Origin of the sequence: Amycolatopsis sp. NPDC051102 (assembly GCF_040682815.1) — a bacterium.
Taxonomy (GTDB): Bacteria; Actinomycetota; Actinomycetes; order Mycobacteriales; family Pseudonocardiaceae; genus Amycolatopsis.
Genome location: NZ_JBFBBT010000027.1, coordinates 24,314 through 113,612 on the forward strand (window position 1 = coordinate 24,314; position 89,299 = coordinate 113,612).

General features: G+C 71.9%; 80 protein-coding genes. 43 read left to right on the forward strand and 37 right to left on the reverse strand.

The features are described from left to right. Positions 1–129: 129 nt before the first annotated feature. The 3 genes from betA to AB0M93_RS42500 are packed head-to-tail and all read right to left on the reverse strand — an operon-like array spanning position 130 to position 4,825. Positions 130–1,797 carry a choline dehydrogenase gene (gene betA, locus AB0M93_RS42490; protein WP_364285391.1) on the reverse strand — a complete coding sequence of 556 codons (1,668 nt, stop codon included), beginning with the start codon at positions 1,795–1,797 and terminating at the stop codon, positions 130–132. Positions 1,798–1,806: 9 nt separating this feature from the next. Next, positions 1,807–3,375 (reverse strand): amino acid permease, encoded by a 1,569-nt coding sequence (locus AB0M93_RS42495; RefSeq protein ID WP_364285393.1) that lies wholly within the window; start codon positions 3,373–3,375, stop codon positions 1,807–1,809. 34 nt (positions 3,376–3,409) lie between these two features. After that, entirely contained in the window at positions 3,410–4,825 is a 1,416-nt protein-coding gene (locus AB0M93_RS42500; protein ID WP_364285395.1) for an aldehyde dehydrogenase family protein, read from the reverse strand. 98 nt (positions 4,826–4,923) lie between these two features. Here AB0M93_RS42500 and AB0M93_RS42505 point away from each other — a divergent pair, with 98 nt between their 5' ends. Then, on the forward strand, positions 4,924–5,511 hold the full coding sequence (locus tag AB0M93_RS42505) for a TetR family transcriptional regulator (protein WP_364285397.1): 588 nt from the start codon (positions 4,924–4,926) through the stop codon (positions 5,509–5,511). A 97-nt stretch (positions 5,512–5,608) separates the two neighbouring features. Continuing rightward, complete coding sequence (locus AB0M93_RS42510; protein WP_364285399.1) at positions 5,609–6,730, forward strand: aromatic ring-hydroxylating dioxygenase subunit alpha; 1,122 nt, start codon at positions 5,609–5,611, stop codon at positions 6,728–6,730. Here the strand turns inward: AB0M93_RS42510 and AB0M93_RS42515 are convergent. Beyond that, the gene (locus AB0M93_RS42515; protein WP_364285401.1) at positions 6,727–7,374 is read right to left on the reverse strand and encodes a GntR family transcriptional regulator; all 648 of its coding nucleotides are present in this window, start codon (positions 7,372–7,374) and stop codon (positions 6,727–6,729) included. The genes AB0M93_RS42510 and AB0M93_RS42515 overlap by 4 nt on opposite strands. A 57-nt stretch (positions 7,375–7,431) precedes the next feature. Between AB0M93_RS42515 and glyA the strand changes: the two genes are divergently transcribed. The 8 genes from glyA to AB0M93_RS42555 all read left to right on the forward strand — a co-directional run bounded on the left by glyA (position 7,432) and on the right by AB0M93_RS42555 (position 18,014). Beyond that, positions 7,432–8,709 carry a serine hydroxymethyltransferase gene (gene glyA / locus AB0M93_RS42520; RefSeq protein ID WP_364285403.1) on the forward strand — a complete coding sequence of 426 codons (1,278 nt, stop codon included), beginning with the start codon at positions 7,432–7,434 and terminating at the stop codon, positions 8,707–8,709. Next, positions 8,706–9,920 carry a sarcosine oxidase subunit beta family protein gene (locus AB0M93_RS42525; protein WP_364285405.1) on the forward strand — a complete coding sequence of 405 codons (1,215 nt, stop codon included), beginning with the start codon at positions 8,706–8,708 and terminating at the stop codon, positions 9,918–9,920. Before glyA ends, AB0M93_RS42525 begins: the two co-directional genes overlap by 4 nt. 9 nt (positions 9,921–9,929) lie before the next feature. After that, entirely contained in the window at positions 9,930–10,208 is a 279-nt protein-coding gene (locus AB0M93_RS42530; protein ID WP_364285407.1) for a sarcosine oxidase subunit delta, read from the forward strand. Continuing rightward, a complete protein-coding gene (locus AB0M93_RS42535) occupies positions 10,205–12,742 on the forward strand; it encodes a 2Fe-2S iron-sulfur cluster-binding protein (RefSeq protein WP_364285409.1) in 2,538 nt (845 codons plus the stop codon). Before AB0M93_RS42530 ends, AB0M93_RS42535 begins: the two co-directional genes overlap by 4 nt. Further along, on the forward strand, positions 12,732–13,202 hold the full coding sequence (locus AB0M93_RS42540) for a sarcosine oxidase subunit gamma family protein (protein ID WP_364285411.1): 471 nt from the start codon (positions 12,732–12,734) through the stop codon (positions 13,200–13,202). The genes AB0M93_RS42535 and AB0M93_RS42540 overlap by 11 nt, the downstream gene beginning before the upstream one ends. Next, on the forward strand, positions 13,199–14,041 hold the full coding sequence (gene purU / locus AB0M93_RS42545; RefSeq protein ID WP_364285413.1) for a formyltetrahydrofolate deformylase: 843 nt from the start codon (positions 13,199–13,201) through the stop codon (positions 14,039–14,041). Before AB0M93_RS42540 ends, purU begins: the two co-directional genes overlap by 4 nt. A 13-nt stretch (positions 14,042–14,054) precedes the next feature. Further along, positions 14,055–16,490: an FAD-dependent oxidoreductase gene (locus tag AB0M93_RS42550; protein ID WP_364285415.1), complete on the forward strand. Its 2,436-nt coding sequence runs from the start codon at positions 14,055–14,057 to the stop codon at positions 16,488–16,490. A gap of 174 nt (positions 16,491–16,664) precedes the next feature. Further along, positions 16,665–18,014: a trypsin-like peptidase domain-containing protein gene (locus AB0M93_RS42555; RefSeq protein ID WP_364285417.1), complete on the forward strand. Its 1,350-nt coding sequence runs from the start codon at positions 16,665–16,667 to the stop codon at positions 18,012–18,014. 144 nt (positions 18,015–18,158) lie between these two features. Here the strand turns inward: AB0M93_RS42555 and AB0M93_RS42560 are convergent, their stop codons facing one another. Continuing rightward, positions 18,159–18,533 (reverse strand): MarR family transcriptional regulator, encoded by a 375-nt coding sequence (locus AB0M93_RS42560; RefSeq protein WP_364285419.1) that lies wholly within the window; start codon positions 18,531–18,533, stop codon positions 18,159–18,161. Between the two features lie 86 nt (positions 18,534–18,619). On the opposite strand from AB0M93_RS42560, the gene AB0M93_RS42565 reads away from it, so the two are divergent. Further along, positions 18,620–20,077, forward strand: coding sequence for an MFS transporter (locus AB0M93_RS42565; RefSeq protein ID WP_364285421.1), 1,458 nt, complete (start codon positions 18,620–18,622; stop codon positions 20,075–20,077). A gap of 244 nt (positions 20,078–20,321) precedes the next feature. Here the strand turns inward: AB0M93_RS42565 and AB0M93_RS42570 are convergent, their stop codons facing one another. Continuing rightward, complete coding sequence (locus AB0M93_RS42570) at positions 20,322–21,716, reverse strand: MFS transporter (protein ID WP_364285423.1); 1,395 nt, start codon at positions 21,714–21,716, stop codon at positions 20,322–20,324. After that, positions 21,713–22,168 (reverse strand): carboxymuconolactone decarboxylase family protein, encoded by a 456-nt coding sequence (locus AB0M93_RS42575; protein WP_364285425.1) that lies wholly within the window; start codon positions 22,166–22,168, stop codon positions 21,713–21,715. The genes AB0M93_RS42570 and AB0M93_RS42575 overlap by 4 nt, the downstream gene beginning before the upstream one ends. Before the next feature lie 47 nt (positions 22,169–22,215). Here AB0M93_RS42575 and AB0M93_RS42580 point away from each other — a divergent pair, with 47 nt between their 5' ends. Then, positions 22,216–23,616 carry a PLP-dependent aminotransferase family protein gene (locus tag AB0M93_RS42580; protein ID WP_364285427.1) on the forward strand — a complete coding sequence of 467 codons (1,401 nt, stop codon included), beginning with the start codon at positions 22,216–22,218 and terminating at the stop codon, positions 23,614–23,616. Between the two features lie 3 nt (positions 23,617–23,619). Here AB0M93_RS42580 and AB0M93_RS42585 read toward each other — a convergent pair whose 3' ends face one another. Beyond that, a complete protein-coding gene (locus tag AB0M93_RS42585; RefSeq protein WP_364285429.1) occupies positions 23,620–24,420 on the reverse strand; it encodes a hypothetical protein in 801 nt (266 codons plus the stop codon). Between the two features lie 262 nt (positions 24,421–24,682). On the opposite strand from AB0M93_RS42585, the gene AB0M93_RS42590 reads away from it, so the two are divergent. Beyond that, entirely contained in the window at positions 24,683–26,263 is a 1,581-nt protein-coding gene (locus tag AB0M93_RS42590; RefSeq protein WP_364285431.1) for a substrate-binding and VWA domain-containing protein, read from the forward strand. Positions 26,264–26,274: 11 nt separating this feature from the next. Continuing rightward, positions 26,275–28,011 carry a hypothetical protein gene (locus AB0M93_RS42595; protein ID WP_364285433.1) on the forward strand — a complete coding sequence of 579 codons (1,737 nt, stop codon included), beginning with the start codon at positions 26,275–26,277 and terminating at the stop codon, positions 28,009–28,011. On the opposite strand, the gene AB0M93_RS42600 is transcribed toward AB0M93_RS42595, so the two are convergent. Then, a complete protein-coding gene (locus tag AB0M93_RS42600) occupies positions 28,005–28,679 on the reverse strand; it encodes a class I SAM-dependent methyltransferase (RefSeq protein ID WP_364285435.1) in 675 nt (224 codons plus the stop codon). The two genes, AB0M93_RS42595 and AB0M93_RS42600, sit on opposite strands and share 7 nt — an antisense overlap. A 92-nt stretch (positions 28,680–28,771) precedes the next feature. Here AB0M93_RS42600 and AB0M93_RS42605 point away from each other — a divergent pair, with 92 nt between their 5' ends. Continuing rightward, complete coding sequence (locus AB0M93_RS42605) at positions 28,772–32,785, forward strand: alpha-(1->3)-arabinofuranosyltransferase (protein WP_364285437.1); 4,014 nt, start codon at positions 28,772–28,774, stop codon at positions 32,783–32,785. Between the two features lie 104 nt (positions 32,786–32,889). Here the strand turns inward: AB0M93_RS42605 and AB0M93_RS42610 are convergent, their stop codons facing one another. Beyond that, complete coding sequence (locus tag AB0M93_RS42610) at positions 32,890–34,092, reverse strand: polysaccharide biosynthesis protein (protein ID WP_364285439.1); 1,203 nt, start codon at positions 34,090–34,092, stop codon at positions 32,890–32,892. Between the two features lie 70 nt (positions 34,093–34,162). Between AB0M93_RS42610 and AB0M93_RS42615 the strand changes: the two genes are divergently transcribed. From AB0M93_RS42615 to AB0M93_RS42625, 3 genes are read left to right on the forward strand one after another with little or no spacing between them, the layout of a single operon-like run. Further along, complete coding sequence (locus AB0M93_RS42615; protein ID WP_364285441.1) at positions 34,163–35,845, forward strand: hypothetical protein; 1,683 nt, start codon at positions 34,163–34,165, stop codon at positions 35,843–35,845. A 3-nt stretch (positions 35,846–35,848) separates the two neighbouring features. Next, complete coding sequence (locus AB0M93_RS42620) at positions 35,849–36,031, forward strand: hypothetical protein (RefSeq protein WP_364285443.1); 183 nt, start codon at positions 35,849–35,851, stop codon at positions 36,029–36,031. Between the two features lie 4 nt (positions 36,032–36,035). Next, on the forward strand, positions 36,036–37,088 hold the full coding sequence (locus AB0M93_RS42625) for a hypothetical protein (protein ID WP_364285445.1): 1,053 nt from the start codon (positions 36,036–36,038) through the stop codon (positions 37,086–37,088). 15 nt (positions 37,089–37,103) lie between these two features. On the opposite strand, the gene AB0M93_RS42630 is transcribed toward AB0M93_RS42625, so the two are convergent. Next, positions 37,104–38,273 (reverse strand): glycosyltransferase family 4 protein, encoded by a 1,170-nt coding sequence (locus AB0M93_RS42630; RefSeq protein ID WP_364285541.1) that lies wholly within the window; start codon positions 38,271–38,273, stop codon positions 37,104–37,106. A 151-nt stretch (positions 38,274–38,424) separates the two neighbouring features. Between AB0M93_RS42630 and AB0M93_RS42635 the strand changes: the two genes are divergently transcribed. Beyond that, positions 38,425–39,120, forward strand: a complete 696-nt coding sequence (locus tag AB0M93_RS42635) for a class I SAM-dependent methyltransferase (protein ID WP_364285447.1) — start codon at positions 38,425–38,427, stop codon at positions 39,118–39,120. Positions 39,121–39,123: 3 nt separating this feature from the next. On the opposite strand, the gene AB0M93_RS42640 is transcribed toward AB0M93_RS42635, so the two are convergent. Further along, on the reverse strand, positions 39,124–40,194 hold the full coding sequence (locus tag AB0M93_RS42640) for a DUF3068 domain-containing protein (RefSeq protein WP_364285449.1): 1,071 nt from the start codon (positions 40,192–40,194) through the stop codon (positions 39,124–39,126). 272 nt (positions 40,195–40,466) lie between these two features. On the opposite strand from AB0M93_RS42640, the gene AB0M93_RS42645 reads away from it, so the two are divergent. Further along, the gene (locus tag AB0M93_RS42645) at positions 40,467–40,964 is read left to right on the forward strand and encodes a hypothetical protein (RefSeq protein ID WP_364285451.1); all 498 of its coding nucleotides are present in this window, start codon (positions 40,467–40,469) and stop codon (positions 40,962–40,964) included. Here the strand turns inward: AB0M93_RS42645 and AB0M93_RS42650 are convergent. From AB0M93_RS42650 to AB0M93_RS42665, 4 genes are all read right to left on the reverse strand, one after another. Beyond that, on the reverse strand, positions 40,961–41,173 hold the full coding sequence (locus tag AB0M93_RS42650) for a helix-turn-helix transcriptional regulator (RefSeq protein ID WP_004559143.1): 213 nt from the start codon (positions 41,171–41,173) through the stop codon (positions 40,961–40,963). The two genes, AB0M93_RS42645 and AB0M93_RS42650, sit on opposite strands and share 4 nt — an antisense overlap. Beyond that, positions 41,173–41,652, reverse strand: coding sequence for a DUF2975 domain-containing protein (locus tag AB0M93_RS42655; RefSeq protein ID WP_364285453.1), 480 nt, complete (start codon positions 41,650–41,652; stop codon positions 41,173–41,175). Before AB0M93_RS42655 ends, AB0M93_RS42650 begins: the two co-directional genes overlap by 1 nt. A gap of 56 nt (positions 41,653–41,708) precedes the next feature. Further along, entirely contained in the window at positions 41,709–42,881 is a 1,173-nt protein-coding gene (locus tag AB0M93_RS42660) for a helix-turn-helix domain-containing protein (RefSeq protein WP_364285455.1), read from the reverse strand. A gap of 95 nt (positions 42,882–42,976) precedes the next feature. After that, positions 42,977–43,606 (reverse strand): methyltransferase domain-containing protein, encoded by a 630-nt coding sequence (locus AB0M93_RS42665; RefSeq protein ID WP_364285457.1) that lies wholly within the window; start codon positions 43,604–43,606, stop codon positions 42,977–42,979. Positions 43,607–43,648: 42 nt separating this feature from the next. On the opposite strand from AB0M93_RS42665, the gene AB0M93_RS42670 reads away from it, so the two are divergent. Further along, positions 43,649–44,116 (forward strand): nitroreductase family deazaflavin-dependent oxidoreductase, encoded by a 468-nt coding sequence (locus tag AB0M93_RS42670; RefSeq protein WP_364285543.1) that lies wholly within the window; start codon positions 43,649–43,651, stop codon positions 44,114–44,116. On the opposite strand, the gene AB0M93_RS42675 is transcribed toward AB0M93_RS42670, so the two are convergent. Continuing rightward, the gene (locus tag AB0M93_RS42675; protein ID WP_364285459.1) at positions 44,106–44,639 is read right to left on the reverse strand and encodes a GNAT family N-acetyltransferase; all 534 of its coding nucleotides are present in this window, start codon (positions 44,637–44,639) and stop codon (positions 44,106–44,108) included. The two genes, AB0M93_RS42670 and AB0M93_RS42675, sit on opposite strands and share 11 nt — an antisense overlap. A 77-nt stretch (positions 44,640–44,716) precedes the next feature. Between AB0M93_RS42675 and AB0M93_RS42680 the strand changes: the two genes are divergently transcribed. Then, on the forward strand, positions 44,717–46,063 hold the full coding sequence (locus AB0M93_RS42680) for a pyridoxal-dependent decarboxylase (RefSeq protein WP_364285545.1): 1,347 nt from the start codon (positions 44,717–44,719) through the stop codon (positions 46,061–46,063). On the opposite strand, the gene AB0M93_RS42685 is transcribed toward AB0M93_RS42680, so the two are convergent. Further along, positions 46,057–46,449, reverse strand: a complete 393-nt coding sequence (locus tag AB0M93_RS42685; RefSeq protein ID WP_364285461.1) for a hypothetical protein — start codon at positions 46,447–46,449, stop codon at positions 46,057–46,059. The genes AB0M93_RS42680 and AB0M93_RS42685 overlap by 7 nt on opposite strands. Before the next feature lie 152 nt (positions 46,450–46,601). Here AB0M93_RS42685 and AB0M93_RS42690 point away from each other — a divergent pair, with 152 nt between their 5' ends. After that, on the forward strand, positions 46,602–47,795 hold the full coding sequence (locus AB0M93_RS42690) for a glycoside hydrolase family 18 protein (protein ID WP_364285463.1): 1,194 nt from the start codon (positions 46,602–46,604) through the stop codon (positions 47,793–47,795). A gap of 47 nt (positions 47,796–47,842) precedes the next feature. On the opposite strand, the gene AB0M93_RS42695 is transcribed toward AB0M93_RS42690, so the two are convergent. Then, positions 47,843–49,006: an MFS transporter gene (locus AB0M93_RS42695; RefSeq protein ID WP_364285465.1), complete on the reverse strand. Its 1,164-nt coding sequence runs from the start codon at positions 49,004–49,006 to the stop codon at positions 47,843–47,845. Positions 49,007–49,060: 54 nt separating this feature from the next. Here AB0M93_RS42695 and AB0M93_RS42700 point away from each other — a divergent pair, with 54 nt between their 5' ends. Next, on the forward strand, positions 49,061–49,483 hold the full coding sequence (locus tag AB0M93_RS42700; protein ID WP_364285467.1) for a MerR family transcriptional regulator: 423 nt from the start codon (positions 49,061–49,063) through the stop codon (positions 49,481–49,483). Here the strand turns inward: AB0M93_RS42700 and AB0M93_RS42705 are convergent. Both AB0M93_RS42705 and AB0M93_RS42710 read right to left on the reverse strand, forming a co-directional pair. Beyond that, positions 49,444–52,188, reverse strand: a complete 2,745-nt coding sequence (locus tag AB0M93_RS42705) for a BTAD domain-containing putative transcriptional regulator (RefSeq protein WP_364285469.1) — start codon at positions 52,186–52,188, stop codon at positions 49,444–49,446. The two genes, AB0M93_RS42700 and AB0M93_RS42705, sit on opposite strands and share 40 nt — an antisense overlap. Positions 52,189–52,462: 274 nt before the next feature. Then, entirely contained in the window at positions 52,463–52,888 is a 426-nt protein-coding gene (locus AB0M93_RS42710; RefSeq protein WP_364285471.1) for a DUF5709 domain-containing protein, read from the reverse strand. A 99-nt stretch (positions 52,889–52,987) separates the two neighbouring features. On the opposite strand from AB0M93_RS42710, the gene AB0M93_RS42715 reads away from it, so the two are divergent. Then, positions 52,988–53,815 (forward strand): cyclase family protein, encoded by an 828-nt coding sequence (locus AB0M93_RS42715; protein WP_364285473.1) that lies wholly within the window; start codon positions 52,988–52,990, stop codon positions 53,813–53,815. 39 nt (positions 53,816–53,854) lie between these two features. On the opposite strand, the gene AB0M93_RS42720 is transcribed toward AB0M93_RS42715, so the two are convergent. After that, complete coding sequence (locus tag AB0M93_RS42720; protein ID WP_364285475.1) at positions 53,855–56,158, reverse strand: bifunctional diguanylate cyclase/phosphodiesterase; 2,304 nt, start codon at positions 56,156–56,158, stop codon at positions 53,855–53,857. Positions 56,159–56,304: 146 nt separating this feature from the next. On the opposite strand from AB0M93_RS42720, the gene sigJ reads away from it, so the two are divergent. Next, the gene (gene sigJ / locus AB0M93_RS42725) at positions 56,305–57,156 is read left to right on the forward strand and encodes an RNA polymerase sigma factor SigJ (RefSeq protein WP_364285477.1); all 852 of its coding nucleotides are present in this window, start codon (positions 56,305–56,307) and stop codon (positions 57,154–57,156) included. Here the strand turns inward: sigJ and AB0M93_RS42730 are convergent. Beyond that, positions 57,153–57,809 (reverse strand): helix-turn-helix domain-containing protein, encoded by a 657-nt coding sequence (locus AB0M93_RS42730; protein WP_364285479.1) that lies wholly within the window; start codon positions 57,807–57,809, stop codon positions 57,153–57,155. The genes sigJ and AB0M93_RS42730 overlap by 4 nt on opposite strands. 88 nt (positions 57,810–57,897) lie before the next feature. On the opposite strand from AB0M93_RS42730, the gene AB0M93_RS42735 reads away from it, so the two are divergent. Then, positions 57,898–59,004 (forward strand): NAD(P)/FAD-dependent oxidoreductase, encoded by a 1,107-nt coding sequence (locus tag AB0M93_RS42735; RefSeq protein ID WP_364285481.1) that lies wholly within the window; start codon positions 57,898–57,900, stop codon positions 59,002–59,004. Here the strand turns inward: AB0M93_RS42735 and AB0M93_RS42740 are convergent. After that, positions 59,001–59,171 carry a hypothetical protein gene (locus AB0M93_RS42740; RefSeq protein WP_364285483.1) on the reverse strand — a complete coding sequence of 57 codons (171 nt, stop codon included), beginning with the start codon at positions 59,169–59,171 and terminating at the stop codon, positions 59,001–59,003. The genes AB0M93_RS42735 and AB0M93_RS42740 overlap by 4 nt on opposite strands. Before the next feature lie 401 nt (positions 59,172–59,572). On the opposite strand from AB0M93_RS42740, the gene AB0M93_RS42745 reads away from it, so the two are divergent. Beyond that, the gene (locus AB0M93_RS42745; RefSeq protein WP_364285485.1) at positions 59,573–60,367 is read left to right on the forward strand and encodes a hypothetical protein; all 795 of its coding nucleotides are present in this window, start codon (positions 59,573–59,575) and stop codon (positions 60,365–60,367) included. A gap of 212 nt (positions 60,368–60,579) precedes the next feature. After that, positions 60,580–61,212, forward strand: a complete 633-nt coding sequence (gene shbA, locus AB0M93_RS42750; RefSeq protein WP_364285547.1) for an RNA polymerase sigma factor ShbA — start codon at positions 60,580–60,582, stop codon at positions 61,210–61,212. A 3-nt stretch (positions 61,213–61,215) separates the two neighbouring features. Here shbA and AB0M93_RS42755 read toward each other — a convergent pair whose 3' ends face one another. From AB0M93_RS42755 to AB0M93_RS42765, 3 genes are all read right to left on the reverse strand, one after another. Beyond that, positions 61,216–61,518: a cupin domain-containing protein gene (locus AB0M93_RS42755; RefSeq protein ID WP_364285487.1), complete on the reverse strand. Its 303-nt coding sequence runs from the start codon at positions 61,516–61,518 to the stop codon at positions 61,216–61,218. Beyond that, positions 61,515–62,030 carry a sigma-70 family RNA polymerase sigma factor gene (locus AB0M93_RS42760; RefSeq protein WP_364285489.1) on the reverse strand — a complete coding sequence of 172 codons (516 nt, stop codon included), beginning with the start codon at positions 62,028–62,030 and terminating at the stop codon, positions 61,515–61,517. The genes AB0M93_RS42755 and AB0M93_RS42760 overlap by 4 nt, the downstream gene beginning before the upstream one ends. A gap of 267 nt (positions 62,031–62,297) precedes the next feature. Continuing rightward, positions 62,298–62,666, reverse strand: a complete 369-nt coding sequence (locus AB0M93_RS42765) for an RNA-binding S4 domain-containing protein (protein ID WP_364285491.1) — start codon at positions 62,664–62,666, stop codon at positions 62,298–62,300. A 205-nt stretch (positions 62,667–62,871) separates the two neighbouring features. On the opposite strand from AB0M93_RS42765, the gene AB0M93_RS42770 reads away from it, so the two are divergent. After that, positions 62,872–64,434, forward strand: coding sequence for a GMC oxidoreductase (locus AB0M93_RS42770; RefSeq protein ID WP_364285549.1), 1,563 nt, complete (start codon positions 62,872–62,874; stop codon positions 64,432–64,434). Positions 64,435–64,487: 53 nt separating this feature from the next. On the opposite strand, the gene AB0M93_RS42775 is transcribed toward AB0M93_RS42770, so the two are convergent. Both AB0M93_RS42775 and AB0M93_RS42780 read right to left on the reverse strand, forming a co-directional pair. Next, entirely contained in the window at positions 64,488–64,970 is a 483-nt protein-coding gene (locus AB0M93_RS42775; protein WP_364285493.1) for a carboxymuconolactone decarboxylase family protein, read from the reverse strand. Beyond that, entirely contained in the window at positions 64,967–66,043 is a 1,077-nt protein-coding gene (locus tag AB0M93_RS42780; RefSeq protein ID WP_364285495.1) for a dihydrodipicolinate reductase, read from the reverse strand. The genes AB0M93_RS42775 and AB0M93_RS42780 overlap by 4 nt, the downstream gene beginning before the upstream one ends. Positions 66,044–66,157: 114 nt before the next feature. Here AB0M93_RS42780 and ilvD point away from each other — a divergent pair, with 114 nt between their 5' ends. Then, on the forward strand, positions 66,158–67,849 hold the full coding sequence (gene ilvD / locus AB0M93_RS42785) for a dihydroxy-acid dehydratase (RefSeq protein ID WP_364285497.1): 1,692 nt from the start codon (positions 66,158–66,160) through the stop codon (positions 67,847–67,849). Here the strand turns inward: ilvD and AB0M93_RS42790 are convergent. Both AB0M93_RS42790 and AB0M93_RS42795 read right to left on the reverse strand, forming a co-directional pair. Beyond that, entirely contained in the window at positions 67,828–69,195 is a 1,368-nt protein-coding gene (locus AB0M93_RS42790) for a fatty acid--CoA ligase family protein (protein ID WP_364285499.1), read from the reverse strand. The genes ilvD and AB0M93_RS42790 overlap by 22 nt on opposite strands. 13 nt (positions 69,196–69,208) lie before the next feature. Continuing rightward, positions 69,209–69,622: an SsgA family sporulation/cell division regulator gene (locus AB0M93_RS42795; RefSeq protein WP_364285501.1), complete on the reverse strand. Its 414-nt coding sequence runs from the start codon at positions 69,620–69,622 to the stop codon at positions 69,209–69,211. A gap of 336 nt (positions 69,623–69,958) precedes the next feature. Here AB0M93_RS42795 and sigK point away from each other — a divergent pair, with 336 nt between their 5' ends. The 4 genes from sigK (at position 69,959) to AB0M93_RS42815 (ending at position 73,515) form a co-directional block, all read left to right on the forward strand. Further along, entirely contained in the window at positions 69,959–70,555 is a 597-nt protein-coding gene (gene sigK, locus AB0M93_RS42800; protein WP_364285503.1) for an ECF RNA polymerase sigma factor SigK, read from the forward strand. After that, positions 70,552–71,232, forward strand: coding sequence for an anti-sigma factor (locus AB0M93_RS42805; protein WP_364285505.1), 681 nt, complete (start codon positions 70,552–70,554; stop codon positions 71,230–71,232). The genes sigK and AB0M93_RS42805 overlap by 4 nt, the downstream gene beginning before the upstream one ends. Continuing rightward, positions 71,225–72,748, forward strand: a complete 1,524-nt coding sequence (locus tag AB0M93_RS42810) for a molybdopterin-dependent oxidoreductase (protein ID WP_364285507.1) — start codon at positions 71,225–71,227, stop codon at positions 72,746–72,748. Before AB0M93_RS42805 ends, AB0M93_RS42810 begins: the two co-directional genes overlap by 8 nt. Before the next feature lie 92 nt (positions 72,749–72,840). Further along, the gene (locus tag AB0M93_RS42815) at positions 72,841–73,515 is read left to right on the forward strand and encodes a fasciclin domain-containing protein (protein WP_364285509.1); all 675 of its coding nucleotides are present in this window, start codon (positions 72,841–72,843) and stop codon (positions 73,513–73,515) included. On the opposite strand, the gene AB0M93_RS42820 is transcribed toward AB0M93_RS42815, so the two are convergent. Next, positions 73,516–74,508, reverse strand: coding sequence for an LLM class flavin-dependent oxidoreductase (locus tag AB0M93_RS42820; protein ID WP_364285511.1), 993 nt, complete (start codon positions 74,506–74,508; stop codon positions 73,516–73,518). Between the two features lie 43 nt (positions 74,509–74,551). Then, positions 74,552–75,211, reverse strand: coding sequence for a TetR/AcrR family transcriptional regulator C-terminal domain-containing protein (locus AB0M93_RS42825; protein ID WP_364285513.1), 660 nt, complete (start codon positions 75,209–75,211; stop codon positions 74,552–74,554). 98 nt (positions 75,212–75,309) lie between these two features. Between AB0M93_RS42825 and AB0M93_RS42830 the strand changes: the two genes are divergently transcribed. After that, positions 75,310–76,296, forward strand: coding sequence for an NAD(P)-dependent alcohol dehydrogenase (locus AB0M93_RS42830; protein WP_364285515.1), 987 nt, complete (start codon positions 75,310–75,312; stop codon positions 76,294–76,296). Here the strand turns inward: AB0M93_RS42830 and AB0M93_RS42835 are convergent. Continuing rightward, positions 76,293–77,222, reverse strand: coding sequence for a dienelactone hydrolase family protein (locus tag AB0M93_RS42835; RefSeq protein WP_364285517.1), 930 nt, complete (start codon positions 77,220–77,222; stop codon positions 76,293–76,295). The two genes, AB0M93_RS42830 and AB0M93_RS42835, sit on opposite strands and share 4 nt — an antisense overlap. Positions 77,223–77,419: 197 nt before the next feature. Continuing rightward, entirely contained in the window at positions 77,420–78,019 is a 600-nt protein-coding gene (locus tag AB0M93_RS42840) for a QsdR family transcriptional regulator (protein ID WP_364285519.1), read from the reverse strand. A gap of 110 nt (positions 78,020–78,129) precedes the next feature. Between AB0M93_RS42840 and AB0M93_RS42845 the strand changes: the two genes are divergently transcribed. Beyond that, positions 78,130–78,756: a DsbA family oxidoreductase gene (locus AB0M93_RS42845; RefSeq protein WP_364285551.1), complete on the forward strand. Its 627-nt coding sequence runs from the start codon at positions 78,130–78,132 to the stop codon at positions 78,754–78,756. On the opposite strand, the gene AB0M93_RS42850 is transcribed toward AB0M93_RS42845, so the two are convergent. Together AB0M93_RS42850 and AB0M93_RS42855 are read right to left on the reverse strand one after the other, a co-directional pair. After that, the gene (locus tag AB0M93_RS42850; RefSeq protein ID WP_364285521.1) at positions 78,731–78,916 is read right to left on the reverse strand and encodes a hypothetical protein; all 186 of its coding nucleotides are present in this window, start codon (positions 78,914–78,916) and stop codon (positions 78,731–78,733) included. The two genes, AB0M93_RS42845 and AB0M93_RS42850, sit on opposite strands and share 26 nt — an antisense overlap. Before the next feature lie 615 nt (positions 78,917–79,531). Next, positions 79,532–80,584, reverse strand: coding sequence for a LacI family DNA-binding transcriptional regulator (locus AB0M93_RS42855; RefSeq protein ID WP_364285523.1), 1,053 nt, complete (start codon positions 80,582–80,584; stop codon positions 79,532–79,534). Between the two features lie 111 nt (positions 80,585–80,695). On the opposite strand from AB0M93_RS42855, the gene AB0M93_RS42860 reads away from it, so the two are divergent. The 6 genes from AB0M93_RS42860 (at position 80,696) to AB0M93_RS42885 (ending at position 89,193) form a co-directional block, all read left to right on the forward strand. Further along, positions 80,696–81,625: a sugar ABC transporter permease gene (locus AB0M93_RS42860; protein WP_364285525.1), complete on the forward strand. Its 930-nt coding sequence runs from the start codon at positions 80,696–80,698 to the stop codon at positions 81,623–81,625. 70 nt (positions 81,626–81,695) lie between these two features. Continuing rightward, positions 81,696–82,505, forward strand: coding sequence for a carbohydrate ABC transporter permease (locus tag AB0M93_RS42865; protein WP_364285553.1), 810 nt, complete (start codon positions 81,696–81,698; stop codon positions 82,503–82,505). A 35-nt stretch (positions 82,506–82,540) separates the two neighbouring features. Further along, complete coding sequence (locus AB0M93_RS42870) at positions 82,541–83,884, forward strand: sugar ABC transporter substrate-binding protein (protein WP_364285527.1); 1,344 nt, start codon at positions 82,541–82,543, stop codon at positions 83,882–83,884. Then, positions 83,881–85,425, forward strand: a complete 1,545-nt coding sequence (locus AB0M93_RS42875) for an alpha-L-arabinofuranosidase C-terminal domain-containing protein (RefSeq protein WP_364285529.1) — start codon at positions 83,881–83,883, stop codon at positions 85,423–85,425. Before AB0M93_RS42870 ends, AB0M93_RS42875 begins: the two co-directional genes overlap by 4 nt. After that, complete coding sequence (locus AB0M93_RS42880) at positions 85,418–87,172, forward strand: beta-galactosidase family protein (protein ID WP_364285531.1); 1,755 nt, start codon at positions 85,418–85,420, stop codon at positions 87,170–87,172. The genes AB0M93_RS42875 and AB0M93_RS42880 overlap by 8 nt, the downstream gene beginning before the upstream one ends. A gap of 35 nt (positions 87,173–87,207) precedes the next feature. After that, a complete protein-coding gene (locus tag AB0M93_RS42885; protein WP_364285533.1) occupies positions 87,208–89,193 on the forward strand; it encodes an RICIN domain-containing protein in 1,986 nt (661 codons plus the stop codon). Positions 89,194–89,299 lie beyond the last annotated feature (106 nt).

The following is an 89,299-nucleotide window of genomic DNA, read 5'->3' on the forward strand; positions in this document are numbered from 1 at the left end:
GGGGTTGGGGGTGGTTTTGCGCGGGCGGGTCACCGGGTCCCGGGGGGCCCCGGCGTGCCCGGGGGGCCCCACCCACCCGCCCCCGCCCCGCCCCGGGGAGGGCACTTTCACGTGAAAGTGCCCGCTCGGCTACTTGGCGGCGTTCTCGCCGTGCCGGTAGAACGGCGTCTTGATCGGGGCGAGCGGGGTGTTGCCGAGGATCAGGTCGGCGGCCTTCTCGGCGGTCATCATCACCGGCGCGTAGATGTTGCCGTTGGTGATGTAGGGCATCACCGACGCGTCGACCACGCGCAGGCCCTCGGTGCCGTGCACCCGCATGCTCTGCGGGTCGACGACCGCCATGTCGTCCACGCCCATCTTGGTCGTGCACGACGGGTGCAGCGCGGTCTCGGCGTCCTTGGCGACCCAGTCGAGGATCTCTTCGTCGGTTTCCACGGACGGTCCGGGCGAGATCTCCCCGCCGTTGTACGGGTCCAGCGCGGGCTGGTTGAGGATCTTCCGCGCCACCCGCACCGCTTCGACCCACTCGCGGCGGTCGGTTTCGGTCGACAGGTAGTTGAACTTGATCGCCGGGTGCTGCCGCGGGTCGGTCGAGGTGATCTTCACCGAGCCGCGCGTGTCGGCGTACATCGGGCCGACGTGCACCTGGTAGCCGTGCCCTTCCGTGGGGGCCGAGCCGTCGTAGCGGATCGCCACCGGCAGGAAGTGGAACATCAGGTTCGGGTACTTCACCTCGTCGTTGGACCGGACGAACCCGCCGCCTTCGAAGTGGTTGGTGGCGGCCGGTCCGGACCGCAGGAACAGCCACTGCGCGCCGATGTAGGGCCGCTTCCACTTCGCCAGCGACGGCTGCATCGACACCGGCTGCTTGCAGGCGTACTGGATGTACACCTCCAGGTGGTCCTGCAGGTTCTCGCCGACGCCCGGCAGGTCCTTCACGACGTCGATGCCGAGCTTCTCCAGCTCCGCCGCGTTCCCGACGCCGGACAGCTGCAGCAGCTGCGGGGTGTTGATCGCGCCGCCGCAGAGGATGATCTCCTTGCCGTACACCTCGGCAGGCACCCCGCGACCCTGGGAATACTCGACGCCGACCGCGCGCGTGCCGTCGAAGAGGATCTGCGACACGAACGCGCGCGTCTTCACCGTGAGGTTCGGCCGGTCCATCACCGGGTGCAGGTACGCACCCGCCGCCGACAGCCGCCGTCCTTTCCGGACGTTCCGGTCGAAGGCCGCGAAGCCCTCCTGCCGGTAGCCGTTGACGTCGTCGGTGCGCGGGTAACCCGCTTCCTCGGCGGCGTCGAAGAACGCGGTGAACAACGGGTTCGACGCCGGCCCGCGCTCCAGTTCCAGCGGCCCGTCGTGGCCGCGCCACGGGCCGTCCGGCGGATCCGCGAGGCAGTTCTCCATCCGGTTGAAGTACGGCAGGCAGTGCGCGTAGTCCCAAGTGGACATCCCGGGATCGCTCGCCCAGCGCTCGTAGTCCATCGGGTTGCCGCGCTGGAAGATCATCCCGTTGATGCTGGACGACCCGCCGAGCACCTTGCCGCGCGCGTGGTAGATGCGCCGCCGGTTCATGTACGGCTCGGGCTCGCTGCGGTAGCCCCAGTCGTAGAACTTCGACCCGATCGGGAAGGTCAGTGCGGCCGGCATGTGGATGAAGACGTCCCACTTGTAGTCCGACCGGCCCGCCTCCAGGACGAGGACCTTGTTCGCCGGGTCGGCCGAGAGCCGGTTCGCCAGCGCACAGCCCGCCGAGCCACCGCCGACGATGACGAAGTCGTAGGTTCCGGAACTCATGCGTCCTCCTCAGCCGGGCAGGGTGTCCGGGGCGTTGTCCGGCATGTGCTCGGGGCTCGTGTGCGACGAACCCCAGGTGTGGCGCCGGACGTACAGCATGATCGCACCGATGATCACGATCAGCCCGGTGACGATCACCGCGCCCCACTGGAAGTACCAGTGGTCGGAGCCGTAGACCTCGGGCCGCGGCCAGATCAGGTTGATCGTCATCCCGGCGCCGTAGACCACCGCGACCAGGTTCACCAGCGTGCCCCAGCGGCCCAGCTTGAAGTACGGGCCGTGCTCCGGGCGCGGCCAGCCGCCGCGCAGGCGCCGGACGAGCATCGGGCCGGTGACCATCAGGTAGGGGATGTAGAACAGGATGATCGCCGTCGAGGTCAGGATGAAGAACGCCCGCTGGTTGCCCAGGTTGATCAGCAGCACCACGATCGTGAGGCCGCCGGTGAGCAGCGCGGGCAGCACCGGCGTCTTGGAGCGCGGCGAGACCTTCGCCATCGCGCGGCTGAACGGCAGGCGGCCGTCGCGGGCCATCGCCCAGGTCATCCGGATCGCCGCGGTCTGCACGGCGAGGCAGCAGACGGTGATGGCGATCGCCGAGCAGATCAGGAACGCGTCGCCGAGCCCCTCGCCCAGGGTGCTCTTCAGCAGGTACGGCATGCCGGACGTGCTCAGCTCCTTGGCGCTCAGGTCGCCGACGGCCATCATGCCGAACAGCATGATCAGCCCGCCGACGATGAACGCGGCCGTGATCGCCCGGAGGATCGCGCGGGGCGCGTGCCGCCGCGGCTGGGTGGTCTCCTCGGCCAGCGAGCCCGCGGTGTCGAAGCCGTAGAAGACGTACGCGCTCATCAGCGACGCCACCAGGAACGCCCCGAGGTAGCCGAACGAGTGACCCTCACCGGTGCCGGCGGTGTCGAAGACCAGGCCGGGGCCGCGTTTGATGTGGATGGCCAGCGCGATCACCAGCAGGACGCTCGCGCCGAGCTCGACCGCGACCCCGAAGTTGTTGATCTTCGCCATCAGCCTGACGCCGATGATGTTGACGATCGTGGCGAACACGACCAGCACCAGGGCCAGGATGATGGCGTTCTGCGCGCCGCCGGGCGTCGACGTCAGGCCGGCGTCGTCGTCGCTGCCGACGATCTGGAACGCGGTCGACACCTGCGGCAGGATGATCTGGTAGGCGACCGCGACGGCCGCCGCCGTCACGATCGCGCCGATGATCATGATCCAGCCGGCCAGCCACGACGTCGCCGGTTTCGCGATCTGCTTGGCCCACTGGTACACCGAGCCGGCGAGCGGGAACTGCCCGGCGAGCTCGGCGAAGCACAGGGCGACGCAGAGCTGGCCGAGGAAGACCAGCGGCCACGTCCAGATGAACGCCGGCCCGCCCGACCCGAAGCCGAAGAAGAAGAGCTGGAACACGCCGGTGAGGATGGAGATGTAGCTGAACCCGGCGGCGAAGCTGGAGAACGACCCGAGCGAGCGTTCGAGTTCCTGGCGGTAGCCGAACTTTTCGAGTTCGGAGGAGTCGTCGGCAGCAGGCCCCCCGCCCGCCGGTATTTCCTGAGTGGTCATGGCATGCGTCCTCACGTGGTGGGGGAGGGAATGTCTAGCCTTTGAACCAGTGCTGCGGAACGGGATCGATGTTCTGGTAGACGTGCTTGCTCTCCTGGTATTCGGCCAGCCCGGACGGCCCGAGCTCGCGGCCGATGCCCGATTTGCCGAAACCACCCCACTCCGCCTGCGGCAGGTAGGGGTGGTAGTCGTTGATCCACACGGTGCCGTGGCGCAGGGCCCCGGCGACGCGCTGGGCGCGGGACGCGTCCGACGTCCACACGGCCCCGGCGAGCCCGTACTCGGTGTCGTTGGCCAGCGCGATCGCGTCGGCCTCTTCGGTGAAGCGTTCCACGGTGACGACCGGGCCGAAGACCTCTTCCCGGACGATCGTCATCTTCCTCGTGCAGTCGGAGAAAACGGTGGGGCGCAGGAAGAAACCGCGTTCGCACTCCGGGCCTTCGGGCCGATTGCCGCCCGCCCGGAGCTTGGCGCCCTCCGCGAGAGCGCTTTCGATGTAGCCCTCGACCTTGGCGCGGTGCTGCGCCGAGACGAGTGCGCCCGTTTCGGTGGCGGGGTCGAGCGGGTCGCCGACCCGGATCCGGTCGGCGCGGTCGGCGAGGTCGGCCACGAACCGGTCGTGGATTCCCTCTTGGACGATCAGCCGCGCGCCCGCCGAACAGACCTGTCCGGAATGGACGAAGGCCGCCATCAGGGCGTAGTCGAGCGCGGTTTCGTAGTCGGCGTCGTCGAAAACGACGTTCGGGTTCTTGCCGCCCAGCTCGAGGGCGACCCGGCGGACGCCCTTCGCGGCGGCCGTCATGATCTTCTCGCCGGTCGAGTAGCCGCCGGTGAAGGAGACCAGGTCGACGCCCGGGTGCTCGACCATCGCCGCGCCGACGCGGCCGTCGCCGAGCAGCAGGTTGACGACGCCGGGCGGCGTGCCGGCCTCCTCCAGGAGCGCGACGAGCTTGATCGTGGTCAGCGGGGTGACTTCGCTGGGCTTGAGGACCACGGTGTTGCCCGCGGCCAGCGCCGGCGCGACCTTCCACGACATCTGCAGCAGCGGGTAGTTCCACGGCGCGATGAGCGCGCAGACGCCCACCGGTTCGTGCACGATCCGGCTGACGACGGTCGCGCTGCCCGCGTCGACCAGGCGTCCGGCGTCCTTGTCGGCGAGGTCGGCGTAGTAGCGGAAGACGTTCGTCACGTCGTCGATGTCGATGCGGCCTTCGCCCAGCGTCTTGCCGGTGTCGAGGCTCTCGGTGCGGGCCAGCTCCTCGCGGTCGCGGACCAGAAGGCCGGCGGTCCGGCGCAGCAGCTCACCGCGCTCGGTGGCGGTCGTCCGCCGCCACGGGCCGTCGTCGAACGCCCTTCGCGCCGCCTGCACGGCGGCGTCGACCTCCTCGCGGCTCGCCTCGGCGACGGTCTCGATGACCTCGCCGGTCGCAGGGTTCAGCACATCGAACATGCGGCCCCTTCCCAGAGCGGTAGTGGCTGCTTCGCGTCCAGAGTGCGTACATTTGTACGCGAAGCGTGTACAGATGTCCACAAGGGGGCTCGACACCGATGTCGAACACGGAACCGGCCGCGGCCCGGCGCCGCGGTCCGAACGACCCGGAACGGCGGGCGCGGATCGCCCAGGCGGCGATCGAGGTGGTCGCCAAGCGGGGGATCGACGGGGTCACCCACCGGGCCGTCGCGGCGGCCGCCGGGGTGCCGCTGGGCTCGACGACCTACCACTTCGCGACCCTGGACGACCTGCTGGAAGTCGCCCTGCACGAGGCGGCGGAGAAGAACGTCCACGCGCTGAAGGAGTGGGAGTCGGCGCTGCCGCCGGACGCCGACTTCGCCGCGGCGCTGGCCGACCTGGTGATGGGCTACATCAACGAGCAGTACCGGGACACGGTGGTCGAGTACGACCTCTACGTCGCGGCCCTGCACCGGCCGGCCCTGCGCAAGGCGAGCGCGGCCTGGGACGACGCGCTGATCGCGTTCTTCGGCTCCCGCACCGACCCGCTTACCGGCCGGCTGCTGGCGGGGTTGTTCTGCGGCCTCCTGATGCAAGCCGCCTTGGCTGACCCCCGTCCTACCCGCGAGGAGATCGAAACGCTGTTCCGGCGGGCGATCGAGGGACCGGCGGCCCGAACTTGTTGACAGCCGTGCGCGGCGGCAGTCACTCTGTTCCGGAGTGAGCAACAAGCCGCGTTCTGCGCAACTACTCCCGTCCTGATCCGCGGAGAGGACCACGCCGGTGACCACAACCGATCTGCCGCCCAGCCTGCTCGCCACCTTGCCCGGCAGCCACTACACCGATCCGGCGATCTTCGCGCTGGAGCAGGCGAAGATCTTCGAGGCGGACTGGTTCTGCGCCGTGCGCAGCGCCGACCTGGCCGGACCGGGGTCGTTCGAGACCGTGCAGATCGGCAAGGAAAGCGTGCTCGTCTCACGCGGCCGGGACGGGAAGCTGAACGCGTTCCTCAACGTCTGCCGCCACCGCGGCGCCCGGCTCTGCACGTCCGAGAGCGGCACGGTCAAGCGGGCCTTCCAGTGCCCGTACCACGCCTGGACGTACGGGCTCGACGGCAAGCTGATCGCCGCGCCGAACCTCACCGGCATGCCGGACGTCGACCGCACCGAGTTCGGCCTCACCCGGCTGCACCTGCGCGAATGGCTCGGGTACGCCTGGGTCTGCCTGGCCGGCGAGCCGCCGTCGTTCGAAGAGACCGTGATCGGCGCGGTCACCGAACGGCTCGGCGGCGCAGGAGAGATCGACGCCTACGGCATCGACGGCCTCGCGCTCGGCAAGCGCATCGAGTACGACGTGAAGGCGAACTGGAAACAGATCATCGAGAACTTCATGGAGTGCTACCACTGCGCGACGATCCACCCGGAGCTCACCGAGGTGCTCCCGGAGTTCGCCGACGGCTACGCCGCGCAGTACTACGTCGGCCACGGCGCCGAGTTCGGCGGCGAGATCAAGGGCTTCACCGTCGACGGCTCCGAAGGCGTCGACCGCCTGCCCGGTGTCACCGAAGCCCAGGACCGCAAGTACTACGCGATCACCATCAAGCCCGGCGTCTTCGTCAACCTCGTCCCCGACCACGTGATCCTGCACCGGATGTTCCCGCTGGCACCCGACCGGACGCTGGTCCGCTGCGACTGGCTCTACCTGCCCGAAGTCGTCGCATCGGGCAAGGATCTCTCCCGGTCGGTCGAGCTGTTCCACCGCGTCAACCTGCAGGACTTCGAGGCGTGCGAGCGCTGCCAGCTGTCGATGGACTCCCGCTCGTACGCAGGAGGCGGTGTCCTCGTGCCCAGCGAGCACCACATCGGCGCGTTCCACGACTGGGTCCGGGCGAGGCTGGCGGTCTAGATCAACGCCCGGATGGCGGCCTCGAACCCGGTGACGTGCTCGAGCGTGAGAGCGGCGGCCTTCTCGCCGTCGCCCTCGATGATCGCGGTGAGGAGCGGGACGTGCTCGTGGACGTGGCCGGCCATCCCGGACAGCCGGGGCACGAACACGCACCAGATCCGGGTGGCGAGGTTGTCGTACCGGATCAGCGTGTCCTCCAGGAACGGGTTGTGCACGCACCGGTAGATCGCCCGGTGCAGGGCGAGGTCGGTGCGCAGCAGCTCGGCGTTGTCCCGGTCCGGGGCGTCGGCGTCGAGCTGCGCGCGCAGCTCGGTCAGGGTGGCCCGGTCGGCCGCGGTGGCCCGCTCGGCCGCGGCGGCCGTCGCCATCGGCTCCAGCGTCCGCCGCACCTCGGAGATGTGCGCGAGGTCGGAGATGTGGACGTCGGTGGCGAACGTCCCGCGCCGCGGGTAGGCGACGACCAGCCGTTCGGACTCCAGCCGTTTCAGCGCCTCGCGGATCGGCGTCCGGCCCATCCCGAGCTCGCTGCCGAGTTCCTCCTCGTTGAGGGGGGAGCCGGGCGGGATGTCGAGCATGACCAGGCGATCACGGACGAAGAGGTACGCCTGTTCCGCCAGGGACGGGGGATTGACCTGCGGGTGCATGGCGCTTAGCCTACATCGACGATTGATATATCAGAAGTCGACCAGACGGAGTCCTTGATGACCGCGACGATCGACCAGCACGTGCTCAACCGGTCCCTGGCGGACTACGACCCGTCGGTCGCCGAGGCGATCGGCGCCGAACTGCGCCGCCAGCGGACGACGCTGGAGATGATCGCCTCCGAGAACTTCGCGCCGCTCTCCGTGCTGCAGGCCCAGGGCTCGGTGCTGACGAACAAGTACGCCGAGGGCTACCCGGGCCGCCGCTACTACGGCGGCTGCGAGCACGTCGACGTCGTGGAACAGCTCGCCATCGACCGGGTCAAGGCGCTGTTCGGCGCGGGGTTCGCCAACGTCCAGCCGCACTCGGGCGCCCAGGCCAACGCCGCCGCGATGGCCGCGCTCATCAAGCCCGGCGACAAGATCCTCGGTCTCTCGCTGGCCCACGGCGGGCACCTGACGCACGGCATGCGGATCAACTTCTCCGGCCTGCTCTACGACGTCGCCGCGTACGAAGTGTCTGAAAAGGACTATCGGGTGGACATGGCCGAGGTCGAGCGGCTGGCGAAGGAGCACCGGCCGAAGCTGGTCATCGCCGGCTGGTCGGCCTACCCGCGTCAGCTCGACTTCGCCCGGTTCCGCGAGATCGCCGACGAGGTCGGTGCGTACCTGATGGTCGACATGGCCCACTTCGCCGGGCTGGTCGCCGCCGGGCTGCACCCGTCGCCGGTGCCGCACGCGCACGTCACGACGACCACCACGCACAAGACCCTCGGCGGCCCGCGCGGCGGCGTGGTGCTGACGAACGACCCGGCACTGGCCAAGAAGGTCAACTCCGCGGTGTTCCCCGGCCAGCAGGGCGGCCCGCTCGAACACGTCATCGCGGCCAAGGCCGTCGCGTTCAAGATGGCCGCCGAGCCCGAGTTCGCCGAGCGCCAGCAACGCACGCTGCGCGGCGCGAAGCTCCTGGCCGAGCGGCTGCTGCTCGAGAAGGACATCTCCGTGCTGACCGGCGGCACCGACGTCCACCTCGTCCTCGCCGACCTGCGGAACTCCGAGCTCGACGGCAAGCAGGCCGAGGACCGCCTGCACGAGGTCGGCATCACGGTGAACCGCAACGCCGTCCCGTTCGACCCCCGGCCGCCGATGGTGACGTCCGGGCTGCGGATCGGCACGCCCGCCCTGGCCACCCGCGGCTTCGGGGACGCCGAGTTCCGCGAGGCCGCCGACGTCGTCGCCGAGGCGCTCCGGCCCGGCTCCGACGTCGAGAAGCTGCGGGCCCGCGTCACCGCGCTCGCCGAAGCGTTCCCGCTGTACCCCACGGAGGAGGCTCGATGACCGATCTGCCGGAGCACCCGGACTTCCTCTGGGACAACCCCGACCCTCGCCGGAGTTACGACGTCATCGTCGTCGGCGGTGGCGGGCACGGCCTCGCCACCGCCTACTACCTGGCCAAGGTGCACGGCATCACGAACGTGGCCGTGCTGGAGAAGGGCTGGCTCGCGGGCGGCAACATGGCCCGCAACACCACGATCATCCGGTCGAACTACCTCTGGGACGAAAGTTCCGGCATCTACGAGCACTCCCTGAAGCTGTGGGAGGGCCTCGAAGAGGACCTCGGCTACCCGATCCTGTTCAGCCAGCGCGGGGTGCTGAACCTGGCGCACAGCCTGCAGGACGTCCGCGACAGCGTCCGCCGGGTCGAAGCCAACAAGCTCAACGGCATCGACGCCGAGTGGGTGGACGCCGACGGCGTCAAGGAGATCTGCCCGATCGTCAACACCTCGCCGGACGTCCGCTACCCGGTGCTCGGCGCGACCTTCCAGCCGCGCGCGGGCATCGCGAAGCACGACTACGTGGCCTGGGGCTTCGCCCGCGCCGCGCACGAACTGGGCGTCGACCTCATCCAGAACTGCGAGGTCACCGGGATATCCACAGTGGACGGACGCGTGACCGGCGTCGAGACGTCGCGGGGCCGGATCGCCGCGGGCAAGGTCGCGCTGTGCGCCGCCGGGCATTCGTCGGTGCTGGCGAAGATGGTCGGCCTGGACCTGCCGCTCGTCTCACACCCGTTGCAGGCGCTGGTGTCGGAGCTGCTGGAGCCGATCCACCCGACGGTCGTCATGTCGAACGCCGTGCACGTCTACGTCTCGCAGGCGCACAAGGGCGAGCTCGTGATGGGCGCCGGCATCGACAGCTACAACGGCTACGGCCAGCGCGGCTCGTTCCACATCATCGAGCAGCAGATGGCCGCCGCGCTGGAGCTGTTCCCGGTGTTCGCGCGGGCGCACCTGCTGCGGACGTGGGCGGGGATCGTCGACGTCAGCCCGGACGCGTCGCCGATCATCGGCCTGACGCCGGTGGAGAACCTGTTCCTCAACTGCGGCTGGGGCACCGGCGGTTTCAAGGCGACGCCCGGTGTCGGCGACGTCTTCGCGGCGACCGTCGCGCGCGGGAAGCCGCACGAATACGCCGAGCCCTTCGCCCTCGACCGGTTCACCACCGGTGCCCTCGTCGACGAGCACGGCGCCGCCGCCGTGGCCCACTAGGAGTCTTCGATGCAGCTGATCCCCTGCCCCTGGTGCGGGCCACGCGAGGAAGCCGAGTTCCACTACGGCGGCCAGGCCCACCTCGCCTACCCGGCGGACCCGTCCGCCCTGTCCGATGAGGAGTGGGCGAAGTTCGTCTTCTTCCGGGAGAACCCCAGCGGGCCGTTCGCCGAGCGATGGAGCCACTCCGCGGGCTGCCGCCGGTGGTTCAACGCCGTCCGCGACACCCGGACCCACGACCTGCTGGCGGTCTACCGCCTCGACGAGCCCCGGCCGGTGATCTCATGACCCGGCTGTCCGGCGTCCCGCTCAAGTTCACCTTCGACGGCCGCGAGCTGACCGGGTTCCTCGGCGACACCCTGGCTTCCGCGTTGCTGGCCAACGGCATCCACCGAGTCTCGACCAGCATCAAGCACGGCCGGCCGCGCGGCATCTTCGGCGCGGGTGTCGAGGACTCGAACGCACTGGTGCAGATCGAAAAACCGTTCCCCGAGCCGATGCTGAGCGCGACGACCGTCGAGCTGTACGACGGCCTGGAAGCGCGGGGCCTGCGCGGCCGGGGGCGGCTCGCCACCGAACCGGACCCGGCGCGGTACGACGCCAAGCACGCTCACTGCGATGTCCTGGTCATCGGCGCCGGACCCGCCGGCCGCGCCGCCGCAGCCTCGGCCGAAGGGCGAGTGCTCCTGGTCGACGACCAGCCCGGCGGCGAGGCGCCCGAAGGCGTCCGGTTCCTTTCGCGCACGACGGCGTTCGGCATCTACGACGACGGGTTCGTGCTGGCCCTGGAACGCCGGGGGGAGCCCGCCGCGCCCGAACGGATCTCGCGGCAACGCGTCTGGCGGATCCGGGCGAAGCGGATCGTCATCGCGACCGGCGCCCACGAGCGGCCGATCGTCTTCCCGGACAACGACCGCCCGGGCATCATGCTGGCGTCCGCCGCGCGGACGTACCTGAACCGCTACGGCGTCCTCGCCGGGCAGCGGGTGGTCGTGTTCACCACCAACGACTCCGCGTACGACGCCGCTTCCGACCTGGCCGGGGCCGGAGCCGAAATCGTGCGGATCGTCGACGCCCGCGAGGGCCACGGTGTCATCGGCACCGACGGCGGCTCCCACATCACGGCCGCCCACGTGGCGAAGCTGGGCGAGCTGCAGGGCGAGCGCGTGCCCTGTGACCTGCTGCTCGTGTCCGGCGGCTGGAACCCCGTCGTGCACCTGTACAGCCAGGCTCGCGGCACCCTCCGGTACGACGCCGGGCTGGGGGCGTACGTCCCGGCCGGCAACCTGCCGGGCGTGACCGTCGTCGGTGCGGCCGCCGGCGAAGGGCTGCCGGAGACCGAGGTGCTCTGGCAGGTGCCCGCACCGGAGTCCGAAGTGGACACCCGGTTCGTGGACCAGCAGCGCGACGCGACAGTGTCGGACATCCTGCGCGCGACCGGCGCCGGGCTGCGCTCGCTGGAGCACGTCAAGCGCTACACGACCATCGGCACCGCGCACGACCAGGGCCGGACGTCCGGCATGCTCGCCGCGGGCATCACCGCCGAGGCGCTGGGCGTCGAGCTCGCCGACCGCAGGCCGACGACGTTCCGGCCGCCGTACACGCCCGTCCCGTTCGCCGCGCTGGCCGGGCGGAACCGCGGCGAGCTGCACGATCCCGTGCGCGTCACGACGATCCACCCGTGGCACGTCGAGCACGGCGCCGAGTTCGAGAACGTCGGCCAGTGGAAGCGGCCGTGGTACTACCCGCGGCCCGGCGAGTCGATGGCCGACGCCGTCCGGCGCGAATGCCGGGCGGCCCGCAACGACGTGGCGGTGATGGACGGGTCCACGCTCGGCAAGATCGACGTGCAGGGCCCGGACGCCGGCTGGTTCCTCGACATGCTCTACACGAACCTGATGAGCACCCTGAAGGTCGGCCGGATCCGCTACGGCGTGATGTGCGGCGTCGACGGCATGGTGATCGACGACGGGACGGTCATCCGCGTCGGCGAGGAGCGGTTCCTGGTCACCACGACGACCGGCAACGCGGCGAAGATCCTCGAGTGGATGGAGGAGTGGCTCCAGACGGAGTGGCCGTACCTGCGCGTCTTCGCGACGTCGGTGACCGAGCACTGGGCGACGATCCCGCTGGTCGGCCCGCGGTCGCGGGAGGTGCTCGGCCGCCTGGCACCGGACCTCGACGTCTCGAACGAGGCCCTCGGGTTCATGACCTGGCAGGACGCCGAGGTCGCGGGCCTGCCGGCCCGCGTCTGCCGGATCAGCTTCTCCGGCGAGCTGGCCTACGAGATCAACGTCCCGTCGTGGCACGGGCTCGCGCTCTGGCAGTCCATCGTGGACCAGGGGGCGACGCCGTACGGCACCGAGACCATGCACGTCCTGCGCGCCGAGAAGGGCTACCCGATCATCGGCCAGGACACCGACGGCACGGTCACCCCGCAGGACCTCGGCATGTCCTGGGCGGTGTCGAAGAAGAAGGCCGACTTCCTCGGCAAGCGCAGCTTCGCCCGCGCCGAGAACAACCGGCCCGACCGCAAGCACCTGGTCGGCCTGCTCCCGGCGGACCCGTCGGTGCTGCTGCCGGAAGGCGCGCAGATCATCGAAAGCGAAACCGTGCCGGAGCCGCCGGTGCGGATGCTCGGCCACGTGACGTCCAGCTACGACAGCGCCGCCCTCGGCCGGACCTTCGCGCTCGCGCTGGTGCGATCCGGGCGCGCGCGGATCGGCGAGACGCTGTACGTGCCGGTCGGGGACCAGGTGGTGCCGGTGACCGTGACCGAATCCGTGCTCTTCGACAAGGAAGGAGCCCGCCGTGACGGTTGAGGCGGTCCACGAACCGTTCCGCACCCAGCTCACCGTCCGCCTGCGCGAGGGCGGCACGCTCCTCGGCGTTCCCCTGCCCGGCCCGTGCACCTTCACCAGCGGCAACGGCGTCGACCTCCTCTGGATGGGCCCCGACGAGTACCTCGTCCTCGCCGAACCCGGCCGCCAAGCCGAGCTCGAAGGGGCACTTTCACGTGAAAGTGCCCTTGCCGTGGTGGATGTGTCGGCGCAGCGCAACGTCGTGCGGCTCACCGGGTCGCGGGCGGCCGATGTACTGGCGCACGGGTGCTCGATCGACCTCGAGGCATCGCCGCCGGGGACGTGCGTGCAGACTTTGCTGGCCCGGACCGGGATCGTGCTGATGGTCCGGGACGAGGGCTTCACGATCCTCGTGCGGCAGTCCTTTTCGGACTACTTCCGGGCGTGGCTGGCCGACGCGAGTCTGGAGTACGTCTCGTGACCTTCACCCTGACGCTCAAGTGCCCGGAACGCGCGGGCATCGTCCACGCCGTCACGACGTTCCTCGTCGGGCAAGGCTGCGACATCGTCGAGCACCAGCAGTTCGACGACGACGTCCGCGGCTCGCTGTTCCTGCGCACGTCGTTCACCCGCGCCGAACAGACCACTGTGGATGATCTGACCCGCGCGTTCGCCCCGGTGGCCGGCGACTTCGGCATGGAGTTCGAGTTCTCCGACGGCACCCCGCCGCGGATCCTGGTGATGGTTTCGAAGTTCGGGCACTGCCTCAACGACCTGCTGTTCCGCTGGCGAGCGGGCGGCCTCGGCGCCGAGATCGCGGTGGTCGTGTCCAACCACGAGGACCTCCGGCCGATGGCCGAGGCGGCCGGCGTCCCGTTCGTGCACGTCCCGGTCACCCCGGACACCAAGCCGGAGGCCGAGCAGCGGCTGCTCGACCTCGTCGGGGAGTACGAAGCGGACCTGGTCGTGCTCGCGCGGTACATGCAGGTGCTGTCGAACGAGCTGTGCCAGAAGCTCGAAGGCCGCGCGATCAACATCCACCACTCGTTCCTGCCCGGCTTCAAGGGCGCCAAACCCTACCACCAGGCCTACGACCGCGGCGTCAAGTACGTCGGCGCGACCGCGCACTACGTCACCCCCGACCTCGACGAGGGCCCGATCATCGAGCAGGAGGTCCAGCGCGTCGACCACACGTACTCACCGCGCGAGCTGGTGACCGTCGGCCGCGACGCCGAAGCCCTCGCCCTGTCCCGCGCGGTCCGCTGGCACTGCGAACGCCGCGTCCTGCTCAACGGCAACAGCACCGTCGTCTTCCGGTAGAAGGAGTTCCGCCATGACCGCACCGAAGGTCGTGATCATCGGCGCCGGCATCGTCGGCGCGAACCTGGCCGACGAGCTGACCGCCCGCGGCTGGACCGACGTCACCGTGCTCGACCGGGGCCCGCTGCCGCGCACCGGCGGGTCCACCTCGCACGCGCCGGGCCTGGTGTTCCAGACCAACGCGTCCAAAGCGATGACGGACTTCGCGAAGTACACCGTCGAGAAGTTCGTGGAGCTGGACTGCTTCCTCCAGGTCGGCGGCATGGAGGTGGCGACCACCCCGGCACGCTGGGAGGACCTCCGGCGCAAGCACGGCTGGGCGACGTCGTGGGGGGTGCCCGGGCAGCTGATCGACGCCGACGAGTGCGTCCGCCGCTGGCCGCTCCTGGACGGCTCCCGGATCTTCGGTGCCCTGCACGTCCCGACCGACGGCCTCGCGCGGGCCGCGAAGGCCGTCGAGGTGCTGGCCGGCCGGGCGGGTTCGCGGGGGGCCCGGTTCATCGGGTCGGCGAAGGTGACCGACGTCCTGCAGGAGGGCGGGCGCGTCACCGGTGTCCGGACCGACCAGGGCGACTTCCCGGCCGACGTCGTCGTCTCGTGCGCCGGCTTCTGGGGCCGCGAGATCGGCGCGATGGTGGGCATGGACGTCCCGCTGCTGCCGCTGGCGCACCAGTACGCGAAGACCGGCCAGGTCGCGGAACTCGCCGGACGCAACACCGAAGACGCCGAGGCGAGCCTGCCGATCCTGCGCCACCAGGATCAGGACCTGTACTTCCGCGAGCACGTCGACCGGCTCGGCATCGGCTCCTACGCCCACCGCCCGATGCCGGTCGACGAGTCCACATTGGACTCGGCGGTGACCGCGACGGCCATGCCGTCCATGCTGCCCTTCACCGAGGACGACTTCGCGCCGTCGTGGGAGGAGAGCAAGCTCCTGATGCCCGCGCTGGGGCAGACCAAGGTCGAAGAGGGCTTCAACGGCATCTTCTCCTTCACCCCGGACGGCCAGTCGCTCGTCGGCGAGTCGACCGGCGTCCGCGGGTTCTGGCTGGCCGAAGCGATCTGGGTGACGCACTCCGCGGGCATCGCCAAGGCCGTCGCGCAGCTGCTCGTCGACGGCCATTCCGAAGTGGACACCCACGACATCGACGTCCACCGCTTCGAGGAGGTCCAGCTCTCCCCGTCGTACGTGAGTGAGACGGCGCAGCAGAACTTCGTCGAGGTCTACGACATCCTGCACCCGCTGCAGCCCAAGCTGTCCCCGCGCGACCTGCGCGTGACGCCGTTCCACGCGCGGCAGCGCGCGCTGGGCGCGGTGTTCCTGGAGGCGGGCGGCTGGGAGCGGCCGCACTGGTTCGAGGCCAACGCGCCGCTGCTGGAGAAGCTGCCGCCCGACGCGCGGCCGCCGGCGCGGGACGCGTGGTCGGCGCAGTTCCACTCGCCGATCGCGGCGGCCGAGGCGTGGCACACGCGCAACGGCGTCGCGCTGTACGACGTGACGCCGTTGAAGCGCGTCGAGATCAGCGGGCCCGGGTCCCTGGAGCTGCTGCAGTCGCTGACGACCAACCAGCTCGACAAGTCCGTCGGGTCGGTGACCTACACGCTGATGCTCGACTCCGCGGGCGGGGTGCGCAGCGACGTCACGGTCGCGCGGCTCGAGCCCGAGGTGTTCCAGGTCGGCATCAACGGGAACATCGACGTCGACCACTTCGTCAAGCACACGCCTCCGGGTGTCCAGGTCCGGGACACCACCGGCGGGACGTGCTGCATCGGCGTCTGGGGCCCGCTGGCGCGGGACCTCGTGCAGCCGCTGTCGGGTGAGGACTTCTCGCACACGGGCCTGAAGTACTTCCGGGCGCGCAAGGCGCGGATCGCGGGCGTGCCGGTGGTGGCGATGCGACTGTCCTATGTGGGCGAGCTGGGCTGGGAGATCTACACCGGCGCGGACAACGGCCTGCGGTTGTGGGACGCGCTGTGGGCGGCCGGGCAGCCCCTGGGCGTCGTCGCGGCCGGGCGGGCGGCGTTCAACAGCTTGCGGCTGGAGAAGGGCTACCGGCTGTGGGGCACCGACATGACCACCGAGCACGACCCCTACGAGGCCGGGCTGGCGTTCGCGGTGCGTCCGGCGAAGGGCGAGTTCCTGGGGCGTGACGCCATCGACGGACGCAGCGAGGAAACCGCGTCGCGGCGGCTGCGGTGCCTGACGATCGACGACGGCCGCACGGTCGTGCTGGGCAAGGAACCGGTGTTCGTCGACGGCGTGCCTTCGGGGTACGTCACGAGTGCCGCGTACGGGTACACCGTCGGGCGGCCGATCGCCTACGCGTGGCTCCCGGCGTCGGCGGCGATCGGCAGCAGTGTGGAAATCGAGTACTTCGGCCGCCGGGTCGCGGCCACCGTGGCCGCCGAGCCGCTGGTCGACCCCGGCATGGAGCGGATCCGGCGGTGAACCGTGCGTGATCCGACCAGGATCGGCCGGGTCGGCGTAACGTCGGTCACGTCGGCCCGCTCGAAGCTCTCCGGCGGGTAATCCACAGCAACTCCTTGGAACCGCACCAGGAAATTCTCAGGATCGAGGCGTTTCCTGGAGGGGCCGGAGGCTTGTCGAGAGCTGGAGCTGTGCATGAGCGAGTACGACCGAGGACGCCCGGGCGGCGGCGAGGACCCGTACGGCTACGGCCAGGGCGGGTACTCGCCGGACTACTACGGCCAGAACGGGTATCCGCAGGACAACCCGGGTTACCAGCAGCAGGGCCACTACGGCCAGGGCCACTACCCGCCGCCCCAGGACCAGTGGGGCCGCCCGTACCCGGCGTACACCCAGCCGACCTACGCCTACCCGCCGCCCGCCTACCAGCCCCCGCCGCGCCGGCGGCACCCGTTCCGGGCGCTGTCAGTCGCGGTCGTCGCGATCGCGCTGGCCGTCGTCGCCGGGCTCGGCATCGGGCGCGTGATCTCCGGGGTCGACGGCCAGGCCGCCGGCGGCAACCAGAACTTCGGCTTCTCGGGGCAGCCCAGCGAGGCCAAGACGGTGCTCGACGTCGCCGCCGTGTCGGCGAAGGTCAATCCGGCCATCGTGAACATCGACACCGAGCTGGGGCTGCAGGGCGCGGCCGCGGCCGGCACCGGCATCGTGCTCACCGCCGACGGCGAGGTGCTCACCAACAACCACGTCGTCGCCGGCGCGACCAGCATCAAGGTGACGAGCATCGGCACCGGTGACACCTACCAGGCGGACGTGCTCGGCTACGACCGCACCGAAGACGTCGCCGTCATCCAGCTGCGGCGCGCCTCCGGGCTGCCCACCGCGGCCATCGGCGACTCGTCCAAGGTCGCGGTCGGCGACCAGATCCTCGGTCTCGGCAACGCGGGCGGCCGCGGCGGCGACCCGGTGCCGGCGCCCGGCACGGTGGCGGCCCTCGACCAGTCGATCACCGCCTCCGACGAGTCCAGCGGGTCGTCCGAGCAGCTCACCGGGCTGATCCAGGTCCGGGCGAACATCGAGTCCGGCGACTCCGGCGGCCCGCTGGTCAACGCGGACGCGCAGGTCGTCGGCGTCGACACCGCCGCGTCCACCGGCTACCAGCTGAACGGGCGCCGCAGCGGCGGCGCCGGGCAGGGCTTCGCCATCCCGATCAACCAGGCCGTCGACATCGCGCACAAGATCGTCGCGGGCACCGCGTCGGACAAGATCCACATCGGCAAGACGGCGTTCATGGGCGTCTCGGTATCGGACGGCCAGGGCGGCGCCCGGGTCCGCGAGGTCGTCCCGCGCGGCCCGGCGCAGAAGGCGGGCCTCGCGGCCGGCGACGTGATCACGGCCATCGACGGCAAGCCGGTCAGCTCCGCGACGACGTTGACGAACGTGATGGACACCCACCACCCGGGCGACCAGCTCACCCTGACGGTGACCAGTGCCGCGGGTGGTCAGCAGCAGATCCAGGTCAAGGCGATCGAAGGCCCGGTCGGCTAGCTGTACTGGGTATCGGCAGCAGGGGTCTCCGCAGCCCGGTAAGCCGGCCGCGACCGCGGCGAAGCGGGTGCTGACCCGGGCTGGCCCCCGCAGCAAGGCTGAACGCCGTGATGCCCGCGTTCCGGCCTCGCGAGGCTCGGTCGGCTAGCGGAGGGTTTCCTGGAGCACTTCGCGGTGGGTCTGCTTGGCCGCGAGGTACTTCTCGCGGCCGGCGTCGGTGATGGTGACGAAGATGCCGCGCCGGTCCAGCTCGCAGAGCGCGCGCTCGACCAGGCCCTCCTTCTCCAGGCGGGCGACCAGGCGGGACGTGGCGCTCTGGCTGAGGTGGATCGCGCCGGTGAGGTCGGCCGAGCGGCACTTGAAGTCGCAGGTCGCGAGGCGCTCTAGGGCTTCGAACTCGTTCGCGCCGATGCCGTGGCGCTCCTGCAGGCGGCACTCGAGCGTGCTGAACACGGCCGAGTAGCGGGCCAGCAGCTCGTGCCACTCCTGGACCAGTTCTTCCTCGGCGACGTCGCTCACGGCGACCAACTTAGCATGCGCGGACATCAGATGCAAACGCATTAAATGCGTGGACATTAGATGCGCGTGCATGTAATGTCGCCGCCATGAGTTCTTCCGTGTCCTTGTCCACCACCTCGACCCGGTGGGACGCACGTCTCTGGGGTGTCCTGCTCACCGTCTCGATCGTCATCGGCCTCGACGCGCTCGACGTGTCGATGGTCGGGGTCGCGCTCCCGGCCATCCAGGCCGACCTCGGCCTGTCCACCAACGCGCTGCAATGGGTCGTCAGCGGTTACGTGCTCGGCTACGGCGGGCTGCTGCTGCTCGGCGGCCGCACCGCCGACCTGCTCGGCCGCCGCCGCGTGTTCCTCGTCGCCGTCGCGATCTTCGCGCTGGCCTCGCTGCTCGGCGGCCTCGTCGACGACGGCGCGCTGCTCATCGCCAGCCGGTTCATCAAGGGCCTGGCCGCTGCGTTCACGGCGCCGGCCGCGCTGTCCATCATCACCACGACGTTCCACGAGGGCCCGGCCCGCAACAAGGCGATCAGCATCTTCGCCGTGTTCGGCGCCAGCGGCTACTCCGCCGGCCTGGTGTTCTCCGGCCTGCTGACCGAGGTCGGCTGGCGCTGGACGTTCCTGCTGCCCGCCCCGATCGCCCTGGTGGCGCTGGTCGCGGCGTGGAAGCTGATCCCGGCCTACCGCGCCGAGCAGGGCGGCGGTTACGACTTCCCGGGCGCCATCACCGGCGCGGCCGGTTCGCTGCTGCTGGTGTTCGGCGTGGTGGAGGCGCCGGAGGTCGGCTGGGCGGCCCCGCGCACGCTGATCACGTTCGCCGTCGCGCTGGCGCTGCTGGTGACGTTCGTGGTCATCGAGAAGCGCAGCCGTCACCCGTTGCTGCGCCTGGGCATCCTCCGGTCGGGCCCGCTGGCCCGCGCCAACCTCGGCGGCGCGCTGTTCTTCGGCGCGTACATCGGCTTCCAGTTCGTGGTGATGCTGTACCTGCAGCGGGTGCTGGGCTGGTCGGCCCTGCAGACGGCGCTGGGCTTCCTGCCGGCGGCGCTGATCGTGGCCTTCGGTTCCCCGCGCATCGAGCCGCTGATCGACCGGCTGGGCACGCCTCGCACGATCTTCGCGGGCGTGGTCGCCCACGTCATCGGCTACGCGCTGTTTCTCCGCATCGACGAGCACTCGGGCTACGCGGGCAGCGTGCTCCCGAGCATGATCCTGCTCGGCATCGGCTTCACGCTGGCGTTCTCGTCCCTGAACATCCAGGCAACGGCGGGCATCGCGGACGACGAGCAGGGCCTGGCGGGCGGTCTCCTGAACACCTCCCTGCAGGTGGGCGGCGCGATCGGGCTGGCGGTGGTGACGGCGGTCCTGACCGCCAACGGCGGCCGTGAAGCCTCACCGGCCGCGCTGCTGACCGGCCTGACACCGGCGCTGAGCGTGGTCACCGGCATCGCGGTGCTGGGCCTGCTGGTCGCGATCAGCGGCTTGGCGGCCCGCAAGCGCCCGGCCGAGGAGCCGGTCGTGGAGGAGGACCTGCTCGCCCTCGCGGACTGATCGGCAAAACGCGGAAGGACCACCATCGCCGGGGGATGGTGGTCCTTCCGCGAGCCGCCCACCGGGGGCCAACTGCCCGGGCGCCCACTGGGGGACAACTGCCCGGGCCGCCACTGGGATAACTGCCGGGGCCGCCCACCGGGGGACAACTGCCCGGGCCGTCATTGGGGACAACTGCCCGGGCCGGGCGAGCAGGGCGCCGATTCTGTCGGTGCCCTCCGCTAGCGTGGAAATCGGGGGCTGCTCAGCCCGCCACCACAGCAGCCCGCGCACCACCGCCGAACCGCAGCGCCGCCACCGCCGTCAGCGCAATCCCGGCCGCCGCCAGCAGAACGGCCGTCCGCAGACCGTCCACTGTGGCCGATCGCAACGCTTCGCCCGACAGCCCGTGCGTGCCCGCGTTCGCCACCGCCACGAACACCGCCAGCCCCACCGAGCCGCCCACCTGCTGGGCCGTCGAGGCCACTCCGGACGCCACCCCCTGGTCCGCGGCCGGGATCCCGGCCGCCGCCGCGCCGAACATCAGTGTGTAGCCCGCTCCCTGGCCCAGCCCGAGCACCACCAGCGCCGGGACCAGCGCCAGGTAAGACGCCTCCGCAGTCATCGCCAGCCCCAGCAAGGCCGCTCCGGCGCCGCCGACGACCAGCGAACCCACCAGCGTCGGGCGGGTTCCGTACCGCGTCGCCAGCCGGCCGGCGGCCTGGGAGCCCGCTGCGATCGCCAGCATCGGGACGCCGAACGCCAGGCCCGTCGCCAGGGCGCCGTAGCCGTGGACGCCCTGGAAGTAGCCGGTCAGGAAGTACAGCAGCGTGCCGAACGTGCCCATGTACAGGAACGTCACCACCACGCCCGTGCCGAGGTTGCGGTCCCGCAGCAGCCGGGGCGGCAGCAGCGGGTCGCGGCCGCGGCGTTCGATCGCGGCGAACGCACCCAGCGACGCGAAGCCGGCCACGGCCGGAGCCCACACGGACGTCCAGCCCACCTCCGGGCCTTCGACCAGCGCGAACACCACCAGCGTCGTGCCGAGGGTCGCGGTCAGCGCGCCGACCAGGTCGAACCGGCGGCCGGGCTCCCGCGCCGGGTCCGCGGCCAGCAGGGGGAACGCGAGCACCGCGGCGGCCGCGGCCAGCGGGACGTTCACGAAGAACACCGCCGCCCAGCCGAACGCCTGCGTCAGCACCCCGCCCAGCAGGGACCCCAGGATCATCCCGCTGCCGCCCGTGGTGCCCCACACCGCGAACGCGCGGTTGCGCTCGCGGCCGGCCGCGAAGGACGTGCTGACCAGCGTCAGCGTCGCCGGGAAGAGCAGCGCCCCGCCCAGGCCCTGGCCGGCCCGGGCCGCGACGAGCAGGCCGGGGCCCCCGGCCAGCCCGCCTGCCAGCGACGAAGCCGCGTAGAGCGCGCAGCCGAGTGCGAAGACCCGGCGCGGGCCGAACAGGTCGCACGCCCGGCCGCCCAGCAGGAGCGCCCCGCCGAATGCCACGGCGTAGGCGCTCACCACCCACTGCAGGCTCTGGGCGCCGAACCCGAGTTCGCGGCCGATGTCCGGCAGCGCCACGTACACGATGTTGTAGTCGAGGGAAATGATCAGCTGCGCGAACGCCAGCAGCGCCAGCACCGCGCCCGGGCGGCGGCTCACTGGGCCACCCGCTCATCCGTGCCCGGCACCTTCGCCGTTGTGATGGCGATCCGGTTCCACGTGTTGATGGTGAAGATCAGCGCGAGCAGCTGGGCCAGCTCTTCGTCGCCGAACTGGCCGGCGGCGCGGGCGTAGACGTCGTCGGGGACGCCGCCCTGGATGAGCGTGACGGCTTCGGTCAGGGCCAGCGCGGCCTGCTCCTTCTCGGTGAAGAAGTGCCCGGCCTCGTGCCAGACGGCGACCATGTGCAGCCGCTCTTCGCTCTCGCCGGCCTTGCGGGCGTCCGAAGTGTGCATGTGCAGGCAGTAGGCGCAGCGGTTGAGCTGCGACGCGCGGATCTGGACCAGCTCGACCAGCGCGGGGTCGAGCCCGGCGCGGGCGGCGGCGTCGAAGCCGATCAGGGCCTTGAAGGCCTTCGGGGCGGTCTTGGCGAAGTTCACTCGGTTCGTCATGAGCAGAAATCTATGTCCCGGTTGACCCGCGTGTAGGGTGCATTTCCGTGGCAAAAACGTGGGTCAATTCGGGGGAGCGGCTGGGCGCCGACCTGCACCTGGAGCTGCCGGGCACCGGCGGCAGGCGGGCCGCGCTCATCACCGCGCTGCGGGACGCCGTCCGCGACGGCCGGCTCGCGCCCGGCACGCGGCTGCCGCCCTACCGGTCGCTCGCCGCCGATCTCGGGCTGGCCCGCAACACCGTCGCCGACGCCTACGCCGAGCTGGTCGCCGAGGGCTGGCTCACCGCCGTCCAGGGCTCCGGCACGCGGGTCGCCGAGCGCGCCGAGCCCCTCAAGCCGGTCCGGACGCCGAAGCGGACCCCCGACGCGCCGAAACCGCTGTACAACCTGCGGCAGGGGCAGCCGGACGCGACGTCGTTCCCGCGCACCGAATGGCTCGCCGCCGCGCGCCGTGCGCTGACCGTGGCCCCGCACGACGCCTTCGGACCCGGCGATCCGCGCGGGCGCCGCGAACTGCGGGAGGCGCTCGCCCAGTACCTCGCGCGCGCCCGCGGCGTGCGCACGTCGCCGGAGCGGATCGTCGTGTGTTCGGGGTTCGCGCACGCCCTGCGGCTGCTGTTCCCGGCGGTGCTGCCGGGGCCGGTCGCCGTCGAGTCCTACGGCCTCGCGTTCCACCGCTCGATCTTCGCCACGGCCGGGGTGGGCACGGTTCCCCTGGACCTGGACGAGCACGGTGCCCGGGTCGACGACCTGGCCGTCCCGACCGTGCTGCTGACGCCCGCGCACCAGTTCCCGACCGGCGGCCCGCTGCACCACGACCGTCGCACGGCGGTGCTCGGCCACGTCCGGGCGAGCGGCGGCGTGCTGCTCGAAGACGACTACGACGGCGAGTTCCGCTACGACCGCAAGCCGGTCGGCGCGGTCCAGGGCCTCGACCCCGACCACGTCGTCTACGTCGGTTCGGTCAGCAAGAGCCTGTCCCCGGCGCTGCGGCTCGGCTGGCTGGTGCTGCCTGGGCACCTCGTCGACGCGGTGCTGGCGGCCAAGGGCGAGCGCGAGGCGTGGGCGGGCGTGCTCGACCAGCTGACGCTGGCGGAGTTCCTCGCCGCCGGCGCGTACGACCGGCACATCCGCCGGATGCGCCAGCGCTACCGCCGCCGGCGCGACCAGCTCGTGGCGGCGCTCGCCGAACGGGCCCCGCACGTGACGCCCACCGGCATCGCCGCCGGCCTGCACGCGGTGCTCCGCCTCCCGCCGGGCACGGAGAAGGCCGCGCTGAAGGCGGCGGCGTGGCAGGGACTCGCCCTGGACGGCCTGGCCGCCTTCCGGCACCCGGACAGCCGGATGTCCACAATGGACGGACTGGTCGTCGGCTACGCGACGCCGTCCGAGCACGCCTACCCGGCGGCCCTCGACGCGCTGTGCCGCGCGCTGCCGCCCGCGTGAGCGCTACCCGACGATGTCGACCTCGAACGGATCGGACGCGCTGTAGTTGATGTCGGCCCACACCGCGCCCGGCAGGTCGTACCGGCGGTGCGAAGTGAGCCGGGCGTTGTACCCGCTCGACTGGGCCGGGTTGTGGCCGACACCCTGGTGGTCGTTGCCCCAGGCGTAGATGTTGCCCACCCACATGGGCTTCGAGAAGCCGTCGCCGCCGAGCCGCGGCCGGATGACGACCGCCGCGCCGGGGCTGCCGGACAGGAACACCCGTACCGTGTTCTCTTCGGCGTTCGGCGGGGTGACGGTGATGCGTTCCATGATCTCCACTCCAGTCGAGGCCGATGCGGGTCCGTCCACTCCGGGCCAGTAGTCGGCGACGGACGAAACGTCGTAGCCCGGGGCGACGTTCCCCAGGTACTGCTTGGCGACCGCGCCGGCCGGGATGGCGGGATCGCCGTTGTAGTGGGCGATCCAGTAGTGCGGTTCGGCGACACCGGCGGAGGAGAACGCGGACCGCACCGACGTCCAGGTCGAGAGGCTGCAGTAGATCGTCGGGTCCGCGCCCGACGCGCGGCGCATCCGGACCCAGCCCGGTGCCTCGCCGGGGTCGGCGTCGCCGGGTTCGACGTCGAGGACGTGCCCGTCGTTCGTCGCGGCCCGCTTGACGATGGTGACCTTGACCGCGTTCGGGAAGCGCGCCCAGTCGCGGTCCGACCAGGGCGCCAGTTTGATCCGGTCGATGTATCCCGCGACCATCCGGGCGTCGCCGGGGATGTTCGCGGCCGTGACCGCGTCGTACATCGTGCGCACGGGGGCGTCTCCGTTCGGTGCCGTATCGCCGTTTCGGGGACGGCGAAATCATCTCCGCGATTTCGCCATCGTGCTGATACCCACGTGGGACGGTGGTCAAGCGAGAAACGTTACGCAGTTTCCCGGCATCACCAAAATGGCGGCACGACGCAATTCCTTCACCACGGGTTCACGAGCCGTTGGTGACGTTCTGCTTCCGGTACTGGCTTCGCGCTCACCCGGCTGGCAAGCTGCCAGCACCTCACGAGGAGAAGGGACGTGCATGGCGGCACACCCGGCGCGGGCGCGGCGGATCGACGCGCGGGTCGTCGTCCTGAGCGCGCTGCTGGTGGTCGCCCTGCTCGCCTGGGCCGGCGTCGACTACCTGAAGGACCGGCTGGCCGGCGGCGGCTGCGACACGACGACGCCGGTGCGCGTCACGGCCGCGCCGGACATCGCGCCGGTGCTGACGGCGCTCGCCCGGACCGTCCCGGAGCGGGACTGCTACGCCGTCGAGGTGACGGCGAGCCCGTCGACGGCCACCGCGACGGCGCTGGAGGCCAACGGCGCGACCGGCCCGGACGTGTGGGTGCCGGAGTCGAGCAGCTGGCTGCTGCAGGCGCGCGACGGCGGCGCGTGGAACCTGCCCGAATCCGGCCAGCCGGTGGCGAGCTCGCCGGTGGTGCTGGCGCTGACCGACGACGTCGCCAAGCAGGCGGGCTGGCCGGCGAAGTCGCCGTCCTGGTCGGACGTCCTCGCCGGCAGCCCGGTCGGGCTGCCCGATCCGGGCCGGGACCCGGCCGCGATCGCCGCGCTGATCGGCCTGCAGCAGCTGACCAAGGACGCGCCCGACCCGGCCGCGGCGTTCACCGAGGAGATCCGCCGGCTCTCGGCGGTGAAGGAGCCGTTCACCGCGTGGCCGGCGTCGGAGCAGTCGGTGCTGGCCAAGAAGCTCGTCGCCGCGTACCCCGCCGTCGGCGTGCCGAGCTTCGACTACCCGTACGTCGTGCTGCCGCGGGCGTCGGAGGCGTCGCGGTCGGCGGCCGAGCGGTTCCTGCGGCTGCTGCTCGACCAGACCTCGACCAAGGCGTTCGCCGACGGCGGGTTCCGGACGCCGTCCGGGCAGCTGCTCGGCGACCGGCCGCGCGACACCCGCACGAACGCCGCACCGCGCCCGGCCGGGCCGCCCGCGCCCGAAGCGATGTACGGCGTGCTGCAGGCGTGGGCCGGGGCGAACCTCAGCGCCCGCGTCCAGGTGCTGCTCGACGTCTCCGGCTCGATGGCCGCCACCGTGCCCGGTACCGGCCGCAGCCGGATGGCGCTCACGCTCGAAGCCGCGACGCAGGGACTCGGGCTGTTCAAGCCGACGACCGAGATCGGCCTCTGGCTGTTCTCCACCAAGCTGGACGGCGACAAGGACTACAAGGAACTGCTGCCGATGCGGTCGATCGCCCAGCAGCTGGCCGCGGGCGGGGTGGCGACGCTGCAGGCGGTCAAGCCGAAGCCCGGCGGCGCGACCGGGCTGTACGACTCGATACTGGCCGCGTACCAGAACGCCCGGCAGAGCTGGCAGCTCGGCCGGATCAACGTCGTCGTCGTGCTCACCGACGGCCGCAACGAGGACGGCGACTCGATCGGCCTGCCCGGCCTGCTTTCCGAGCTGGGCCGGCTGCAGGACCCGCGCAAACCGCTGCCGGTGATCGGGATCGGCATCGGTCCGGACATCGACGCCAGCGAGCTGCGGCAGGTGTCGGCCGCGACCGGCGGCGAGTCCTTCACCACGCCCGATCCGCGCAAGATCTCCGACGTCTTCTACCAGGCCCTGAGCAAGCTCATGTGCCAGCCGCCCGCCTGCAAGAAGTGAGGGTCCCCGTGTTGGTGCAGACCGAAAAGCCCGCGCCACGGGTGGTCCGAAGACCGCCGGCGCTGGTTCTCGCCGCGTTCGTCGCCGGAGTGGTGCCCTTCGCGCTGTACACGTGGGCAGCGCTGCACGGAAGCCTCGCGCAGGACGACTTCGTCGTGACCCACCAGGCGGCCGCGGCCGGGCCGTTCGACCTCGGCTACCTGTTCCAGGACTACCACGGCCACCTGCAGCCCGGCGGGTTCTTCCTCGCCGCCGTGCTGACGTGGTGGGCGCCGCTGAACTTCGGCGTCCTGATGCTGCCGCTGCTGCTCATGCGGGCGGTCGCCACTGTGCTGTTCTGGTGCCTGCTGGTGCGCTGCTTCGGCCGCCGCTGGGCGATCCTCGTGCCGTTCACCGTGTTCACGGCCTCGACGTTGCTGCTGGTCCCGACGCTGTGGTGGTCCTACGGGGTGCAGATCGTGCCGGTGGTGCTGGCCGCGGCCGGTGCGCTGCACGCGCACGTCCGGTACCTCGCCGACGGCGGGCGCTGGTGGCTCGGCGTCTTCGCCTGGACCCTCTTCGGCCTGGCGTTCTACGAGAAGGCCGCGGTGATCCCGGTGCTGCTGGCCGGGGTGACGGTCCTGCTCGGCCGGCCGTTCCGGGCGCACGCCCGGTACTGGGCGGCCCACGCCGGGCTGCTGGCCGCGTTCGTCGCCGTGTTCTTCGTGGTGACGTCGAGCCAGGTCGGGCAGGGCGAGCAGCCGATGTCGGCGGGCACGGTCGCCGACCTGACCGGCCGGATGCTCGGCGACACCCTGCTGCCCGGCCTGGCCGGCGGGCCGTGGTCCGGGCCCGGCCCGGGCGCCACCTGGGCACCCTCGCCGTTCGCGGTCGTCGCCGTGCTGCTGGCGGCCGCGCTGGCCGTGGTGCTCGCCGGGGCGCGCGCCGGCGGGCGGCGCGCGTGGGGTGCCTGGGCGCTGCTCGGGGCGGTGTTCGCGGTGGACGTCGCCCTGCTGGCGCTGACCCGGCTGCGCGAAGTCGGCCCGTCGGCCGGCGACGACCCCCGGTACCTCGCCGAGCTGGCGCTGGTGGCCGCCCTTTGCGGAGCGTTCGCCTTTCTCCCGCCCGGTGCGCCGTCCGGCGGAAAGCGTGAACGGCCGATTGCGGTAATCCTGTGTATGTTGCTGCTTGCCAGTTCCGCGGTGGGATTTTCACGCCTTTCCTCGGCCATGCGGTTCGCGCATTCCGGGCAGTACGTCGGAAATGTGCGCGCGGCCGTCGCGGAAGATCCCGATCTGGTCTTCTTCGACACCTTCGTGCCGTCCGACGTGGTGCACGAGTGGTTCGGCGCGGACTCGCGGGCGTCCCGGGTGGTCGGCCTGCTGCCCGGCACGCACTTCGACCAGCCGACCAGCCGGATGCACCTGCTCGACGCGACCGGCACGCCGCACCGGATCACCGGCGTGGACCCGGTTTCCCGCGGCCTGCCCGGCCCGGTCCCGAACTGCGGCACCGCGATCGGCGAAACGCTGGTGCGCATCCCGCTCGACACCCCGGTGCTCGGCCGGTACCTGCTCAAGCTCGACTACTACACGTCGGACGGGGGCGAAGGGCTGGTCGAGCGGACGCCGGTGTGGTTCCAGGCCGGCCTGCACACGGTGTACCTGCCGGTGGACGGCCTGTTCGACCACATCGGCATCCAGCTGTCGAGCCCGGGCGCGCCGGTGTGCGTCGCGAAGCTCGAGATCGGCCGGCCGGTGACTCAGTAGGGGTCGTACGGGCTGTCGTGGCCGAGCAGCCGCGCGACCGGCCGCAACCGCAGGCGCAGCAGCACCTTGATGCCCACGTTGCGCAGGAACCACGGCAGCTGCGCCAGCACGCGCAGCCGGTCGCGGGCCGACGGCGGGGCCAGCCGGAAGCGCGCCAGCGACGTCGCCCGGTCCACAAAGGTGTACCGGCGTCCGAAGAGGACCTTCGCGATCGTGCCGAGCGTGACGCCGATCGAGGAGAAGCAGTCGTGCACCAGGATTTCCGCGCCCGGGGGCAGGTGCGCCGACCAGCGCAGGTCGTCGGTGTAGGTCCAGTAGTCGTGCTTGCCGTCGATGTAAAGCAGCTGTATGGGCCGGTCCCAGTCAGGGCGCAGTTCCGTGCTGTAACCGGCGACGAGCTCGACGACGTCGTCCAGCCCGGCCCGGTGGATGTTGCGCTCGAACAGCTGCCGCGTCGGCGATCCGCCGAAGAGCCTGCCGTCGACGAACGGGTCGACCGCGATCACCGTGGCCCCGGCCGTGCGGGCCGCCGCGCCGAGCACGATCGTGGATCTGCCCTGGTGACTGCCGATTTCGAGGACGACGTCACCCTTCTCCAGGCGGCACGCGGCGTTCCAAAGCGCTTCGCCCTGCGCGCGCGTCATCCAGCCCTTGACCGGCTCGGCCAAAGCCCAGGCATCGTCGAAAGAGATGGCGCACCTGCCAGAGTCCGGGGAATCGTCGGCACATGGTAGCCAGGTTTCGGCCTAGTATCTACCGGATGGTAACCGCCACCCGCGAACGGTCCCGAGACGACGCCCCACCTTCGGGCGGCGCCCGGAAGTTCTCGGTGGGCGCGTTCTTCCGGCGGCCGAGCACCTGGATCGTGCTGGCGCTGACCACGTTGTCGTTCCTGCAGATGCCGGGGAAGACGACGTTCGACACCAAGCTCGACCTCGCCGTCGACCCGCTCGCCTTCCTCGGCCGCGCGCTGCACCTGTGGAACCCCCAGGCCACCGCGGGGGAGCTGCAGAACCAGGCGTACGGCTACCTGTTCCCGATGGGTCCGTTCTTCGCGCTGTGCCAGGCCGCCGGCGTGCCCGCGTGGATCGCGCAGCGGCTGTGGGGCGCGATCCTGCTGTCGGCCGCGTTCGGCGGTGCCCTGCTGCTCGCGCGGGCGATGAAGATCGGCACCGAGCGCACCCGGCTGATCGGCGCGCTCGGGTACGCGCTCGCCCCGCGCATGCTGACCGAAATCGGCGGTCTGTCCGCGGAAATGCTGCCCGCGGTGCTGCTGCCGTGGGTGCTGGTGCCGCTGGTGCGGGCCGGGGCGATCGGTTCGCCGCGGCGGGCCGCCGGGCTGTCCGCGCTGGCCGTGCTGTGCATGGGCGGCGTCAACGGCGCGATGGTCGTGATGGCGCTCGTCCTGCCCGGACTGTGGCTGCTGACGCGCCGCTGGACGCGCGCGCACGTCGAGCTCGTCCTGTGGTGGTTCGTCTTCGTCATCGGCGCGACGCTGTGGTGGATCCTGCCGCTGCTGCTGCTCGGCGAGTACAGCCTGCCGTTCCTGGACTACATCGAATCCGCGACGAACACGACCGCGCCGATGTCGCTGTTCGAGGTGCTGCGCGGGACGAACCAGTGGGTCGCCTACGTCGTGCAGGGCACGCCGTGGTGGCCCGGCGGCTGGTCGCTGATCGACAACCCGGTGCTGATGCTCGCCACCGGGCTCGTGGCCGGCGTCGGCCTGCTCGGGCTCACCCGGCGCGGCCTGCCGGAACGCCGGTTCCTCGTGCTGGGCGTGCTCACCGGCCTGACCCTGCTGACCATCGGGTACGTCGGCACGCTCGACAGCCCGCTCGCCGAGCAGGTCCGGCACCTGCTCGACGGGCCGCTCGCCCCGCTGCGCAACGTGCACAAGTTCGAGCCGGTGCTGCGGCTGCCGCTGATGCTGGCGTTCGTGCACGGGATCTCCGGCCCGGCCGGGGTGAAGTCGGCGCGCCGGTTCCTGCGCCCCGCGGTCGGCCTGCTGCTCGTGCTGATGATGGCCGCGCCGGCGTGGCTGCTGAACCTGCGGTCCGGCCCGGGCTGGGACGAGGTGCCGGGCTACTGGTACGACGCTCTTGCGTACGTCGCCAAGGCCGATCCGAACGCGCGGACCCTGCTGCTGCCGGCCACCGGGTTCGGCGAGTACGACTGGGGCCGCACGGTGGACGAGCCCGCGCAGGCGATCGCGCGGAGCCCGTGGGCGGTCCGCAACCAGGTGCCGCTGGGGTCCGAAGGAAACACGCGGCTGATGGACTCGGTGGACGCCGCCCTCGCCGACGGCCGCGGTGATCGCGGGCTCGCCGCCCTGCTCGCGCGCTCCGGCTACCGGTTCCTGCTGCTGCGCAACGACATCGAGCGCGACCGGACCGCGGCCCCGCCGATCGCCACGCTCCGGGCCGGGCTGGCCGGTTCGCCGGGGATCACCAAAGCGGCCGCGTTCGGACCGCTCGAAGTGTACGAAGTGGACAAGCCGGTGCCGCTCGCCACGGCGACGTCCACAACGGACGTCCCGACGGTGAGCGGCGGCCCGGAAAACCTGCTGCCGCTGATCGGCTCGGGCCAGCTCGACCCGTCGACACCGGCCGTGCTGACCGGGGACGGCGGGTCACCCGGCGGGCCGCGCCTGGTGACCGACGGCCTGCGCCGCGCCGAGCGGAACGTCGGCGGCGTCCGCGACAACCTCAGCCAGACCCTGACCGCCGGCGAGGCCTACCGCCAGCAGCGCGCGGCCGGCGACCTGCTGCCGTTCCCGGGGCAGGAGCACCAGACCGTGGCCGCCTACCGGGGCATCCGCTCGGTGACGGCGTCGACCGCGGCCTCCTTCGCCGACGCCTTCGGCGGGTCGGATCCGTCGCACCAGCCGTTCGCGGCGATCGACGGCGATCCGCGCACGGCGTGGCAGTCCTCGACGTTCACCGGGCCGATCGGCCAGTGGCTCGAGGTGGAGCTGGACACCCCGCGGCTGGTGAACTCGGTGGACCTGCAGCTGGTGGACGACATCCGGGTGGGCTGGCCGGCCACCCGGATCCGGATCACGACCGACAACGGCTCGGTCGACCAGCAGGTGATCCGCGGCGCCGGGGCGCACGAGTACCCGGTGGCCGCCGGCCTCACCCGCAAGGTGCGGATCACGCTGCTGTCGCTGGTGGTGGGCCGGCAGGACGGGAACGTCGGCATCGCGGAGCTGAAGATCCCGGGCACCGAGCCGCAGCGGGCGCTGGAGGTACCGGCCGACCTGCCGGTCGGGCCGGCGCCCGGGTTCGCGTTCACGCGCGGCCCGCAGCCGCGGTACGCGTGCCTGCCGGTCGGCGACGCGGTGCGGTGCGACGCCGCGGCCGCCCGCGACGGCGAGGAACCCGACGGCATCCGGCGGTTGTTCAGCACCCCGGCCGAAGAGACGTACGTGGTCGGCGGCTCGGTGCTGCCGGCGGGCGGCGGCAAGAACCCGGTGGCGTTGCCCGGCGTCACGGTGTCGTCGACGTCCCAGCTCGGCGGCGACCCGGCGGCCGGCGGGTTCGCGGCGGTGGACGGCGACGCGGGCACGACGTGGCGCCCCGACGTCACCGACCTGCGGCCCGCACTGACCCTCGGGTGGACGTCGCCGAAGCAGATTTCCGGGCTGCACATCGGGGTCTCGCCGGCCAGCGGCGCGCGGGCGCCGCGCCAGGTGCAGCTCGTGGGCCGGTCGGAGACGCGTCAGGTGCAGCTCGACGCGAGCGGGTCGGCGTCGTTCGAGCCCCTCGAAACCGACCAGCTGCAGATCGTGCTGCCGGGTGACGACGACGATCCCACGGCCCGCGCGGTGGTCGGTATCGGCAGCCTCACGCTGTCCGGCAGCCCCGACCTGCTGCCGGGCCCGGACCCGGCGTTCACGGTGCCGTGCGGGTCGGGTCCGAACGTCCACCTCGACGGGCTCGACTACCGGACGTCGGTGCAGGGCAAGCTGTCGGACATCACCGCGCACCGGCCGCTGGAGCTGCGGATGTGCCGTGACTCCGAGGGCGGCATCGCACTGCCGGCGGGCGGCCACGAGCTGCGGACGGACCGGTCGGAGTCGTTCGTGGTCCAGGACCTCTGGCTGCGTCCGGTGCACGCGGCGACGACGCCACCGGTGCACCGCGCGGTCAAGGTGGGCGAGTGGGCCGCGACGTCGCGGTCGGTGACGGTGGCCCCGGGCGAGGAAGCGGTGCTGGCGGTCCCGGAGAACGCGAACGCGGGCTGGGTGGCGACCTTGGACGGCAAGCAGCTGACACGCACCCGCGTGGACGGCTGGCAGCAGGCGTGGATCGTCCCGGCCGGCCCGGGCGGCGTGGTCTCCCTGTCGTTCACCCCGGACGCGCACTACCGCCTGAGCCTGCTGGTCGGCGCGGCGGCGGTCCTGGCGCTGCTGGTGGGCGTGGCCTGGCCGGCCCGCAGACGGCGGTTCACGGTGTCCCCGGGCGGCGCGGCGGTACCGGTGGTGCTGATCGGGCTGCTGGTGGCGCTGGGCGGGATGCTGCCGGTGGTGCTGCTGATCGCGTGCCTGCTGGCCCGCCAGTTCTCGGAACGGGCACCGAGGTACCTCGCGTTCGGCGGCATGGTCGTGGCGGCCGCGGTATCGGTGCTGGGCCGCATCCTCGGCCATGGCCAGGAGTGGGCGTACGGCCCGGTGACCCAGGCAGCGCTGCTGCTGGCCGCAGCGGCAATGGCGGCAACGTGCGTGGACTGGTTCACCCGCAAGGAAAACCCCACGGAGCCCACCCCGTAGCCCGTACCCAGCAGGTCGGCTCGCGTACCCAGCCAGTCGGCCGGCGTCGTTTGCGGCTCGCGAAACTGTCGGTGCCTGCCGGTAGCGTGGAAAACGGGGGCTGCTCAGGCCGGTTTGCGGGGCCGGAGCTCCAGAACCGCGCCGGCCGCGGCCAGGGCGCCGGCGGTGCACGCCGCCGCGGTGACCACCTCCGTCGCCGAGCCGTGCAGCCACGTCGTGATCAGCGTTGCCTCCACAACGACCGCTGCCCACATCAACACCGTCACGCGGCGGTCGCCGTCCGCCAGGCGGGCGTACAGCAGGATCTGGACCAACGCCAGCATCGAGCCCGCCAGCGCGAACGGCCACACCGGCATCGTGCTCCCCACGTACCGCGCCCCGCCGATCAAAGCCAGCAGCGAGGGCCCCACGACCAGCGAAACCAGCAGCACCACCGCGTCCAGGCCCGCGCACACCAGGAGCGCGATCGGCAGCACCCGGCGGCGGCGGTCGGAAACCGCGAACCGCGGCAGGACCAGGACCCCCACCGCCTGCGGCAGCCAGTACGCGATCTTCGTGACGATCGCGCCCAGCGCGTACTCGCCCGCCTCCGAGGACGGCAGCGTGTGGCGCGCCAGCACCAGGTCCAGGTTCACCAGCAGCACCAGCGCCAGCATCGCCTGGGCCGTGTGGAGGACCTCGCCGCCGTGGCGGTCGGCCCAGCGGGGACGCGGGCGGCCGCAGATCTGCCAGCCCGCCGCGACCACCGCCAGCGAGCCGATCGCCGTCCCCGCCAACGCTCCGGTCGGCGACCCCGAAACCACCAGGCCCACCAGTGACCCGCCGACCTTGCCGACGCCCTCCAAGGCGATCAGGCCGGCCAGCACCGCGAACCGGTGGCTGCCCTGCAGCAGCCCGTGGAACACCCCCAGCAGCGTCAACGGCCCGAGCGCGGCCGTCACCAGCAGGGCCGGGGTCAGCGAACCCAGGTGCAGCAGCAGCACCAGCAACGGGCTCAGCGTCAACGCCGCCGTCGCGACGATCGCGCTCGTCACCAGGCCGAGCGCGAACACCGAACCCTGGGCCAGCGACGGCGAACGCGCCACCCGCAGGGCCACCACCGTCTGCAGGCCCATCGCCGGCACGACGCCGACCACCAGCACCGCCAGCAGCGAGCTCAGCTCGCCGAACGCGCCCGGCGCGAGGATGCGCGCCGCCGCCAGGCTCAGCACGTAGCTCGCCGCGTTGTTGCCCGCGAGGGCGAGCGAGACGAGGATCGCCGCGACCCGGTTGCCGGTCCGGGCCGGGGCTTCGGTGGCTACGCTCAACGGCGGGCTCCCATTACCGGCGGGTAATGAACTGGGACCCTAACCGCGCGGGCAACGGAAAGGAAGGGCCGTGGACGCACCGGGCAAGCGGCTGGCCCTGCCCGTGCTGTCCGCCGCGCTGGCCTTCGCCGTCTGCGCGCCCCTGCTCGGCCGCGGGTTCGTCCTGAGCTACGACATGGTCTTCGCGCCGCGGCAGTATTTCGTGCCGGACGCCTTCGGGGCCGGGAGCACGCTGCCGCGGTCGGTGCCCGCCGACGCCGCCGTCGCGCTCGCCACCACCGTGCTGCCGGGTGACGTCGTCCAGAAGATCGTCCTGCTGCTGGCCGTCTTCGGTGCCGCACTCGGTGCCGGACGGCTCGTGCCCACCGAGCACACCGGGACCCGGCTCGTCGCCGCCACCGCCTACGCCTGGACGCCGTACGTGGCCGAACGGCTCTTCATCGGGCACTGGCCGCTGCTGCTGACGTACGCGTGCCTGCCCTGGATCGCCGCCGCCGGGCTCGCCGCGCGCCGGCACGAACCGCATGCCCTGCTGCGCCTGATCATCACGAGTGCCGCGGCGGTGCTGACGCCGCCGGGCGGGGTGCTCGCCGCCGCCGTGCTGGTCGTGGCCGCCGGGTCCCGCCGGCTCTGGCAGAGCGTCCCCATCGCCGTCGTGCTCAACCTGCCGTGGCTGGTGCCCACATTCCTCAACGCCGGTGGCACGTTCTCCGACCCGGCCGGCGTCACGGCGTTCAGCGCCCGCGCGGAAAGCTGGGGGCCGGCGCTGTTCAGCGTGCTCGGCCTGGGCGGCATCTGGAACGCCGAAACCGTGCCCGGCAGCCGGGCCATGCCGCTGGTCCCGGTGCTGACGCTCGTCGTCGCCGCCGTCGCGGTCGCCGGGCTGTGGCCGCTGGCGAAGCGGTGGGGCCGGGCGCCGGTCCGTTCCCTGACCGCCCTCGGTGTCCTGGGCGTGCTGCTGGCGTCGCTGGCGACGCTCCCCGGTGGCGACGCGCTGCTGACCGCCGCGACGGAGCACCTGCCCGGCGCCGGATTGCTGCGGGACGCCCAGAAATGGGTGGCGTGGTGGGCCCTGCCGCTGGCCATGGGTCTCGCACTGGCCGTCGAAACCGCCGCCGCGCACCTGAAAACCGCCCAGGGCCGCGCCGCGCTGATGACGGCGGTGGCCCTCTTCCCGCTGCTCACCATGCCGGACCTGGCGTGGGGTGGCTGGGGACGGCTCGGCACCGCGCAGTACCCCGGCGACTGGCAGACAGTGTCCGAAAAGCTCGGTGACCGGCCCGGCGACGTGCTGGCGCTGCCGCTCTCGGCGTTCCGCGGGTTCGCCTGGAACGCCGACCGCACCCAGCTCGACCCGGCGCCGCGCGTGTTGCCGAAACCGGTGCTGATGGACGACACCCTGCTGGTCGGGACCGAACGCATCGCCGGGGAGGACCCGCGGATCGGGGACGTCCGCGCCGCGACGTCCGCGCGGGAGCTCACCGCCGCCGGCATCGGCTGGATCCTCGTCGAACACGGCACACCCGGTGACATCGACCCGCGGTTGCTCGCCGACGCGACGCCCGTGTGGTCGGGTGAGTGGCTGACGCTGTACCGGACACCGGGTGTGCCGCCGGTGAAAGCGGTCTCGTGGACGCCGGTGTTGCTGGCGAACGGAGTAGCGCTCACGTTGCTGTGCGTCGCACTGTTGTGCCGCATGTTACCCATGCGTACATTGGGCCGCGGCAGGATTTCCCCGCCGCGGAAGGAGTGACACGTGGGCACGGTCATCGGCGCGGTCGTCGCCGTCATCATCGGCGGCGGGGTGGCGACCGGGGCGGGGTTCGCCCTCATCAAGGGCGCGGACCCGGACACGTCCGCCCCGGTGCAGGAAAAGCTCAACGCGCAGGTGAAGTACAACCCGGCCGACCACCCCCTGAAGCTCTACGGGGACCACTGACAGCGTGACCCGGCTCGCCTCCGACCACGCCCACCGCGTCGTCGGGCTCTACGGCGACCCCACCGTTTCGTGGAGCATCCTCCTCGAAGCGGAACTCGGCGTGGCCGCACCGGAACCGGAGAAGCTCCGGGCCCGCTTGGCGGCCGCCGTCCAGCAGTACCCCCACCTCGGTGCCCTGCCGGAAATCGAGCGGAGCACGGACCTGGCGGCCGTCCGGGACCGCTTCGCGTCGGCGCCCTACGAACGCGCCGAGCCGCTCGTGCGCGTCGCCGTCGGCGATCGGACGCTCCTGGTCGCGGCGCACCACGGCGCCCTCGACGGCCTCGGCCTGCTGGCCCTGCTCGGCATCCTCCTCGACGTCCCGGTTTCCTCGGCCGCGACCGGGATCGGCGAACGCACGGGCGGCACACCCTTTGCCCTGTCGGCCGTCCAGCGGCTCGCTGAGGCGCTTTTCGCGCCGCCGGGCCGGATCACCCCCGACCGCGAGCGCGTAGCCGCCGGAGACGTCTTCGTGGCTTCTCACGAACCCGGGCTGCGGCTGGGCGCCGCGGGGTTCGTGACGGCCGCGGCCCACGCCACGGAACGCTGGAACCGCGCGCACGGCGCCCGCACCGCCCGCGTGGTGGCCGCGCTGGGCGCGTCGCGCCGGTCCGGCGCCGCGCCGGAACCGGTGCACGACAGCGCGTTCTTCCGGCTGCGGCTGCGCCCGGCGGCCGACGTCGCCGCGCTGCTCGCCGCGCAGCCGCCGGAACCGGACTTCCCCGCCCGCAGCAGCCGGCTCGCCCGCTGGGGCACGCGCCTGCTCGCGAGCCGCCTGGGGTCGACGTTCCTGGTGTCGAACCTCGGCCTGGTGTCCACCGGGGACACCGTGCGGTCACTGGCGTTCTACCCGGCGGCGAGCGGCCGCTCGGGCGTGGCGTTCGGCGCGGCGACCACCGGCGGCACGACGACGGTCACCGTGCGCGCCCGCCGCAGGGACTTCGACGCGCGCGCCGCCGCCGGGTTGCTGGGCGAGTTCCGGGACGCGGTGCGGAACCAGGCGGCACGGGCGTTCTGAGTGGGCCCGGTGGCGTCACCCAGCCGCAGCCGCCGGATGCATCGATTCGTGCGGGTTCGCCGGGCGGTGAGGTGCCCGGGTCAGCCGGCGCGGTCGTGGCGCGGGCAGCCCGGCGACGTCCCGCACCAGTGACTCGAACTGCCCCACGCTCGCGTCCCAGCTGAACCGGCCGGCGCGCTCGGCACCCGCCAGGCCCATCTCCGCGCGCCGCAGGCCGTCGGCGAGCAGGGCGTCGACCCGGCCGGTGAAGTCGTCGAAATCGTCCGCGAGCAGGCCGGTCCGCCCCTCCACAATGGACTCGGTGACGCCGCCGGCCGCGCGGTAGGCGATCGAGGGCACGCCGTGGGCCGCGGCCTCCATGATGACGATGCCCCAGCCCTCCTTGACCGACGGGCACAGGTGCAGCCACGACCGGGCGAGGATCTCGTGCTTGGCCTGCTCGTCCACCCAGCCGTGCAGCACGACGCGGTCCGCCACCCCGCGCGCGGCGGCGTGGCCGCGCAGCACCTCCTCCCACGGCCCCTGGCCGACGACCTCCAGCCGCAGCGACGGCCAGCGCCGCGCGAGCCGCGCCACGACGTCGATGGCGTGCTCGATCCGCTTGTGCGGCACCAGCCGGCTCACCGCGACCAGCGTGGGCTCGCTGTCCCGCCCGGACGTGCACGGCGGGGGCGCGTCGAGGCCGTTCGGGACCACCGTGACGCGCTCGCCGCCGATGCCCAGCTCCGCCAGTTCCGCCTTGGTGACCTCGGAAACCGTGACGTAGGAGCACCGGCGGAACAGCCACGGCGCCAGCCGCGACTCGATCCACCAGCCGACCCGGCCCAGCGTCTCGCCGAGCGCGCTGATCCACTGTTCCTTGTGGACGTGGTGCACGAGCACCAGCACCGGGCAGCCGGCGACCAGCCGGGCGAAGAACGGCATGCCGTTCTGCACGTCCACCACGAGGTCGGCGCGGGCCCGGCGGATCGCGCGCAGCGCGTGTGCGTAGACGCCGAACTTGTTGCCGCGACGCCGGTAGCGGACGCCCTCGCGCCACTCGCCGGGCGTCGCGCCCGGGTACGCGGCGCACTGGATCTCGACCCGGTAGCCCGCTCTGGCCAGTCCTTCGGCCATGCGCTCGACGTACCGCTCCGAGCCGCCGCCCTCGGGGTGGCCGGTGTCGCGCCAGTTGACGAGGAGCACACGAGGACGTTCCATCGGGTTATCCAAACTGTAGCGACGATGCTAGGTTACTGGTGCGTACACCCTAGATGAACGTATTCGGGAAAGCGACGGTTCAATGGTAGGCAATCCGGTTCTCGAGCGGCCGCACCGGGCCACGCTAGGCCGTTCCGTGACGCTGTTCCGCACGTTCCTCACCGAACAGAGCGACCCGGACGGGTTCTATTCCGCACTGGCCGCCGACTCCGTCCGGCAATTGGCGGCGCACACTCCGCTGTCCGGGCGCACGGTGCTCGACGTCGGCGGCGGCCCCGGCTACTTCTCCGACGCCTTCCGCGCGGCCGGCGCGGTCTACCTCGGCCTCGACCCCGACGTCGGGGAGCTGTCCGCGCGCGGCGAGCCCGGCGAGAACATGATCCGGGCCAGTGGCACGGAACTGCCGGTGCGCAGCGGTTCCGTGGACGTCTGCTACTCGTCGAACGTGCTGGAGCACGTCGCCGAGCCGTGGGTGATGCTCGGCGAGATGTGCCGGGTGACCAAGCCCGGCGGCACCGTCTTCGCGTCGTTCACGCCGTGGTATTCGCCGTGGGGCGGCCACGAGACGGCGCCGTGGCATTTCCTCGGCGGCCACTACGCCCGGCGGCGTTATGCGCGGAAACTCGGGAAGCAGCCGAAGAACAAATTCGGGGAAAGCCTGTTCCCGGTTTCCGTCGGCGCGGCCCTCCGCTGGGCGAAAACGACGCCGCTGGCGGAACTGGAGGCCGGGTACCCGCGTTACCACCCGAGGTGGGCGATGTGGATCGTGCGCATTCCCGGCCTCCGCGAAATAGCGTCGTGGAACCTCGTGCTGGTGCTGAAGCGGCGCTGAACCTCAGCGGTCGGCGCCGACCGGCACCCGGTGCCGCCGCTGCGGCGGGGCCGGCGGTTCGGCCGGGCGCCGGCGGATGAGCAGGAAGAGCGCGACGACGACCAGCACGCCGCCGCCGATGCCGAGCCAGAGCGGCCCGGTGCTGGAGAGGAACTGCAGCCGGCCGCGGTTTTCGTCGACCTGGTCGACCATCCGCGCGACGGTGTTGCCGTTGTAGGCCAGCGTCCCGTCGAACACGACGACCGGGGCGGTGGTGGCGGACCGCAGTTCCTGGTGCTGCTGTTGCTGCTGCTTCACCTCGATCCCGGTGACCGGCTCGACCCAGATCGTGGTGACCCCGCGGTAGTACAGGTCCGCGTCGACCTTCGGCTCGGTGGAACCGACGAGCGAGCCGGGCACTTCCTTCGTCTCGATCTTCGTGTCCGGGATGTCCTGGACGAACTTGTAGGTCTCGACCCCGCTCACCGTCTCGGTGCCGGTGTACCGCGCGGTGACGGCCTTCTCGGTGTTGTCGTCGTAGACCGGGTAGTCCTTCTGTTCGGTGCCGAAGGGGAACTTGAAGTTCAGCCCGGGCTGCGCCTTGTAGTCGTTCGTCTCGGGCGGCTTCTGGCCGTCCTTGTCGGCCTTGTCCTTCAGCCTGGTGATGTAGCTGCTTTCCCGGGTGCACTTCGGGTCGGCGGCGCCGCGCGGGTCGTAGCCTTCGGAGGTGCGCCGGTCGAAGCAGACCTGCCGCTTGCTCGCGTTGAGCACGGTGTCGTCGGCGTCGTCCTTGACCTGCACCGCCAGCAGCCAGACCGCGTAGTCGGTGTCCTGGTGCATCTCGGGCCGCGCGAAGTTCGCCTGCACGCGGCCGGTCGCGGTGATCTTCCGGTTTTCGCGGATCTCGGCGACCGGGCCGGCGCCCTTGTCGGTGACGGCGAGGACCTTGCTGACGGTGCCTTCGAGCACCGACGTCGAGTCCTGGTCCAGCGGCACCTTGGCGAGCTTCGGGTACACGTACGTGGGGAGGAGCACCGCCCCGGCGGCCGCGAAGACGCCCAGCGCCAGCAAGATCAGGCCGAAAGCACGTCGCAACGGTCCTCCTGGGTCGTGTTCCCCGCCACGCAAATTACCCGGCGGTAATCAGGTGCACGGATAGTGGCCCGCGCCACGTCCCGCGTCAAAGTGTGACCCGCGGTCACAGACACCCGGTGCGGCCGGAAGGTCGCACGGGCGCCGCCGTTCGGACCAAGCGGCCAAACATGTTTGTTCCCGGGCACAACGGGCACGGGCCCACCATCGGACGATCCCCCCGCCGCCGCGCCGGACCGCAGAGGAGAAAATCCCTTTTGCCCCAGGACCCTTCGATGGTCGCCATCGCGGCGACCGCGCGCTGGCGGGCCCGGATCGTGGCGGCGGCCGCGAGCGCGGGAATCAGCATCGCCGACCCGCGGGCGGGCGTGCCCGGCATCGGGCTGCTAACCTGCGCCCCCGGCCACCTCGGGGCGATCGTGCCGCACCTGGCCCGCGACGCCGAGCCGGCCCGCCCGGCGATCGGCGCGCACTCGGACTCGATCGCCGACCGCGAGCTGCGCAACGCGGTGGCGGACGTGGCCGCCCTGCTTTCCCTGCACGGCAACGTGGTGCTGGACCTCGACGCCGGCGGCCGCCGCCACCGCCCGGCCCGGCCGGACGTGGTCGTCTCGGCCGGTGTGGACCGTCCCCAGTGGACGGAACCGGCGGTGTGCCTCCCGGTCGGGACGGACCGCCGCGGCGGCCCGCTGACGGTGGCGCTGACGGCCGGCCCGGGCTTCGAGGGCACCCTGCTGGAGCTGGCCCGGCTGGTCGAGGCCGACGCGGCCTAGCTTTCGTCGTCGACCCACTCCAGCAGGTCGCCCGGCTGGCAGCCGAGCACCCGGCACATCGCCTCCAGCGTGCTGAACCGCACCGCCTTCGCGCGGCCGTTCTTCAGCACCGCGACGTTGGCCGGCGTCAGCCCGACCTGCTCGGCGAACTCCCCGACGCTCATCTTCCGCTTGGCCAGTTCGACGTCGATGCGCACGACGATCGGCATCAGATGACCGCTTCCAGGTCCGACCGCAGCGCCGTGGCCTGGCGCAGCAGGGCGCGCATCACCAGCATCACCAGGCCGAGCACGGTGACTGACACCGTCACCAGGAACAGCAGCATCGGCATGCCCGGGTCGTCCGCGTTGAAGCCGACGAACAGCAGCATGCCGCCGAGCACCAGCCACGCGGCGCCGATCGCCCAGACGATCGCGTCGACCCACTTCAGGGACGCCGTCGTGAAGATGCGGTCCTTCTTGACCAGCGTCAGCAGCTTCCAGGTCGCGACGAGCACCACCTGCACGCACAGCACGAGGAACACCGCGATGGCGGTCAGCGGCCAGCGCAACGGCGCGTCGTGCGGGTTCTGCTGCGTGTGGTAGGCGATCCCGCCCGGGAGCGAGAGCGTCTGGAACACGACGAGGACGCCGAACAGCACCACGAGGAACACCCGCAGTGCGGCGACGGCCCACTTCTCGGTAACCATGCGCCGACTATGGCGTGTGGTCTATCGAAAGTCAATCGGTAGTGATCGAAAGTCGATCACTCCGGTTCGAGACGGACCGACTCGAGAGCGACGTACAGCTCGCCGATGTCGACCGGGTCGGTGAGGTCGCGCTTGGTCAGCTCCTGCACCCGGCGCAGCCGGTAGCGGACCGTGTTGGGGTGCACGAACAGCCGGTCGGCGGCCTCCTTGGCCGAGCCGTGGCCGGCGAACCACGCCAGCAGCGTGTCGAGCAGGACCTTCCGTTCCGCGTCCGGCAGCGCGAGCACGCCGGCCAACGCCGCCCGCACGACGTCGCGGGCCATCCCCGGCGCGGCGGCGACCAGCGTCGTCACCGGCGAGTCGCCGAACACCACCACACCCGCGGTCGCCGACGGCAGCGAGCGGCGGGCGATCCGGGCCCGGTGCAGCGCGTCCGGCACGTCGGGGAACCCGCTGAACGGCCGGCTCATCCCGGCCGCCACCGGCAGCGACCCCAGCACTTCGCGCAGCCGCCGGACGTCCTCGATGCGGTCGATCGCCACCAGGCCCGCCTCGCCGCCGGGCCGCCACGCCGACCGCCAGCGCCGCGCTCGCAGCAGCGCCTCGACGCTGTCGTGCTCGTCCGGCTCGACACGCTCGGTGACCACGGCGACGAACATGCCCGCGGTCGGCAGGCCCAGCTCCCGGGCGGCGGCCTCCATGTCCGTCTGGCTTACGAGCCGGCCGCGCAGCAGATCGTCCAGCAGCCGCGCGTTCGCGTGCGACGGCTCGGCCGCGACCTCCTCGTACGCGGTGGTCAGCGCGTCGGAGTAGAGGTCGATCGCCTTCCAGACGTAGGAGTTGATCTCGATCGTCCGGGTCGGGTTGAGGAACTCCGGGCCGGCGAGCTCGAGGAGCCCCTCGTAGACGAAGGTGCCGCCGATCCGGAACGCGCGCAGCACGGCGGGCAGCGGAATGCCCTGGCGCGCCTGGGCCAGCCCAGTCTTGCGGGCGGCGTCCAGAGCGAGGCCGCGGCCTTCGGCCAGCGCGGTCAGCGCGCGTTCGAGGTTGGCCCGGCAGACCTGCCGCAGTTCACCGGGGGCGACGCTCTCGACCTGCCGGTAGAACTCGTCCTGCTCGCCGAGCAGGCGGGCCAGCCGGTCGGCGAATTCGGGCAGCCTGGCCAGCATCTCGCGCACGAGCTCGCGGTGTTCGCGAGGTACCGGCGTGGCCAGAGCTTCGATGCCCATCCCTCACTTTAGCTCGGGTCCGCCGCCCGGGACACGCACGAAGTTGAGCAAAATTCATATCCATCGGGTGATCAACCTCGGGACGCCTTGACGGCTCAGCCCGGTTTGCGTGCCGTGAGGTAGACGTGCGGCTCGGCCCGGGCGTCAGCGTGGTCGGGCACGAACTCGACCTCGTCCGCCCGGACCACCTCCAGCCCCGCGGCGCCCAGCAGCTCCTTCAGCCGCCCGGCGGCGAAGCTGTACGCGCGGACCGGATGGCCCATGAAGACGATGTCCACGCCGTCGACGTCGGCCGGCACGGTCGCGAGCACCAGCAGGCCGCCGGGTTTCAGCCAGGCCGTGACGCGGCCGAGCACGGTCTCCTGGTCGGCCCGGGGGAGCTGCAGCATCGAAAAGAACGCCGTGATCGCGTCCCACGTGCCGTCCTCGAAGGACAGTTCGCGCATGTCCCCGAACTCGAAGCGGGCGGCGGGCACCTGGTTCCGCGCGATCTCGACCATCTTCGGCGAGACGTCGTAGCCGGTGACGTCGTGGCCGGCGGCGACCAGGAGTTCCGCGGTGGGGCGCCCGGTGCCGGCGCCGAGGTCGAGCACCTTCGCCTCCGGGGGCAGGGCCGCGAGCAGGTCGGTGATGGCCGCGCGCCGTCCGGTGGCGGTGCGGAAGGCGTGTTCGTAGTCCGTGCCGAGCGCGTCGAAGACCTCGGCGGCGGTTTCGGGGCGGGTCATGCTCACCCACCCTGCCAGACCTAGGATCCTGCCGTGGCTGGTTTGCGGGGTGTCTTCGCCGGGTTCGGCAAGAGCAGGGCGTTCGCCGTGCTCGGACGGGCACTCGTGCCCGCCGACCGGGTGCTGCTGCGGATCAGCGGCGGCCGGGTCGGCGTCGGCGCGGCGGTCGGGCTGCGGACGCTGCTGCTCACGACCGTCGGGCGGCGCAGCGGCGCACCCCGGCAGGTGCCGCTGCTGTACGTCGAGCGCGCCGGCGGGTACGTCGTGATCGGCTCGAACTGGGGCGGCGAGGCGCACCCGGCATGGTCGGCGAACCTGCTTGCCCACCCGGCGGCGACGGTCTCGCTGGGCGGCCGGACCGTCGACGTCACCGGGCGGCTCCTGACCGGGGACGAGCGTCAGGAGATGTGGGACGCGGTGGCCGCGTACTGGCCCGCGTACGACCGGTACGCCGTGCGGGCCGGGGCCCGCGAAATCCGCGTCTTCCTGCTGGAGCGCCTCAGCCGATGAGGTCGGTGTGCCGGATCCGGTACACCTGCAGCCGCAGGTTGTAGTACTTGTCCGTCTCGCCGACCCAGTTCATGCCGAGCCGCTTGGCGACCGCGATCGCCCGCGTGTTGTTCGGCCGCGCGACGGCGAACAGCTCCTCGGTGTCCTGGGTGAACGCCCACTCGATCAGCGCGGTCGCCGCTTCCGACGCGTAGCCCTTGCCCCAGACGCCGGGGCTGAGCTGCCAGCTGAGCTCGAGGTCCTCTTCGAACGGCGGCAGCAGCCGGATGCCGAGACCACCGATCACCACGCCGTCCTCTTTGCGCTCGACGGCCCACCGGCCGCGCGGCGGCGGCAGGTTCGGCTGCGCCTCCTGCCACGCTTGCAGCACCGCGCGCATCGCGGCGACGTCGCCGACGCGGTCCATGGCCGGGGTCAGCCAGTGCGTGACGTCCTCGGCACCGTAGATCCCGAACGCGGCTTCGGCGTCGGCAGGCGTCCAGTCCCGGATCACGAGCCGGTCGGTGCTCAACGGGTTCTCCATATCAGGACGCTACGCCGGGAAGCCGTCGATTGTTCCCGGACGGGAGGGAGAACACCTACAGTCGGCGCGTGGACGAACTGCACGCGCTGCTGGCCCGCGCCGCCGAACTGGCCGCGGATTACCGCGCCACCCTTGCCGACCGGCCGGTCGCCCGGCCGGTCGATTCCGCCGCCCTGCGCGCCGGGTTCGGCGGCCCGCTGCCGGACGGCCCGAGCCCACCGTCCGAAGTGCTCGAACAGCTCGCCCGCGCCGCCGAACCCGGGCTGGTCGCCACCGCCGGGCCCCGGTTCTTCGGCTTCGTCATCGGCGGTGCGCTGCCCGCCGCCACCGCCGCCGATGTCCTGGCCGCCGGCTGGGACCAGAACGGCTTCAACGCCGTCCTTTCGCCCGCCGCGGCCGCTGCCGAAGACGTGGCCGGCGCCTGGCTGAAGGAACTTCTCGGCATCCCGGCCACCGCCTCCGCCGGGTTCGTCACCGGCGGGCAGGCGGCGAACACCGCCGGGCTCGCCGCGGCCCGGCACCACGTGCTGGCCGAAGCGGGCTGGGACGTCGAACGCGACGGCCTCGCCGGTGCCCCGCGCGTCCGCGTCGTCGCGAGCGAAGAGCGGCACGCCACCGTCGACCGCGCGCTGCGGCTGCTGGGCTTCGGCACCCGGGCTGTCGAGCCGGTCGCCGCCGGTCCACAAGGCGCGATCGACGTCGGGGACCTCGCGCGCGTGTGCGCGGCCGGAAGCGGGCCGCTGATCGTCTGCCTGCAGGCCGGGAACGTCAACACCGGCGCCTGCGACGACCTGCGCGCCGCCCGGGAAGCCGCGGGCGGCGCGTGGATCCACCTCGACGGCGCCTTCGGGCTCTGGGCCGCGGCCGGCCCGGAGACCAGAGCACTCCTCGACGGCGTCGAACTCGCCGACTCCTGGGCCTGCGACGGGCACAAGTGGCTGAACGTGCCGTACGACTCGGGGTTCGTCTTCTGCGCCCGCCCGGACGTCCACGCCGCGGCGATCGCCTACCGGGCGGCCTACCTCACCGGCGCCGGGGAGGTGTCCGGGATGGGCGACCTGACGCTGGAGTCCTCACGCCGCGCCCGCGGCTTCGCGGTCTGGGCGGCGCTGCGCGAGCTGGGCCGCGACGGCGTCGCCGAGCTCGTCGGCCGCTGCTGCCGGCTGGCCCGCCGGTTCGCGCGGGCGCTCGCCGACGGCGGCGCCGAAATCGCCAACGACGTCGTCCTCAACCAGGTCCTGGTGTCCTTCGGCGACGACACCGACGCGGTCATCCGGAAGGTCCAGGACGACGGCACCTGCTGGCTCGGCGGCACGACCTGGCGTGGCCGCCGGTACCTGCGGATCTCGGTGTCCGGCTGGTCGACGACGGAGGCCGACGTCGACCGCAGTGCCGCGGCGATCCTGCGCCTGGCCGGTCAGTGACCCTCGCGCACCGAGAGCGAGTCCGTCCGCCAGGCGATCTCCTTCTCCCCGCCGGTCGGCCAGCTCGACGAGAGCCGCCGCCGGACGCTGCCCAGCGCGCCCAGCTCGGCCAGGTCGATGCGGGGACCCTGCGCGGCCAGTGAGGACACCTCCGCCGTGGTGAGCGGGACGAAGTCGAAGTACTGCGCGTCTTCGCCGCCCTCGCGGTCGACGAACTCGGTGAAGATCGCGGCGAACGACTGCCCGCATTCCGGGCACCGGCGCAGGGAGATGCTGAAGTGCGACCGCTCGACCAGGCGATGGGTCTTGTTCAGCCGGGTCGTGCAGAACGCCAGCGCGGTCAGGGCGTCGTCGCCGGAGCAGCGGGCGCAGCCGAACTCGGTCATCGGCCGATCATCGCACGCGTGAATCCGGACCGGCCTGCGGAGGTATCGGGAAACCCGCTGACCACACGATTCGCTCTGGTCCGCAGTGGTCTGGACCTGTTAGCCTCGGCAGGTCCACCCGCCCGGTCCGCGAAGGGAAACCCGTGCTCCGCATGAGAAAAAGCATCGCCGCCGCCGCGCTCGCGCTGGCCGGCGCCGCGGTCGTCGCGCCGCCCGCGGAAGCCGGGCAGGCGCCGGGCAAGGTGATGGCGTACTTCGCCGACTGGGACGTCTACGCCCGCGGCTACCACGTCAAGGACATCGAAACGTCCGGTTCGGCCGGAAAGCTGACCCACCTCAACTACGCCTTCGGGAACGTCACCGGCGGCGGGTGCGCGGTCGGCGACCCGTGGGCCGACCACGACATGCCCTACGACGCCGCCACGAGCGTCAGCGGCCAGGCGGACAGCACCGAACCCGGTGCGCTGCACGGCAGCTTCAACCAGCTCCTCGAACTCAAGAAGCTGCACCCGAAGCTCAAGGTGCTGTGGTCCTTCGGCGGCTGGACGTGGTCGGCCGGCTTCACCGAGGCGGCGAAGAACCCGGCCGCGTTCGCCGAATCCTGCTACAACCTCGTCAACGACCCGCGGTGGGCGGGCGTCTTCGACGGCATCGACATCGACTGGGAGTACCCGAACGCCTGCGGCAACACGTGCGACACGAGCGGGCCGAAGGCGTTCACCGGCCTGGTCCAGGCGCTGCGCGCGAAGTTCGGGCACCAGCTGGTCACCGCCGCGATCACCGCCGACGGCTCGAAGAACGGCAAGATCGACGCCACCGAGTACGGGGCCGCGAGCCGCTCCCTCGACTGGTACAACGTGATGACCTACGACTACTTCGTCGCCGGCGCGAGCCCGACCGGGCCCACCGCGCCGCACTCGCCGCTGCGCGCCTACCCGGGCCTCCCGACGGCCGGGTTCTACGCCGACGCGGCGATCCAGAAGCTGCGCCACCAGGGCGTGCCGTCGGCGAAGATGCTGCTGGGCCTCGGGTTCTACGGCCGCGGCTGGGACGGCGTGACGCAGAAGCAGCCCGGCGGCACGGCCACCGGCCCGGCGCCGGGCACGTACGAAGCGGGGGTCGAGGACTACAAGGTCCTCAAGACCAAGTGCCCCGCCAACGGCCGGGTCGCCGGTACGGCGTACGCGAAGTGCGGCTCGCAGTGGTGGAGCTACGACACGCCGGAGACAGCGTCGGCGAAGGCCGGTTACGCGAAGTCGCAGGGCCTCGGCGGCGTGTTCGCCTGGGAGCTGTCCGGCGACACGGCGAACGCGGAACTGCTGCGGGCCATCGCGGGCCGCTGCTGAAAAAGCTGGAGGGCCCGGGCGCGTGCGCGTCCGGGCCCTTCGTCCACTTAGGAACGGGCGGGGAAGCCGTGCCGCCGGGTGCCGAGCACCACGGCGAGCACCGGCAGCAGGAGCACCAGCAGGGTCCACGGGAAGGCCGCCGGCCCGGCGGCGCCGAGCAGCACGCCGCCGGCCACCCCGCCCGCGGCCATCGCGGCGTTCCACAGCGTGACCAGCATGGCCTGGGCGTTGTCCGCCGCTTCGCCGCCGGCGTTCCCGGCGGCCGTCTGCAGCAGTGTCGGGACGCCGCCCCAGCCGAGTCCCCACAGCGCCACGGCGAGGTAGACCAGCGCCGGGCTGCCGGAGAACACCGCCAGCAGCGCCGCGGCCACCGCGACCAGCAGGGTGCTCGCCACCATCAGGGCCCGCAGGGCGCGGTCGATCCGGGCGCCGACGATCGCGATGCCCGCCATCGACGCGATGCCGAAGACGAGCAGGACGATGTCCACCGCGTCGCCCATTCCGGCGGCGCCGAGGAAACCGGCGATGTAGGTGTAGAGCACCGTGTGCGCCAGCACGAACACGAGCGTCACGGCCAGCACGGGCACGACACCGGGGACGGTGAGCGTCCGCAGCACCGGTGTCCGGCCGGCCGCCGAGCCCGGCCGGCCGGGCATCGCCGCGGCGATCCAGGCGAGCAGCGCGACCGCGATCGCCGACATGACGCCGAACGCCGAGCGCCAGCCGAGCAGGCCGCCGAGGAACGTCCCGGCCGGGATGCCCAGCGACAGGGCCAGCGGGATGCCGGCCATCACGATCGCGATCGCCTTGCCCTGGTCGTCCGGGACGAGCCGGCGGGCGTAGCCGGCCAGCAGCGCCCAGACGACGCCCGCGGCCACGCCGGCGACGAACCGCGCCACCATCGTCAGTGCGTAGTCCGCCGACAGCGTCGTCACGGTGTTGGCCACGGCGAACCCGGCCACGCCGGTCAGCAGCAAGCGTTTGCGGGACCACTTCGCGGTGGCGGCGGAAAGGGGGATCGCGGTGAGCGCGGTGCCGAGCGCGTAGACGGTGACGGCCTGGCCGGCCGCGGCTTCGCCGACGCCGAGACCGGCGCTCATCCCGGGCAGCACGCCGGCCGGCAGCGCTTCGGTGAGCACGGTGACGAATGCGGCGGTGGTCAGGGCGAGGAGGGCGGGCAGGGGCAGCGAGCGGGTGCTGAGGTTCGTCATGCCGCTATCCTCGAACCCTCACATCAATGTGAAGGTCTACGTGAGGTGGGGCACATGCGGATCGGCGAGCTCGCGGAGCGCACGGCCACGTCCCGCCGCCTGCTGCGGTACTACGAAGAGCAGGGCCTCATCATCGCGAGCCGCGGCCCGAACGGCTACCGCGACTACGACGAGGCGGCGGTCGACCGGGTGATCCAGGTCCGCGGCCTGCTCGACGCCGGGCTGCCGACCCGGATCATCAAGCAGATCCTGCCCTGCCTCGACAAACCGCGCACGATCTACTTCCCGGACGCGACCCCGGAGATGATCGCCACCCTGGAAGAAGAGCTCGACCGCATGACCCGCCGGGCGGAATGCCTGCTGCGCAACCGGGACGCGATCGCGGAGTACCTCGACGCGGTCCGCGAGTACGACGCCGCCCGGCCGGCCGGAACCCCTCAGCCGTCGAGCGCGAGCAGGCACGCTTCGAGCTCCTGAAACCGCACGCCTTCCGGGCGGATCCGGTAGCGGGCGAGTGCTTCGCCGAGCACCCGCCGGGCGTCGTCCGGCCGGCCCGCCGCGCGGTAGCAGTCGCCGAGCGCGACCATGAAGAAGTTCACGTGCCGCAGGTTGCCGGTGGCCCGCAGGGCTTCGACGGCCCGCTCGAAGTGCGCGATGGCCGTGGTCCAGTCGCCGGTGCGCAGGTGCACGTAGCCCAGGTTGCCGATGGCGTGGGCTTCACCGTCGAGGTCGTGGTGCGCCCGGGCCACCACCGCGGCGCGCTCCAGCCAGTGCTGCGCCTGGAGCTGGTGGCCCCACTGGATGTGGCAGAACCCGATCAGGTCGAGCGTCTTGACGTAGAGCCGCGGCTCGTCTTCCGGCTCGATCAGCCGCAGGATGTGCTCGCACTGCTCGAGTTCGGCGTGGTAGTTCGCGGAGTGGTACTCCCAGGCACCGGCGAGCACGTAGTGCAGGTGCGCCTGCTGCACCCGGTCCCCGCACTCCTGGGCCAGCGCCAGCGCCCGGGGCAGGCTTTCGAGCGCGACTCCGGTCCGCCCCGCGAAGATGCTGGCGCTGGCGAACAGCCGGTGCGCGATCAGCTGGGCGGTGACCTCACCGAGCTGCTCCGCGGCGGCGAGGGCGAGGCGGGCCGCGGTTTCCCGTTCGGGCAGCAGGCCCTGCCGGGAGCGGAACTCGTTCAGGAGCGCGGCCAGCTGCCAGACCTCGGTCAGCCAGCCGTGTTTGACGGCTAGTTCGGTGGTGGCGGTCAGGCACGCGTGTTCGGTGACGAACCACGCCAGGGCTTCGGGCTGGTCGGCGAAGCGCAGGCTCCCGGTGCCGGGCAGCGCCGGGGCGATCCGGATCGGTGTCCCCGTCGGCCCGAGGACGTGGTTGCCGTGCCAGGACGTCTGGAGGTAGAAGTCCGTCACGCGCCGCAGCGCGTCCTCGCGAGCGCTTTCCGGCAGCGTCCGCTCGGCCTCTTCGGACGCATACAGCCGGACGAGGTCGTGCATCCGGTACCGGCCGCTCGCCGTCCGCGTCACCAGGTGCGCGTTCTCCAGCGCCCGCAGCACTTTCCGCGTCTCGGCGAGCGGGACGCCGGCCAGCGCGGCCGCGGCGGGGAGGCCGATGTCCGGCCCCGGGGCCAGCGCCAGCAGGCCGAACAACGCCGAGGCTTCGGGCGCGAGGTGGCGCAGGGACCAGGAGAACACCGTGCGCAGGCTCAGCCCGGCTTCGCCGGTGTCGAGCCCGTCCAGCCGGGCGGCGTGGTCGCGCAGTTCCTCGGCCAGCAACGCCAGCGGCAGCTCCGGCGAGGTGACCGCCCGCGCCGCGACGATCCCCAGCGCCAGCGGGAGCCCGGCGCAGAGCCGGACCAGCTCGTCGACGGTCGTGGGCTCGGCGGTGAGCCGGTCGCGGCCGAGGTGCCGTTCCAGCAGTTCCCGTGCCTCCCGCGCGGACAGCACGTCCAGGGAGATCGGCCGTGCCCCGTGCGTCGCGACGAGCCCGCCGAGCCGGTGCCGGCTGGTCACGAGCACCCGGCAGGTCGGGCTGCCGGGCAGCAGCGGAACGACCTGGCCCGTGCCGGCGGCGTTGTCGAGCACGATCAGCATGCGCTTTCCCGCCAGCAGGCTGCGGTAGAGCGCGAGCTGCGCGTCCGGGTCCGGCGGCACCGCGGACCCGTCGACCCCGAGCGCGTGCAGGAAGCCGCGCACCGCCACGGACACCGGCAGCGGCTCGGCGACCGGGTCGAAGCCGCGCAGGTTGACGTAGAGCTGCCCGTCGGGGAACGCGGCGAGCTTGCCGGCCGCCCAGTGCAGCGCCAGCGACGTCTTGCCGATGCCGCCCGCGCCGCCGATGGCCGAGATCACCACCGGACCCTCGCCCGTCCCGGACCGGTCGAGCTCCGCCAGCAGCCCCGCCCGGCCGACGAACGACGCCGGCGCCGCCGGGAGCTGCTGCGGCACCGGCGTGCTGGTCCGCGGTCCCGGATCGCCGTGCAGGATCCGTTCGTGCACCTGCCGCAGCTCGGCGCCGGGATCGGTGCCGAGCTCCTCGGCGAGCAGCCGGCGCATCCGGTCGAACTCGCGCAGGGCGTCACCCTGGCGGCCGGCCCGGGCCAGCGCCAGCATCAGCCGGCTGCGGACCCGTTCGTCGAGCGGGTGGGACTCGGCCAGCGCGGTCAGCTCGGGGACCAGCTCGCCGGCCCGGTCGCCGCGGAGCCGGATCTCCGCGAGGTCCAGCTGCGCGCCGAGGCGCCGGCTCTCCAGGCTCCCGCGCAGGTTGGCGAACCACGGCGTGTCGAGGCCGGCGAACGGCTCGCCGCCCCACAGGGCCAGGGCCCGCTCCAGCAGGACGGCCTTCTCGCGGTCGTCGCCGGTGGATGCGGCCTCGCCGAGCAGCCGCAGGAAGACGTGCAGGTCGACCGAGCCGGGATCGGCGGTCAGCAGGTAACCGCCGGAACGCTGGACGAGCGTGGTTTCGCCGAGCGCCGTCCGCAGCCGGGAAACGTAGCTGTACAACGCGTTGCGGGGGTTGACGGGCAGCTGCTCGCCCCAGATGCGTTCGGCGAGGACGTCCGCCGGGACGACCTTGTTCAGGTCCGTCAGCAGCGCGACGAGCAGGCCGCGCAGGCGGGGGCGGCGGATCTCCGCCGGGTGGTCGCCGACGCGGGCCTCGAGTTCGCCCAGCAGCCTGAACCGCACCGCGTCGTCCGCCTCCCCGTGTCCGCCCGGCCGCCCACTGTAACGGATGCCCGGAAAGGCGCGGGAAAGCTTTGTGCAAGGCCGGTCCGGCACTGTTCGTGTGTCGGCGGTGCCGCCACGAATCGTCGAGGGGGCGGTTCGTGGCCGGTGCCGCGACCGCCAGCCGGATCGTCTTCCCTGCCACGGCCGTCGCCCTCCCCAGGGCGGCTTCCCGGGCGATCCGGCCGGTGGCGGGGCGGTCCGGTTCCCTCGAACGCCGGGCCGTCCCGTCACCTCACCAGCGGCGGGACGGGTCGATCACGTGGACGGCCGCTTCCTCCGCCGACGCCGCGCCGCCGTCGATGCCGGCGTCCGAGGCGTACAGCTCTTCGTCGGTGTCCTCGCCGAACCCTTCGTCCGACGCGACCAGGCGGCCCGCGCGGACGTCGCCGACCTCGTCGTCGATCAGCTCCCCGTCGGTGTCCTCGGCGTCGCCGAGCCCGTCGTCGTCGAGGTCGTCGGCCACGTCGGGAGCCTCACGGGCGAGCCGGCCGGCCCAGCTCTCGCCCTCGGCGGTTTCGCGGGCGGTGGTGCCCCAGCCCTCGGTCGCCTGGGCGCGTTCCGGGGGTGAATAACCCTCCGCCAGTTCGTCGCGGTCGTCCAAAGTGTCCTCGGGGTCGAGGATGCCGTTGTCGGCGTTGTCTTCGATGTCGTCGTCCACGGACACCATCTTCCCGCAGGCTCTATGGCTGCTCCCGGTCCGGGTGATAAGACCGAGCGACGCCGGGGCTCCGCCCCGCACGGTGAAAGGTGATCCCTCATGCCGATGAGACGCAGGGTGCTGGCCGCGGGGCTGGCCGGGGTGTTCGGTGCCGCGCTGTCCGGGCGGACGGCGCAGGCCGCGCCGGTGACCCCGCCGGTGCGGCTCGACCAGCTGAACCTGGTCAGCCTCTCGCACGTCAACGACCCCGCCACGACCAACGTCTTCCCCGGCGACCCGCCCTTCGAGCTGGAGACCATCGCCACCATCCCGCAGGACGGCTACTACCTGCAGTTCGTCCGCGAAGGCGAGCACACCGGGACGCACTGGGGCGCGCCCGGCCACTTCAACACCGGCGAGCCGCTCGCCGACGAACTGGATCCAGGGGATCTGTTCCGGCCCGCGGTGAAGATCGATGTGCGGGCCAAGGCCGCGGCCGACCCCGACTACGCCGTCACCATCGACGACCTCAAGGCGTGGGAGAAGCGCCACGGCCGCATCCCGGACGAGTCCGTGGTGGTGCTGTGGACCGGCTGGGACGCGAAGTGGGGCACCCCGGCCTACCCGAACACCGGCGCGGACGGCGTGCTGCACCAGCCCGGGTTCTCCGTCCCGGCGGTCCGCTGGCTGATCGACACGGGCCGCCTGGGCCGCCGCGGCGGCACGGGCACGGACACGTTCAGCCCGGACGTCGGCACGGACGAGACGTACACGGTGTCCAAGCTGGTCTACCGGCGCCACCGGATCAGCCTGGAGATCCTGGCGAACCTCAAGGCCCTGCCGACGACCGGCGCCTGGGTGCTGGCGGGCGGGCCGATCAACCGCCGGGGAGCGGGCTCGACGGCGACCATCTTCGGCGTGCTGCCCCCGGGCGTGACGGCGAGCTGACCGGCGTCCGGCAGCCGCGGCTCTCCCCGGGCCGCCGGGCTAACCGGCGGACAGCGTCGACAGGCGCAGGGACGAGAGCGCGGCCGGGTGGCCGAACCGGTAGCCCTGGGCGGTCGGGCAGCCCGCCCGGGTGACCAGTTCGGCCTGCTCCGCCGTCTCGATGCCTTCCGCGACCACCGCCACGTCGAGGTCGGCGCACAGGCCGACCAGCGAGCGGCACAGCGCCGCGTCGCGGTCCGGGCGGACGCCGGTCGTCAGCGCGCGGTCCAGCTTGATCAGGTCCACCGGCAGCGCGTGCAGGACCGTCAGCGAGCTGTACCCCGCGCCGAAGTCGTCGAGCGCCACCCGCACGCCGAGGTCCTGCAGGCGGCGGATCGCCGCGGCGCCCGCGGCCAGGTCCGGCACCGGGACGGTCTCGGTGATCTCGACGATCAGGCGTTCGGCCGGCAGGCCGTACCGGTCCAGTGCGGACTCGACGCTCTCCTCGAGCGAGGCGGCGCCGAGCCGGCTCGCGCAGACGTTGACGTGCACCGTCAGGTCGATCCCGGCCGTCGTGATCTCCCGGCAGGCCAGGTCCAGCACCAGCGCGTCCAGTTCCGCGCCGAGGCCGGCGCCTTCGGCGGCGCGGACGAACGTCTCGGGCGACACCGCCGTGCCGTCCCGCGCGGTCCAGCGGGCCAGTGCCTCGACCGCCACCGGTGTCTCGTCGGCCAGCCGGACGATCGGCTGGAACACCAGCGCGAACCCCTCCGGGAGGCCGCCGCCCGCGCGGCGCAGCGCCGACGGGAAGTCGGGCGGCCCGTCCGGCGACGGGTGGTAGACGACCGTGGTGTCCTTGCCGAGCCGCTTGCCCGCGTACATCGACGTGTCCGCGCGGCCCAGCAGCACGTCGGCGGTGATCGACGGCTCCGTGGGGTCCGGCACGACCAGGCCCATGCTCGCGCGGACCGGCACCAGCGTCCCGTGCACCGCGAACGGCCGCCGCAGCGCGCTCTGGATCCGGTCGGCGACCGCCTGCGGCGCGTCGACCTCGCCCTCCAGCAGGATCGCGAACTCGTCGCCGCCCAGGCGCGCGACGGTGTCGCCCGCGCGCACGCAGCTCAGCAGCCGCTGGGCGACGGCGTGCAGCAGGACGTCGCCGCCCGCGTGGCCGAACCGGTCGTTGACGTCCTTGAAGTCGTCCAGGTCGACGAAGATCAGCACGAGCGGCGGCCGGTCGACGGCTTCGACGGCCCGGTCGAGCCGGTCGGCGAACAGGGCGCGGTTGGCCAGCCCGGTCAGCGGGTCGTGGTAGGCCTGGTGGGTCAGCTGCTGCTGGCCCTCGTACACCCGGCGCAGCAGCAACCTGTTGTCCAGCAGGGAAAGCAGCTGCCGGGCGAGCACCAGGAACACCACGAGCGCCCCGACGAACACCTCGACGCCGTCCGGGCCGGCGCCGGCCACGATCTGCACGGTGATCAGCAGCGCGACCGCGGTGACCGGCACGTACGGCAGCGCCACCTGCCACCAGTCGACGCCGACCGGCTGGCCGGTGTCCTCGCGCCGCCGCGTGCCGGGGGTGACCAGCAGGGCGTAGGCGATGAACAGCGGGCCGAGCACGAACCCGCCGTCCGACCACGGCTTCATGCTCTCCGCGCCGATGCTGACCAGGTAGGCGAACACGCTGTCCGAGCAGGCCAGCGCGACGATCCCGACGGCGGCCAGCAGCAGGTTCGCGCGGTAGGGGCGGTCCACCCGGTCGAACACGACCAGCAGCACGGCGACGACCACGATCACCAGGTCCGACAGCGGGTAGGCGATGGCGACGGCCCAGGTCAGCGCGTCCGGCCCGGTGGCCCGCACCAGCTGCCCGAGCGCCGCGGTCCAGGTCAGGATGAACAGCGAACCTGTGACGACCAGCCCGTCCAGGACCACCGCCACGCCGAAGTGCGCCGTCCACTGCGCGGGCTGCCAGCGTTCGCGGTCCGGCCGGATCCGTGCGCGGGCCAGCACGAAGAGAGCAGCGAGCGCGAACACCGGGAAACTCAGGTAGCCGACGTCGGCCAGCGACGGCGAAGGCAGCCCGCGCCCGTCGACCAGCTGGTACCAGGACCAGGCGCACTGGCCGAGCGACCAGCCGGCCATGCCGATCGCGACCAGGACGCGCCACCAGCGCTGGTGCCCGCGGACGCGACGGGCGACCACCACGCCGCAGACCACCGCGCCGACCCCGGCGCTCAGCTGCATGGAGTCGTCGACCCAGAGGGCGAAGGTGTCGCCCCAGAACGCGAACCCGTTGACCACGACCAGGGCGACCGCGACGAAGACGAGCAGGATCGCCACTGGGTACCGCCGCACTGTCATGGCACCTCACGCGGTCACGCACGCCGGTCGGACCGGCAAACACTACACCGGGCGTGATCACGCACAAGCGCACCGCACCCGCTGTCACAGCTCGCCGCGCCGGTTCGTCATGCGGGCGGGGACAGCCGAGGCGAAGGAGACCCGGGGTGATCGCGATCGGGCCGGAGCGGCAGCAGCTGATCGGCCTCGCCTACCGGCTGCTGGGGTCGGTGAGCGACGCCGAAGACGTCGTCCAGGAGGCGTACGGCCGGTGGTACGCGCTGTCCGGGCCCCAGCGGGACGCCATCGAGTCGCCCGCCGCCTGGCTGACGACGGTCGCCGGCCGCATCTGCCTGGACGTGCTCGGCTCGGCTCGCGTGCGGCGGGAGCGGTACGTGGGCGAGTGGCTGCCCGAGCCGGTGCCCGGCGGGACGGCCGACCTGGCCGAGCACGTGGCGCTGGGCGAGTCGCTCACGATGGCGTTCCTGGTCGTGCTGGACGCGATGACGCCGGCCGAGCGGGTGGCGTTCGTCCTGCACGACGTCTTCGGCTACCCGTTCGCCGAGGTGGCGACGGTCCTCGGCCGGACGCCGGCGGCCTGCCGCCAGCTGGCCACTGCCGCCCGGCGCCGGGTCGCCGCCTCGCGGCCGCCGGCGCCCGCCGCCGGCCGTGCCGACGTCGTCCGAGCCTTCAAACTGGCGTGGGAGGCGAAGGACATCCGGGGGCTGGTCGGCCTTCTCGATCCCGGCGCCACCGCGGTCGCCGACGGCGGTGGTCTGGTCAGCGCGGTGCTGCGCCCGGTCGTGGGCGGCGAGCAGGTGGCGCGGTACGCGGTCCGCCTGCTCGGCCGGCTCCCCGCGCTGGCGATCGAGGAAACGACGGTGAACGGACAGCCCGGCCTGGTGGCGCGACGGGACGGTACCGTCGCGGCCGTCGTCGCGTTCGACGTCGCGGGCGGGGTGGTCCGGCGGATCTGGGCGGTGCGGAACCCGGACAAGCTCCGCCTCTGGCAGGACTAGCGGAGAGTCGCGATCCCGGCCAGGAAGATGTCGATGCCGGCGAGGAACTGCTCGCGGTCGTCGTGGTCGCGCAGCTGCGCCGCCGCCCGGTGCACGAACGGGTAGCGCTCGGGGTCCAGCCGGGCCCACTGACCGGCGATGGCGCCGAGGAACGCCTCGCGGTCGGCCTCGGCGGAGAGGCGGGCGTTGGCGGCGTTCTGGCCGGCGACGCCGAGGACGTAGTTCACCAGCGCGCCCGCGGCGTCGAACAGCGCCGGCCCGGGGACGCCGAGCGCGGTGAGCAGCCCGCCGATGCGCTCGTAGATCTCCAGCAGCGCGGGGCGCCAGGGCTCGCGCGAGAGCTGGGCGCCGACCCAGGGGTGCTCGTCGATCGCGTCGAACAGGCCGAGTGCGACGGTTCGCAGCGCCTCCCGCGGGGACGCGTCGGGGACGGCACCGGTCACGACCCGGCCGATGACGGCGTCGGTGGCCGCCGCGAGCAGGTCGCTCTTGTTCGCGACGCGGTGGTAGATCGCGCCGTACCCGGTGCTCAGGCGGGTGGTCAGTGCGCGGAACGTCAGCGCGGCCTCGCCGCCTTCGTCGAGCAGCTCGGTCGCCGCCGCGACGATCACGTCCTTGGACAGCTCGTCCGTACGCCGGGGCCTGGGTGCCATGCGAGCAGTATCGCACGTTTGGATCGTCGATCCAAAGTCGTGCTACGGTGAGTTTGGATCGTCAATCCAAACTCTTCGGAAGGAACTCATGACCACCCACGTCACGATCATCGGCGCCGGACTCGGCGGCCTGGTGCTGGCCCGCGTCCTGTACGTCCACGGCGTCGCCGTCACCGTCTACGAGGCGGAGCCCTCGCCGGACGCGCGCCGCCAGGGCGGCCTGCTCGACATCCACCCCTGGAACGGCCAGCAGGCCCTCGAAGCGGCCGGCCTGACCGCCGGCTTCCGCGAGCTGATCCTCCCCGGCCGGGAGTCCTACCGTGTCCTCGACCGGACCGGGGCCGTGCTGCTCGACCGGCCCGACGACGGCACCGGCGAACGGCCGGAGGTCCCGCGCGGCGCCCTGCGGCAGCTGCTGCTGGACTCGCTGCCGGCCGGCACCGTCCGGTGGGGGCACAAGGTCACCGGGGTGCGGCCGCTCGGCGACGGCGGCCACGAGGTGAGCTTCGCCGACGGCACCACCGTCGTCGCGCGGCTGCTCGTCGGCGCGGACGGCGCGTGGTCGCGGGTGCGGCCGGTGCTGTCGGGCGCCACCCCCGAGTACGTCGGCGTCTCGGTCGTCGAGACGTTCCTGTTCGACGGCGACACCCGGCACCCGGCCACCGCGAAGGCGGTCGGCGGTGGCTCGCTGTTCGCGCTCGCCCCGGGCAAGGGGATCACGGCGCACCGGGAGGGCGGCGGCACTCTGCACACTTACGCGCAGCTGCGCAAGCCGCAGGACTGGCTTGCCGGTCTCGAGCCCGCCGCGGTGACGGCGCGGGTGCTCGAGGAGTTCGACGGCTGGGCCCCCGAGCTCACCACCCTGATCGCCGCCAGTGACGTCCCGCCGGTCGTGCGGCGCCTCTGCACGCTGCCTGCCGGGCACCGCTGGGACCGCGTGCCGGGGGTGACCCTGCTCGGCGACGCCGCCCACCTGATGCCCCCGAACGGCGAAGGCGCCAACCTGGCCATGCTGGACGGCGCCGAACTCGGCCAGGCGATCGCCGCGCACCCGGACGACGCCGAGGCGGCGCTGGCGGAGTACGAACAGCGCCTGTTCCCGCGCGCGGCGGCCGAGGCGGCCGACGAGGACCTCTACGACGTCATGTTCGGCCCGGACACGCCGCACAGCATGGTGGCCATGCTGACGGCCTAGCCGGGACCGCCGGGTTCGTGCCGGCCGCGCGGGGCCGGCACGACGAACGCGATCACCGTCGCGGCCAGGCCGGCGAGCACGGACACGTGCACGGCGGCCGGCACGGTACTGATCAGGAACAGCCGCAACGTCCCCGAGATCAGCAGGCGCCACATCTTCGGGCTCATGATCAACAAGTACCCGCGGCGGCGCGCTGCCAACCGAGCCGGGACACGTTCACCCGGCGGGGTGGCAGCCGGTTTCGACATCTTCGACAACCGGTGTCCGCCGTCCCGGTTTCGCCGTGGAATCGCCAGTTTCCCGATTGGGCCGCAAGTGGAAAGGAAACCGCGGGATAACGATCCGTTTCGCGCACCGTGATCGACTGGACATCGGTGGTGACGCTGGCGAACATTGACCTCCGTGCGTGGGAAGGGGAGGAAAGGTGAGCCTCAGTGCGGCGGACGTGGTCGGTGAGCTCAAGGCCCTGCGCAAAGGGAGGGCAATTTTCACGACACCGCTCGCCGACCGGGTCGGTCCCGCATTGCGCAGCACTTGTGGCATTTCGGAAGATGACGGAACGGTCGAGATGCGGCGTAAGCTGTCGGACCGATTGCGGCCGCTGGTCGAGTCGCTGCCGGACGACCTGAAGATCGCCCTGCTCGCCGCGTTCGCGCTGGACGACCGGGCACGGAAGCCGTTCTACCAGGAACGCGTGCACTGGGCGGCGATCACGCTCGACCGCGACGACCGGACGGTCCGGCGCCGGATCGACGAGGGAATCGAGCAGATCGCCGCACTCGCCGTCGCGGCACCGGCGCCGGAACTGCCGCGCTATCCGAGCCGCAGTTGGCACACCGAAGAACTGCGCGTCACGCTGGCTCTCGATCAACCGGTACCGGAGGCGTTCGAATTCCGGCGGGTGATCGCGGACGCCGACGAAATCACCGTCCTCGACCTCGCGTTGACGTTGCCGCTGTCCGGTGAAACCGGCGAATCGGTGCACGAGTCCGATCTCGGCGTCGACGTGTTCCACGGCGGCGTGCTCGCCGGCCGCGGGATGGAATCGAGCGACCGGATCGGCTTCGGGCTGCGCCTCCCGGAGCCGCTGCCCCGCGGCGCCCGCCACGAGGTCGGGCTGCGATTCCGGGCGAACCTGAGGGAGCCCCGGTACGTCTGCGTGCCGCGGCACCCGTGCGACCTGTTCGACCTGCACGTCCGGTTCGGTGACCGGGTGCCGGAGCGGATCGTCCGGCTGGACAAGGTGGAGCCGGGCGACCGGTCGCGCCGCGGAGCGCTGCTGGCCGCCGACGAGGCCGGCGAGGTCCACGTGCGGTTCCGGCACCTCGCGCCGGGGTTCGCGTACGGCATCCGCTGGGGTTGAGCGGCGCCTCGCGCCGGGCGTTGCGCACCGCTTCCGCGGGGCCTGACCCGCCGGTTACCGGACAATACCTGGACAACCACCACCGCCCTGCAACGTTGCAGGTCAGCGGCTCGATTACTCCAGATGTCGGACCGGGGAACGTCCACGCAGCATAATGTCCACTGTGGACTGACAGGCCCCGGTGGCGGACGCGAGGAGGGCCCGTGGAAACCATGATCTCGGACGTGGCGCCGGTCGACGGCTACACCGTGCTGGCGGATTCGCCGCGGCCGGACGGCGGCCTGGTCAAGGAGCGGATCGACCCGGTCGTGGCGGCGGCCCGCGACGGCGACCCGGATGCGGTCCAGGCGCTGCTGCGGCTGATCAAGCCGATGGTCGTGCGCTACTGCCGGGCCCGGATCGGGGGCCGCGACCTGTCCTACCTCTCGGCCGACGACGTCGCGCAGGAGGTGTGCCTGGCGGTGCTGAAGGTGCTGCCGAACTACCAGGACCGCGGCGGCTCCTTCGTCTACCTGGTGCGCGCCATCGCGGCGAACAAGGTCGCCGACGCCTTCCGTTCGGTGGCCAGGGACCGCTCGAAGCCGGTGTCCGAACTGCCGGACCGGCCGCTGGGCGGCAACGAGCCGGAGAACCACGTCCTCGAGCTGGACCTCGGCGCCCGCCTGGGCCGGCTGCTGGCGTTGCTGCCGCCGCTGCACCGGGAAATCCTGTCGCTGCGGATCATCGCCGGGCTGTCGGCGAACGAGACGGCGGAGGCGCTGGGCATCTCCGCCGGCAACGTCCGCATCACGCAGTTCCGCGCGCTGACGAAGCTGCGCGGCATGATCGGGGAGCGCGGGTTCTGAGGATCACTCCAGCCATTCGGTGATGAAGTGGTCGCTTTCGTGGATGTGCACGGCTTCGTAGACGCCGGGGCCGAGCACGGCGAACTTGTGCGGGGTGTGCGCCGGGACGACGAGCACGTCCCCGGCGCCGCCGTCGCGCTGCTCGTCGCCGACGGTGAACCGCGCGCGCCCGCGGAGGATGACGAACGTTTCCGGGTACGGGTGCCGGTGCAGGCGGGGCCCGGAGCCGACGACGTCCGAGCTTTCGCGGATGACCGAGATCCCGGACCCGATGTCGCGTCCTTCGAAGTTCTCGCTGTCGCTCATCCGGCCAGGGTAGCCGTGGTGAGGCCCGTCATCGCCCTCCGCAGCCGGTCGAGCGCCCGGTGCTGCGCCACCCGGACCGCGCCGGGTGTCGAGCCGATCGCCGCCGCGGTTTCCTCGGCCGACAGGCCCACCACCACCCGCAGCACCACGATCTCCCGCTGCTTGCGGGACAGCACCCGCAGCAGCTTCGCCATCCGCTCGCCCAGCTCGCGCCGCAGGACGTGGTGTTCGGGGTCCGGCGACGAGTCGATCCCGTCCGGCAGCTCGGCCACCGGCTCGTCCCGCTGCCGCGCCGCGGCCCGGCGCGCCGCCACGACCTGGTGGCGGGCGATCCCGCGGACGAAGTCCGGGAACGGCCGCTCCGGTGGCCGCCGCGGCAGCGCCTCGAGCAGTTCCAGGCAGGCGTCCTGGGCGACGTCGTCCGCCGCGTCCGGGTCGAGGCGGGCGCGGCAGTAGCGCACCACGAACGGCCGCGCCGCGAGCAGGCTGTCCCGGGTTGTGCTCGTCGTCATGGCGGGCAACTACCCCCATTCCGCGGCGGCCCACCGGCTTCGCGCGGATTCCCGGGTATTTCCGGGCCGCCCCCGCAACCGGCGACGATCCCCGGCCGGAACGCGGAAATGACCTAGTCCTGCACGGTGGGCCGAGCGGGGAGATCGGCCCGACACCGGCGTTGCCGACCGGCACGTCCAGCCCCCGTGCGTGTCCCGGACCAGCGCGGCGACGTCTTCGCGGCGCCGGTGCTGCTCGCCGGGCACGGTGCTGGACGGCCCGAAGGCCTAAGGCTCGTGCTGGGACCGGAACGCGTCCAGCACGCGACGCTCCCTTTTGGTCGGCCGGCCCGCGCCGCGGTCGCGGCGGGCGACCGGGATCGCCGTCTCCGGGGGCGGTTTCGGTGTCCGGTCGAGGTAGCACGTCACCGCGTCCGGGGCGCCGACGCGCTTCTGGATGACGCGGACCACGTCGAAGATCTTCGTCGTCCCGCCGACGCGCAGGCGGACTTCGTCGCCCGGGACGACGGTCGTCGCCGGTTTGGCCGGTTTGTCGTTGACGCGCACGTGGCCGCCGCGGCACGCCGCCGCGGCGTCCGGGCGGGTCTTCGTCAGCCGGACCGCCCAGAGCCAGCGGTCCACTCGGGTGGACTCCACAGTCGTCCATCATGGCCCATTCAGCGGCACGGGCGCGCGACGCCGACAGGTTACTCGTGGGTATATGTCGACTTGTCTGCAGCGTCAAGCTATAACTTGTTCTAAATACCTCAACGGTGAGGAACAAAGCATGAGCGACGAACCCATGTGGAGAACAACTTCCAACCCTGTTTCCCGTCGTCTCTTCATTGCTGGAACTGGTTCTATCTTGGCTGCCGCCCTGGCCGGCCGGGCCGCCGCGGCCACGTCGCAACCGGCCGCCACAGCCGCCATCGCCGACGGCTCCCGCGTGCCCGCGCTGGTGATCGGCACCGGGTACGGCGGCTCGGTCGCCGCGCTGCGGCTCGCCCAGGCGGGTGTCGACGTGCAGATGGTCGAAATGGGCATGGCCTGGGACACCCCGGGCGCGGACGGCAAGATCTTCTGCACCACGCCCAACCCGGACCAGCGGTCGTTCTGGTTGCGCACCCGGACGAAACAGCCGCTCTCCAACTTCCTCGGGTTCCCGATCGACAAGGACATCCCGCGCTACACGGGCATCCTCGACGCCGAGGAGTTCAGCGGGATCACCGTGTACCAGGGCCGCGGCGTCGGCGGCGGCTCGCTCGTCAACGGCGGCATGGCCGTCACGCCGAAGCGGGAGAACTTCGGCGCGATCCTCCCCACCGTCGACGCGAACGAGATGTACGACGTCTACTACCCGCGGGCCAACGCCGGGCTCGGGGTCGCCAGTATCCGCCCGGCCTGGTTCGAGAGCACCGACTGGTACCAGTTCGCCCGTGTCGGCCGGAAACAGGCCCAGCGGTCCGGTTTCCCGTTCGTGTTCGTGCCGGACGTGTACGACTGGGACTACATGGAGCGGGAAGCGGCGGGCACCGCCACGAAGTCGGCGCTGGCCGGGGAAATCCTGTTCGGCAACAACTACGGCAAGAAATCGCTGCAGAAGACCTACCTGCCGAGGATCGCCGCGACCGGCCGGGTCACGATCTCGCCGCTGCACCGCGTGACGCAGGTGGTGCCGGCGTCCGGCGGCGGCTACACCGTGACCATCGAGCAGCTCACCACCGACGGCGCGGTGTCCACGATCAAAACCGTCACGGCGGACAAGGTGTTCTTCGCCGCGGGCAGCGTCGGCACGAGCAAGCTGCTGGTGAAGCTGAAGGCGACCGGCGCGCTGCCGAACCTGAACGGCGAGATCGGCAAGGGCTGGGGCGACAACGGGAACGTGATGGTCGGGCGCGCCAACCAGATCTGGGACCCGACCGGGGCCTCGCAGTCGACCATCCCGTGCGGCGGCATCGACAACTGGGCCGCGGGCGGCGCGTTCGCCGAAGTCGCGCCGCTGCCGACCGGGATCGAGACGTGGGCGTCGTTCTACCTCTCGATCACGAAGAACCCGAACCGCGCGCAGTTCACCTGGAACCCGGCGACGCGGGCGGTGGAGCTGAACTGGCAGACGGCGTGGAAGCAGCCGGGCATCGACATGGCGAAGACCATCTTCGACAAGATCAACGCGACCGAGGGCACGATCTACCGCACCGACCTGTTCGGCACGTACAAGATCTGGGGTGACCATCTCACCTACCACCCGCTCGGCGGTGCGGTGCTCGGCAAGGCGACCGACAACTACGGCAGGCTCGCCGGTTACCAGGGCCTGTACGCGATCGACGGCTCGCTGATCCCGGGCAACACCAGCGTCAACCCGTTCGTCACCATCACCGCACTGGCGGAACGCAACATCGAGAAGATCATCGCGCAGGACTTCTGAGGCCTGCCGCGGCGCTCGTGAGTGGTAAGGCGAGTTCTAACTCGCCTTACCACTCACGACGAGTGCGGGAGGACGCAGACGGTGTCGAGGCCGAGGACGTGGTTGAGCCGTCCGAAGGCCAGCCACGCGCCCAGGCTCATGCTCAGCTCGACGATCTCGCGCTGCGTGTAGTGCGCGGACATGCGCTTCCAGAACTCGTCGTCGAGGTTGTGGTGGTCGGTCGCGTACCGCTCGGCGTATTCGGCCGCGAGCCGCGTCCGGTCGTCGAAGCGGTCGGTGGTGCGCCAGTCGAGGACGGCGTCGGCGAACTCCGCCTCGACCTTCTCCCCGTCGCGTTCGGTGCGCCAGTCGAGGCAGAAGACACAGCCGTTGATCTGCGCGATCCGCAGCCGCGCGGCTTCGAACTCCCGCAGCCCGAGCGTCGTGTGCTCGTACACCGCCAGCGAGAACTTCGACGCGGCGATGCCGATGCCGGGCACCATCTCGCCCCAGACGTACCCGATCGGGTCCTTGCCCGCGGGGATGTCGATGTTCACGGACGGCTCCTTCCGAGCTTGCCGGCTGCCGGGCGCAGCGGGACGTCGAGTGCGTCGTAGAGGCCGGGTTCCGCCGCGGCCAGCCAGTCGATCGCGCCGACCAGCCGGCCGACGGCGGTGGCGTTCCCGCCCGCCGACCGGTTTTCGCCTTCGTCGGTCGCCTCGACGGTGACTTCGATACGTGGCCGGCCTTCGATGATCACGCGGTGCGCGCCGTCGCCGCTGGGCGGCGTCGGCCAGTCCGGCGCGCACGACGGGTGGATGCGCGTGACGTGTTCGATGACGATCCGCGGCTCGCCGCCGACGATGCCCTGGACCTCGAACCGCACCGCGCCCTGCGTGCCCTTCTCGAACTCGCCCATGGTCCGCGTGGAGACGGTCTCCTCGAGGGGACGCCGCTGCAGCGTTTCGCGCAGCTCGGTCACCTCGACGCCGAGGCCGCGCGCGATCAGCCGGACCTGCCCGCCCCACACCATCGAGGGCACGCCGGTCATCAGCATCGGCGGGTCGTAGTCCATCGGCTGGCCCATCCCGACCAGGTACCGGACGGAGTCGGGCTGCTCGTAGGTCGAGTAGTCGAAGATCTCCTGGCAGCGGACGGCGTCGACGTCGGTGCCGAGCCCGCTGATCAGCAGCGGCAGCACGTCGTTGCCCCAGCCGGGGTCGACGCCGGAGACGAACAGCGAACCGCCGCCCTCGTTGATCGCGGCCAGCACGGGCTCCCGCAGTTCCGGCGGCGCGTTCCGCTGGTCGTAGAGCGGGTACAGGGCCGGTGTCACGACGATCGCGCCGGCCCGGATCGCGCGCACGATGTCGGCGAGCGCGTCGTCGAACCGCACGTCGCCCGAAGCGGCGTACACGACCGCGCGCGGGCTCGCGGCCAGCACGGCGTCGATGTCGTCCGTCGCGGCGACGCCCAGCGCGCCGGCACCGGCGAGCTCGCCGGCGTCCTTGCCGACCTTCGCCGGGTCGTGGACGAGGACGGCGGTGAGCTTCAGCGCCGGGTGGGCGTCGACGGCCCGGATGGCCGCCCGGCCGACGTTGCCCGTGCCCCACACCACTGTGGCGATCATGGCCTGAGTTTTCGCCGGTCGGCGCGGGCGCCGGTAGGAAGTCGTTCCGGCCAGCGGACCGCGGGCCCGTTGGTAACATGACCAGCGCCCGAACGTCGTAACCGGAGGCCCGTGATGACGATCGACCCGAAGCCCCGCAGCCGCACGGTGACCGACGGGATCGAGGCCGCGCCCGCCAGAGGCATGCTGCGCGCGGTGGGGATGGGCGACAGCGACTGGACGAAACCGATCATCGGCGTCGCCAGTTCGTGGAACGAGATCACGCCGTGCAACCTTTCGCTGGACCGGCTGGCCCAGGCGGCCAAGGAGGGCGTGCACGCCGGCGGCGGCTACCCGCTGCAGTTCGGCACCATCTCGGTGTCCGACGGCATCTCCATGGGCCACGACGGCATGCACTTCTCGCTGGTCTCCCGCGAGGTCATCGCCGACTCGGTCGAGACGGTGATGCAGGCCGAGCGGCTCGACGGCTCGATCCTGCTGGCCGGCTGCGACAAGTCGCTGCCGGGCATGCTGATGGCCGCCGCGCGCCTCGACCTGGCGTCGGTGTTCCTCTACGCGGGCACGATCGCCCCCGGCTGGGTGAAGCTGACCGACGGCACCGAGAAGGACGTCAGCATCATCGACGCCTTCGAGGCGGTCGGCGCCTGCCGGGCGGGCCGGATGCAGACTGCCGACCTCGACCGGATCGAACGCGCCATCTGCCCCGGCGAAGGCGCGTGCGGCGGGATGTACACCGCGAACACGATGGCCTCGGCGGCGGAAGCGATGGGGATGAGCATGCCGGGGTCGGCCGCGCCGCCGTCCGCGGACCGCCGCCGCGACCACTACGCCCACCTGTCCGGCGAAGCCGTCGTCAACCTGCTCGAACGCGGCATCACCGCGCGGGACATCCTGACGCGCGAGGCGTTCGAGAACGCCATCACCGTGGTCATGGCCCTCGGTGGTTCGACCAACGCCGTGCTGCACCTGCTGGCCATCGCGCACGAGGCGAAGGTCCCGCTCACGCTGGACGACTTCAACCGGATCGGCGACCGCGTCCCGCACCTGGGCGACCTGAAGCCGTTCGGCAAGTACGTCATGCAGGACATCGACCGGCACGGCGGCATCCCGGTGCTGATGAAGGCGCTGCTGGACGAGGGCCTGATCCACGGCGACGCGCTGACCGTCACCGGCCGCACGGTGGTCGAGAACCTCGCCGAGCTCGACCCGGACCCGATCGACGGCGAGGTCCTGCGCGGCCTGGACAACCCGCTGCACCCGACCGGCGGCATCACCATCCTGCGCGGCTCGCTCGCGCCCGAGGGCGCGGTCGTGAAGTCCGCGGGCTTCGACACGGCGAACTTCGAGGGCCCGGCCCGCGTGTTCGAGCGCGAGCAGGAGGCGATGGCGGCGCTGAACGAGGGCCGCATCTCGGCCGGGGACGTCGTGGTCATCCGCTACGAGGGCCCGAAGGGCGGCCCGGGCATGCGGGAGATGCTGGCGATCACCGCGGCGATCAAGGGCGCCGGGCTGGGCAAGGACGTCCTGCTGCTGACCGACGGCCGGTTCTCCGGCGGCACCACCGGCCTGTGCATCGGCCACGTCGCGCCGGAGGCGGCCGACGGCGGGCCGATCGCCTTCGTGCGCACCGGCGACCGGATCGCCGTCGACATCAAGGCGCGCAGCATCGACCTGCTGGTCGACGCCGCTGAGCTGGCCCGTCGCCGGGAGGGCTGGGAGCCGCTGCCGAACAAGTTCCCGGAAGGCGTGCTCGGCAAGTACGTGAAGCTGGTGCGGTCCTCGTCCTACGGAGCCGTCACGAGCTGAACGAGGGCGCGCTTGTCCACCTTGCCGACGTCGGTGAGCGGCAGCGCGTCGACGAAGTCCACCCCCGCCGGGACGTAGTGCTCCTGGCCGAATGCGTCCCGCGCGTGGGCTTTGAGGTCGTCTTCGGTCACGTCGCCGGAAGCGACCACGACGGCGTGCAGCAGCCGGCCGTCCTCGCCCGGGACGCCGAAGACGGCCGCGCTCCGCACCGCGGGGTGCGCCGCGAGGGCGTGTTCGACGACGGTGGTGGGGACCTTCGTGCCGTGCTCGCCGACCACGACGACGTCGTCCGCGCGGTCGAGCAGGTAGAGGTAGCCCTCGTCGTCGAAGCGGCCGAGGTCGCCGGTGCGCAGCCAGCCCGCGCCGATCTCCGGGCCGCCGAGGTAACCGTCCATCATGGACAGTCCGCGCACCTCGACCTCGCCGTCCCCGGTGATCCGCGCCTCCATGCCCGGCACGATCCGGCCGACCGAACCCAGCCGCTCCGGCCGGTCGAGCAGCTCGGCCGGGGAGATGCTCGCGATCATCGGCGCCTCGGTGAGGCCGTAGCCCTGCCCGACGACCGGGCCGAAGACGTCGAGGGCCTGCGCGAGCCGGTGCGGCGGCAGCGGCGCGGCACCGAGGGACAGCGAGCGGACGCTGCCGAGGTCGGTGTGCTTCCGCGCCGGGTGGTCGAGGAGCGCGGCCAGCCGCGGCGGGGTCAGGGAGAGCGTGTCGATGCGGTGTTCCCGGATCGCGCCGAGGACCGCTCCCGCGTCGAAACCGTCGTGGACGACCAGGGTGTCCTGCCGCAGCAGCGCGCCGAGCGCCGTGGCGTTGCCGGTCATGTGCGTCATGGGGGCGACCAGCAGCGTGCGGCCCGGGCCGTCCGGCGACGGCGTGAAGATGTACGCCATGCCGTCGTAGATGCCGCTGTGGCGGATGAGCTTCGGGGTGCCGGTGGTGCCGCCGGTGGGGAAGAGGAGACGCACGGTTTCCGGCGGGTTCAGCGGCTCGGGCTCGCCGTCGAGGCCGGCGAGGGTGCGGACGTCGCCCGCGGGCCAGTCGTGCGGGCGGTCGGTGACGACGGTGGCGCCGCTCGCCGCGGCCAGGCGGTCGCGGGCTGGTGCCGAGGCGGGGACCATCAGCACGGTCGCGCCGCGGAGGAGGGCGGCGAGCTGGACGAGGGCCGTCTCGGGCCGGTTGCGCAGGTCTACGGCGACGGTCACGGCGTCGCCGAGACCGCCGTGCAGCCGGCGCAGCCGGTCGCGGGCCTGGTGGTAGGTGGTGACGCCGTCCTGGATGAAGAGGGGGCGCTCCGCGCCGTCCTCGAGCGCGGCGAGGACCTTCGTCAGGAAGAAGCTCACCCCGGGACGGTACTCAATCCTGGTAGGAGAGCTTTTCCAGTTCTTCGTCGAAGTCGAACCAGTCGGTCTCGCTGCCGGCCGGGATGGCGTCGTAGGTGCGGTCGAGGAAGGCCGCGATCTCCTTCGCGGGCGCTTCGAGCACGGCGGCGCCGTCGGGGGAGCTGAGCTCCACGACGACCAGCGCGGGGTCGCCGGCGGGCCCGATGCGCACGTCGCCGTCGCCGCAGCGGCCCAGGAGGCCGTCGACGAGCAGGTCGCGGCCGAAGAGCCAGCGGACCGCGCTCGGGCCGGCGTGCAGCACCACGGCGACCGCGTACGGGTCGCGGGTGTCGTACTCCAGCTCCGCCGGCACCGGCCGCGGCGCGGCCCCGAAGGTGCGCAGGGCGAAGTCGATGCTGGCGCTGGTCACGGTGTGCGGGTCGGCCATGGATGGCCCCTTTGCTACTCGTCGGTCGGGTTGATCTTGTTCCAGGGATAACCCATGGTGAGTTCAACGCCCAGCGATCCGAAAAACTTTCACACGCAGGGGTGATACAGAAGTGTCCGAGGTCACCGCCGGGGTGGCCGAACGGGCAACTTCTTCACCCACGGTGAGCGTTCGTCACAGCGCTTGGACCGAGCTTTCGGAGCCGGGCCGCCGCCGGATGGGTCCCGGCGCCGGAGTTGGGCCTTCCGGGTGGGAAGGGTCACCGCACACCAGTCCGGTCCGCCGTCCGGCCGCGAACCCTGCACGGGAAGCGGGACTAGGTGGAGGTTGCCGGGCATGGGTGAGCGTGGGCGGTTGCGGCTGCAACCGGACGAGGCGCGGGCCCCCGCGCCGAGCGCCGAAGAACTGCTTCGGCGGGTGGCGGCGGGCGACGAACCGGCGTTCGCGGCGCTGTACGACCTCGTCGCCGGTCCGGTGCTCGGCCTGGCGACGCGGGTGCTGCGCAGCCACGCGCAGGCCGAAGAAGTGGCGCAGGAGGTACTGGTGGAGGTGTGGCGCAAGGCCACGAGGTACGAGCCGGAGCGCGGCAGCGCGCTGTCGTGGGTGCTGACGATCGCGCACCGGCGGGCCGTGGACCGCGTGCGCTCGCACCAGGCCGGTGCCGACCGCGAGGAGCGGGCCGGCCTGATGGACGTGCGGCGGCCGTTCGACGAGGTCACCGAGTCCGCGCTGGCCGGTCTGGAGCAGCAGCGGGTCCGGCAGTGCCTGGCCGCGCTGACCGACCTGCAGCGCGAGTCGATCGTGCTGGCCTACTACAACGGCTACACCTACCCCGAGGTCGCCGAGGTGCTGAAGGTCGCGCCGGGGACCGTGAAGACCCGCATCCGCGACGGCCTGATCCGGTTGCGCGACTGCTTGGGGGTGGACCGATGACCGCCGAACTGCACACCTTGACCGGGGCGTACGCCCTGGACGCGGTGTCCGATGTGGACCGTGCCGAATTCGAGCGCCACCTCGGGGAGTGCGCCGCCTGCCGCGAGGAGGTGGCCGAGCTGCGGGCGACCGGCGCGCGGCTCGCCGTGGCCGCCGCGGTGGACCCGCCGCCGTCGCTGAAGCTGCTGGTGCTCGCCGACGTGGCCCGCACCCGCCAGCTCCCGCCGAAGGTGCCGGTGGCCCGCCGGCTGAGCCGGGCCAAGACGTGGCAGCTGCGCGTCTCGCTCTTCGGCGCCGCCGCCGCGGCCGCGGTGGCGGTCGTCTTCGGTGTCACGACGACACCGGCGCCGGTCGACTCGGTGCTGGACGCGCCGGACGCGTCCGCGATCCAGGGCGTCGGCCAGGGCCACGCCACGCTCGTCGTGTCGCGCAGCCGGAACCAGGCCGTGCTGCTCGCCTCGGACCTGCCCGCGCTCGACGCCGGGCACGTCTACCAGGTGTGGCTGATCGGCACCGGTGGCGCGCGGTCGGCCGGGCTGATGACGACCGCGGCGTCGCAGCGGATGCTGGTGGCGAACCTGCCGTCCGACGTCGACCGGATCGGGATCACCGTCGAACCGGCCGGCGGCTCGGCCGGCCCGACGACCCCCGCCGTCACCAGGATTTCCCTTGTCTAGCCGGCCCGGGCTGCGGCGCTGGCCGGCCGCTCTGCTCGGTGTCCTGGCGCTCGTGACCGCGCTGGCGGCGGGGCACCTCGTGGCCGGGTTCGTCGGCGTCAACGCTTCGCCGTACCTCGCGGTCGGCAACGGCGCCATCGACCTGACCCCGGTGCAGCTCAAGGACTTCGCGGTCCGCACCTTCGGCACGTACGACAAGCTCGTCCTGCTCTCCGGGATGGCCGTCGTCATGGTGCTCGTCGCGGCCGTGGCGGGCCTGCTGTCCCGCCGCACGCCGGTGCCGGGGCTGGTGGTGGTCACCGGGTTCGGGCTGGTCGGGCTGGTCGCGGTGTACGCGCGGCCCGACCTCGGCGCGGTCGCGCTGCTCGCCCCGGTGGCGAGCCTGGTCGCCGGGGTGGCGACGTTCGCCTTCCTGCACCGGCTCGCCCGGCGCGACGCCGCCCCGGACGCCTCGCGCCGGACGGTGCTGCTGGCGGGCGCGGGCGTCGTCGTCGGCGCGGGGGTCGCGGGCCTCGGCGGCCAGCTGCTCGCCGGCAGCCGGGACGCGGCGGCGTCGCGCGAAGCGGTCGGTCGGCTCGTCCCGGCCCGGACCGCGCCGATGATCCCGGCCGACGCCGACTTCGCGAAGCTGGGCACGCCCTCCTTCGTGACGCCCAACGCCGGCTTCTACCGCGTGGACACCGCGCTGACCGTGCCGCAGGTGCGGACCGAGGACTGGAGCCTGCGGCTGCACGGGATGGTCGACCGCGAAATCCGGTACCGCTACGGCGACATCCGCAACCGGCCGCTGGTGGAACGCACCATCACGATGACCTGCGTGTCCAACGAGGTCGGCGGCACCTACGTGTCCACCGCGAACTTCGTCGGCGTCGACCTGGCCGACCTGCTCGAAGAAGCCGGGGTGCGGCCCGGCGCCGAGCAGCTCTACTCGTCCAGCGTGGACGGCTGGACGTCCGGCAGCCCGGTCGCCGCGGCGCGGGACCGGGCCCGCGGGGCCATGCTCGCCATCGGCATGAACGGCGAGCCCCTGCCGATCGAGCACGGTTTCCCGGCCCGGCTGGTCATTCCCGGCCTGTACGGGTACGTGTCGGCCACGAAATGGGTGACCGACCTCGAGGTGACGACCTGGCGCGCACGGCAGGCGTATTGGCTGAAACGCGGGTGGGCGCAGGAAGCGCCCATCAAGACGGAATCCAGAATCGACACGCCGAAGGGTTTCGAAACCGTCCCGGCGGGGAAGGTCCGGGTCGCCGGGATCGCCTGGGCCCAGCACACCGGCGTCGCCAAGGTCGAGGTGCGCATGGACGGCGGGCCGTGGCGGGAAGCCATGCTGTCCCACGAAGTCAACCTGAACACCTGGCGCATGTGGTGGCTCGAGTTCGACGCCGCGCCCGGCGGTCACCAGGTCGTCTGCCGGGCGACGGACAAAAGCGGGTACACGCAGACCGAAATGCGCGCCGGAACCGTGCCCGATGGGGCCACGGGGTGGCACAGCATCGCGTTCACGACTCGGTGACCCGGATCACCCGATTGGGGGCAAGCCGATTTCCCGGTGGCTCCGAATACCGGACAAGAAGAAGTTCTCAGCCGTATATGGGAGTGATTTTCGTGACCAAGCTTCGTGTCGCCGGAATCGGCGTCGCCGCTGTCGCCGCCCTTTCGCTGACCGCGTGCAGCAGCAGCGACACCGCTTCGTCGGGCAGCTCCAGCAGCTCGATGGCGCCGTCGTCGTCGATGGCCGCGCCGTCGTCCAGCATGGCCGCCGGCGCCGGCAACGGCGTGACCACCAACGCCGACGTGTTCGGCCCGGCCTGTTCCCAGCTGCCGCAGGGGGCCGCGCCCGGTTCGCTGGACTCGATGGGCCCGCAGCCGGTCGCCTCGGCCGCGTCGACGAACCCGCTGCTGACCAAGCTGGTGGCCGCGGTCAAGGCCACCAACCTGGTCGACACCCTGAACAGCCAGGAAGCCATCACGGTGTTCGCGCCGGCCGACCCGGCGTTCGCCGCGCTGGGCGACGCCAAGTTCAACGAGCTCGCCGGCAAGCCCGCCGAGCTGGCGCCGATCCTGCAGTACCACGTCGTCGGCAAGCGCTACGACGCCAAGGGCCTCGCGGCCGCGGGTTCGGTCGACTCGCTCAACACCGCCGGCGGCCCGGTGAAGATCGAGGGCTCGGGCGACAACATGACGATCAACGGCGCGAAGATCCTGTGCGGCAACATCCCCACCAAGAACGCCACGGTCTTCGTGATCGACAAGGTGCTGACGCCGGGCACCAACAAGTAATCAGCGTCCCAGCAGCGGGCCGAGGCGTTCCGCGATGTCGGTGAGGATCTGCACGTAGTCTTCGTGTTCGAAGGTGAACGGCAGGGCGAAAGCCACCTCGTCGATCTCGCGGAACGCCTTGTGCGCGTGCAGCCGCTCGGCGATTTCGGCGGACGTGCCGACGAAGTCGGGGGAGAACAGCATCCGGGCCGGCCCCTGGGGTTCCGCGGTGCGCGGCAGCCGTTTTTCGGCGTACGCCTTGTACTTCGCTCGTTGCTCCGCCGTCGCGCTGTCGGTCGGGATGACGACCAGGCCCTGCGAAACGCGGCCGGCCGGATGGTGCTCGCGGAAGGCCCGGATGTGCGAGAGCTGGATTTCGGCGAAGTCGGTGCTCTCGCCTTCGGCCTTGACCACGCTGCTGGTCAGGAAGTTCATCCGGTGCTCGCCGGCCCACTCCGCCGAGCGCAGGCTCGCGCCGCCGTACCAGAGGCGGTCGCCGAGGCCGGGCGCCTGCGGCTGGACCCGGTCCGAGAAGACCTCGAAGCCCGCGGTCCCGCTGAACCCGGTGGCCGGCTCGCCGCGAACGAAGCCGAGGAACCGCTGGACACGGTCGTAGGAGAAGTCCTCGGCGTCCGCGGTGTCCGGGTAGAGGGCGTGCTTGACCTCGTCCCAGCGCATCGGCGGGCCGACGCTGAGGCCGGGGTTGAGCCGGCCGCCGGAGAGCAGGTCGACGGTGGCGAGGTCTTCGGCCAGCCGCAGCGGGTTCTCCCAGCCGAGCGGGATCACGGCGGTCCCGAGCTCGATCCGGCTGGTCCGCTGCGACGCGGCGGCCAGCACGGCCACCGGCGACGAGATGCCGTACTGCAGGTGCCGGTGGCGCACCCAGGCGCTGTCGAACCCGAGCTGCTCGCCCAGCTCGATGATCTCCAGCGTGGACTCGTGACCCCGCCGCGGGTCGTCCGCGTCGAACAGGCCGATGGTCAGGAAGCCAAGCTTCCGCAGAGGTCGTGACACGTGCCGATTCTGCCCCGCCCGGGCGGGCGTCCCACCTGGTGGGCTAGCGCGTCCGGAGCCGGTCGAGGCCGTCGAGGATGACGTCCAGGCCGAACTCGAACTCGGCCTGGTCGTCGCACCAGCCCAGCGTCGAATCCGGGTGGTCGTGGGCGATCTCGCTCAGCATCCCGGCCAGGTTCGGCAGCTGCCAGGTCACGTCCACCGGCAGGTCCGCCGACTCGCCGGCGCTCGGGTCGAACAGCTCCTGGCTGAACCCGAGCGCGCGGCTGCCCAGGGCGTGCAACGCGTGGTGCACCAGGTCGTAGGTGAACCCGCCGGCCCGCATCAGCCCGACCAGCGCGTCGTAGTAGCGCAGGACCTCGGTGCTCGTCGCCGACCGCGTTTCGAACAGCTCCGGCGCCCAGCGGTGCCGGAGGAACACCTGCCGCGCGGTCAGGATCCGCTGCCGCACCGACTGTTTCCAGTCCGGGGACGGCTCGACCCGGCCGACGGCCTCGTTGATCTCGCCGGCCACGACGTCGACGATGCCGTCGAGCACGTCTTCCTTCTTGGCCACGTGGTAGTAGAGCGACATCGCCTCGGCGCCGAGCTCTTCGGCGAGGCGGCGCATCGTCAGGGCCCGCAACCCGTGAGCGTCGGCGAGCTCGACCGCCGCGAGCAGGACGCGCTCGCGGCTCAGGGGCATCCGCGCGTCGGTCGTCACCCACAAGATCGTACAAGGTAAGGCGCCATTGACGGTCTTACGTCGTACGGCGTACCTTACGACGTACGACTTACGGCGTAAGAACCGCGGGAGGCGACATGAAAGCCCTGTTCCAGCGTGTGTACGGTGCTGCTTCGAGCCTGGTCCTGGAGGACCTGCCCAGGCCGGTGCCGGGTGAAGGCGAGGTGCTGGTCCGGGTGCGGGCGAGCTCGGTCAACCCGTACGACTGGCACTTCATGAGAGGCGAGCCGTACGTGGCGCGGTTGATGCCCGGCGGCTTCGGCCTGCGTCCGCCGGGAGGGATCCTGGGGTGCGACCTGGCGGGCCGGGTGGAGACGGCCGGTTCCCGCTTCGGTCCGGGGGACGACGTCTACGCGCTCCTGCCCCAGGGTGCCCACGCCGAGTACGTCTGCGTGCGGGAGGACCTGCTGGCGCCGATGCCGGTCAACCTCACCTACGAGCAGGCGGCGGCGATGCCGATGGCGGCCGTGACGGCACTGCTGGCCCTGCGGGGTGTCGAAGCCGGGCAACGGGTGCTGGTCAACGGCGCTTCCGGCGGGGTCGGCACCTTCGCCGTCCAGCTGGCCAGGGCGCTCGGGGCGCGAGTCGATGCGGTCTGCAGCGCGGCCAACGCTTCGACCGCACGCTCACTCGGAGCGGACCACGTTTTCGACTACCGGACGGAGGACTTCACGCGCAGCGGCCGCCGCTACGACGTCGTGCTGGACGTGGCCGGCAGCCGGTCGGTGTTCGCCTGCCGGCGGGTACTGGCCCATGGCGGCACCTTCGTCGCCGTCGGCGGCCCGGCCGGACGGTGGGTCCAGCCGGCCGGGCACGTCTTCGCCGCCCTGGCGTCCGGGCTGTTCGCGAGGCGGCGCGTCGTCCTCGCGGACGCGGTGGCCTGCCAGGACAAGGCGGCGGTCCTGGCGGAGCTGACGGCGTTGGTGGAGTCCGGCGCGGTCACCCCGGTGGTCGACCGGACGTACCCGTTCGACGACCTGCGGGCGGCGTTCGCCTACCAGGAAGCCGGGCACGCCGGGGGCAAGGTCGTCGTCACCCTCGGCGTGCCCGGTGGAGCCGCCTAACCGTGGTGCGGGCAGTTGCCGCGGTAGTCCGAAATGGACAGGCTGGTGGCCGGGATCGGGCACAGGAACTGCTCGTAGCGGGTGTCGTCGTCGATGAACCGCTTGAGCCAGGACAGCGTGTACTTCGCGATCGTCGTGTTCGGCGAGTTCGGGGCGAAGTGGCTCGCCCCGCGCAGTTCGAGGTACGCGCGGTCCAGAGTGGACGGGAGGCTGGTGTAGAACGGGATCGAGTGCGTCGCCACCGGTGCGACGGTGTCCGACTGCGCCCCGACGACCAGCGTCGGCACCTGCAGCGTCGACCAGTTCTTGGTCAGGTTCCAGCCGGTCAGCGGGACCGCGGCCTGCAGTGACGGCCGTGAACGGGCCGCTTCCAGCGTGCCGCCGCCGCCCATGGAGTGGCCGACGACGCCGAGCCTGCTGCTGTCGATGCGTGAGCGCACCGAGCTCTGCTGGGTCAGGTAGTCGAGCGAGGCCAGCAGCTGCCTGCCCCGGCTGTCGGGCTGGTCGGAGGTGGTCAGGGTGTCGATGGTGAACACCACGAAGCCCTGCGAGGCCAGGCGCGGGCCCAGCCAGGCGATGCTCGACTGGGTGGCGGTGAAACCGGGCGCGATCGAGATCGCTCCGAACGTGCCCGCGGTCGTGGTCGTCGGGTAGTAGATGGTGCCGCCGCCGAAGCCGGAGACGGCCAGGCGCGACACCGTGACGGTGCTCGTGTCGAAGGAGCCGCGGGTGGCTTCGATGCTGGCGTTCGTGGGGTCGGGGCCCCGCTCGTAGGGGTTCGCGGCGGCGGGCGCCGGCGCGGCGACACCGGTGGTCAGGGCCAAGGCGGCCAGCACGACGCCGGCGGCCTTGGCGCGCCACGGACGGCGGCGGGAAATTTTCTCACCCGAGCCAGACGACGTCGGCGGGCTGGTGAGTGCGGACATGGATCGCTCTCTTTCCCCGGGCAGGCGAAAGCACGCCCGGACACAGACGGGCGGATCGGCGGAACTGGTGCACGGCAACGGAAGGGGGTGCCGCGTGCGGGCTGCGGGGTAACCGCTTTCCCGCCGCCTATGAAACACCCCGGCGAAATGTTCCACATCCTCCGGATGGGTGAGTGGTTGACGGACTGGGCGGTCGCTCAGTGACCGGCGGCCGGTTCCAGCGCGCCGCGCACGAGGGTGTCCACCAGCGTGGTCGCGACCGCCAGATCGACCGAGCGGGCGGCCAGGACGTCCGAGTACAGGAACGACTCGCCGAGCCGGACGACCGCGAACGCCAGGTCCGGCAGCCCGACCAGCGGGGCCAGCCCGGCGGCTTCGGCGTCGGCCCGGAACAGCTCGACGTGCGCGTCGACCAGCCCGGGCTGCACCGCGCCGCGCGGGTCGGTCAGCACGCGCAGGGCGACGTTCGACTCCGCCTCGATCAGCTTCCGCATGCCGTCGCTGCCGGCGACCTCGCGGCGGTACTCCTCCATCACCCACAGGCAGCGCAGCCGGCCCTCCGGCGTGCGGACCGCGTCGCCGTGCTCGGCGCGCCAGCCGTCGAGCGCGCGTTGCCAGGTCCGGTCGGACAGCAGCCGCAGCCCGGCGCCCATCAGGTCTTCGCGGTTGCCGACGCGCCGGAAGAACGTCGTGCGGGAGATCCCCAGTTCGGCCGCCATCCGGCCGAGGTCGAGGCGGGTGCCGGCCATGAGCAGCCGCGCGGCGTGCCGGACGATGTCCTCGGTCGAGACGGTCACCGGCCCACCCTAGTCGCGGGGGTACCCGGTGGCGGAGCCCCGCAGGTGGCCGCCGGTTACCTTGAAGTGCGCGGCGCCCCTTCGGTTAGCTTGCATCCGTGCGCGTAGACATCTGGTCCGATCTGGTCTGTCCCTGGTGCTATCTCGGCAAACGCCGCTTCGAGCGGGCGGTGGCCGACCTCGGCGCCGACGTCGAGGTGGTGCACCACTCGTTCCAGCTCGACCCGTCGTTCCCGCGCGGGACTTCGCGGCCGACGCGTGAGGTGCTGGCCGAGAAGTACGGCCGCACACTGGAAGAAGCCGACGCGATGGAAGCGCAGATGGAGGAGCGCGCGGCCGCCGACGGTCTCGAGTACCACCTCGACGGTGTCCACATGGGCAACACCGTCGACGGCCACCGCCTGGTCCACCTCGCGGCCGAGCAGGGACTGGCCGACGCCGTCGTCGACCGGCTCTACCGCGCGCACTTCACCGAGCGCCGGTCGCTGTTCGACCGCGATTCGCTGGTGGAGCTGGCCGCCGAAGCCGGCCTGGACGCCGGCGAGGCCCGGACCGTACTCGAGTCCGACCGCTACGAAGCCGAGGTGGCGGCGGACGGCGAGCAGGCCCGGGCACTGGGGGCGACCGGCGTGCCGTTCTTCGTGATCGACCGGCGGTTCGGCGTCGCCGGCGCCCAGTCGCCCGAGGTGTTCGCGCAGGTGCTGCGCCGCGTCAGCGACGGCGCCGCCGCCGGGTGAACCGCGACCGGTCGGTGGCGATCCCGGCCAGGTGCAGGGCAACGCAGAGCAGCCCGGCGGTGGTGAGCGTCCCGGTCGTGACGACCGGTCCGAGCCCGAACCCGAACAGCTCCATCAGCAGGGCGACCCCGAAGAGCACGGCGGCGAGAATGGCGAGCATGACGGCCTCTTTCCGCACGGTGCGGCCAAATGGTCCACACCACTGCGACGTTCGCGGGACCGGGGGTTCCGGTCCGGTGGCCGGTAATGCCCCCGCCTCCCGCCCCTGAAACGGCCCCCCGCCGCTCCCTTTCGGAGAAGCCTCACCCGCGCCTGCCGCAGCATCCCCGCGCCCGAAAGGCCGGAGGTCGCGTACCCGCCGGGTCGGCTCGCCTGCCCGGCCGCTCGGTTGACGTGCCCGCGCGGTCGGTTCGCGTACCTGCCGGGTCGGTTGGCGTACCCGCCGGGTCGGCTCGCGTGCCAGGCCAGTCGGTCGGCCTATCTGGAGCGTCGGCTCGCATGCCCGCGAGGTCGGCTCGCGTGCCCGGAGGGTCGGCTCGCGAGGGTGGCGCGGCATCGCCGTGATGTCCGCCCAATCACGCGTGATGCCCCTCTGATCACGCGTGATGCCGCTCTGATCACGCGTGATGCCCGTGGAGACACACGCGATGCCTGTGGAGACACGGGTGATGCCCGCTCGGTCACGGGTGATGTCCGCTCGGCGCCGGCGATATGCCGCGGCTCGCGGGGGCGCCCCCCGTTTTCCACGCTACCGGAAGGGTCCGACAGTTTCGGGTCAGGCGGGCGGGGCCGCCGTGCTCGAGCGGATCACCAGTTCGGTCGGGAGGAGGACCGGCTCGCCCGCTTCGGTGCCCGTCTCGATCTCCGCCAGCAGGGCCTCCACCGCGTGCCGGCCGACCGCCTCGAACGACTGGCGGATCGTTGTCAGCGGGGGCCAGAAGTGGGCCGACTCGTCCATGTCGTCGAAGCCCACCACGCTCACCTCGGACGGCACTCCGCGGCCTTTCTCGTGCAACGCGCGCAGCAGGCCCAGTGCCATCTGGTCGTTCGCCGCGAACACCGCCGTCACCGCCGGGTCCGCCGCCAGCCGCAGGCCCGCCTGGTAGCCCGACTCCGGTGACCAGTCGCCGACCAGGACCGGGGGGACCGTGCGGCCCGCTCGCTCCAATGTGGCCTGCCACGACTTGCGGCGGCGCTCGGCCGAGTACGACTGCGGGGGGCCCGCGATGTGCCAGACCGTCGCGTGGCCCAGCGACAGCAGGTGGCTGGTCGCGCGGGCCGCGCCGTCGGCCTGGTCGTTGTCGACCACCGGGTAGTCGTAGCGGGCGCTCGAATCGATCACCACCACCGGCAGGCCGTGTGGCAGTTCGATCTCGCTTTGGTCAAGCTGGTGTTGCTCGATGAGGATGATGACGCCGTCGACGGCCTGCTCGTTCAGGGTGCTGAACGCCCCCGTCACCTCGCCCTGCGTCGGCCGCGTCACCGGCATCAGGATGATCGAGAACCCCTCCGGGACGACCGCCGCCGCGATGGCGTCGAGGGTGCGGCTGTTGCCGAACGTCGGGAGGGCCGAAATGATCACGCCGATGCTGCGGAACTGGCCGTTGCGCAGGGCGCGGGCCGCGCTGTTGGGCCGGTAGCCGACCCGGCGCATCGCCGCCAGGACGCGCTCGCGGGTGGCGTCGTCCACATTGGTCTTCCCGTTGGCCACCCGGGAAACCGTCTGGCCCGAGACCCCCGCTTCGCGGGCCACGTCCGCCATCGACGGCCCGCGTCGCCGGGCGGGGCCGGATGGGGACGGGGTCGCTGTCTGGCGCGGCACGGTCACTCCTCGGTGTCCTGGACATGTTTACGTCAACACGTTACTCTGCGGCCGTCCATGTTGACGTAAACATCCTGCCGGGTCCAGAACCTGGCCCACGCGACACTCGGAGAGACGATGACGTCCACAGCGGCTCCGCCCGCCCCGGTGCCCGCGCGCCGGGCGTCCGCGGCCCGCCGGCCGCGGCGGAAATGGCGGGGCTGGCTCTTCGTCGCCCCCTTCATGCTGGTCTTCGCGCTGACCTTCATCGCGCCGGTCGTTTACGCGTTCGTGCTCAGCCTCTTCCGCGACCAGGCCTTCTTCGGTGGCACGGTCTTCGTCGGCGCCGACAACTACACGCAGGTCTTCGGCGACCCGAAGTTCTGGGAGGCATTCCGGCGGGTCCTGGTGTTCCTGGCCGTGCAGGTGCCGATCATGCTGGTGCTCGCGCTGATCGCCGCGCTGGCGATCGACAGCGCCCGGCTGCACGCCGCCGGGTTCTTCCGGATCGTGATCTTCCTGCCGTACGCGGTCCCCGCCGTCGTCGCCGCGCTGATGTGGGGCTTCATCTACGGTGACCACTTCGGACTCGCCGCCGACCTGAACCACCTGCTGGGCACCGACTCGGTGAAGCCGTTGTCGCAGAACTGGCTGCTCACGTCGATCGGCAACATCGTCACGTGGGAGTTCGTGGGCTACAACATGCTCATCTTCTACTCCGCGCTGAAGGTGATCCCCAAGGAACTGTTCGAGGCGGCCGCGATCGACGGCGCCGGCGCGTTCCGCACGATCGTGTCGGTCAAGCTTCCCGCCATCCGCGGCGCCATCGTGGTCGCCACGATCTTCTCGATCATCGGCAGCTTCCAGCTGTTCAACGAGCCGAACATCATGCGCAACCTGGTGCCGAACATGATCGTCACCAACTACACGCCGAACATGTACGCCTACAACCTTTCCTTCAACGGGCAGCAGTACAACTACTCCGCCGCCGTCGCGATCGTGATGGGCGTGATCACCGCGGTCATCGCCTACGTCGTGCAGCTGCGCGGCTCCCGGAAGGAGATGTGACGTGGCTTTCCCTTCGACGGCAAGGTTCTCGGTGACCAAGCCCCGGAAGTCGCGTGTCCTCACCGGCTTCATGGCGCTCTACCTGCTCTACACCCTGGTTCCGCTGGTCTGGCTGATCATCAACGCGACCAAGACCCAGTCCGCCCTGTTCTCGACGTCGGGACTGTCCTTCGGGGACTCGTTCGCGCTGTTCGACAACATCGGCAAGACGTTCAGCTACAACGACGGCATCTTCTTCCGCTGGCTCGGGAACACCCTGCTGTACGTCGTGGTCGGCGCCGGGGGCGCGACGATCCTCGCCACGGCCGCCGGCTACGGGCTGGCCAAGTACCGCTTCCCCGGCCGGCGCGCGGTGTTCGCCGTCGTCCTCGGGGCCGTGGCCGTGCCGCCGACCGCGCTGGCCGTGCCGACGTTCCTGATGTTCAGCAAGCTCGGGCTGACCAACACGCCGCTGGCGGTCATCATCCCGTCGCTGATCAGCCCGTTCGGCCTGTACCTGATCTGGGTCTACGCGGCCGACGCCATCCCCGACGAACTGCTGGAGGCGGCGCGGATCGACGGCGCGGGGGAGATCCGGATCTTCCTCACCGTGACGCTGCGCCAGCTCGTGCCCGGCATCATCACGGTCACGCTGTTCACGATGGTGCAGACGTGGAACAACTACTTCCTGCCGCTGATCATGCTCAGCGAGCCGAAGTGGTACCCGCTGACCGTCGGGCTCAACCAGTGGAGCGCCCAGGCCAACGGCGCCGGCGCCCAGCCGATCTTCAACCTGGTCCTCACCGGGTCGTTGCTCACCATCATCCCCCTCGTCGTCGCTTTCCTGCTCATGCAACGGTTCTGGCAATCGGGCCTGAGCGCCGGCAGCGTCAAGCAGTAAGAACCCGCCGTCACACCGCTGTGAAGGGACACTCGATGTCAAGATTCCGCAGTCGCGCCAAGGCGGCCGCCGCCCTCGCGCTCGCCGCCGCGCTCGCGGTCGGCTGCTCGTCCGGCGGTGGCTCCTCCACCGCGCCCGCCGCCACCGGCAGCCAGGACTCCGTCGACGCCGCGCTGAAGGCCGGCGGGGAGATCACCTACTGGAGCTGGACGCCGTCGGCCAAGGACCAGGTGGCCGCGTTCCAGAAGGAATACCCGAACGTCAAGGTCAACTACGTCAACGCGGGCACCAACAAGGACGAGTACACCAAGCTGCAGAACGCGATCAAGGCCGGCTCGGGTGCCCCCGACGTCGCCCAGATCGAGTACTACGCCCTCCCGCAGTTCGCGCTGACCGATTCACTGGCGGACCTCAACCAGTTCGGCTTCGGCTCGTTCGAAAAGGACTTCAGCGCCTCGACGTGGGCGCAGGTCAAGAACGGCAACGGGCTCTACGGCCTCCCGCAGGACTCCGGCCCGATGGCGATGTTCTACAACAAGGAAGTCTTCGCCAAGAACAACATCGCCGTGCCGAAGACCTGGGCCGAGTACGTCGACGCGGCCAAGAAGATCCACGCCGCCGACCCCACCAAGTACATCACCGCCGACACCGGGGACGCCGGGTTCACGCTGAGCATGATCTGGCAGGCGGGCGGCCACCCGTTCTCCGTCGACGGCCGGAATGTGAAGATCAACCTGGGTGACGCCGGCACCAAGAAGTGGACGTCGGTCTGGAACCAGCTGGTCCAGGGCAAGCTGCTTTCGCCGATCGCGGGCTGGTCCGACGACTGGTTCCGCGCCCTCGGCGACGGCACCATCGCCACCCTGCCCACCGGCGCCTGGATGCCCGGCAACTTCATCTCCTCGGTGGCCGCGGGCAGCGGCAAGTGGGCCGTGGCGCCGATGCCGACCTACGACGGGCAGAAGGCCGTCACCGCGGAGAACGGCGGCAGCGCCCAGTCCGTGGTCAAGCAGAGCAAGAACCCGGCGCTGGCCGCGGCGTTCGTGCGCTGGCTCAACCACGGCGGCGGCGTCCAGCCGTTCATCAAGAGCGGCGGCTTCCCGTCCACCACGGCCGACCTGAACTCGCCCGCGTTCGTCGACGAGGCGCTGCCGTACTTCGGCGGCCAGAAGGTCAACCAGGTGCTCACCCAGGCGTCGAAGGACGTCGCGCCGGGCTGGACCTACCTGCCGTTCCAGACCTACGCCAACAGCATCTACAGCGACACGGTGGGCAAGGCCTACCTCGCCAACTCCGGGCTCGACGCCGGACTGGCCGCCTGGCAGCAGGCGCTCGTGGACTACGGCAACCAGCAGGGCTTCACGGTCAGCGCCGGATGACCGTCGACATCGAAGGCGACGCGGGCCAGGTCATCGGCCCGGTCCCGCGTCGCCTCTTCGGCTCGTTCGTCGAGCACATGGGCCGGTCTGTCTACACCGGACTGCACGAGCCCGGTCACTCCACAGCGGACGAACGCGGGTTCCGCGGCGACGTGCTGGAGCTGGTCCGGGAACTCGGCCCGACCGTCATCCGCTACCCCGGCGGCAACTTCGTCTCCGGCTACCGCTGGGAAGACGGCGTCGGACCGGCCGAAACCCGGCCGGTCCGGCTGGACCCGGCGTGGCACAGCGTCGAATCCAACCGCTTCGGCCTGCACGAATTCGTCGCGTGGGCCGAAGCCGCGGGTGCCGAGGTGATGTACGCCGTCAACCTCGGCACCCGCGGCATCCAGGAAGCCGCCGATGTCCTGGAGTACTGCAACCACGCCGGCGGCACGGAACTGAGCGAGCGGCGGCGCGCCAACGGCGCCGACCGCCCGTTCGGCTTCAAGCTGTGGTGCCTGGGCAACGAGATGGACGGCCCGTGGCAGATCGGCCACAAGACGGCCGACGAGTACGGCCGCCTGGCCGCCGAGACCGCCCGGCTGATGCGGATGATCGACCCCGGCGTCGAGCTCGTCGTCGCGGGCAGCTCGCACGCCGACATGCCGACGTTCGGCTCGTGGGAGCGCACGGTGCTGCGCCACACCGCCGAGCTGGTCGACCACATCTCGCTGCACGCCTACTACCAGGAGCTGCACGGCGACACCGACAGCTACCTGGCCAGCGCGGCCGCGCTCGACCGCTACATCGCCACGACGGGCGGGGTCATCGACGAAACGCTCGCCGAGCTGGGGCTCGACAAGAAGATCGGGATCAGCGTCGACGAGTGGAACGTCTGGGACCTGCGCCGCTGGAACGAGGTCGACCAGGCGAAGCTCGCCGAGGGCGGCTGGCGGCAGCACCCGCGGATCATCGAGGACACCTACACCGTCACCGACGCGGTCGTCGTCGGCTCGCTGCTGGGTTCGCTGCTGCGCAACGTCGACCGCGTCACCATGGCCAACCAGGCGCAGCTGGTGAACGTCATCGCGCCGATCCGCACCGAACCCGGCGGCCCGGCGTGGCGCCAGACGACGTTCCACCCGTTCCAGCGCGTCGCCGCGCTGGCCGGCGGGGCGAGCCTGCGCCTGGGCGTCGAAGGGGACCGGCTCCGCACCGCGCAGCACGGGGAGGTCGCCCTCGTCGACGTCGCCGCGACGGTCGAGGAGTCCGGGCGGGGCGCGGTGTTCCTGACCAACCGCGCCACGGCTGCGCCGACCGAAGTCCGGATCCGCCTGCGCGGCGCCCGCTTCGGCGTCTACGCGGCCGAAACCCTGACCACACCGGACGGCGAGACCCGCCACGCCGTGAACACCGCCGACTCACAACCGGTCCGGCCGGTGCCGCTACCCGGCGCCGTCGCGACGTCCGATCCCGGGGGGACGACCATCACCGTGACACTGCCACCCCTGTCCTGGAGCGTGCTCCAGCTGACCCCGCAGGCGGGTCCGCATGCCTGAGTTCGCGATCGGGGAACACGACTTCCTGCTCGACGGCCGCCCGTTCCGCATCCTGTCCGGTGCTCTGCACTACTTCCGCGTCCACCCGGACCTGTGGGCCGACCGGATCGACAAGGCCCGGCGGATGGGGCTCAACACCATCGAGACGTACGTGGCGTGGAACGCGCACGCCCCCGAGCCCGGCACGTTCGACCTGAGCGGCGGTCTCGACCTGGACCGGTTCCTGCGCATGGTCGCCGACGCCGGGATGTACGCGATCGTGCGGCCCGGCCCGTACATCTGCGCCGAGTGGGACAACGGCGGGCTGCCGGCGTGGTTGTTCCGCGACCCCGACGTCGGGGTGCGGCGGTACGAGCCGAAGTACTTGGCCGCGGTGCGCGACTACCTGACGAAGGTGTACGAAGTCGTCGTCCCGCACCAGATCGACCGCGGCGGGCCGGTGCTGCTGGTCCAGGTGGAGAACGAATACGGTGCGTTCGGCGACGACAAGCAGTACCTGAAAGCGCTCGCCGAGCACACCCGCGACTCCGGCGTCACCGTGCCACTGACCACAGTGGACCAGCCGACGCCGGAGATGCTGGAAGCCGGCAGCCTCGACGGGCTGCACCGCACGGCGTCGTTCGGGTCCGGCGCCGAAGCGCGGCTGGCGATCCTGCGCGCGCACCAGCCGACCGGGCCGCTGATGTGCAGCGAGTTCTGGAACGGCTGGTTCGACCACTGGGGCGCCCACCACCACACGACGTCGGCCGCGGACTCGGCGGCGGAGCTCGACGCGCTGCTCGCCGCGGGCGCGTCGGTCAACCTGTACATGTTCCACGGGGGCACCAACTTCGGGCTGACCAGCGGCGCCAACGACAAGGGCGTCTACCAGCCGCTGGTGACGTCCTACGACTACGACGCGCCGCTGGACGAAGCCGGCGACCCGACGCCGAAGTACCACGCCTTCCGGGACGTGATCGCCCGCTACCACAAGGTGCCGGATTCCGTGCCGCCGCCGGCGCGGCCCGCACCGACGCCGGCCGGGGTGCTGCGGGATCCCGTCCGGCTGCTCGACGCGCCGGACCGCTGGGGCACCTGGGAGTTCCACGAGGAACTGCCCGCGTTCGACGACCTCACGCCGATGCCGCAGCTGGCGCTGCTGCGGTGTCCCGTCGACGGGGACCGGCCCGGCGTGCTGACCTTCGGCGAGGTCCGCGACCGCGCGACGGTCTACTTCGACGGCGACCTCGTGGGCACGCTCTCCCGCGAGCACCACGACCGCGCGATCCCGCTGCCGCGCGCTCGCGGTGAGCTGCTGGTGCTGGTCGAGGACCAGGGCCGCGTCGACTACGGCCCGCGCATCGGCGAGGCGAAGGGCATCATCGGCGGGGCGACGCTGCACGGCGAGCCGCTGGCCGGCTGGGACGTGCTCCCGTTCGACCTGGCCGCGCTGCCCTCACTGCGCCCGCACACGCCGGAATCGGTGGCAGGTGCGGTACCCGGGCCGGTGCTGCTGCGCACCGAGATCGAGGTGGACGCGCCCGCCGACCTCTTCCTCGACACCGGGGAGTGGGGCAAGGGGGTCGCGTGGCTCAACGGGTTCGCGCTCGGCCGGTACTGGCGGCGCGGTCCGCAACGGACGTTGTACGTGCCGCGCCCGGTGGTCCGGGCCGGTGCCAACGAACTGGTCGTGCTCGAACTCGGCACGATGCTCGACCCCGCGGCCCGGTTCGTGCCGCGGCCGCTGCTCGGCCACACCGAGGCATGAGAAGAGTCCCCACCGCACCGAAGGGCAGTTCGACGATGAACTTGCGGCGTTTGCTCACCGTCCTTTGTGTACCGATTGTCGCGACCGGGCTCGCGGCGGCGCCGGCGGAAGCGGCCACCGCCGTCACGGTCAAACCGGATCCGACGTACCGGCAGCAGCCCTTCGACGGCTGGGGCGCCAGCCTGGCGTGGATGGCCGAGGCGACCGGCGGCTACCCGGACGCGATCCGGAACAAGCTGGCGGACCTGGTCTTCGGCCCCGACGGGCTGAACCTGAACATCGCCCGGTTCAACGTCGGCGGCGGCAACGCCCCCGACGTCCCGGCGTACCTGCGCCCGGGCGCCGCCGTCCCGGGCTGGTGGAAGGCGCCGGCCGGCACCACCCGCGCCGACAAGGACTGGTGGACGCCGGGCGACGCGGCCGAGTTCGACCCGAAGGCCGACCCGAACCAGCGCTGGTGGGTCGACAAGATCAAGAACCGCGTCACGAAGTGGGAGGCGTTCAGCAACTCGCCGCCGTACTTCCAGACCGTGTCCGGGTACGTCTCGGGCGGCTTCAAAGCCACCGACGAGCAGCTGCGCGGCGACAAGATCGGCGACTTCACCGCGTACCTGACGCAGGTCGTGCGGACCCTCGAACGCGCGCACGGCATCAGGTTCGCGTCGGTGAACCCGCTGAACGAGCCCAACACGAACTACTGGAAGACCACGCTCGGCGCCGACGGCAACCCGACCGGCGGCCGGCAGGAAGGCGCGCACATCGGGCCGTCGGTCCAGTCGCAGCTGATCCCGGCGATGGCTTCGGCGCTGAAGGCGGCCGGCTCGCGGGCGATCGTCTCCGCGCCTGACGAGACCAACCCGGACATCTTCGCCGCGGACTGGAGCGGCTGGTCGGCCGACGCCCGCGCGGCGGCGGGCCGGCTCAACGTCCACACCTACGGCACCGGCAACCGGCCGGTGCCGCGGGACCTGGCCAAGGGCGCGGGCAAGCCGCTGTGGATGAGCGAGGTCGGCGGCAGCTGGCTGGACCGGCAGGACTTCACCGACATGGACCCCGGCCTCGGCATGGCCAAGCAGATCACCGACGACCTGCGGCTCCTGGAACCGAGCGCGTGGGTCAGCTGGCAGCCGATCGAGGACTACAACAACATGAAGCCGGGTGGCGAGTCCGCGGCCGGGATGAACTGGGGCGAGATCCAGGTCCCGTTCGACTGCCCGAAGACCGCCACGCTGCAGACGTGCCAGATCAAGACGAACACGAAGTTCAACACGATGCGCAACTTCACCCACTACATCAAGCCGGGTGACCGGCTCGTCGGGGTGAACGACACCGCGTCGACGGCCGCGATGCGCGGCGAGGACCTGGCCACGGTCGTGCACACCAACGCGGGCACCGACGACCAGGACGTCACGCTGGACCTGTCCGGGTTCCGCAACGTCCGGCCGGGCGCTTCGGTGACGCCGGTGGTCACCGACGTCACCGGGGCGCTGAAGCGGGGCAAGCCGGTGCGGGTGACCGCGGGTAAGGCGACGCTGCGGGTGCCGGCGCGCTCGGTGACGAGCTTCCTGGTCGACGGCGTCTCCTCGACGGCGGCCGGCACGGGCATCGGCTCCGGCAAGCCGGTCACCTTCACCGGCGTGCAGAGCGGCAAGTCGCTGGCGGCGGAGAACGGCACGCTGGTCCAGCACACGACGGACGCCTCGGCGGCGGCGCAGCGCTGGACGCTGACCGACCGCACGGGCCGCTACGGCAACCGCGACCGGTTCACCATCACCAACACGGGCACCGGCCAGGTGCTGAGCACGGCGGGCGGCGCGGTGACGCTGGCCGCGGCGGGCACGTGCGACCCGGCGGCGCAATGGACGCTGTCCACCACCGGCGACGGCACGTGGACGTTCGTCAACGCGGCGAGCGGCCAGCTGCTCGACGTCACCGGCGAGTCCCGCGCGGACGGCGCCCGGATCGGCCTCTACAAGCCCACCAACGGCCCCAACCAGCGCTGGCAGGCCCTCACCGGCTGACCTGGTCGTGGGGGGTGATGGGGGTGTGTACTCGCCGAAACACCAACAACACCGCGGGCGGGGGGGGTTGTGGGGGTCGGGGCCCCGCGACCACACCCGGGGCCGC

Bases quoted from the DNA above. Each gene is read 5' to 3' on its own strand.
- AB0M93_RS42530 (WP_364285407.1), top strand. From the start codon at position 9,930: ATGCAGCTGATCCCCTGCCCCTGGTGCGGGCCACGCGAGGAAGCCGAG.
- AB0M93_RS42605 (WP_364285437.1), top strand. From the start codon at position 28,772: ATGGTAACCGCCACCCGCGAACGGTCCCGAGACGACGCCCCACCTTCG.
- AB0M93_RS42655 (WP_364285453.1), bottom strand. From the start codon at position 41,652: ATGGTTACCGAGAAGTGGGCCGTCGCCGCACTGCGGGTGTTCCTCGTG.
- AB0M93_RS42805 (WP_364285505.1), top strand. From the start codon at position 70,552: ATGACCGCCGAACTGCACACCTTGACCGGGGCGTACGCCCTGGACGCG.
- AB0M93_RS42565 (WP_364285421.1), top strand. From the start codon at position 18,620: ATGAGTTCTTCCGTGTCCTTGTCCACCACCTCGACCCGGTGGGACGCA.
- AB0M93_RS42690 (WP_364285463.1), top strand. From the start codon at position 46,602: ATGAGAAAAAGCATCGCCGCCGCCGCGCTCGCGCTGGCCGGCGCCGCG.
- AB0M93_RS42880 (WP_364285531.1), top strand. From the start codon at position 85,418: ATGCCTGAGTTCGCGATCGGGGAACACGACTTCCTGCTCGACGGCCGC.
- shbA (WP_364285547.1), top strand. From the start codon at position 60,580: ATGATCTCGGACGTGGCGCCGGTCGACGGCTACACCGTGCTGGCGGAT.
- AB0M93_RS42645 (WP_364285451.1), top strand. From the start codon at position 40,467: ATGGTCGCCATCGCGGCGACCGCGCGCTGGCGGGCCCGGATCGTGGCG.
- AB0M93_RS42535 (WP_364285409.1), top strand. From the start codon at position 10,205: ATGACCCGGCTGTCCGGCGTCCCGCTCAAGTTCACCTTCGACGGCCGC.
- AB0M93_RS42675 (WP_364285459.1), bottom strand. From the start codon at position 44,639: ATGGAGAACCCGTTGAGCACCGACCGGCTCGTGATCCGGGACTGGACG.
- glyA (WP_364285403.1), top strand. From the start codon at position 7,432: ATGACCGCGACGATCGACCAGCACGTGCTCAACCGGTCCCTGGCGGAC.
- AB0M93_RS42875 (WP_364285529.1), top strand. From the start codon at position 83,881: ATGACCGTCGACATCGAAGGCGACGCGGGCCAGGTCATCGGCCCGGTC.
- AB0M93_RS42700 (WP_364285467.1), top strand. From the start codon at position 49,061: ATGCGGATCGGCGAGCTCGCGGAGCGCACGGCCACGTCCCGCCGCCTG.
- AB0M93_RS42665 (WP_364285457.1), bottom strand. From the start codon at position 43,606: ATGACCCGCCCCGAAACCGCCGCCGAGGTCTTCGACGCGCTCGGCACG.
- AB0M93_RS42745 (WP_364285485.1), top strand. From the start codon at position 59,573: ATGCGGCGTAAGCTGTCGGACCGATTGCGGCCGCTGGTCGAGTCGCTG.
- AB0M93_RS42740 (WP_364285483.1), bottom strand. From the start codon at position 59,171: ATGAGCCCGAAGATGTGGCGCCTGCTGATCTCGGGGACGTTGCGGCTG.
- AB0M93_RS42505 (WP_364285397.1), top strand. From the start codon at position 4,924: ATGTCGAACACGGAACCGGCCGCGGCCCGGCGCCGCGGTCCGAACGAC.
- AB0M93_RS42830 (WP_364285515.1), top strand. From the start codon at position 75,310: ATGAAAGCCCTGTTCCAGCGTGTGTACGGTGCTGCTTCGAGCCTGGTC.
- AB0M93_RS42780 (WP_364285495.1), bottom strand. From the start codon at position 66,043: ATGATCGCCACAGTGGTGTGGGGCACGGGCAACGTCGGCCGGGCGGCC.
- AB0M93_RS42590 (WP_364285431.1), top strand. From the start codon at position 24,683: ATGGCGGCACACCCGGCGCGGGCGCGGCGGATCGACGCGCGGGTCGTC.
- AB0M93_RS42865 (WP_364285553.1), top strand. From the start codon at position 81,696: ATGGCGCTCTACCTGCTCTACACCCTGGTTCCGCTGGTCTGGCTGATC.
- AB0M93_RS42715 (WP_364285473.1), top strand. From the start codon at position 52,988: ATGCCGATGAGACGCAGGGTGCTGGCCGCGGGGCTGGCCGGGGTGTTC.
- AB0M93_RS42695 (WP_364285465.1), bottom strand. From the start codon at position 49,006: ATGACGAACCTCAGCACCCGCTCGCTGCCCCTGCCCGCCCTCCTCGCC.
- AB0M93_RS42760 (WP_364285489.1), bottom strand. From the start codon at position 62,030: ATGACGACGAGCACAACCCGGGACAGCCTGCTCGCGGCGCGGCCGTTC.
- betA (WP_364285391.1), bottom strand. From the start codon at position 1,797: ATGAGTTCCGGAACCTACGACTTCGTCATCGTCGGCGGTGGCTCGGCG.
- AB0M93_RS42685 (WP_364285461.1), bottom strand. From the start codon at position 46,449: ATGACCGAGTTCGGCTGCGCCCGCTGCTCCGGCGACGACGCCCTGACC.
- AB0M93_RS42660 (WP_364285455.1), bottom strand. From the start codon at position 42,881: ATGGGCATCGAAGCTCTGGCCACGCCGGTACCTCGCGAACACCGCGAG.
- AB0M93_RS42870 (WP_364285527.1), top strand. From the start codon at position 82,541: ATGTCAAGATTCCGCAGTCGCGCCAAGGCGGCCGCCGCCCTCGCGCTC.
- AB0M93_RS42755 (WP_364285487.1), bottom strand. From the start codon at position 61,518: ATGAGCGACAGCGAGAACTTCGAAGGACGCGACATCGGGTCCGGGATC.
- AB0M93_RS42525 (WP_364285405.1), top strand. From the start codon at position 8,706: ATGACCGATCTGCCGGAGCACCCGGACTTCCTCTGGGACAACCCCGAC.
- AB0M93_RS42575 (WP_364285425.1), bottom strand. From the start codon at position 22,168: ATGACGAACCGAGTGAACTTCGCCAAGACCGCCCCGAAGGCCTTCAAG.
- AB0M93_RS42555 (WP_364285417.1), top strand. From the start codon at position 16,665: ATGAGCGAGTACGACCGAGGACGCCCGGGCGGCGGCGAGGACCCGTAC.
- sigK (WP_364285503.1), top strand. From the start codon at position 69,959: ATGGGTGAGCGTGGGCGGTTGCGGCTGCAACCGGACGAGGCGCGGGCC.
- AB0M93_RS42735 (WP_364285481.1), top strand. From the start codon at position 57,898: ATGACCACCCACGTCACGATCATCGGCGCCGGACTCGGCGGCCTGGTG.
- AB0M93_RS42730 (WP_364285479.1), bottom strand. From the start codon at position 57,809: ATGGCACCCAGGCCCCGGCGTACGGACGAGCTGTCCAAGGACGTGATC.
- AB0M93_RS42885 (WP_364285533.1), top strand. From the start codon at position 87,208: ATGAACTTGCGGCGTTTGCTCACCGTCCTTTGTGTACCGATTGTCGCG.
- AB0M93_RS42515 (WP_364285401.1), bottom strand. From the start codon at position 7,374: ATGCACCCGCAGGTCAATCCCCCGTCCCTGGCGGAACAGGCGTACCTC.
- AB0M93_RS42495 (WP_364285393.1), bottom strand. From the start codon at position 3,375: ATGACCACTCAGGAAATACCGGCGGGCGGGGGGCCTGCTGCCGACGAC.
- ilvD (WP_364285497.1), top strand. From the start codon at position 66,158: ATGACGATCGACCCGAAGCCCCGCAGCCGCACGGTGACCGACGGGATC.
- AB0M93_RS42720 (WP_364285475.1), bottom strand. From the start codon at position 56,158: ATGACAGTGCGGCGGTACCCAGTGGCGATCCTGCTCGTCTTCGTCGCG.
- AB0M93_RS42795 (WP_364285501.1), bottom strand. From the start codon at position 69,622: ATGGCCGACCCGCACACCGTGACCAGCGCCAGCATCGACTTCGCCCTG.
- AB0M93_RS42850 (WP_364285521.1), bottom strand. From the start codon at position 78,916: ATGCTCGCCATTCTCGCCGCCGTGCTCTTCGGGGTCGCCCTGCTGATG.
- AB0M93_RS42860 (WP_364285525.1), top strand. From the start codon at position 80,696: ATGACGTCCACAGCGGCTCCGCCCGCCCCGGTGCCCGCGCGCCGGGCG.
- AB0M93_RS42550 (WP_364285415.1), top strand. From the start codon at position 14,055: ATGACCGCACCGAAGGTCGTGATCATCGGCGCCGGCATCGTCGGCGCG.
- AB0M93_RS42650 (WP_004559143.1), bottom strand. From the start codon at position 41,173: ATGCCGATCGTCGTGCGCATCGACGTCGAACTGGCCAAGCGGAAGATG.
- AB0M93_RS42500 (WP_364285395.1), bottom strand. From the start codon at position 4,825: ATGTTCGATGTGCTGAACCCTGCGACCGGCGAGGTCATCGAGACCGTC.
- AB0M93_RS42835 (WP_364285517.1), bottom strand. From the start codon at position 77,222: ATGTCCGCACTCACCAGCCCGCCGACGTCGTCTGGCTCGGGTGAGAAA.